We start from the raw sequence: 97,428 nt of genomic DNA, 5'->3' as shown, positions 1-97,428 counted from the left end.
GTGGTGCAAGTAAGACTCCTGGAAGACCACCAGGTTGATAGGTTAGAGGTGTAAGCATGGTAACATGTTCAGCTGACTAATACTAATAAGTCGAGGGCTTGACCAAGATAACATAAGTAACAATTAATATTAATAATGCGAAAACTGTGCAATTTTGAGAGAATATTTATATTCTCATCTAGTGATTATGGCATGAAGGTAACACCCGTTCCCATACCGAACACGAAGGTTAAGCTTCAATGCGCCGATGGTACTGCAGGGGTGACCTTGTGGAAGAGTAGGTCGTCGCTAGGTAATGTTCCGCGATAGCTCAACGGTGGAGCGCTCGGCTGTTAACCGATAGGTTGAAGGTTCAAATCCTTTTCGCGGAGCCATTTTTATAATGTAATAATATATTTAATATATACAAAAGCTAATTATTAGCTTTTTTTTATTTTGTGGAGAATTATAGGACTAGGTCAATGAAAAAACATTATATTAAATGTGTATAATAAGTATGAATGTTATTAGTAATTTATATTTATTTATAATATGTAGTTAAGTACCAATAATTTTAGATTATAGGTACTTTTATTTTTTATAATAAATACGGATATTTTACCTGAAATTACAGAACCTAATGTTAATCATAGTAAAGAGGGGGAAATGAAATGTCTGAATATAGATTAGATATTCCTGGGAATATTAATTTAAGCGATTATAGTAGCATTCATGATTATATGGGAATAATTTCACAAAATGATAGATTTACAATTACTTCAAGAATGAAAAACTCTGAGGAAATGAAAATACTTTGTGAAATGTTAGAAAATAATAGTTTTACTATTGTGACGCAAGGAGATACGCAAAATGGTGAATATTATATTACTTCGCAAAAGGAAAGATAGTTATGAAGTCACAATATTTTCAATAAAATAGTTAGATGTTCTAAAGAGTCTTACTATAAAGTCTTGAACGTCATTAAACAGAATGATATGTTATAATAAATAATACATTTTAAAATATTCATTGGGAGGGGAATTGAAATGAAAAACACATTATTTAATACAAACAGGAAGAATCTTTGGGGAAGCTTAGAAGAAAATTCAATAACATTAATATTTGCAGGTGAAGCACCATATAAATCAGCAGATGAAAAATATGCATTCACTCCAAATAGAAATTTTTATTATCTAACAGGTGTTGATAAAGATAAAATGCTTTTAATGATAGTAAAAATAAAGGGTAAGATGGAAGAAACATTATTTGTAGAGAAAAATGACCCAGTATTGGCTAGGTGGGTAGGAGAGAAAATGTCTAAAGCTGAGGCAAAAGAAATCTCTGGCATACAAAATATTGAATTTGTAGAGAATTTTAAAAATTTATTTAACACAATTTTGGAGAAAACGAAAATTGAAAACTTATATTTGGATCTTGAAAGACAAGAGTTTGATATATCGATGTCTACATCACAAAGGTTTGCAAAAGTTGTAACGAAAAGATACCCTTATTTAAAGGTACAAAACATATATCATGAAATAGCGAGTCTTAGACTTATTAAATCAGAGGAAGAAATAAAGTTAATAAGGAAAGCTATAGATATCACAGACATGGGTATAAAACAACTAATGAGAAATTCGAAAGTCGGTATTAAAGAATATCAATTAGAGGCCTACTTTGATTTTTCATTGAAAAGTGACGGTGTAACAGATTATGCTTTTCATACTATTGCAGCATGTGGTAAGAATGCAACTATACTTCATTATGTAAAAAATGATAGTGAGCTTCAGGATGGTAAATTAGTGTTGTTTGATTTGGGAGCTCAGTATAAATATTACAATGCGGATATAAGCCGTACATTCCCGGTTAATGGTAAATATACAGAAAGACAAAAACAAGTTTATAACGTAGTATTAAAAGCGCAGGAAGCAGTAATAGCAATTGCAAAACCTGGTATATTGTTCTCAGTTTTAAATGAAACGGCTAAAGAGGTACTTGCAGCTGGATGTATAGAGTTAGGTCTTATTAAAGAACCGAGTGAACTATCTAAGTATTATTTCCATGGGGTAAGTCATTATTTAGGATTAGATACTCATGATGTAGGAAACCGTGATATAGAATTGAAACCTGGTATGGTATGTACTAATGAACCGGGACTTTATATAGAAGAAGAGAATATCGGAATTAGAATTGAGGATGATATACTAATCACAAAAGATGGGTGTGAAAATCTTTCAAAACAAATAATTAAGACTGTAGATGAAATTGAAGCATTTATGGCTAAGTAAATTTATACAAATAATTAAATGTGAATAAGTAGTAATTTTAGAATTACTACTTATTTTTTAGCGTTAATAAATAATGATTTATAACCATGCAATAATATTACTAGATAGGTAATTCTTATTCTAAAATATTTACATATTATTAATGTATTATGAATAAAAATGTAAGAAAAACCATTACGAAAATTATAATACAAACAAGGTATAAAAATAGTTTTATAGAATAGTAAATATATGGAATAAAACAAACGGGAAGTTATATGTATTTATGCAGGTGTAAGAAAAGATTAAATAAAATTAAATTAGGAGGAACGAAATGATTAAAAATAAGAATAATATTGTAGAGCTATTAGGTGAAGTTAAAGGGTTCACATATTTTAAAGATAATTCAGAAATAGACGTAGTTTTAAAAGAGAGTGAAAATATTAACATTAGATGTTATGATGATAAATGTATAATCATTAATTTTTTTGATTATGAAACGGGCATTTCTATGCTGTATAAAGATAGAAAATATATTAATATGAAAATCTCTTAATGATTTACCATATGAAAAAATACATTTTAAAAAGGACATGCTTAAAATATTTTATACTAAAATATCTTAAGCATGTCCTTTTTTATTAAATAATTACATAATGCTATTATACTATGCAATAATTAGGATGAAATTGGGCATAATTAAAGTAATAAGAAAATTTATTGCAAGTGAGGTGTTTGAACATGATGTTTAATAAATTTACAGAAAGAGCACAAAAGGTTTTGGTATATGCTCAAGAGGAAGCACAACAATTAAAGCATGGTTATGTAGGGACAGAACATATACTCTTAGGAATTCTAAAGGAACCAGATGGTGTATGTAAAAAATCATTGAATAATATGAAAGTTTTTTCAGGTGAGGTAAAAAAATTAGTGTTAGAATATGAAGGGGAAGGCGACGTCGAAATGCGTAGAAATGAGATACCGCTGACCCCAAGAACGAAGCGTCTATTAGAACTAAGTTTACTTGAAGCAAGAAATTTAAATCATAATTATATTAGTCCAGAACACATTTTACTTGCATTGATTAGAGAATCAGAAGGAGTTGCATATACAATATTAGCTAACTTAGGAGCAGACTTTAATATACTAAAAAATGATATATTAAATAATTGGTGTTCTGAAGGTAATTCGAAGGGAAGTATATCAAAAGAAAATCATAGTACACCAACTTTAGATAATTTTGGCAAAGATTTAACTCAAATGGCAAAAGAAGGAAAACTTGATCCTGTTATAGGAAGAGATAATGAAACCCAAAGGCTTTTAGAAATTTTGTGTAGAAGGATGAAAAATAATCCATGCCTTATAGGGGAGCCAGGCGTAGGTAAGACAGCTATAGCAGAGGGACTTGCACAAAGAATAGCCTCTGGGAGTATACCCGAGATTTTAAAAGATAAAAGAGTTATAACTTTAGATATATCTTCTATGGTTGCAGGTTCGAAATATAGAGGAGAGTTTGAGGAAAGGCTTAAAAAGGTTATGAAAGAAATAGTCGTCGCAGGAAATGTTATTATATTTATAGACGAAATTCATACTATAATTGGGGCAGGGGGAGCAGAGGGGGCTATTGATGCATCTAATATATTAAAACCGGCACTTGCTCGTGGGGAAATACAATGCATAGGGGCAACAACTATAGACGAATATAGAAAGCACATTGAAAAAGATGCGGCACTTGAGAGAAGATTTCAACCTATTATTGTAGGAGAGCCAAGTAAGCAAGAGGCTGTTGAAATATTAAAAGGATTAAGGGATAAGTATGAAGCACATCATAGAGTTAAGATTACCGATGGCGCAATAGAGGCCGCTGTTAGTTTGTCCCATAGGTATATCGCGGATAGATATTTACCTGATAAGGCAATAGATCTTATAGATGAGGCGGGGGCAAAAGTTAGGATTCAAAATTTGACTGCCCCGCCAAATCTTAAAAATTTAGAAGATGAAATAGATAAAATCTCTAAAGAAAAATTGGATGCTATATCAGTACAGGATTTCGAGAAGGCGGCTAAAATAAGAGACACCGAAAGAAAGTTAAAGGATAAATTATATAATTTTAAAAATAGTTGGAAAACACAAAATCAAGCGGATGAACTAATAGTTTCAGAACTCGAAATTGCTAATGTTGTATCAAGATGGATTAACATTCCAATAGAAAAATTGACGCAAAAGGAATCAGAGAAATTATTAAAATTGGAGACGTTACTACATGCGAGAGTGATAGGTCAATATGAAGCAGTTAAATCTATTTCAAGTGCAATAAGACGTGCAAGAGTAGGGTTAAAAGATCCCAAAAGACCAATAGGTTCTTTTATATTTTTAGGGCCGACTGGTGTAGGGAAAACAGAATTATCTAAAGCACTAGCTGAGGCTATGTTTGGTGATGAAAATAACATGATAAGAATAGATATGTCAGAATATATGGATAAGCATACAGTTTCGAGGCTTATGGGTTCACCTCCGGGGTATGTTGGATTTGATGAAGGTGGACAACTAACAGAAAAAGTGAGAAGAAACCCATATTCAGTAGTTCTTTTCGATGAAATTGAAAAAGCTCATCCAGATGTAGTTAATATTTTATTGCAAATATTAGATGACGGAAGGTTAACTGATGGAAAAGGTAAAACAATAGATTTTAAAAATACAGTAATTATAATGACATCTAATGTAGGGGCGTCTGCTCTTAAAAAGCAAAAGTCGCTAGGATTTGATATAAGGGAAAATGGTGTGAGTTCTGAATATGAAAAGATGAAAGAAAATATAATGGAGGAGCTAAAAGTTTCATTTAGACCAGAGTTCTTAAATAGAATAGATGATATTATTGTATTTCATTCACTAGAACAGGCTGATTTATGTAAAATAGTAGAGTTAATGCTTAAAGTTGTGAAGGGACGTCTTGAAGATCTTAAAATTAATATTAGTTTTGATGATGAAACTAAGAAGCATTTGGCTAAGGCAGGATTTAATAGAAATTATGGAGCAAGACCATTAAGGAGAGAAATAACTAAAGTTGTGGAAGATAAATTATCTGAAGAAATACTTAAGGGGAATATTAATAAAGGCGATAATGTAAGTGTTGTTATGGAGAATGGTGAATTGATTTTTAATATTGTACATATTTAATATTGTTTATATACGTTAAAAAGTATATAATTAAAATGTAATACTTTTTTGTAAACCACTCTAGAGTGGTTTTTTAATTTATAGAAAATATAGAAAATATAGAATTTATTTTAATATATAATTTTAATTTATAATTTATAATTTATTAAGTAGGGAGAAAAGGATGAGAGAAGAGAAAAGTAAGGAACTTATGAGTATATTGAAAATGCTGGCACCTGGTACTTCGCTTAGAGAAGGTCTTGAAAATATTCTTAGAGCTAAAACTGGTGGACTTATTGTTTTAGGAAATGGGAAGGAAATATTAGATATTGTAGATGGTGGATTTGGAATAAATGCGGACTATAGCCCTGCTTATATATATGAATTAGCAAAGATGGATGGAGCTATAGTAATAAGTAGCGATTTGAAAAAAATATTATATGCTAATACTCAACTTATGCCAAGTTCCACAATACCAACTTATGAAACTGGAACAAGACATAGAACTGCGCAAAGAATAGCTAAACAAACAGGGTATGTTGTTGTTGCAATATCACAAAGAAGAACTATTATAACTGTTTACAAGGATGATATAAAATATGTGTTAAGAGATAGTAGTATTATTTTAGCAAAAGCGAATCAAGCTATCCAAACATTAGAGAAATATGTTTCAGTGCTTGAGCGAGTAGTAAGTAATTTAAACCTTTTAGAATTTCAGGATTTAGCTACATTGTTTGATGTATTATCAGCAATACAAAGGACAGAGATGGTTATGAGAATAGTTGGAGAAATAGAAATGCATATATGTGAACTAGGCAATGAGGGTAGGCTAATTTCAATGCAACTAAATGAACTAATTAGAAGTGTTGAGGAAGATGGAATATTATTAATAAGAGATTATTGTCAAAGTGGTATGGATTATACCCAGATGTATAGACAAATAGAAAATATGACTTCAGGTGAACTAATAGATTTAGATTTCATATCTAGAATTATTGGATATGTAGGGGTTCCTTTAGTTGATACTTTAATTTCTCCAAGAGGATATAGGATGCTAAATAAAATACCTAGAATACCCGTAAATGTTATTGAAAATCTAGTTAAACACTTTAAAGAATTAAAAGCAACAATGGAAGCTTCTTATGAACAACTTGATAGCGTAGAGGGAATCGGGGAAGCAAGAGCTAAAGCTATTAAAAACGGATTAAGAAGGTTGAAAGAGCAATTTATGCTAGACAAGCAAATATAGCACAAAATAAGGTCTAACTTATCTTGTGCAATGTTTGCTAGCGCATAGTATATTTACCAAGGGTACTAATTTTGTTGTATTCTTTTAAGAGAATGTCATATAAATTTAAACCTAGAATATTACATAATGAAGTAATATAAAAAAGATTGTTACCAAGTTCTTTTTCTAAAACTTCCCTACAGTTTTCACATAGAGCACCTTGTACAGGAGAATGTGAAGCGGGGGTATCTAAATTTAAATCGTCTATATTAGGTGACGTGTATATGTTTTTTTCTTCTAACTTAATGCAGCCGCAATTGGTAACAGATTTTGCAACAGCCCTATTGACTCTAGCGTCAGATTCTTGAAGTTTAGTAATTACATCTAAAACACTTCTATGTCGTAATAGGGATTCATCTACAGAATTTTGAAAATTATCAAATATACAATCTTTCATTAAGTTCAACTCCTTGTAAAAATTTAATTAGCTACATTATAGGATTCACATTACAGTTTTGTCAATAAACTAAGTACGCATTTCACCTTATGAATATATAATAAATCAACAGGAGTTTTATTAATAGGGGGAATGGTATGTTAAATATTGGTGAAGAAATATTTATATCAGATTATGGTGCTGGATATGTAAAGGACATATATGACGAAGAATCATCTAATATCGAATGTAAATATGTAAATATATATCTTTTATTAGATAACATGAATTTCATGATTCCAATAAATAAAATTGAAAATTATAGAGTTAGGAAAATTTTAAATAAATCAGAATTAGAGGTTATTTTAAATATAATAGGAAGTAATTCAGATTTTATTGAAAGAAATTGGAACAACAGATATAGAAGTAACAAGAAAAAAATTCAAAATGGGAATGCTTTAGAAATGTGTGAGGTAATTAGAGATTTATATTATTTACAAAAGAAAGGGATGCTACCGCCAGGAGAGGTAAAGATTTTAGAAAGAGTTGAAGGAATGGTTGCTAGTGAAATAATGTTAGCTTTTGGACTTAATATGGAACAAGCATTATATAAAATAAGGAATTTAGTTTAATAAATTGTTGATTGTGTGACATATTTTATTGAAATACACTCATTTATAGTATATATTAGATAATAACGGGATATAAATTCAAAGAAGTGTTAACAATTTAAGGGGAGGTGAATTTTTTTGTTGAAAAAAATTTTTAGAGGACTTTTTACAAGCATAGGATTAATTTTAGGGTACCTAATAGGAGGCATGCTTCTAAACACAAGCTATTTAGCAGGATTTAGTTATTTTAAAGAGGGTACAATTCAAGGAATAATATTCATCATTTTTTCTACTTTGATTTTTGGGGTTATTTTATTTTTGATATCTCCTATACTAGTGTCTTTTATAATGAAATTCATGGATTATGTAGTGAGAAGTACTCAGAAAATGCCAACGTCACAAATTGTTTTTGGTACAGGAGGAGCGATAATAGGGCTTGTAATTGCATCTTTATTTGCAGGGTTATTCACTTATAAATCGCCTTTATGGACTATTATTGTAATTATTGTTACGGTTATAATGATAGCTTTAGGAGCAGATATTTGCGCTAGGAAAAGAGATGAAATATTAGCTTTCTTTACAAGTATCAAAAAAAGCAATGGGTTTAAAGATAAAAAAATTAAGGGGTTTACTAATGAAAACCCAAAAGTATTAGATACATCGGTAATAATTGATGGTAGAATATTTGATATTTGTCAAACTGGTTTTGTTGAAGGTCCACTCGTGATACCGACTTTTGTATTAGAGGAGCTTAGGCATATTGCTGATTCATCAGATGGTCTTAAGAGAAATAGAGGAAGACGAGGACTGGATATACTAAATAAAATACAAAAGGAATTAAATATTGAGGTTGAGATTTGGGAAAAAGATTTTCCTGACATTGCAGAAGTAGATAGTAAATTACTAAAATTAGCTCAGGTTTTAAATGGTAAAGTAATTACAAACGATTTCAACCTTAATAAGGTAGCTGAATTTCAGGGAGTTCCGGTTTTAAATATTAATGAACTTGCAAACGCAGTAAAACCAGTAGTACTTCCGGGGGAAGAAATGAAAATCCAAGTTATGAAAGATGGAAAAGAATCAGGGCAAGGAATAGCTTATTTAGATGATGGAACAATGATTGTTGTTGAAGGTGGACGAAAGTATATTGGTGAGAATATAGTTGTTATTGTAACATCAGTACTTCAGACGGCTGCAGGTAGAATGATTTTTGCTAAAAATAAAGATTCTTTAGTGAAGAGTTAGTTGTAAGATGTAAGTGAGGGTTTTTATGGGTAGAAACTGCGCCATAATTTTGGCGGCGGGTAAAGGAAAAAGAATGGGAAAATCTATTAATAAACAGTATCTAAATATTAAAGGATACCCAATTTTATACTATACTTTAGAGGCTTTTTCAAAAAGCAACTTTATAGATGAAATTATAGTAGTTGCTGCAGAGGATGAAGTAGAATATTGTAATGAACAAATAATTGAAAAATATAACTTTTCAAAGGTGAAAAATGTTGTTAGTGGTGGTAAAGAAAGACAATATTCAGTTTTAAATGGTCTAAAGGCTGTAGCTAATTGTGAAATTGTACTTATTCATGATGGGGCTAGACCTTTTGTTAACGAAGATATTATTAGAAATGCAATTATTTATGCTGATTTATATGGGGCGGCAGCTTGTGGGGTACAACCTAAAGATACTATTAAGATTAAAGATTCTTCTGGGTTTTCTATAAAGACACTTAAGAGAGAGATGCTTTTTTGTGTTCAAACCCCACAAGCTTTTAGGTATAATCTTATATTAAAATGTCACGAAAAAATTAGTCTTGAGGGTATTAAAGTAACTGATGATACGATGGTGGTTGAACAATATGGTAATAAAGTATATCTTTACGAAGGTAGTTACGATAATATAAAGGTTACAACACCAGAAGATTTAGATATAGCTACTCAAATATTGCAAAGAAAGTATTGTTGACAGTATCGGATATAATGTGTATATTTATTAGTAACTATAAAATGTCACACATAAACTAAATATTAAGTAATGATGAAGAATAGTAGAAACCATTTTACAGAGAGAAAATACTAGGTTGAGAGATTTTCAGAGGTTTTGAACCTGCTTTGGAGCTGTAGCAAAACTACCGGTAATATATACCGTTAACAAATAAGTACAAATTTAGGTGGTACCGCGATGAAATTCGCCCTAAAACAGGGTGGATTTTTATTTTTTTTGTCATTTTTATTTTAAAATTGATATATGTAAATAGTAAATCTAAAATAGGAATGTCTAATATTAAAAAAGGAGACTAATCATGGAATTTAATATGCTAAAAGGCAAATTTACAGTGGCGCAAGTTAGGCAGTTAAATCCACTAGTGCTTGCAATAGTTGGAGATGCAATTTATGAGGTATTTATAAGATCTTACCTTGTAGAAAAAAATAGAGATATGAATGCACATAAAATTCACGTTAAGGCGGTTTCGTATGTAAAAGCGCATGCACAAAGTGAGTATATGAAAAATTTAATAGCAGATTTAGACGAAGAGGAACTTGGGATTTTTAAAAGAGCTAGAAATTCTAAAAGTGGCACAACACCTAAAAATGCAGATTTAAATGAATATAAGTGGGCTACAGGCTTTGAAGCTTTAGTAGGTTTTTTATACTTAAGTGAAAAGAATGAAAGGTTAAACGACATATTCGAGAAAATTATAAATCTTGATTTGGGAGATGAGTAATTATGCTTAAAGTTAAATTAATAGAACATACACCGAATCCGGAAAAAATTGTAGCAGCAGCTGCCAAACTTTGTTATAGTCAAGTAGGAATTGATGAAATATTAGAAAATTTAGATGAACAAAAAACAAATAAATTTATAAGTACGTTAATGACTTATGGACATCATTCACCAATAGAACATGTAAGCTTTACTTTTGCAGTTGAGGGGATATCTAGAAGTTTGACACATCAATTAGTTAGACATAGGGTAGCATCATATTCTCAACAGAGTCAGAGATATGTACAACTTAAACAATTTGAATACATAATTCCACCTAATATTGAGAAAGATGAGCAGGCAAAGGAAATTTTCATACAATCCATGAAGCGTGTTCAAGAGGAGTACAATAAGTTAGTTGAGATATTGTCTAAGAATGAATTAACAAACTTTATAGAGGAATATTTAAGGGCTGAAAAGCTTACGAATGTTGAAGAGATTGAAAAAAAACAATATTTAGTTCTTAAAAATAAAGCGGAGAAAAAAGCAATCGAAGATGCACGGTATGTATTCCCAAATGCTTGTGAGACTAAAATAATAGCTACTATGAATGCTAGAGAATTAATGCATTTCTTTAATCAGAGATGTTGTACAAGAGCTCAGTGGGAAATACGCCAAATGGCCAAAACAATGCTGATGCAAGCTAGAGAAGTAGCACCATCACTTTTTAGGTATGCAGGACCAAGTTGTGTTAGTGGACAATGTCCTGAGGGTAAAATGTGTTGTGGAAAGACTACGGAAGTAAGAAAAGAATACGAGATGAAATAGATGGAATGGAGAGGGATTTAAAATGAGTGATAATAAAAAATATCAAGGAAATAAAGGTAGTAATGGATTTGCAAGTAGTAGAGAAGAAAGACCGGGCTTTGCATCTAAGAGGATTAAAACTAGTGAAAAAGGTGCTAAAGTGACTAGAGGATTTGCAGGTAACAAGGAAGAGAAAAGTGGAGCAATGCCTAGAAGAAATAGAACGGGCGATCATGGTGTTAAGGAAAGTAGAGAATTTACAGGTAATAAAGAAGATAAAAACAAAGTAATAAATAGAAAAACTAGGCAAAATGAAGAGAATGTAGTAGCAAATAATAAGGGTAATAGAATGAAATCTGAAATAAGTTCTAAGAGTGCTAATACCGGTGGAGAAAGTGAACCTAAGACTATTAGAGAAGATTTAATTGAAGGAAGAAATGCAGTTATAGAAGCATTAAAATCAGATAGAACTGTGGAGTACATTCTTATTGCTAAAGGTGATATGGTAGGATCTATAAGTGTGGTATTAGCATTGGCTAAAGAAAAGGGAATTGTTACAAAAGAAGTAGATAGAAGAAAGCTAGATGAAATGTCACAAACTTCATCACATCAAGGGGTTATTGCTGTAGTAACACCATACAAATATTTTGAAATAAATGATATATTTAAATATGCAGAGGAAAAAGGAGAAAAGCCTTTTATAATTATATTAGATGAAATTGAAGATCCACACAATTTCGGGTCTATAATACGAACTGCAGAGGTATGTGGAGCTCATGGAATAATAATACCTAAGAGAAAAAATGTTGGCGCTACGCCTACGGTGTATAAAACATCTGCTGGTGCAATTGAACACGTAAAAATAGCGAAAGTAACTAATATAAATGTAGCCATAGAAGAAATAAAAAAACGTGGAGTATGGGTTTATGGTGCTGATATGGATGGGGAAGATTATATTTTCAATACTGATTTAACAGGAGCTGTAGCACTTGTAATTGGAAGTGAAGGTAGAGGTATTGCAAAACTTACAAAAGAAAAATGTGACGTTCTAGTGAAAATACCAATGGTGGGAAAAATAACATCTTTAAATGCTTCTGTTTCAGCTGGCATTATAATGTATGAAATTATGAAACAAAAAATTAGATGAGGTAAAAAGTGAGAACACTTTTCGTTGATGGGTATAATGTTATTAATAGTTGGCCAAGTCTTAAAAAGGTCAAAGAATATAGTTATGAATCTTCAAGGGTTCAGCTTATAGGTATCCTTCAAAACTATGTAGCATTCAAGGGCTATAAAATGGTTATAGTCTTTGATGCACAATTAGTTAAGGGTAGCATTCAAAAAAAAGAGAGACAAGGGAACTTAGTTGTGGTTTTTACAAAAGAGGGCGAAACAGCAGACAATTATATTGAAAAAATGGTTAACAACATAGGACGAAACACTGAAGTTTGCGTAATTACATCTGACTCTTTAGAGCAACAGATTACATTCCAAAGAGGAGCTACAAGGATGTCTTCAATTGAATTTTATCACGAAGTAGTCAGTACACAAAAGAAGATTGAAATAGAGATTGAAAAAAAATATTTAGAAAAAAGAAATTGGTTAGAAGAGAGAATAGATGAAAAAACATTGGAAAAACTTGAGAAGATGAGAAGGAGTCGTTGAATCTTCTTGACTATGTAAATTGCTCTGAGGTATAATCATTTATATGACACATGGTTGGTGTGGAGGGGATATTTGTTGGAAAAAATCATTAAAGCTAGTGTGAACACTTCAAGCTTTGAAGAAAGATTGGATGAGGAAGTTGTTATTGAAGCACAAATTAGCAATGTTCGTGCACAAGAATATTTAATTAATAAATATAAAAATTTTGTTAAGGCAAAGGCTAAGTCTTATTTTTTGATTGGTGCCGATAAAGAAGATATTTACCAAGAAGGAATGATAGGTCTCTATAAGGCTATTAGAGATTTTAAGGCAGATAGATTATCTTCTTTTAGGGCTTTTGCAGAAATTTGTGTTACTAGGCAGATAATTACAGCAATAAAAACAGCAACTCGTCAAAAACACATTCCCCTTAATACATATATATCCTTAAATAAACCAATATATGACGAGGAATCAGACAGAACATTATTGGATGTGTTATCAGGTGCTAAAATTACTGATCCAGAAGAGTTGGTTATAAGTCGTGAGGAAGTAATAAGTATTCAAAATGAAATTGGCGAAGTCTTATCCGAACTTGAGATGGAGGTGCTTATGTCATACCTAGATGGTAAATCTTATCAAGAAATTGCTTGTGATTTAGACAGGCATGCAAAGTCCATTGATAATGCTTTGCAAAGGGTTAAAAGAAAATTAGAAAAATGTCTAAGTAAAAGGTAAAAATGTATTGACAAAAAAAACAAACAATAGTAAAATTAATAACTGGTGTATAGCTTTAAGTTGTACTTCAGCGGGAGTAGCTCAGTGGTAGAGCACCAGCTTCCCAAGTTGGGTGTCGCGGGTTCAAGCCCCGTTTCCCGCTCCAAAATTAAATGCCCATATAGCTCAGTCGGAAGAGCGTCACCTTGGTAAGGTGGAGGTCACCGGTTCAATCCCGGTTATGGGCTCCATAGCTATTAAGGTCATGCAGTACACTAGGATGAGTTTACGAACGAAAAAACGGTATTATTTAAACAAGGAGGAATACAAAATGGCAAAGGCAAAGTTTGAAAGAACAAAACCACATGTAAATATAGGAACAATAGGGCACGTAGATCACGGCAAGACAACATTAACAGCTGCAATAACTGCTGTACTTGCAACTAAAGGATTAGCAGAAGCATCAAGATTTGACCAAATTGATAAAGCACCAGAGGAAAGAGAAAGAGGAATAACAATTAACACATCGCATGTTGAATATGAAACAGAAAATAGACATTATGCACATGTTGATTGCCCAGGACATGCAGATTATGTAAAAAACATGATTACAGGAGCAGCACAAATGGATGGAGCAATCCTAGTTGTTAGTGCAGCAGATGGTCCAATGCCTCAAACAAGAGAACATATATTACTTGCAAGCAGAGTTGGAGTAGGTTATATAGTAGTATTCTTGAACAAAGCAGATATGGTTGATGATCCAGAATTATTAGAACTTGTTGAAATGGAAGTAAGAGAATTATTAAGTGAGTATGACTTCCCTGGTGATGATATTCCAATTATAACAGGATCAGCATTAAAAGCATTAGAAAATCCAACAGACCCAGAAGCAACAAAATGTATATATGAATTAATGGAAGCTGTAGATACTTACATTCCAACACCAGTAAGAGCTACAGATAAACCATTCTTAATGCCAGTGGAAGATGTATTCACAATCACAGGTAGAGGAACAGTTGCTACAGGAAGAGTTGAAACTGGGATACTTAAGGTTGGAGAAGAAGTAGAAATAGTTGGACTTAGCGAAGATAAAAGAAAAGTTGTATGTACAGGAGTTGAAATGTTCAGAAAACTTCTAGATCAAGCAATGGCTGGAGACAACATTGGAGCATTATTAAGAGGAGTTCAAAGAGCTGATATTGAAAGAGGTCAAGTACTTGCAAAACCAGGATCAATACATCCACATGCAAAATTTGTAGGTCAAGTATATGTACTTAAAAAAGAAGAAGGCGGAAGACATACACCATTCTTCGACGGATACAGACCACAATTTTATTTTAGAACAACAGATGTAACAGGATCAATAAAATTACCAGACGGAATGGAAATGGTAATGCCAGGAGACCACATAGATATGAATGTAGAATTAATCACTCAAGTAGCAATGGATGAGGGATTAAGATTTGCAATCAGAGAAGGTGGAAGAACAGTAGGTTCTGGAGTTGTTACTTCAATAGTTAAATAGTATAGAAAAGTTACAAGGGTACTAGGTATAAGGTGGGAAAATGACTTATGCTTAGTCCTTAAAAAATAAAATACGATTCTGAATTACTAACATCAGGAACGTTTAATGGAAAAGTGTCATTAACTAATTTATTGACATATGTATTAAGTTGTGATAACTTATATAAGTATAATAAAAATGCTAAAGATAGCTTAGCGCTTAATAAGCATGAGTTTTCTGAAATAGATGAAAAATCGGGAGGTGTAGATTGTGAGAGTAAAAGTAACTCTAGCTTGTAATGATTGCAAACAGAGAAATTACAATACAATGAAAAACAAAAAAAATAATCCAGACAGAATAGAAATGAAGAAATACTGTAAGTTCTGCCACAAACATACACTTCATAAAGAAACAAAATAATATAGCATAAACACAAAAACAGTGGGGATGTGAATAAGATGGCTGTTACTGGGAATGTTAAATTAAAAGAAAAACCAAACAAAAGAGGCATAGTAAATTTTTTCAAGGAACTCAAGGCAGAAACGAAAAGAATAACTTGGCCTTCAAAACAAGATGTTAAAAAAGCAACTTTTGCAGTGGCAAGTTTTACTTTACTTTTTGTAGTATTTGTAGGTTTGTTGGATTATGGGTTTAATAACCTCTATATGCTAATCTTTAAATAAGGTAAAGGAGGGAGGTAGGGGACGGAATTCTCCACCCCTTGAGCTATGGCAGATAAAGCTAAATGGTACGTTGTACATACATATTCTGGTTATGAAAATAAAGTTAAAGTTAACCTAGAAAAAGCGATTGAAAATAGAAATCTTGAAGAATATGTACATGATATTCAAGTTCCTATGGAAGAAGTAGTTGAAGTAAAGGATGGAAAACAAAAAATAACTTTAAAAAAAGTATTTCCAGGTTATGTGATGGTAAAAATGCTTATGACAGATGAATCTTGGTACATAGTTAGAAACACAAGAGGAGTAACAGGCTTCGTAGGGCCGGGTTCTAAGCCGGTAGCTCTTACTGAGGATGAAGTTAGAACTATGGGGATTGCAGAAAAAACTATAGTTTCTGATTACGAAGTAGGCGAGAGCATACAGGTAACATTCGGACCATTAGAAGGATTTGTTGCTCTAATACAAGAAATTCATTTGGAAAAGCAAAAAATCAAAGCACTTATAAATATGTTTGGCAGGGAAACTCCTGTTGAGCTAGAATTTAATCAGATACAAAAATTAGACTAAGTACTAAATAAAACGAAAGTTTTATAAGTGGGAGGATTTTTAATCCGATTACCACAATATAGGAGGTATAAACTCATGGCTAAGAAAATAACAGGGATGATAAAACTTCAACTTCCAGCAGGGAAAGCTACTCCGGCACCACCAGTTGGGCCAGCACTTGGACAACACGGTGTTAATATCATGGGATTTTGTAAAGAATTTAATGCAAAAACTGCTGATCAAGCAGGCATGATAATACCAGTAGTTATAACAGTATATCAAGATAGATCTTTTAGTTTTATACTAAAGACTCCACCAGCAGCTATATTATTAAAGAAAGCAGTTGGTTTAGAAAGCGGTTCTGGTGTTCCAAACAAAACCAAAATTGCTACAGTTTCTAAAGCTAAAGTAAGAGAAATAGCAGAACTCAAGATGCCAGATTTAAATGCAGCATCAATTGAATCTGCTATGAGTATGATAGCTGGAACAGCAAGAAGTATGGGAATAGTTGTAGAAGAATAATTTTGAATTAATTACGTGGGAGGTAAAAACCGTTATTACCACGAAGGAGGATACTATTATGGGAAAAAATTACAAAGAAAGCGCTAAACTTATAGATAAAAGTGCTTTATATACACCAAAAGAAACTATGGACCTTGTAGTAAAAACATCTAAGGCTAAATTCGATGAAACAATAGAGCTTGCTATAAGCCTTGGTGTTGATCCAAGACATGCAGATCAACAAGTTAGAGGTGCAGTAGTACTTCCTTATGGAACAGGCAAAAGTGTTAAAGTCCTAGTTTTTGCTAAAGGTGATAAAGCTAAAGAAGCAGAACTTGCAGGAGCAGATTTTGTTGGAAATGATGAATTAGTTGATAAAATTCAAAAGGAAAATTGGTTTGGATTTGATATTGTTGTTGCTACTCCAGATATGATGGGTGTTGTTGGTAAATTAGGTAGAGTGCTAGGACCTAAAGGTTTAATGCCAAATCCAAAATCAGGAACAGTTACATTTGATGTTACTAGAGCAATAAATGAAATCAAAGCTGGTAAAGTTGAGTATAGAGTTGATAAAACTTCTATAATTCATGTAGCCATTGGAAAGAAATCTTTTGGATCTGAAAAATTAATTGCTAACTTTCATGCATTAATGGAAGCAGTAGTTAAAGCTAAACCATCAGCAGCTAAAGGACAATATTTAAAATCAGTATCAGTTTCAAGTACTATGGGACCTGGAATAAAAGTAAATCAAGCTAAAGTCTTAGATTAGTATAGACAAATAGGCTTAAACATGGTATGATTTTTAAAGTAAAATAAATGATATTCCGTAGATAGTAGGTGCGAAAGCGTAAAAGACAACATACCTACCGAGGATTCCAATAAATGTGCTTGTGTACAGATATTAGGTCTCTTCGTGTCTACGGAGAGATTTTAATTTTCTTATAAAGCAGTTAAAAACTGTTAGGAGGTGGATATACAGTGTTAAGCAATAATAGACAAGTAAAAGAAGTAAAAGTGGCAGAAATAAAAGAAAAATTAGCAAAAGCTAAAGGTGTAGTACTTAGTCAGTATCAAGGTCTTAATGTAGAAGAAGATACAGAGTTAAGAAAAAACCTTAGAGAAGTTGGGGTAGAATATAAAGTATATAAAAACACTTTAGTTATTCTAGCGGCTAAGGAATTAGGAATTGAAGGTCTAGATACTTACCTACAAGGATCTATTTCATTAGCATTTGGATATGAAGATGCAACTGTTGCAGCTAGAATTTTAAAGGAGTTTGCAAAAACTCATAAGAAATTAGAGCTTAAAGCAGCTTTAATCGAAGGTAAAATATTTGACAGCGCAGAAGTTAACGCGCTTGCATCAATACCATCAAGAGATGTTCTTATTGCAAAATTACTTGGAAGCTTCAAGGCTCCATTATCAAATCTTGCATACTTATTGAACTCAATTAAAGAGCAAAAGGAATCAGCACAATAATATTTTAAATATTATGTGAAGGTACATAGCTAATTAATTTAATTGTTTCAAGTTATACCTTCTATGAAGGTGATTATGCCTTATTTATAGGCAAATACAAATATATATATGAAAAAAATTCGGAGGTGCATTTATAATGACAAGAGAAGATATTATTCAAGCTATAAAAGATATGAGTGTTTTAGAATTAAATGAACTAGTAAAAACTTGCGAAGAGGAATTTGGAGTAAGTGCTTCAGCACCAGTTGCTGCTGCAGGAGCTGCTACAGCTACCGCTGAAGAAAAAACTGAATTTGACGTAATTTTAAAAGCTGTAGGACCTAACAAAATTAAAGTTATTAAAGTTGTTAGAGAATTAACTGGACTAGGACTTAAAGAAGCTAAAGATATAGTTGATGGAGCTCCAAAAACTATAAAAGAAGCTGTAAGTAAAGATGATGCTGCTGCAATGAAAGCTAAACTTGAAGAAGTTGGCGGCGAAGCAGAAGTAAAATAATTTTATTATAAAACAAGGGTACTTTTATATAAGAGTGCCCTTTTTTAAAATGTTATGTTGACATAGAATTATAATTATGATAATATAGCGTAATGTAAGAAAACTAGTAATTTTACATTAAAATAAATGTAATTATTGGTTATTGTGAATTAAATTAACAAATAAGGTTATAATAATATGATAAGTGTCTGAATCCAGAAGCATAATGTCCTAATGGAAAGTGTGTTTTTGGTTATTTTAGTTTATACAAGGGGTGAAAGCTGATGGTACATCCTGTCCAACTAGGTAAGAGAACAAGAATGAGTTTTTCAAAGATTCCAGAAGTAACTGATATGCCAAATTTAATTGAGATACAGTTAGATTCTTATGATTGGTTTTTGAAAGAGGGACTTCAAGAAGTTTTTGATGATATAAATCCTATTCAAGATTATACGGGAAATCTTGTTCTAGAGTTCGTAGGATACAAACTTGATATAGAAAATATTAAGTATACTGAAGAACAATGTAAAGAAAGAGATACAACTTACGCAGCACCTTTAAAAGTTAAGGTTAGATTGCGTAATAATGAAACAGGTGAAATCAAGGAGCAAGAAGTCTTTATGGGAGATTTCCCACTGATGACACCACAAGGAACATTTGTTATCAACGGTGCAGAAAGAGTTATAGTAAGTCAATTGGTTAGATCGCCAGGGGTTTACTACAATTATTCAGTTGACAAGACAGGAAAAAAACTATACTCAGCTACTGTAATTCCCAATAGAGGAGCATGGCTGGAGTATGAAACAGATTCTAACGATATCGTATATATTAGAATCGATAAGACTAGAAAATTGCCAATAAGTATCTTAGCAAGGGCTATGATGGATAATGGTAGTGATTTAGACTTACATCAATTATTGGGTGAAGAAGAAAGATTAAAAGCAACAATAGAAAAAGATAATACTAAAACAAGAGAAGAAGCTTTAATAGAAATATATAAGAGATTAAGACCAGGTGAACCACCTACAGTAGATAGTGCGGTATCTCTTATTGATTCATTATTCTTTGATGCGAAGAGATACGATTTGTCAAGAGTTGGTAGATATAAATTTAATAAAAAGTTATCAATTAATCACAGAATCGCAAATCAAATCGCTGCTGAGAATATTGTCAACCCTACAACTGGTGAAGTTATAGTCGAAAAAGATCAAAAAATAGATAGAGAAACAGCTTTAGAAATTCAAAATCTAGGAATTAATGTTGTAGATCTTCAAGTTGAGGATAGAGTAATAAGAGTTATAGGAAATAATTTTGTTAACCTTAATAAGGTAGTTAACTTTGATATTTCTGATCTTAATATTAGGGAAATGGTTCATTATCCAACATTAAAAGAAATACTAGATAATTATAGTGATGAAGAAGAGATTAAAGAGCAAATAAAAGCAAATAAAACTAGATTGATACCAAAACATATAATTAAAGATGATATGTATGCTACAGTGAGCTACGAGTTAGGACTAACTTACGATATCGGTTATATTGATGATATTGATCATTTAGGAAATAGACGAATTAGATCTGTAGGGGAACTTTTACAGAATCAATTTAGAATAGGATTATCTAGAATGGAAAGAGTTGTTAAGGAAAGAATGACAATTCAAGACCAAGAAGGAATTACTCCTCAAGCACTTATAAACATAAGACCAGTAGCAGCAGCTATAAAAGAATTTTTTGGAAGTTCTCAACTTTCTCAATTCATGGATCAAACAAATCCATTATCAGAACTTACAAACAAAAGAAGATTATCTGCGCTAGGACCAGGTGGGCTTTCTAGAGAGAGAGCTGGCTTTGAAGTTAGAGACGTTCATTATTCACATTATGGTAGAATGTGTCCAATAGAGACGCCAGAAGGACCAAATATAGGGCTTATTAATTCACTTGCAAGTTACGCTAAGGTAAATGAATATGGATTTATCGAAACACCATATAGACTTATAGATAAGAAAACATCAATAGTTACCGACAAGATTGTTTATATGACTGCAGATGAAGAAGATTCATATCTAGTAGCACAAGCGAGTGAACCAATTAGTGAAGATGGTACATTTGTAGATGATAAGGTAACTGTAAGAAAGACAACAGAAATAATGATCGTTCCAAAAAATGAAGTTGATTTAATGGATATATCACCAAGACAGATAGTTTCTGTTGCAACTGCTATGATTCCATTTCTTGAGAATGATGATGCAAGTCGTGCACTTATGGGTTCGAACATGCAGCGTCAAGCAGTACCATTACTAAAGTCACAATCTCCAATTGTAGCTACTGGAATAGAATATAGAGCTGCAGTGGATTCTGGTGTTCTTCCGAAAGCTAGAAATGCCGGTATAGTTGAGTACGTGAGTGCTAACGAGATTAAAGTAAGAAGAGATTCAGATAGTGGACTCGATGTTTATAAAATTCTTAAGTTTAAAAGATCCAATCAGGGTACGTGTATAAATCAGAAACCTATAGTTAATAAAGGAGAGAAAGTTGAAGTAAACTCTGTTTTAGCAGATGGTCCTTCAACAGATCTTGGAGAAATAGCTTTAGGTAAGAACATCCGTATTGGGTTTGTAACTTGGGAAGGTTATAATTATGAGGATGCAATGCTAATATCTGAAGAACTTGTTCGTGATGATATATTTACTTCAGTTCATATTGAAGAATACGAATCAGAAGCAAGAGACACTAAACTTGGACCTGAAGAAATAACTAGAGACATCCCAAATGTTGGAGAAGATGCACTTAAAGACATAGATGAGGGTGGAATAATAAGAATTGGTGCTGAGATAAGATCTGGAGATATACTTGTGGGAAAAGTAACCCCTAAAGGAGAAACAGAGCTTACCGCAGAGGAGAGATTATTAAGAGCAATATTTGGTGAAAAAGCAAGAGAAGTAAGAGATACGTCACTTAGGGTACCTCATGGTGAGGCTGGAATAATAGTCGACGTTAAGGTATTCACTAGAGAAAATGGTGATGAACTTCCACCAGGTGTAAATGAACTAGTTAGATGTTATATAGCTCAAAAAAGAAAGATATCTGTAGGCGATAAGATGGCAGGAAGACATGGTAATAAAGGAGTTATCTCAAGAGTATTACCAGTCGAAGATATGCCGTTTTTACCAGATGGAAGACCACTTCAAATATGCTTAAATCCACTAGGAGTTCCTTCTCGTATGAATATAGGTCAAGTACTTGAGGTACATCTAGGATGGGCAGCTAGTGAATTAGGTTGGCACATTGCAACTCCAGTATTTGATGGTGCACAAGAGGAAGAAATTGAAGCGTGCTTGATAAAAGCGGGATATGATGCAGATGGAAAAACTGATTTGTATGATGGACGTACAGGAGAAGCACTTGATAGCAGAGTTACTGTTGGATATATGTATATCTTGAAATTACATCATCTAGTAGATGATAAAATACATGCTAGATCTACAGGGCCATATTCTCTAGTAACACAGCAACCATTAGGTGGTAAAGCACAGTTTGGTGGCCAAAGATTTGGAGAAATGGAAGTTTGGGCATTGGAAGCTTATGGTTCAGCTCACACGTTGCAAGAGATTCTAACAGTTAAATCTGATGATGTTGTAGGTAGAGTTAAAACATATGAAGCAATTGTTAAGGGTGAAAATATCCCAGAACCAGGTGTACCTGAATCGTTTAAAGTTCTTATAAAAGAACTGCAAGCCTTATGTCTTAATGTTAAAGTTCTTACTGATGATAGAGAAGAAATTAAAATTAAAGAGTCAGTAGACGATGAAATGGAAGAATTAAATCTAAATGTTAACATAGAAGGTTCAGAAGATGTAGTACCTGAGTCGCCAACTGAAGAGTACGTTGAACTTATTGATGAAGATGAAGAAGTAGATGTTGATATAAATTATGATGAAGTACCATTAGAAGATTTTGGTGAAGATTTAGAATTGAATGATTTTAATGATGAACATTAATATGAAGGGAGGCTGGACCCTTGTTTGAATTTAATAATTTTGATGCTATTCAAATAGGATTAGCATCACCGGAACAAATTAGAGAATGGTCGAAAGGTGAAGTAAAAAAACCTGAGACTATAAACTATAGAACTTTAAAACCTGAAAGAGATGGACTTTTTTGCGAGCGTATATTTGGACCAATAAAAGATTGGGAATGTCACTGCGGAAAATACAAGAGAGTAAGATATAAGGGAATAGTTTGTGATAGATGTGGTGTTGAAGTTACAAAATCAAAAGTAAGACGTGAAAGAATGGGGCATATAGAACTTGCTGCTCCAGTATCTCACATTTGGTATTTTAAAGGAATACCATCTCGTATGGGACTTATTTTAGATATGTCACCTAGATCACTAGAAAAAATTCTTTATTTTGCTTCTTATGTAGTATTGGATCCAAAAGAAACATCACTACTAAGAAAGCAAATCCTTAGTGAAAAAGAATATAGAGAAGCTATTGATAAATTTGGAAATGATAGCTTTGTTGCTGGTATGGGCGCAGAGTCTGTTAAAGTGCTTCTACAAGGTATAAACTTAGAGGAATTATCTAAGGAATTAAAAGAAGACTTAAAAACAAGTACAGGACAAAAAAGAATTAGAAGTATAAGAAGGCTGGATGTATCAGAGTCATTTAGAAAATCTAAAAACAAGCCTGAGTGGATTATAATTGATGTAATCCCTGTAATACCACCTGATTTAAGGCCAATGGTACAATTAGATGGGGGAAGATTTGCTACTTCTGATTTGAATGATTTATATAGAAGAGTAATAAACAGGAACAATAGACTTAAAAAGCTTTTAGATTTAGGAGCTCCAGACATAATCGTTAGAAATGAAAAAAGAATGCTTCAAGAAGCTGTAGATGCATTAATTGATAATGGAAGACGTGGAAGACCAGTTACAGGACCAGGTAATAGGCCTTTGAAATCTTTATCTGATATGTTAAAAGGTAAACAAGGAAGATTTAGACAAAATCTACTTGGAAAACGTGTTGATTATTCTGGACGTTCGGTTATAGTTGTTGGACCGGAACTTCAAATGTATCAATGTGGTCTTCCAAAAGAAATGGCTTTAGAATTATTTAAGCCTTTTGTTATGAAAAAGTTAGTTGGTAGTGGAGTGGCTCATAATATTAAGAGCGCTAAGCGTATGGTTGAGAGGGTTATGCCTCAAGTATGGGATGTATTAGAAGAAGTAATAGCTGATCATCCGGTATTGTTAAATCGTGCACCTACACTGCATAGACTTGGAATTCAAGCTTTCCAACCTATATTAGTAGAGGGTAGGGCTATTAAGCTACATCCACTTGTATGTACAGCTTATAACGCTGACTTCGATGGAGATCAAATGGCAGTACATGTACCTTTATCTGTTGAAGCTCAAGCTGAAGCAAGGTTCTTAATGCTTGCAGCTCACAATATAATGAAACCGTCAGATGGTAAACCAGTTTGTGTACCTACTCAAGATATGGTTTTAGGAGCTTACTACTTAACTATTGATAAAGATGGTGCAAAAGGTGAGGGAAGAGCATTCTCATCACCAGATGAAGTAATGATGGCATATCAAGTGAAGGATATAGCTATTCATGCAAAAATTAAAGTTAAGGTATCTGGCGTTGTTAATGGCATTAGTGTAACTTCTGTTATAGAAACTACACCAGGAAAATTAATATTTAATGAAACTATACCTCAAGATTTAGGATTTATTGATAGAAGTATTCCTGGCAATGAACTTAAGTGTGAAATAGATTTCTTAGTAAGTAAAAAGAATCTTGGTAGCATTATTGATAAATGTTACTTAAAATATGGTCCTTCAGAAACTTCTAAGATGTTAGATAAGATAAAGGCCAAAGGATATCATTACTCAACAATAGGAGCAATTACTGTTGCTACATCTGATATGCAAGTTCCAGAAGCTAAAAAAGAATTGTTAAGAGATGCTGATGAAACTGTAAATAAGATTGAGAAAATGTATAGACGAGGATTTATATCTGAGGAAGAAAGATACCAAAGAGTAATAGAAAAATGGACTAAGACTACAGAAGATGTAGCAAATGCATTAATGGATAGTTTGGATAAATTTAATCCAATATTCATGATGGCAGATTCAGGAGCCAGAGGGTCTAAGAGTCAGATTAAACAATTGGCTGGTATGAGAGGCCTGATGGCTAATCCATCAGGTAAGATAATAGAGTTACCAATTAGAGCGTCATTTAGAGATGGACTAACCGTATTAGAGTATTTTATCTCAACACATGGAGCTAGAAAAGGTAATGCAGATACAGCACTTAAGACTGCCGATTCAGGTTATCTAACAAGAAGACTTGTTGATGTATGTCAAGATGTTATAGTAAGACACGAAGATTGTGGAACAAACGAAGGGTTTGAGGTTTCAGAAATTTGTGATGGTAGTGAGGTAATTGAACAATTAGTTGAAAGATTAACTGGGAGATATTCTGCTGAAGATATTATTCATCCAAAGACAGGCAAAGTAATAGTTCCTAAGGGTGAATATATGGACATAAATTTAGCACAAGAAGTTCAAAATTCTGGTGTTAAAAAAGTTATGATTAGATCAGTATTTACATGTAAGGCTAAAATCGGTGTTTGTGCTAAATGTTATGGAATGAATATGGCAACTTCTCAAAAAATAAATATTGGAGAAGCCGTAGGAATAATTGCAGCTCAATCTATCGGAGAACCAGGAACGCAACTTACAATGAGAACATTCCATACTGGTGGAGTAGCAGGGTCAGATATTACTCAAGGTCTTCCAAGGGTTGAGGAATTATTTGAAGCTAGAAAACCAAAAGGACTTGCAATAGTAAGTGATGTAACTGGTAGCGTTAAAATGGAAGATACTAAGAAAAAGAGAGTTGTAATTGTAATTGGTGATGCAGGAGAAGAATTAAGTTACGATATACCATTTGGTTCAAGATTAAAAGTTGCAAATGGTGATAGAATTGAGGCTGGAGACGAAATAATTGAGGGTTCAGTTAATCCGCATGATATTTTAAGAATCAAAGGCGTTAATGGAGTTAAAAATTATTTATCATCAGAGGTACAAAAGGTTTATAGACTTCAAGGTGTTGATATTAATGATAAGCATTTAGAGGTCGTTGTAAGACAGATGACAAGAAAAGTAAAAATTGAGGAATCTGGAGATACTGAACTACTTCCAGGAAATTTAGTTGATATTTTTGCTTTTGAAGATGCTAATTCAAAAGTTGAATCTGAAGGTGGCGTACCTGCTGTGGGTAAGATATCCTTATTAGGTATAACTAAAGCCGCACTTGCAACAGAATCATTCTTGTCAGCAGCATCATTTCAGGAGACAACAAGAGTTCTTACTGATGCAGCTATCAAGGGTAAAATTGATCCATTACTTGGATTAAAAGAAAATGTAATAATTGGAAAATTAATACCTGCAGGTACTGGTATGACAAGATATAGGACTATAAAGATAAATACTGAAGATGAAGTTAAGGTAGAAAGTGAAAATGATTTAGAACTATAACTTGTAACTAGTTGACAGGCGGATACTAAAATGATAAAATACACCTTGTGTGTGATTTAAATCGAGTAGATGCATCTTAATTAGATAAATCTTATGATTGTAGTTATGAAGGGAGTTATAAATGGTAGAAAAAATTGTAGGTCAGAAGGTCGTTGGAGTTAAACAAACCCTAAAAGCATTAAAGAATAATCAGGGTAAGGTTTTGTATATAGCCAAAGATGCTGATAATAGTATTACTGAGCCTATTTTAAAATTAGCCAAAGTTAATTCCCTGCAAATAGTATTTGTAGACACAATGAAAGAACTAGGAAATCTTTGCGACATAGATGTTGCATCAGCAACAGCATTGCGTTTTGAAGATTAAATTATTGCTAGCAACTAAATAATATAGATATATCATGTGATAACATAACGTTAAGTTGTGTTATGACACATTGATATAAATGAAATTAGCTTATAAAAATGGGGAGGTGAAACCATGCCAACTATTAACCAATTAATAAGAAAAGGCAGAAAGACATTAGCTACAAAATCAGCTGCACCAGCATTAAAAAATTGCCCACAAAAAAGAGGCGTTTGTACAGTAGTTAAAACAACAACTCCTAAGAAGCCAAACTCAGCATTAAGAAAAGTTGCAAGAGTAAGACTTACAAACGGATATGAAGTTACTGCGTATATTCCAGGTGTAGGCCACAACTTACAAGAACATAGTGTTGTTCTTATAAGAGGTGGAAAAGTTAAGGATTTACCAGGAGTTAGATACCACATCATCAGAGGAACATTAGATTCAGCTGGAGTTGCAGGAAGACTACAAAGTAGATCTAAATATGGTACTAAAAGACCAAAGCAGGCAAAAAAATAATGCTTTGAACTAAGGTGCAATGTCTTCAGCATTTATATATATGATAATTTAAATATTTACATACATTTGCAGAAGTACAGAGTGCTTTGCGGTAGAAATATCGAGTACCTATGAGTTAATTAAAATTGTTAAGGAGGGAAGTAAAGTGCCGAGAAAAGGATATATTGCAAAAAGAGATGTATTACCAGATCCTATGTACAACAGCAAAGTCGTTACAAAGTTAATAAACAATGTAATGGAGGATGGTAAAAGAGGAGTAGCACAAAAAATATGCTATGAAGCTTTTGACATAATCAAAGAAAAGACAGGTAAAGAACCTTTAGAGGTTTTTGAAGCAGCATTAAATAATGTTATGCCATTACTTGAAGTAAAAGCTAGAAGAATAGGTGGAGCTAATTATCAAGTGCCTATCGAAGTTAGACCTGAGAGAAGACAAACATTAGGACTAAGATGGTTATTAATCGCTGCAGATAACAGAGGCGAGAAATATGCAAGAGAAAAACTTGCAAATGAGTTACTTGAGGCTTCAAACAACACTGGAGCAGCAGTAAAGAAAAGAGAAGACATCCACAAGATGGCTGAAGCTAACAAGGCTTTCGCTCATTACAGATATTAATAACAAAACTGTTTTGGCTTTGCCAAGACAGTTTTGTCAAATTTAAAATCACTCGTTGAGAGGAGGAACAAATAGTGGCAAGAGAATATGCTTTAGAAAAATTCCGTAACATAGGTATTATGGCTCATATTGATGCTGGTAAAACAACTACTACTGAACGTATACTATTTTATACAGGAAAAACACATAAGATTGGTGAAGTTCATGATGGTGGAGCTACAATGGATTGGATGGTACAAGAACAAGAAAGAGGTATAACAATAACTTCTGCGGCTACAACTTGTTTTTGGAAAGGTTACAATATAAACATTATTGACACACCAGGGCACGTAGATTTCACAATTGAAGTTCAAAGAGCTTTAAGGGTACTTGACGGTGCAGTTGCTGTATTTGCTGCAAAAGGTGGAGTTGAACCACAATCTGAAACAGTGTGGAGACAAGCTGCTAAGTATAATGTTCCAAGAATGGCGTATGTTAATAAAATGGATATAATGGGTGCAGATTTTTATAGAGTTGTTGAGATGATGAGAGAAAGACTTCATGCCAATGCTGTTCCAATACAACTTCCAATAGGAAAAGAAGAAGGTTTCCTCGGAATTATAGATTTAATTAGAAATATTGCAGAAGTCTATAAGGACGATTTAGGAACACAAATAGAAGAAATAGAAATTCCAGAAGATATGAAAGAATTAGCAGAAGAATATAGAGCAGCTATGGTTGAAGCAATAGCTGAACTAGATGAAAATCTTATGATGAAATATCTTGATGGTGAAGAAATCAGTGAAGAAGAATTAAAAGCAGCATTAAGAAAAGGTGTACTTAACAATGAAATAGTACCTGTAATCTGTGGTTCTTCATACAAAAACAAAGGTGTTCAAATGATGATAGATGCGGTTATAGAATACATGCCATCACCACTTGATATACCAAATGTTAAAGGACAGGATATTGATACTGCCGAACCATTGGAAAGACATCCAAGTGATGATGAACCAATGGCAGCATTAGCATTTAAAATAGCCACAGACCCATTTGTTGGTAGACTTTGTTTTACAAGAGTTTACTCAGGCATAATGAAAACTGGTACATACGTTTTAAATGCTAACAAGGGTAAAAAAGAGAGAATTGCTAGGCTAGTTAAAATGCATGCTAATCATAGAGAAGAAGTTGATGAATTACGTGCAGGAGAATTAGGTGCAATAATTGGACTTAAAAATACAACCACTGGAGAAACTTTATGTGATGAGGATCATCCAATATTGTTTGAGACCATGGACTTCCCAGATCCAGTTATTCATGTAGCTATTGAGCCTAAAACTAAAGTAGGACAAGAAAAATTGGGAATGGCTCTTGCAAAACTCTCAGAAGAAGATCCTACGTTCCAAACTTATACAGATCAAGAAACTGGTCAAACAATAATTGGTGGTATGGGTGAGCTTCATCTAGAGATTATTGTTGATAGACTTCAAAGAGAATTTAAAGTTGAATGTAATGTAGGTAAGCCACAAGTTGCTTATAAAGAGACAATACGTAAGCAAGTTAAAGCAGAAGGTAAATACATTAAACAATCAGGTGGACGTGGACAATACGGTCACTGTTGGATAGAGTTAATACCAACTACTGAACCTTACTCGTTTGAAAATGCTACTGTTGGTGGATCTATTCCGAAAGAATTTATAGGACCAATAGAAAATGGAATTAAAGAAGCATCGAAAACTGGTATTCTTGCTGGATACCCAGTTCTTAACTTTAAAGTTAAAGTAGTTGATGGTTCATACCATGATGTTGACTCGAACGAAATGGCATTTAAGGTTGCTGGTTCTATGGCTTTCAAAAATGGTATGGCAAAAGCAGATCCAGTATTGCTTGAACCAATAATGAAAGTTGAAGTAACAGTGCCAGAGGAATACATGGGCGATGTTATGGGAGATATTAATTCAAGAAGAGGTAGAATTGAAGGAATGGAAGCTGAATCAGGCGCTCAAGTAATAAGAGCAATGGTTCCATTATCTGAAATGTTTGGATATTCTACAACACTTAGATCAAGAACTCAAGGTAGAGGAGTATACAGTATGGAATTTGCTGCATATGAACCAGTTCCAAAGAGTATTCAAGAACAAGTTATAGGCGAAAAATAATAATTAATATATGAGATAATATGTAAATATAAGGAGGAATACAAAATGGCAAAGGCAAAGTTTGAAAGAACAAAACCACATGTAAACATAGGAACAATAGGGCACGTAGATCACGGCAAGACAACATTAACAGCTGCAATAACTGCTGTACTTGCAACTAAAGGATTAGCAGAAGCATCAAGATTTGACCAAATTGATAAAGCACCAGAGGAAAGAGAAAGAGGAATAACAATTAACACATCGCATGTTGAATATGAAACAGAAAATAGACATTATGCACATGTTGATTGCCCAGGACATGCAGATTATGTAAAAAACATGATTACAGGAGCAGCACAAATGGATGGAGCAATCCTAGTTGTTAGTGCAGCAGATGGTCCAATGCCTCAAACAAGAGAACATATATTACTTGCAAGCAGAGTTGGAGTAGGTTATATAGTAGTATTCTTGAACAAAGCAGATATGGTTGATGATCCAGAATTATTAGAACTTGTTGAAATGGAAGTAAGAGAATTATTAAGTGAGTATGACTTCCCTGGTGATGATATTCCAATTATAACAGGATCAGCATTAAAAGCATTAGAAAATCCAACAGACCCAGAAGCAACAAAATGTATATATGAATTAATGGAAGCTGTAGATACTTACATTCCAACACCAGTAAGAGCTACAGATAAACCATTCTTAATGCCAGTGGAAGATGTATTCACAATCACAGGTAGAGGAACAGTTGCTACAGGAAGAGTTGAAACTGGGATACTTAAGGTTGGAGAAGAAGTAGAAATAGTTGGACTTAGCGAAGATAAAAGAAAAGTTGTATGTACAGGAGTTGAAATGTTCAGAAAACTTCTAGATCAAGCAATGGCTGGAGACAACATTGGAGCATTATTAAGAGGAGTTCAAAGAGCTGATATTGAAAGAGGTCAAGTACTTGCAAAACCAGGATCAATACATCCACATGCAAAATTTGTAGGTCAAGTATATGTACTTAAAAAAGAAGAAGGCGGAAGACATACACCATTCTTCGACGGATACAGACCACAATTTTATTTTAGAACAACAGATGTAACAGGATCAATAAAATTACCAGACGGAATGGAAATGGTAATGCCAGGAGACCACATAGATATGAATGTAGAATTAATCACTCAAGTAGCAATGGATGAAGGATTAAGATTTGCAATCAGAGAAGGTGGAAGAACAGTAGGTTCTGGAGTTGTTACTTCAATAGTTAAATAGTAATTAACAAGATATTTAATACAATTAATTGGTTTTTTTAATATAATAAAAGCTTTTATTATTAAGGGGAAGAGGACGCTCTTCTCCTTTTAAATACGAAAAAAATCATGTATAAATATAAATAAAAATAGCTGATATAAAAATAATTAAATAATAAAAAAAAAACTTGTCAAAGTAAAAGAAATGTTGTATACTTTAGAGGTTGTATTGTGTTAACAGTGATGAGGTAAGAGGTTGCCGGACTTCCGGGTAATTCTTCACCGAACATGTCCTGATCTTGAATCGGGCGACGGGGTTCCTACAATTGTTTCATGTTTTTATTTCACGAAACACCCGGAACAGTTTACAGAACATCCGCTGTTGTACGTAAGAAGTAGAGCGTGCGATGAAAAGGAGGAAATAATAATGATAAAGCAAAAAATTAGAATTAGATTAAAGGCTTTTGATCATAATATATTAGATCAATCAGCTGAAAAAATTGTTCAAACTGCTAAAAGTACAGGAGCTAAAGTAGCTGGTCCAGTACCACTACCTACAGAAAAAGATGTAATTACAGTATTAAGGGCTCCACATAAATATAAAGATTCGAGAGAACAATTCGAAATAAGAACTCATAAGAGGCTAATAGATATCATTAGTCCATCACCTAAAACTGTTGATGCTCTAATGAGACTCGACTTACCAGCTGGTGTTGATATCGAAATAAAACTATAAGCGTACATAGAAGTGCGATAAAACGTAAGTAATAGGTTTCTATTACTAACTATTATGATCACCATTGTGGTCCGCTAATAAGTAGGAGGTGTATTTTCATGAAAAAAGGTATAATGGGTAAAAAACTTGGTATGACTCAAATATTTGATGAGAATAGAAAAGTTGTTCCAGTAACGGTTGTTGAAGCAGGTCCATGTGTTGTTGTTCAAATAAAAACTGTTGAAAATGATGGTTATAGTGCAATTAAAGTTGGTTTTGGTGACATAAGAGAAAAGTTAGTTAACAAACCAATGCAAGGACAATTTGCTAAAGCAGGTACTTCTTTAAGAAGATTCGTAAAAGAATTTAGAATGGAAGATACAAGTGCTTATGAAGTAGGTCAAGAGTTTAAGGCTGATATATTCGCAGCTGGAGATAAAATTGACGTATCAGGAATATCTAAAGGTAAGGGATTCCAAGGTTGTATTAAAAGATGGAATCAGCACACAGGACCAATGAGTCATGGTTCTAAATTTAAAAGAGCAGTTGGATCAATGGGAGCATCTTCTGATCCATCAAAAACGTTTAAAAATAAACGTATGCCAGGTCATATGGGTAATGTTAGTAGAACAGTATTAAACCTTGTAATAGTTAAAGTAATGCCTGAAAAGAACATTATATTAATTAAAGGTGGTATTCCAGGACCAAACAAAGGTACAGTTGTAATAAGAAATGCTGTTAAAGCGTAACTTTAAAGAAAGGAGGATGCAGAATGCTTACATTAGATTTATTTAATAAACAAGCACAAAAAGTTGGAGACATTCAGTTAAATGAAAGTATATTTGGAGTTGAAATCAATGCGGATGCTATGCATCAAGTTGTTGTTGCACAACTTGCAAATAAAAGACAAGGAACTCAATCAGCTAAAACTAGAGCTGAAGTTCGAGGCGGTGGAATTAAGCCTTGGAGACAAAAGGGAACTGGTAGAGCAAGACAAGGTTCTATTAGAGCGCCACAATGGATACATGGTGGTATAGTTTTTGCTCCAAAGCCAAGAGATTACCGTATGTCTGTACCAAAGTCAATGAGAAGAGTTGCTTTCAAATCAGCTTTATCAGCTAAAGTAGCTGAAAATGAAATGATAGTAATTGATAGTTTAGAATTTGACTCACCAAAAACTAAGGCAATGTTAGAGGTTTTAAAAGCTTTCGATGCTAAGAAAACTTTAATAGTTGTTGAAACTTCAGATGAGAATGTTTATAAATCAGGAAGAAATATACCTGGAGTACAAGTTACACCAGTAAATAACTTGAATGTTTATGACATACTTAAATATGAAAAATTCATAGTTACAAAGGATGCTGTATCTAAGATTGAGGAGGTGTATATATAATGAAGCTAACTAGCCATGATATTATAAGAAAACCAGTAATTACTGAAAAAAGTATGGCGGTAATGGCTGATAAAAAATACACCTTTATAGTTGATATCCATGCAAATAAAACTCAGGTTAAAAAAGCAGTAGAAGAAGTATTTGGAGTTGTCGTTGAAAATGTAAGAACTTTAAAAAATATAGGTAAAACTAAAAGAGTTGGAGTTCACATTGGAAAAAGGGCAGACTTTAAAAAAGCTATTGTTACTTTAACAACAGAAAGTAAAACAATTGAGTTTTTTGATGGAATGTAATTATTAAGCTAGTATTGGCAGAAGCCAGATAAGCGAGAAAAAAGGAGGGAATTCACATGGCAATTAAAAAATTTAGACCCACCACACCTTCAAGAAGAAATATGACTATGTCTGATTTTGAAGAAATAACAACAGATAAGCCACTAAAATCACTTCTTGTAAGTACAAAAAGACATGGTGGTAGAAATAACCAAGGTAAGATAACTGTTCGTCACCGAGGTGGTGGAGCAAAACAGAGTTACAGAATAATTGATTTTAAGAGAAATAAAGATGCTATCCCAGCAAAAGTTTCTACAATTGAGTATGATCCAAACAGATCTGCTTACATAGCTCTTGTTGTTTATGCTGATGGTGAAAAAAGATACATAATTGCTCCAGTTGGTTTGAAAGTTGGAGATGTAATTGTATCCGGTGCCGATGCTGATATAAAAATTGGAAATACACTTCCAATAGTTAATATACCATTGGGTTCTACAATTCATAATATAGAATTACAAGTAGGAAAAGGTGCTCAACTTGTAAGATCTGCAGGTTCTTCAGCTCAGCTTATGGCTAAAGAAGGAGAATATGCTCAAGTAAGACTTCCAAGCGGTGAAGTAAGATATATTAGATTAAACTGTAGAGCTACTATAGGAACAGTTTCTAATTTAACTCATGACATTGTTAATATAGGTAAAGCAGGAAGAAAGAGACACTTAGGATTTAGACCTACAGTCAGAGGATCAGTAATGAATCCGAACGATCATCCACATGGTGGTGGAGAAGGTAAATCACCAGTTGGTCACGCTAGTCCGATGACTCCTTGGGGTAAACCAGCATTAGGATATAAAACTAGAAAAACCAAAAAATACTCTGACAAATTTATTGTCAAAGGTAAAAATAGAAAATAGTTTGAGGAGAATTTATCCTCTTTACTACTATGTTTATTGTGTATGAAGGGAGGCCACAAAGTGAGTAGATCAGTAAAAAAAGGACCTTATGTACAAGAAGTTCTGTTAAAAAGAATAAATGAAATGAACAAAAATGGCGAGAAAAAAGTAATAAAGACTTGGTCAAGAAGTTCTACTATTTTCCCACAAATGATAGGGCATACTATCGCAGTTCATGATGGAAGAAAACATGTGCCAGTTTATGTTTTAGAAGATATGGTAGGACATAAATTAGGAGAATTCGCATTAACTAGAACATTTAAAGGACACATTGACAGAGAAAGAACTAGCAAAGTAAGATAGTGCTGGAAGGAGGAAACAATCAATGGAGGCTAAAGCTATAGCTAAATACGTAAGAACTTCTTCGATGAAAATGGGAATAGTTCTTGGGTTAATAAGAGGTAAAAATGTAAATGAAGCTTTTGCTATATTACAATACACTCCAAAAAATGCAGCTGAAGTAGTTAATAAAGTACTTAAATCAGCTGTAGCAAATGCAGAAAACAATTTAAATTTAGATATTAATAGACTATATGTTGCTGAAGCTTATGCATGCCAAGGTCCAACACTTAAGAGGTTTAGACCACGTGCACAAGGAAGAGCATATAGAATAAGAAAAAGATCTAGTCATGTCACTATTATAGTTACAGAGAGATCATAAGAAGGAGGGTTATAGCGTGGGACAGAAAATACATCCACATGGCTTTAGAGTCGGTGTAATAAAGGATTGGAGTTCTAAATGGTATGCAGATAAGAAGAACTTTTCAGATAATCTTGTTGAAGATTTTAAGATTAGAAAATTCTTAAAAAGCAAACTTTATACAGCTGGAATTTCTAAGATTGAAATTGAAAGAGCAGCTAAAAGAGTTAAAATCAACATACACACTGCTAAACCAGGAATGGTAATTGGTAGAGGTGGCTCTGGTATTGAAGTTATAAAACTTGATATGAAAAAATTAGTAGCAGATAAAAATGTTTTAATTAACATAGTAGAAGTTAAACAAGCAGAAAACAATGCTCAATTAATGTCAGAAAATGTTGCTTCTCAATTAGAAAAAAGAATTTCTTTTAGAAGAGCAATGAAACAGACAATTCAACGAGCTATGAGATCTAATGTAAAGGGAGTCAAAATTGCTTGTGCAGGAAGACTTGGCGGAGCTGAAATAGCTAGAACTGAACATTATCATGAAGGTACAATACCTTGTCAAACATTAAGAGCTGATATAGACTATGGATTTGCAGAAGCAAATACAGTATATGGTAAAATCGGCGTTAAAGTTTGGGTATATAGAGGTGAAGTTCTTCCTACAAAGAAAACCGTTAAGGAAGAAATAAAAGCGTAAGGAAGAAGTAAAAGCGTAAGGAAGGAGGAATAAGACATGTTAATGCCTAAGAGATCTAAACATCGTAAGGTTCAACGTGGCAGGATGAGAGGAAAAGCTACAAGAGGAAACTTTATTGCATATGGTGATTATGCATTACAAGCTATGGAATGTGGCTGGGTTAAAAGTAATCAAATTGAAGCTTGCAGAGTTGCTATCAATAGAGAAGTTAAAAGAGGCGGAAAGGTTTGGATAAAAATCTTCCCTGATAAGCCAGTAACTGAAAAACCAGCTGAAACTCGTATGGGTTCAGGTAAAGGATCAGTAGAATATTGGGTAGCAGTTGTTAAGCCAGGTAGAGTCTTATTCGAAATCGCAGGAGTAACAGAAGAAGCAGCTAGAGAGGCAATGAGACTTGCTTCACACAAACTTCCAATAAAAACTAAGTTTGTATCTAGAAAAGATTTCGAGGAAATGGGTGGTGAAGTCATTGAAGGCTAATGAATTAAAAGAATTAAGACAAAGTAATCCTCAAGATTTACTAGTAAAAATGTCTGATCTGAAGGCAGAATTATTTAACCTTAGATTTCAGTTAGCTACAGGGCAACTAGAAAATCCTATGAGAATTAAGCAAGTAAAAAAATCTATAGCCCAAATTAAGACCATCCTTAGGCAAGAAGAAATAAAGGCTTTAGAACAGTAAAACTGAAAGGAGGTTGCTTTTGTGGAAAGAAATAATAGAAAAACAAGAACAGGTAGAGTAGTTTCTGATAAAATGGATAAGACAATAGTTGTTGCAATTGAAACAAAAGTTCGTCATCCATTATACGGAAAAATAATTAATACAACAACAAAATTTAAAGCTCACGATGAAAAGAATGAAGCTAAAATTAATGATAAAGTTACAATTATGGAAACTAGACCATTGTCTAAAGATAAAAGATGGAGAATTACTGGTATAGTTGAAAAAGCTAAATAACATTTCAGTTCAACGACTGAAAGGAGGGTATTCGATATGATACAACAGCAAAGTAAATTAAAAGTCGCAGATAATTCTGGTGCAAAAGAAATTATGTGTATTAGAGTATTAGGTGGTTCCAAGAGAAAATGGGGAAACATCAGTGACACAATAGTTGCTAGCGTAAAAAGTGCAACACCAGGTGGAGTTGTTAAAAAAGGTGAAGTTGTTAAAGCAGTTATAGTCAGATCAGTAAAAGGGTTAAGAAGAGCAGACGGAACATACGTTAGATTTGATGATAATGCTGCTGTTATTATAAAAGACGACAAAACCCCAAAAGGAACTCGTATATTCGGACCTGTTGCAAGGGAGTTAAGGGATAAAGACTTCACTAAGATCTTATCACTAGCGCCTGAAGTTCTATAAGATAGGAGGTGTCTAACATGGCAGTTAAAAAAGTACACGTGAAAAAAAATGATTCAGTAATGGTTATTTCAGGTAAAGACAAAGGTAAAATAAGCGAAGTCTTAGCTGTATATCCTAAAACTGGTAAAGTTTTAGTGAAAGATGTTAGTGTAATTACAAAACATCAGAAACCAAGCAAACAAAATATGCAAGGTGGTATAACTCACAGAGAAGCAGCTATTAATAGTTCTAAGGTTATGTTATATTGTACAAAATGCAAAAATGTAACAAGAATAAATAGTAAGATTCTAGAAGATGGAACTAAGGTAAGAGTTTGCAAAAAATGTGCAGAAACATTTTAATTCCTGAAAGGAGGTTTAACATATGAGTTCAAGACTACAAGAAAAATATGAAAAAGAAGTAGTTCAAGCTTTAATGGAGAAATTCGGTTATAAAAATATAATGGAAGTTCCTAAGCTTGAGAAAATAGTATTGAATATGGGAGTTGGAGAAGCTAAAGATAATTCTAAGGTTTTAGATGCAGCGCTTAGTGATATGCAGATTATTGCAGGTCAAAAGCCAATCATAACAAGAGCAAAGAAATCTATAGCTAACTTTAAATTAAGAGAAAATACACCAATAGGGTGTAAAGTTACTTTAAGAAAAGCTCAAATGTTCGAATTTGCGGATAAATTAATGAACGTTGCATTACCTAGAGTTAGAGATTTTAGAGGAGCTTCTTCTAAAGCATTTGATGGTAGAGGGAATTATGCTATAGGAATTAAAGAACAACTTATTTTTCCTGAAATAGAATATGATAAAATTGATAAAATTAGAGGAATGGATATAATATTCGTTACTACAGCAAAGACAGACGAGGAAGCAAGAGAATTATTAAGATTCCTTGGAATGCCATTTGCTCAATAATTAGGAGGGAAACATATGGCACGTAAGGCTTTAATAGAGAAATGGAAAAAAGAACCTAAATATTCAACTAGAGCTTATACAAGATGCAGACTTTGCGGAAGACCACATTCAGTATTACAAAAATTTGGTATATGCCGTATCTGTTTTAGAGAACTTGCACACAAGGGAGAAATTCCTGGTTGCAGAAAAGCAAGTTGGTAATTAGAACATTCTAATGAAAGGAGGCACGAAAAATGGTTATGACTGACCCAATCGCAGATTTGCTAACACGTATAAGAAATGCAAATGTTGTAAGACATGAAATAGTAGAAGTACCTTCATCAACTATAAAGAAGGAAATAGCAAATATATTACTTCAAGAAGGGTACCTTAAAAATATCGAAGAGTACAATGATGGTGTCGTTCCTATGATGAGACTTGCAATGAAGTATGGTCAAAATAAGGAAAGAGTTATCACTGGACTTAAGAGAATATCTAAACCTGGTTTAAGAGTATATTCTAAAAATGAAGATATTCCAAAAGTATTGAATGGATTAGGAGTTGCTATAATATCAACTTCTAAAGGATTAGTAGCAGATAGAGAAGCTAGAAAATTAGGCTTAGGCGGAGAAGTTATTTGTTATATTTGGTAGTCTAATAATTCTAAGGCATAACGACTATAATTTGTTATGTACATAGTAATAATAGATAATTAGTTAACAATTAAAAGAGATATATGGGATATAATTATTAATAATGGTTATATGTCTGAAAAGAATACAGGAGGTGTAAGTATGTCAAGAATCGGAAGACTTCCAGTAGTTATACCTAATGGAGTAACTGTTACAGTTTCACCAGTTAATGTTGTTAATGTAAAAGGACCAAAAGGTGAACTAACTCAAAACATGAGTACTAAAATGAATATAGCTATGGAAGACAATACTGTGGTAGTTACAAGACCGAGTGATGTAAAAGAGCATAGAGCTCTTCATGGATTGACAAGATCATTAATAAACAATATGGTTATTGGTGTTGTAGAGGGATATGAAAAAACACTTGAATTAGTTGGCGTTGGTTATAGAGCTCAACTTAAAGATGGTAAAATAACATTAAGCCTCGGATATTCACATCCAGTTATAATTGATGCAGTTCCAGGAATCCAATTTATATTACCAGATGCTAATAAAATAATAGTAAAAGGTATTGATAAACAATTAGTTGGAGCTGTTGCAGCAGAAATAAGAACTTGGAGAAAACCAGAACCTTACAAAGGCAAAGGAATCAGATATTCTGGAGAAATTGTTAGACGTAAGGAAGGTAAAACAGGTAAATAAGTAGGAAGGAGTGAATGATGTGTTCAAGAAAGACGATAGACAAAAGTCAAGAGTTAAGCGTCATCTTAGAGTTCGTAAAAAGATCTCTGGTACAGCAGAAAGACCAAGATTAGCTGTATATAGAAGTGAAAAGAACATATATGCTCAAGTAATAGATGATGTTGCAAAAATCACATTAGTTTCTGCTTCAAGCATAGATAAAGCTTTTGAACCAAAAGTAGGAAGCAATAAAGAAGCGGCAAAATTAGTAGGTAAAATGATTGCTGAAAGAGCACTTGAAAAAGGAATAAATGAAGTAGTATTTGACAGAGGCGGATATGTATATCACGGTAGAGTACAAATTCTCGCTGAAGGAGCAAGAGAAGCTGGACTTAAATTCTAAGAGAAGGAGGGAAACACATGAAAATTGATCCTAGCACATTAGATCTTAAAGAAAAAGTAGTTAACATAAACAGAGTTGCTAAGGTTGTTAAAGGTGGAAGAAACTTCAGATTCAGCGCATTAGTTGTTGTTGGAGACGAAAACGGACACGTTGGCGTTGGTATGGGTAAATCTGTAGAAATTCCTGAAGCAATTAGAAAAGGAATAGAAGATGCTAAGAAAAATCTAGTAAACGTGGCTATGGTTGGAACAACTATACCACATACTATTGATGGTAAGTTTGGTACTTCTGTTATACACATAATGCCTGGTTCTGAAGGTACAGGAGTTCTTGCTGGAGGTCCAGTTAGAGCGGTTCTAGAATTATCAGGATTAAAAGACGTTAGAGCTAAATCTTTAGGTTCTAGTAATCCTAGAAATGTAGTTAATGCTACTATTGATGGGTTATCAAGATTAAGAACAGCAGAAGACGTTGCTAAATTAAGAGGTAAGACTGTAGAAGAAATTTTAAGATAGGAGGGGAAAACCTTGGCTAAAGTTAAAATAACATTGGTAAAAAGCTTAATAGGTAGAAAGAAAGAACATATCGCTACTGTTAATGCTTTAGGATTAAGAAAAATACGAAAAAGTGTTGAGCACGAGGAAACTCCTCAGATCAAAGGCATGATTAACAAAGTAATATATCTAATAAATGTAGAGCAAGTATAAAAACGAGGAGGTGTTGACATGAAACTTCATGAGTTAAAACCTGCGGAAGGTTCAAAAAAATCTCCTAAGAGAATCGGTAGAGGTACTGCTTCAGGTTGGGGAAAAACTGCGGGAAGAGGTCAAGATGGACAGAACTCTAGATCTGGTGGTGGAACAAGACCAGGATTTGAAGGAGGCCAAATGCCTTTATATAGGAGATTACCTAAAAGAGGTTTTACAAATATTTTTGCAAAACAATACTCTTGTATAAATGTAGATAGGCTTAATGTATTCGAAGATGGTACTGAAGTTACACAGGAATTGTTAGTAGAGAAAAGAATCGTAAGAAAGATACACGACGGAGTTAAAATACTTGGTAATGGTAATTTAGAAAAGAATTTAACTGTAAAAGTATCTAAACTCTCGAAAGCAGCAGCTGAAAAAATTACAGCAGCTGGGGGAAAAGTTGAGGTGATATAAATGCTATCAACCATACGTAATGCCTGGAAAATTCCTGATTTAAAAAAACGTATGATATTTACGCTACTTATGGTTGTAATTATGCGGGTAGGTATTTTCATTCCTGTTCCGGGTGTAGATGCTAGCAAGTTAGCAAGTTTAACTAGTAATGGAGGAACGTTATTTAGTTTTTACGATATGCTTTCGGGTGGTGCATTTGGTAAATTTAGTATTTTCGCAATGGGTGTTGGTCCATACATAAATGCATCTATTATAATGCAATTACTAGTAATTGCAATTCCATACTTAGAGCAACTTTCTAAGGAGGGACTTGAAGGACGTAAGAAAATACAAGATTATACTAGATATGCTTCAATAGTACTAGGGGTTTTACAATCTTTTGGTATGTATGCAATTATTGCAGGGACTGGAGCATTTTCAGACACATCTAGTTTAACCATATTTTTAGTGGTACTAACGATGACTACTGCATCAACATTTTTGGTGTGGATAGGTGAACAAATCACAGGTAAAGGTATTGGTAATGGTGTTTCATTGATAATATTTATTAATATTATATCTGGATTACCTGACCTTGCATATAAAATCGCTGGACTTCAAAAGGCAGGCACTGTAAGTTTTGTAGAAGTTATATTGTTTGTTGTAATTGCTGTGGCATTATTAGTTGCAGTAGTAATAGCAAGTTTAAGTGAAAGAAGGATTCCGGTTCAATATGCAGGTAAAGCTGTTGGAAACAAGGTTTTCAAAGGGCAATCAACACATATTCCAATTGGTGTTAATGCATCTGGAGTTATCGGTATAATCTTTGCAATGTCAGTAATGACATTTCCAGCAACAATAGCACAGTTAAAACCGACATCTTCAATTGCAAAATTCATCACAGGAAGTCGTTGGAGCATATTTGAAGCAAATACTTGGAAATATGCAGTGGTGTATTTTGTATTAATAGTATTCTTTACATGGTTTTATACTCAGGTAACATTTAAACCAGATGAAATGGCAGAAAATATGCACAAATCATCAGGTTTCATACCAGGTATTAGACCGGGTGAGAATACAGCAACATATATCGATAGTGTACTTACTAAGATTTCAATCCTTGGAGGAGTTTTTGCAGGTGTTATAGCATTGTTTCCTATTATTACAGAAGGCTTTACTCAATTCAAGGGAATATACTTTGGAGGTACAATGTTATTAATTATGGTTAATGTTGGTATTGAAACGTTGAGACAACTTGAATCACAATTGGTAATGCGTCATTACAAAGGATTTCTTAAATAAAATAATACCAGGAGATGATACTATGAGAATAATCTTATTAGGTCCTCCGGGAGCTGGAAAAGGAACTCAAGCTAAATCAATTAGTAATAAGTTCTCAATACCACATATATCAACAGGGGATATATTCAGAAAAAACATTTCAGAAAAAACCCCTCTTGGAATTGAAGCTAAGAGACATATTGATAAGGGGCATTTAGTCCCTGATAAATTGACTATAGATATAATAAAAGATAGGTTAGATAATGAAGATTGCATTAATGGATTTTTATTAGATGGCTATCCTAGAACTGTTAATCAAGGTGAAGCTTTAAAAACTTTATTGGATGAAAAAGATATCCACCTTGATACAGCATTATTAATAAAGGTTCCTAGAGAATTTATTCTAGATAGAATGACTGGTCGTAGAGTTTGTCTTGCCTGTGGTGCTAGTTATCATATTACATTTAATCCATCGAAAGTAGATGGTAAGTGTGATTTATGTGGAAGTGATCTTGTTCAAAGAGCTGATGACACTGAAGTAACCGTTAATGAACGGATTGACATATATGAAGCTCAAACACAACCATTGATAAAGTATTACGGTGACAAAAATTTATTATCAGAAGTTGATGGGACACAAGAAATTAATAGTGTATTTGACAGCATCTGTAGTATCTTAGCTGATATAAAAAATGATAAACATTAAAAATGATGTGGAAATTTAATTTATGAGAGATGCGGGTAAAGTGGTTGTAGAAGCTCTTGCAATAATTGAAGAGGTAATAAAAACTGAAATAACCACTGCAGAACTAAATAAATTAGCTGAAGAGTTCATAATAAAACAGGGTGCTAAACCATCTTTTAAGGGTTATTGTGGATTTCCAGCGTTCATATGTACATCTGTTAATGATGAAGTGGTTCATGGAATTCCATCTAACCGGGTTTTACTTGAAGGAGACATAATTAGCATAGATTGTATTCCTGAAATATTAACATTGAACTAATTGAGGTGAATGATTTGGAGAAAAATAGCCTTATAGGTAAGGTGGTACATTCTAAAGCAGGCAGGGATATGCACAAAACATTTATTGTTGTAGGTATACTAAGTAATGAATATGTGTATATTTCTGACGGAGAGTTAAGAAGGATCGAGAAACCTAAAAAGAAGAAGATTAAACATCTAAATTTTACAGGCACTGTAGCTGAAGAAATTAGGGATATAATTTTATCTGAAAAAGAGGTTACTAATTCTAAAATTAAAATATTTTTGCAGTCTGCAGATATTGGTAAGGAGGTTTGATTACCTTATGTCAAAAGATGATATAATAGAAATGCAAGGTGTGGTAGTAGAAACTTTGCCCAATGCGATATTTCAAGTTGAATTGGAGAGTGGGCATAAAATATTAGCCCATATCTCGGGTAAGTTAAGAATGAATTTTATAAGAATATTACCAGGAGACAAGGTTACGGTAGAACTTTCCCCATATGATTTAACACGTGGGAGAATAACTTGGAGAGACAAGTAATAAGGAGGGTTAGCTATGAAAGTAAGACCATCAGTTAAACCTATGTGTGAAAAATGTAAGGTTATTAAGAGAAAAGGAAGAGTAATGGTTATCTGTGAAAATCCTAAGCATAAACAAAAACAAGGTTGATCGGTTTTATTTATAAGAAGTATTAACATAAGTAGTAAATATTAAGTTAATATTAATAATAATAAATCGTTATTACATCGTTTAAAAGATATAGATGTGATAAAATTATAACAACAATTACGTGGGAGGTGTAAACAGTAAATGGCAAGAATAGCAGGTATTGACCTACCAAGGGAAAAAAGAGTTGAAATAGGCTTAACATATATATTTGGTATAGGCTTAACAAAATCACAAGGTATTATTAAAACTGTTGGGATAAATCCTGATACAAGAGTTAAGGACTTAACAGAAGAAGAAGTTAATGAGTTAAGAACATACATTCAAAAGAATTTTATAATTGAGGGTGACTTAAGAAGAAGAGTTGCTTTAGATATAAAAAGGTTAATGGAAGTTGGATGTTATAGAGGCATAAGACATAGAAAAGGTCTTCCAGTAAGAGGACAAAAAACTAAAACTAATGCAAGAACAAGAAAAGGCCCTAAGAAAACAATGGCGGGTAAGAAGAAATAGTAAGGAGGGAATAACATGGCTCAGAAAGTTAAAAGAAGTAGAAGAAAAAAAGAAAGAAAAAATGTTGAGCACGGTTGTGCACACATAAAGTCTACTTTCAATAATTCCATCGTTACACTTACAGATGCAGCTGGTAATGCTTTATCTTGGTCTAGTGCAGGTGGATTAGGATTTAGAGGATCTAGAAAGAGTACTCCATTTGCAGCTCAAATGGCAGCAGAAGCTGCTACAAAAGCAGCTATGGAGCACGGACTAAAGAGTGTTGACGTATTTGTTAAAGGACCAGGAGCAGGTAGAGAAGCGGCAATTAGGTCACTTCAAGCGGCTGGATTAGAAATTACATTAATCAAAGACGTTACTCCAATTCCTCATAATGGATGTAGACCACCAAAGAGAAGAAGAGTTTGATTTATAGTTTATAAAAACAGGAGGTGTAATTTGAATGGCAAGATATACTGGAGCTACTTGTAGACTTTGCAGAAGAGAAGGTATGAAGCTCAACCTTAAGGGTGATAGATGCTTTACAGATAAATGTGCATTTGCCAGAAGAGGCTATGCACCAGGACAACATGGACAAAGCAAGAAAAAAATGTCCAATTACGGATTACAGTTAAGAGAAAAACAAAAAGCTAAGAGAATATACGGAGTACTTGAAAGTCAATTTAGAAGATACTATGAAAAAGCTGACAAGTTAAGAGGAATAACAGGTGAGAACCTATTAAGACTCTTAGAAGTGAGACTTGATAACGTAGTTTATAGATTGGGTTATGGTAATTCAAGACAAGAAGCTAGGCAACTAGTTACTCACGGACATTTCTTAGTTAATGGTAAAAAGGTAGATATTCCTTCTTACAGTTTAACAGCAAATGAAGTAGTGTCTGCATGTGAAAAAAGCAGAGCTACTGAGAAGTTTAAGGTTTTCCTTGAAAACCCTAAAACCTTACCAAATTGGTTAGAAGCTAACTTAGAAAAGTTTGAAGGAAAAGTTTTAGCACAACCAACTAGGGAAGATATAGATGTTCCTGTTAATGAAACGTTAATCGTCGAATTATACAGTAAATAGTCATCAATATAGAATCAGTTGCCCTCATAATAGGTTGCCAATTAAAAAAGGGAGGGTTTATATGTTGGAAATAGAAAAGCCAAAAATAGAATGTGTAGAAACAGCTGAAGATGGTTCTTATGGTAAATTTGTAATTGAACCATTGGAAAGAGGTTATGGTATAACTTTAGGTAATGCATTAAGAAGAATTCTTCTTTCTTCTTTACCTGGAGTTGCTACAACAGCAGTTAAGATTGATACAGTACTTCACGAATTTTCCACAGTTAAAGGTGTTAAAGAAGATGTTACAGAATTAATTCTAAACATCAAAAGCTTAGCATTGACAATGGAGGGTGAAGGTCCTAGAACAGTTTATATTGATGCTAAAGGACCCGGAGTAGTTACTGGAGCAGACATTAGCACTGATGGAGATGTAGTGGTAGTTAATAGTGATTTACATATAGCAACATTGGATGACGATGCTAAATTATATATGGAACTAACTGTTAATAAAGGTAGAGGATATGTGTCTATGGCTAAAAACAAGACAGATGAATTGCCAATAGCTACGATACCAGTAGATTCAATTTATACTCCAGTTAAAAGAGTAAATTTTGCTGTTGAAAACACAAGAGTAGGCCAAATCACTGATTATGATAAATTGACAATTGAAATTTGGACTAATGGTACAATTAGACCAGATGAGGCTATTGGTTTATCAGCTAAAATTCTTATCGAACACTTTAAATTATTTATGACATTAACAGATCATGCTGATAATGTTGAAATAATGGTTGAAAAAGAAGAAGATAAGAAAGAAAAAGTTCTTGAAATGACTATTGAAGAATTAGACCTTTCAGTTAGAAGCTATAATTGCTTGAAAAGAGCTGGAATTAATACAGTTCAAGAATTAACAGAAAGATCAATGGATGATATGATGAAGGTTAGAAATTTGGGTAAGAAATCACTTGAAGAAGTTGAACAGAAACTTCAAGCTTTGAGTTTGAACTTGAAACTAACTGAAGAGTAAGGAGGGAAATACATGGCAATGTATCGTAAATTAGGCCGTTCCACTGATCAAAGAATTGCAATGTTTAGAAGTCTTGCAACTAATTTGTTGAAGTATGGTAAAATTGAAACTACAGTAACTAGAGCAAAAGAAACTAGAAAATTTGCTGAAAGAATGATAACTCTTGGAAAAAGAGGAGATCTTCATGCTAGAAGACAAGCACTTGCATTCATTACTGAAGAAAGCGTAGTTAAAGATTTATTTGACAATATTGCACCCAAATACGCTGAGAGAAACGGCGGTTATACTAGAATTATGAAAATGGGTCCAAGAAGAGGCGACGCAGCAGAAATGAGTATAATAGAATTAGTATAGTTTAAGCAAAGGGGATTAAGTGGGAACAAACTTAATCCCCATTTTATTATTAATATTTAATTGATTTTGAAAAAGATTTCTACTGAAGTTGTGATTAACTAATTTAGTAGATTTTTAATTTTATCATATTTATAAACGTTGGGAGTGACACTTATGGGTGAAAAAATGGTTATATGTAATAAACTTGTTTATAAGTACCCGCAAAGTGAAGGTGAAGAACCTAAGGTGGCTATAGATGGAATAGATCTAGAGGTTAACAGGGGTGAATTTTTAGTGGTATTAGGCCATAATGGCTCAGGAAAATCAACTTTTGCTAAACATATAAATGCACTACTAATACCAACAGACGGGGAAATTTATGTGGATGGATTACAAACATCTGTAGAAGCTAATCTATGGAACATTAGAAATGTAGCTGGTATGGTATTTCAAAATCCAGATAATCAAATTGTTGCAACTATAGTAGAAGAAGATGTAGCATTTGGTCCAGAGAACTTAGGATTAGATCCTAAGGAAATTAGAAAAAGAGTGGATGATGCGTTAAAAAGTGTACATATGTACGAATATAGAAAACATGCTCCACATTTGCTTTCAGGTGGTCAAAAACAAAGAGTAGCTATTGCAGGTATTCTTGCCATGATGCCCAAATGCATTGTTTTTGATGAACCAACAGCCATGCTTGATCCATATGGAAGAAAAGAAGTTATGAGCACTATAAAAAAAATAAACAAAAATTATGGGATAACAATCATTCTAATAACTCATAATATGGAAGAAGCAGTAGAAGCGGATAGAATAGTAGTTATGGATAGTGGTAAGATTGTAATGAACGGAAAACCAAAAGAAATATTTAAAAATGTAGCTATTATGAAGGAAATAGGCCTAGATGTTCCGCAGGTAACAGAACTTGCGTACGAACTTAGACAGAAGGGTATTAATATAGGATCTGATATACTAACTATAAATGAGATGGTGAATGCATTATGTCAATTAAAATAGAAAATTTAACATATATATACATGCCAAAAACTCCTTTTGAAAAAAAAGCTATAGATGATGTATCTATAGAAATAAAGCAAGGAGAATTTGTGGCACTCATTGGGCATACTGGCTCAGGTAAATCGACACTAATTCAACATATAAATGGTTTACTAAAACCAACTTCAGGTACGATTTTAGTAGATGACATTGATATAACAAAGAAAAAAATGAAATTAACAAGTATAAGGAAAAAAGTTGGGCTAGTATTTCAATATCCTGAATATCAACTTTTTGAAGAAACTATTGAAAAAGACATTTCATTTGGACCTCGAAATTTAGGTTTAGATAATGATGAAATAAATAGAAGAGTTCAAAGAGCTATGAAAATTGTTGGACTTGATTATGAAGAATATAAAGATAAATCACCTTTTGAGATAAGTGGTGGACAAAAGAGAAGAGTAGCTATTGCAGGAGTAGTGGCTATGGAACCAAGGGTATTAATCTTAGATGAACCAACTGCAGGACTTGATCCCAAAGGAAGAGATGACATCTTAAGTAAGATTGTTGAGCTTTATAAAGCAGACAATATGACTATAATTTTAGTATCACATAGTATGGAAGATGTAGCTAAAGTTGCAAATAGAGTTTTAGTAATGGATAAAGGGAAATGTATATTAGATGGAACACCTGAGAGAATTTTTAGAGAGATAGATACCTTAGAAGGTGTTGGCCTTGCAGTACCGCAGGTAACATATTTAATTAGGGAACTTCGTAATAAAGGATTTGATTTATCACAAGATATATTCACCATAGAAAAAGCAAAACAAGAGTTGCTTAAGATACTCAAAAAAGATTAGTATGACTCTTTTGCATGACTAATACATCATATTTAAAACAGTAATATGTGCTTTTTATAGCGTTTTGGAGGAATTTGTATGATCAAAGATATTACAATAGGACAATATATACCAGGGGATTCTTTTATACATAAGTTAGACCCAAGATTTAAGATATTAATATCTATATTATTTATTATTGACTTATTTCTAGTAAATAATTTTGAAGGCTACTTATATGTATTTATATTTATAATAGTCACAATACTAATAGCAAAGCTATCTTTAAAGTACATTTATAGCGGATTAAAGCCCATCTTAATTTTATTACTTATTACGGCAATATTAAATATTTTTATGACTGGAGGAAATGGAAGTCTTCCACTTATTCAATGGCATTTTATAAAGATTTATAAAGAAGGGTTAGTTATTGCCGCGTTTATGATTATTAGACTAGTTTTTTTAATTATGGGAACATCAATACTAACACTTACAACATCACCTATAGAATTAACTGATGGTATAGAGAGCCTCCTTAATCCATTTAAAAAAATAGGAGTGCCAGCTCATGAGTTGGCAATGATGATGACTATAGCATTAAGATTTATTCCGACTTTAATGGATGAGACTGATAAAATCATGAAAGCACAAATGGCCAGAGGTGCTGATTTTGAATCTGGTAATTTAATAAGCAGGGCTAAAAGTTTAATCCCTATTCTAGTACCTTTATTTATAAGTTCTTTTAGGCGGGCAGATGAATTAGCGATGGCTATGGAATCTAGATGCTATAAAGGTGGAGAAGGAAGAACTAGAATGAAACAACTAAAAGTAACTAAAAGAGATTATATTGCAAGTTGTTCTTTTATATTGCTGTTTGTCATTACTATTGTTAGTAGAACATAAAATTCTCCTAAAATGCAAAGGGTTATTAAATCCTAGCTATAAGTAGAAAGGGGCATGATGCAGTGAGAAACATCAAGATTATTATAGAATACGATGGAACAAACTACTCAGGATGGCAAAGACAAAATAATGTTATGACTATTCAAGAAAAAATTGAGAGTGCTATCGAGGAACTTACGGGTGAAAAAACTCAGATTACGGGTTCTAGCAGGACTGATGCTGGAGTTCATGCAAAGGGCTATACCGGTAACTTCTATACTAATAGCAAAATAGTTATAGAAAAATTTACAGGAGCTATTAATAGTAAGCTCCCAAGAGACATTGTGATTTTACATTCTTTTGAGGTTCCATATGAGTTTCATTCAAGGTATAACAGTATGGGTAAGATGTATAGTTACACTATAATTAATAGACGACAAGCTGTTGCAGTAGGGCGTGATTACATATACCATCATAAGCAAATATTAGATGTAGAGGCTATGCAAATAGGTGCCCAGTATTTTATGGGTACTCATGATTTTTCTGCTTTCAAAAATTTAGGTAGTTCTGCCAAAACTTCAGTAAGAACTGTTTCTAGGCTAGATATTGTAAAGAATGAAGAGCTTATAAAAATATATATTGCAGCTGATGGATTTTTATACAATATGGTTAGAATAATAGTTGGAGCATTAATTAGAGTTGGTGAAGGGAAAATAAAACCAAGCGAGATTAAAGATATAATTGAGTCGAAACAGAGATCAAAGGCTGGAAAATCTGTTCCGGCGAATGGATTATGTTTAGAAGAAGTTTTTTATTAAAATAAAAGCAAGAAAATTGTAACATGCTTATGTAAAAGCATTGACACACCCGGTAGAATGTATTATACTTATTAATGTTTGTATAAAATATCGTGTATAAGATCCACTAGCCCCGGATCTTTAGCATAGAGTTTTAATTGTTAAAAGTTCAGGGAGGGAAAATAATGAAATCATACTTAGCAAAACCACTAGAAGTAGAAAGAAAATGGTTCGTTGTAGATGTAGAAGGAAAAGTTTTAGGAAGGGCAGCAAGTCAAATAGCTGCAATACTAAGAGGAAAACATAAACCAACATTTACGCCACATGTAGATACAGGTGACTTTGTAATTGTAATAAATGCAGATAAGATAGTTTTAACTGGTAAGAAATTAGACCAAAAAATGTTAAGACATCACTCTCATTATCCAGGTGGATTAAAAGAAGTTCCATATAGAGTAGCATTAGCTAAAAAGCCTGAGTTCATTTTTGAAGAGGCAGTTAGAAGAATGCTTCCAACGGGACCATTAGGTCGTCAAACACTTAAAAAAATGATCGTTTACAGAGGACCAGAACATAAGAATGAAGCACAAAACCCAGAAGTACTAGTACTTAAATACTAATTAGATTCGAAGGGAGGATATATAATGGCAAAGGTTCAATATATAGGAACAGGAAGAAGAAAGACATCAGTTGCTAGAGTAAGACTTGTACCTGGAGAAGGTAAAATTATTATAAATAAAAGAGCTATAGAAAACTATTTTGGATTAGAAACTTTAATTCTTATAGTTAACCAGCCGTTAGTATTAACTGGAACTAAAGATAAATTTGATGTTTTAGTTAATGTTAATGGTGGTGGATATACAGGTCAAGCTGGAGCAATAAGACATGGTATTTCTAGATCTTTATTAAAAGCTGATCTAACTTTAAGACCAGAACTTAAAAAAGCAGGATTCTTAACAAGAGATCCTAGAATGACAGAAAGAAAGAAATACGGTCTTAAAAAAGCAAGAAGAGCATCTCAATTCTCAAAGAGATAATAAAAGTAAAGCTGAAAACCCTTCAAACATTTATGTTTGCAGGGTTTTTCTTTTTAAGAATACATAAAGAAAAAAATTGGAACGTAACTAACAAATAATTATTAGATATTTGGAGATTATTTTAGTAAGAATAAGGACAAAATCTATTTTTTTTATTATTTTTTGACCGCATATCCATAGACTTAAGGGGAAAAATATATTTCTCGAATCTTTCATTTAAAACATTCCAATTTATATTCTTAATAAATGCAGAAATGTATTCTTTTCGATTTGATCCGAAATCCATAAAGTATGAATGCTCGTAAACATCCATTATGAGTATTGGACAAGAAAGCCATACTGCACCATTATCGTGTGAATCGCTTCCCACTATGTGCAAACTGTTATCAAGTAAATCAAGGGTAAGTACTACCCAACCCCTCATTGATAAGCCTACATTTGTAAGGTAAGAAATAAAATTATCATAGGATAAATATTGATTTATTATTGCATTAAATATTGGACCATAAGGTGTGTTATTGCCGCCGGTCATATTTTCAAAATAAAGGTTATGGAGTTTTACGCCATTCAGTGAGTATGTTTCACCTCGTTTTAAAGAACGCATTTTAGAATAAGTGGGGTTACTATCAGTATAATTATCAGGTGTGTATGGAGTATTCCAAATTTCATTTAATTTGGTTACATAACCTGTATACAATTTATAATGTTCATCTAGTTGTTTTTTAGAAATTCCTTGGACTGATTCAAAATCAAATGTTTTAGGCTTAAGATTGTACATTAAATCACCTCTTTAAATAATATATTATGTTATATAATATGTAATAAAATTAGAGTGGTGTTTTTATTCTTTTTTTGAGTATTTAAATAATAATAAATTAAGGAACTGTTGAATAAAATTACACATAGCAATAAATAAAAGGATGGGTGAATTGAAGTACAGAAATAATAAAATGATAGCTATTGTCATGGTAATTGCCATAGGAATGGTAAGTTTTATAGGTGTAAATATAGGGATTGCGAAGGAAACTATGAATTCTAATCAACTAGGTAATAAAAAAATACTTATTGATTCTGGTCATGGGGGAATGGATGGTGGAACTAGCTCTAAGGAGGGGACTGTAGAAAAAAAAATCAATTTAATTATAGCAACAAAACTTAAAGCTAGTTTGCAAAAGGCAGGATATGAGGTAGTTATGACAAGAGAGGATGATACAGGGCTTTATTCAAATAAGGGGACTATAAGAGAGAAGTATCGTGAAGATTTAAAAAAGAGGTGTGATTTAAAAAAGTCCAGTAATTGTGATATGTTTGTTAGTATTCATTTGAATTACTTTACCGAGAGTAAATATTATGGAGCACAAGTATGGTACTCAAATTATAAAGATAGTTCTATATTGGCGAGTGTAATTCAGAAAAATTTCAAGATAGATTTAGATTCTAATAATAAAAGAGTGCCTAAAGCTGCTAAAAGTTCTTATAAGATATTAAGGGAGAATGATGTTATGCCAAGTGTCATAGTGGAATGTGGATTCTTATCAAATTATGAGGAAGAACAAAAATTGAAGTCTGATGAGTATCAAGGGAAAATTGCAGGATCAATAAGTAAATCAATATGCGAATTTTATAAAAGCAATTTACAGGAATAAACAATTATATTGGGGCACGTTTAGAGTTCTTTTAATTGCAAACTAAAGAGATATATTATTAAAACAATATGTCTTTTTAGTTTGTACTTTTAGAATAACATTAGGTATGAATTAATTAGTGTTAGAAATGAGGTTATAGAATGGATGATAGGTAGGAGGTGGCTTCTAATTGATGGATATACTTGTGCCGTAGGGTATAGAGGTATAGATATATTTAGCATCATCAATAGCAAGCCTTATGCACCCATGGGATAGTGGATTTCCAAGTCTACCATCTACTATATTTTTGTTGTTATCAAGTAGTACTGTATGGAACAAATAATTACCGGAAATTCGTGTATAGTAATTGCAGATAATGTTTGATCCTGCTCTAAACATAGGTCCTTTATCGCTAATTGTAAAGTTGCCTGTTATAGTGGGGGTATTTGATGCTCCAGAGGAACATAAAAATGATTTATCTAAAACCCATTTGTCACTATATTTTATAAAAATATTAACTCTCTGATTTGGTAAATCTACATCAATATGATAGTTTGTTGCGCTATAAACCTTTGAAGAATTTATTGATGATGTAAGTTCTGTAATAGATTTATAATTGTGTAAGGATATATTAGAGGTTGTATTTTTGCTGCTAGTTAATGAGACTGATTTAGTATTAAATTCTATATTATCCACAGGAGGCATGTTTAGTTTTTCTAAAGTTCGCATACCAACCTCACCGTCAAAGTCTAATCTGCAGCGATACTGAAAATTTAATATTGCATCATAAGTAGGGGCTGTATACAAACCATCAGTGGCTATATTATATCCATAATCAACTAGTCTATTTTGTATATACTTTACAGCATTACCACGACTGCCAATTTTAAGTACATTACTAATTATAGTAATATTACGGGGATATTGAGATAATAGCTCTTTTTTTGAGGGATAGATTTTATATACGTTATTTTTAGTGGGAAAATTTATAAAATCTATTTTTGGAGTAGGCGCGATGTATGGTGAATTTGTTGAAGATGATACATAATTAGTATATGACCAGTAGCAAGTTGTAAGTAGTAAAATTGTAAAAAGATTAATAAGGTTTTTTTTATGCATAGAACTTCCTTTTCTTTATTGATACCCTATCATAATATGAGTGATTTGAAATTTTGCTACAAGGTTATGAATTTAAATTGCATTTTTTTATTATGGATGATTATATTAAAAAAAACAAATCCTATGATATAATTGGTGTAATCATAAATATATAAAACAAAAGGTGAAATTATGGATAAATCAGGGAAAATATATGTAAAAGCAATGAATAAGTACAATGATGGCTATATAGACAAGGCGTTAGACCTTTGTGAAAAAAGTATTTCTTTAAAGAGTACCAATGCTGCGGCTCTGAATTTAAAGGGTATTTTATATTATCTAAAAGGCGATTTAGAAAATGCTAAGAAAATGTGGGATATCAATTATAAAAGAAATAATGATAAAGTATCGAGGAAATATCTATCCGATAGTTTGAGAGATAAGAAAAGATTACAATTATATATAAATGCATTGGAATTAATAAAGCAATTAAATATATGTGAGGCCTTAGAAACTTTAAAACAGTGCCAAGATAGTGACTTTAATTCTATAAATGTGAATAACAACATAAGTCTTTGTTATATAAAGCAAGGTGAATATGATAAAGCATTACAATATATAAATGAGGTTATAAAAGTAGATAAGAAGAATGCCGAGGCGAGTATTAATAAGGAGACATTAATAAAATATGGAAGCTTAAAGAGAAAAATAAATTATGTAAAAATAGGTGTAGTTACTGCGAGTATATTATTAATTATAACTGGGATATTTATAGGCAAAAAGAACATTTACAATATAAAACATATTTCAACAATGGGTGCACAAAAACTACAAAGTGGAATCTCATTAATAAAGGGAAATGATAAATTAGTAGCAATTAAAAAGAATACTAATTTAGATAAATCGAGTACAAAAATGGTAGGAAATAAAGTACAAAAACTTGAACAATTCCCTCGAGAACAATTTAAGATTAGCATAAAGAATAACAATATGGAGCAAATAGTTTCGTATGTTAATAGATGGAACAAAGCTGATTTAGAGATGAATGATAAGTTACTTTTGGTAAAAGGTGAAGAAATTATAAAAAGCGAGGGAGTATTATACTTTTATAATAAAGGTGTAGGTTATATAAAGGATAAAGAGTATACTAAAGCTCAAAAGTATTTCTTATACGCATTACCATATTCTAAAGGGGATTATTTACAAGAACATATACTTTATATGTTAGCAGTAAGTTATAAAGCTAGTTCTGACTTTCAAAATGCTGTTAAATACTATGAGATTATTTTAAAACAATTTCCTAGTGGAAGTTACACCGAGGAAGTCTTATATAATTTAGTTTTAATAAACAAAGATGTAGATTCAAATAAAGCAAAATTTTATGCTGAAAAATTAGTGGAACAATTTCCAGATTCGTTATATAAGAACTCGATAGTAAAGAAAATATTGGGTATATAAAAATAAGTAACATAGCAAAGGTGTAATAGACATCTTTAAGTTTTACTTTGGGTATACTAATTTTAAAATATGTAACACAAATTTCGCAACCCTGTTACACATTTTAAAAATATTGATATAGAAGAGGTCAATTTGTAATATTATTGACTAGTAACAGTATAAGGTATACAATAATAACAATATAAACATACCCTAGCGGGGTATAATAAATGGAGGTAATAATATGATAAAAGAAGTTAATGATATAAATTTTAATGAAGAAATAGGAAATTCAGATAACATAGTTGTAGTTGATTTTTGGGCACCTTGGTGTGGACCTTGTAAAATGTTAAGTCCTGTAATTGAAGAATTAGCAAAAGAAATGGGAACAAATGTTAAATTTGCTAAAATAAATGTGGATGAAAGTCCTATAACAGCATCAACATATAAAATTTCAAGCATTCCAACAGTTATGGTATTTAATAAGGATTCTGTTAAAGAAACATTAGTAGGATTTAGACCAAAAGCTGAGCTTAAGAAAGTAATAGAGAAAAATTTATAAAATTTAAATACCATCAAGTCATAATAGTACTTAGAAAACAAACAAAACAATAAAATAGCATATATAGTTAGTAAAATATTTTGGAGATAGATAATTTAAATTTTTATATTTAAATAAATATCTCCATTTTTAAAGGTATATAATATTTACTAATGATAAAGATAAACTGTTAGTTAGTGTGCATTTAGGAAAACCAAGAGGAGGAGAAAGTATGAGCGAGAGATATGATATAGCTATAATTGGAACAGGTCCAGCAGGGCTAGAAGCAGCAATTAATGCTAAAATAAGAAATAAAAACATAGTAATCTTTGGGAATAAAGATCTGAGTCCTAAATTATCAAAAGCGGCAAAGGTAAATAATTATTTAGGACTTTATAACCTTACAGGAATTGAACTTAAAAACAAGTTTGCAGATCATATCGAGGATATGGGTGTAGAGATTTTAAATGAAAAAATAAACAATGTTTATGCTATGGGAGATTATTTTGCCTTGATGGTAAATGAAAAGGTATATGAGGCTAAAGCTATAATATTAGCTACAGGTATAGAATATACCAAACCATTAATAGGAGAAGAAGAATTCTTAGGAAAAGGAGTAGGATATTGTGCTACCTGTGATGCTCCATTATATAAGGGCAAAACTGTTGTTATAGTTGGTTATAATAAAGAAAGTGTAGAAGAAGCTAATTATGTAAGTGAGTTAAGTGGAAAAACATATTATATACCAATGTATAAAGGCAAATATAATTTAAATGAAAATGTAGAAATTATAAACAAAAAGCCTTTAAAAATAGTTGGGGACGATGTGGTTACTAAGATGATTCTAGATCAAGGTGAAATAGCTACAGATGGTATTTTTATGTTAAGAGACAGCGTATCTCCGAGTCAATTAGTACCAGGTATTGAGATTGAGAATGGTCATATAAAGGTAGATAGAGATATGAAAACGAGTATAGATGGATGTTATGCAGCAGGAGATTGTACTGGCACACCATATCAATATATGAAATCTGCAGGAGAAGGATTAGTAGCAGCATTATCTGCAGTTTCTTATTTGGATAAGTTGCATGAAAACAAATAAAAACCTAAATGAATTTCAATTTTTTTAATTTATCTAATATAATTAATAAAACCAGGTAGTTAGCAAAAGTTAACTGTCTGGTTTTAATTTTAGAAGGTACATTTTTTTATTTAACTACAAAGAAAACGTGATTTCCTATAGTCTTTATATTTGTTTTGTTTATACTTTTCATCCATCCTGAAGTAGCTATTTCAGGATTATAATAGAAAACAGCATTATAAGTAGGATCTTTACCCTTTAATGCATCGAGTACTGCAGTGTAACAGGCTGAATCAGGGATAACATTTGATTTGCCATTGTGATATACCTTTCCATTTTTAACACAAGAGAAAGCATTCTTTTGATTAATAACACCGGAAATAGATTTTGGAAAATGGATATCGCTAGCACGATTTAATATAACTGATGCTACTGCAAGTTTGCCACTATCAGGTTCACCACAACTCTCAGCATATACAACTTGAGACATTAAATAAATGTCATTATCGGTAATGCAAATTGAGTTATTTGACTTATTAAATACTTCTATTGCCTCTACTTGTTCATTGTATAAATCTTTACTCGCTGAGCCAAATGAATACAAATGTTCACCACTTACGTCTAAACTAGGAAATGCTAAAAACAATGTTAGCAGCATACATGATAAAAAAGTAAGCTTTTTCATATTTTTTCTCTCCTTTTGCCTACGGAGTTAGCTGACGGGTTCGGGAAAGGTTTAACCTACACAATTAGTGATTCACCCCAGATGCTTGGTTCCTCCGCGTATTTTTTACTTCGGCTAATATAGTATTACCTATAGTGTGGAAATAATACATTAATGTTTTATTATATAATATAAAGCAGTGTAGATTGAATAATATAGACTTATTGATTCTTTAGCTCAGTATAGGATTTAATATAATTAGCATATAAAGTTTCTACGTCGTTAAATAGTCTATTAGACGAAGTATATAAAGCTTCCAATACTTTCGGAGTTATCGATGCATTTGAAGTTTTAGAATTTTCACTTGTCATAGCAAGTTTGAAATCACTTAAGTAACTTTCATATTTATCTAATAAAAGTTTGAATGATTCATAAGTGGGAATTGCAGAGGTCGGAACAGTTAAAATTTTAAATGTATTTTGAAGATTGCTTAGTTTTGAGAAATCATCATCAACTAGTTTTGAAAGGTTATAATAGGACATTTCTTTTTTTCTCACTTTTATTGTATATGAGTAGAGATTACTTTTAATATTTAAAAAATCAGTGGATAGGCTATCAATATCACTTATAAATTCTTGGGTTTCACGTGACTTAATAGCTGTTTCCTTTTTTACCATTACAGCGGTATCACTGTAATCAAGAATATTATCAATGAAAGTCAAAGAAATTTTTGGCAGTGATATTGAAGCATTATGAACATCTATCAATGAATAAAAATTTATGCAATCATTTCTAAAAGTTTTAAGATTTTCCATAGATGTTTCTACATCATTTCCAGAAGGGTTGTTTAAAATTGCTAAAGTCTGTCTATATATTAATAAATTTTTATCTAGGCCGGATTTTAAATTATCGGTATCTTTTTTATATTTATTAGTAGGCTGTGAATTTGATAAATTAGCTTTAAAGACAGATAAATCATTAATAATTTTAGGTAATTGTTTTTTTGCATAGTCAACATCTATTGTTTTATTGCTATTAAATTCAGATACATTTTTATTGACATCATTTATACCATTAATGTTGGTTACTAAAGTGGTTTTATAGGAACTATATAGATTAGTTATAGATGAATAGTAACAAATATAGAAAATGCCTGTGGAGAGCACAATAATTGATAAAAAAAGTATTAGTTTAAAGTTTTTTCTTTTGTTACCAGCATTTATAATATTTTTATTTATACCCAAAATAATTCACTCCTTCATTAATTTCATTATATTCTTATATTAATATGATACATATATTATTCTAGTTAAATTGCAGAATTATACCATTTTAAAATTAAAAGGATCACATATTTAATAGGGTGACTTTTGGCAACCGCTTAATTGTTACAATAAAATTAACTTATAATATATACTAATAAAGCGAAGCATAGTGTATAATTGGAAGTAAGAGTTTTAGTAGAGGGGTGTGAGCTTTATGGAAGTATATAAGTTGATTATGAATACAATCAAAAATATAAGCGTATATTCAATTCTAGATATACTAGTGGTGGCTTTTATATTTTACAAAAGTTACATGCTAATGAAGGAAACAAGAGCTATACAGTTATTAAAAGGAATTATTTTTATTTTTGTACTTATTCCAATAAGTCAGTTTCTTAATTTAACAGTATTAAACTGGATATTAAACAAAACAATAACAATTGGCGTTTTAACTATTGTTATCATCTTTCAACCAGAGATAAGAAGAGCCTTAGAGCATATTGGAAGAACGGCTTTTGCTGATAAGCATATATTTGAAGATGAAGAGGTAATGGAGAAGGTTATAACTGAAATTGTTAATGCTGTTGAAATACTATCAAAAAGTAAAACAGGCGCACTAATAGTAATAGAACAAAGAACAGGTATAGGGGAAATAATTAAAACAGGAAATACTCTAGATGCTGTAATATCTGCTGCCTTATTAGAAAATATATTTGTAGTTAACACGCCCCTTCATGATGGTGCCACGGTAATTAGAAATGATAGGATAATAGCTGCGGGGTGTTTTCTGCCTTTAACTAATAGTGATAAAATAAGTAAAAAGCTTGGAACAAGGCATAGAGCGGCAATAGGAGTGACAGAAACTTCAGATGCGTTAACAATAATAGTATCAGAAGAAACAGGCACTATTTCTCTTGCAATGAATGGAAGATTAATGAGAAACTATGACAAGGATAAGCTTAAAAATGTACTTGTTCAAATAATAAAGAGAAGACAAACTAAAAAAGTAACATTAAAGGAGAGAGTAAAGGCATGGATAAAGAACGGAAAGAACAATTAATAATTAAAATTTGCTGTGTAATAGCTGCCTTTGCGCTATGGCTTTTCATAACGGGAACGGAAAATCCGTTGACTGCTTACAAAATTAAAAATATACCTGTAACAATGCTAAATAGCGACGTATTAACTAAATCGAATCTTGTTTTAGTTTCAGGACAAGACTTAACAACATCCCTAAATATTAAAGGAGCTAATACTAGCATACTTCTGGCTATGAAAGCATCAGATTTTACGGTAGTTGCAGATTTAGGTGCATATGCACTTAAAAGTGGGGAATATAAGATACCTATTCAAATAAAAAAAAGTCCAGATAATATAAATGTGGTAAATAGTGATGGTCTTTTTATAACAATACAGTTAGATGAACTTACTAAGAAAAAACTACCTATAAATGTAAATGTAAGCGGAAAACCTAAAGAAGGTTTTTACGCATCAAAGCCAGAGCTATCAGCAGATTATGCTACGGTATCAGGTGGTTCAAAGGTTATAAGTGAAGTTAAAAAAATAGTGATTGACGAAAGTATACAAGGTTTGGAATCAAATATATCGAAAAAATACAAGATTAAAGCGGTAGATGAATCGGGAAAAGAAATAAAAGATGTTATTGTAAGCCCGGCTTATATCAATGTTAAAACTCTTGTAAAAAAGACAAAATCCGTAGAGGTTACTGTGAAAACTACAGGAAGTTTAGATCCTAAGTATACGTTAGGAAGCATAAAAGCTGTACCGGATACAGTAGATATAACAGGGAGCTTAGCTGAACTTGATAAATTAAAATACTTAAATACAGAAGATGTTGATTTAAGTAAAATAACTAAGAGTACAACCGTTGAAGCAAAGGTTATAATTCCAAATGGATTAAATTTGGTCGGTGGGGATGCTATGGTTAAGGTCCAAGTTAATTTAAGTAGTCCCAATGCGGCAAGTGGGGCAGCTGCGGCAGAGAAGGTAGACAAGACAGTTCAAAAGGATTTAAGTTTAGATATCAAGTACAATAATTTGGGTGAAACTTATGTAGCAACGTTAGATAATAGTAAGACATCAATATCGGTTTCCGGAGTAGAGTCAGTTATTAATAATTTGGATTTAAATAATTTTTCCGCGCAAGTAGATTTAACAGGTTTAACGGAGGGCAAACAAAGCGTGAATGTAATTGTGTCTATGCCAAAAGGAGTAACTTTAATATCACACAACCCGGATAAAATAGGAGTAACTATTACAAAAAAGCCAACGGAGGTACCAGTGAGCAATGACAATAAGAGTAAATAACATAACTTTGGATATAGATGAATCAATAGATGATTTAAGGATAAAAGCTGCAAAATTAATGAGAGTTTCTGATAGTGAAATAAAGAAAATTAAAATAGCTAAAGAATCTATAGATGCTAGGAAAAAAAATAATATTAAGTTTAATTATGCCGTTAATATTACAATGGATAATGAAATAAATGTAGTCACAAGAGCAAACAATAAAGATGTTAAGCTTGAAGAAGACAAATATGAGGCTGAGTTTGAATTTGGAACTAAAAAAATGAATCATAGACCAATAATAGTAGGGATGGGACCAGCAGGAATGTTTGCTGGTATTCTTATGGCGCAAAAGGGATATAAACCTTTAATTATCGAAAGAGGAGAAAAGGTAGAGAATAGAACAAAGACCATAAATAAATTTTGGACAAGAGCAGTATTAAATACAGAATCTAATGTGCAGTTTGGTGAAGGTGGAGCAGGGACTTTTTCAGACGGAAAGCTAACTACAAGAATAAAGGATACTAGATGTGATTATATATTAGAAGAATTTGTAAAAGCGGGAGCACCAGAAGAAATAGCATATATTGGGAAGCCTCATATAGGAACGGATGTATTAAAAGACGTTGTGAAGAACATTCGTGAAACTATTATTAAGTTAGGTGGAGAAGTAAGATTTAATAGTAAACTTGAAGATATTAAGATTAAAGATGGAAAACTTCAGAGCATAATAGTAAATGGAGAAGAAATACCTTGCGATAATTTAATTTTAGCACCAGGGCATAGTTCAAGGGACACTTATGAAATGTTATATAAAAATGGCGTGTTTATGTCTAGTAAACCATTTGCAGTTGGGGTTCGAATAGAGCATCCACAAGATATGATTAATGAAAATCAATATGGAAAATATGCAAGTCACCCGAGACTAAAAGCTGCAGATTACAAGCTTACTTATAAAAGTGGCAAATTGGGAAGGTCGGTATATAGTTTTTGTATGTGTCCAGGAGGAGCTGTAGTGTCCGCAGCATCAGAACAGGGAAAACTTGTAATAAATGGTATGAGTGAGTACAATAGAGATAAAAAAAATGCAAACTCAGCAATAGTGGTATCAGTAGGTCCTAAGGACTTCGCTTCAGATAATCCACTCGCTGGTATTGAATTTCAAAGGTATTATGAGGGACTAGCATATAAGATAGGCGGAGAGAACTATAATGCACCAGTGCAATTAGTTGGTGATTTCCTTAAGGGCAATGTTAGTGATAAAATAGGTAGTATAAAGCCAAGTTATACACCAGGTTATAAATTAGCAGATCTTACTAACTGTTTACCTACTTATGTAACAGATGCTATAAAAGAGGCTTTACCTAATTTTGAACATAAAATAAATGGGTTTTCAAGAAATGATGCAATACTCACTGGTATAGAAACAAGAACGTCTGCACCAGTAAGAATTGATAGAAATGAAGAGTTTCAAAGTATATCTTTAGAGGGGTTATACCCAGCAGGAGAAGGAGCTGGATATGCAGGTGGAATAATTTCTGCAGCAGTTGATGGACTTAAAATTGCTGAAAGTATAATGAAAAAATGGAAATCTGTATAATAATTTTTCTAAACTCTTGATTTTTCTTTATGAAGTTTGTTAAAATGGTACAGAAGATAAAAAACGCAAAACAGAAAACAATAATACACATCAGACAAATATTAAAGTTAATACATAATACAAAATATATAATATAAAATATATAATCGAGGGAGTGTAATTGAATGAGTAAAACATTTGATAAAATTTTAGACACAGCAAAAGCACAAGGAATGAAAACTGTAGTAGTAGCTGTAGCACAGGATGAACCAGTACTTGAGGCGGTTCGTGATGCTAAGAAAAATGGTATAGCAAATGCAATACTAGTAGGAGATAAAGAAAAAATAATATTTATTGCTAAAAACATAGGTATGGATGCATCAGAGTTTGAAATTATTGATGAGAAGAATGTTTCTAAAGCAGCATTAACTGCAGTTCAGATTGTATCATCAGGAAAAGCTGATATGCTTATGAAAGGGTTAATTGATACAGCAACATTCTTAAGAGCCGTGTTAAACAAAGAAGTAGGTCTTAGAACTGGGAAACTAATGTCACATGTAGCCGTATTTGAAATACCAGAGTATGACAGACTAATATTTTTAACAGATGTTGCTTTTAATATGTACCCAGAACTAAAAGAAAAAAAGAGCATAATAAACAATTCAGTAGCAGTAGCAAAAGCTTGTGGAGTTGAGCTTCCTAAAGTCGCAGTAGTTTGTGCAGTAGAAGTAGTAAATCCAGGAATGCCAGCAACACTAGATGCAGCAATGTTATCGAAAATGAATGATAGAGGTCAGATAAAAGGCTGTATTGTTGATGGACCTTTATCTCTTGATATTGCAATATCTGAAGAAGCTGCAAATCATAAAAACATACAAAGTCCAGTTGCAGGAAAAGCGGATATTCTTGTAATGCCAAATATTGAAGCAGGAAATTCTATGTATAAATGCTTAAATTACACTACTAAATCTAAAAGCGGTGGATTACTAGTAGGTACTTCAGCTCCTGTTATATTAACTTCTAGAGCTGATACTCCTGAAACAAAATTACATTCTATAGCTCTTGCAGCATTAGTTGCAGAATATAACAAATAAAATTGTCGATTGTTTAGGAACATGAAAATATACTAGCATATCTATTTGTTATTTATTTAATGTACTTTATAGCATAAAGGAGGAACAATATGTCATATAAATTATTAATAATTAACCCAGGGTCAACATCTACTAAAATAGGTGTATATGAGGATGAAAAGGAAATATTAGAAGAAACATTGAGACATCCATCAGAAGAAATAGATAACTTCAAAGGTATATTTGAACAACTTGATTTCAGAAAAGATGTTATCTTGAATATTCTTAAGGAAAAGAATTTTGACATTAAAACTTTGGATGCCATAGTAGGCCGAGGTGGAATGTTAAAACCAATTGAAGGTGGAACTTATATTGTAAATGCAGCCATGCTTAATGATTTAAAAATTGGAGTGCAAGGTCAACATGCTTCTAATTTAGGTGGGATAATCGCAAATGAGATTGCAAAATCTTTAAATATACCAGCATATATCGTTGATCCAACAGTAGTGGATGAAATGGCAGCAGTTGCTAAATTATCAGGAATACCAGATATAGATAGAAAGAGTATTTTCCATGCATTAAATCAAAAAGCAGTAGCCAAAAGGTATGCAAAAGAAAATGGAAAAAAATATGAGGAAATTAATTTAATAGTTGCACATATGGGCGGAGGAGTTACAGTAGGAGCTCATGAGAATGGAAAAGTTATAGATGTTAATAATGGACTTGATGGAGATGGCCCATTTTCACCAGAAAGATCTGGGGGATTACCATCAGGCGATTTAGCTAAGATGTGTTTTAGTGGAAAATACACTTTAGACGATATTAAGAAAAAGATAAATGGAAAAGGTGGATTTGTCTCTTATCTTAATACTAATGATGTACGAGATGCGCTTAAAATGTCACAAGCTGGTGACAAAAAGGCTAAATTAATTATTCAAGCTATGGGATATCAAGTAGCTAAGGAAATTGGGGGCTGCGCAGCTGTTTTATCAGGAAAAGTAGATGCTATAATTTTAACTGGTGGAATAGCTTATGGAGAAGCTGTTGTTAATTATATAACCAAAAGAGTAAAATTCATAGCAGATGTGGTAGTTTACGCAGGTGAAGATGAATTATTAGCACTAGCTCAAGGTGCTATAGGCGTTTTAAGTGGAAAAGAACAAGCAAAAGTTTATAAATAAACAATAACGTTGATAATATGACAAAAAGTATGTATTACTAGAGGCTGTTTAAATACAGTTTAAGTAATATATACTTTTTTTATTATATAGTAAGAAGTTAGGATGTTTTTACAAATGCCTGGTATTGTAGTATAATTCAAGCTATGTTATACATATTACAAAAACAGTTTTGCCTAATTATGAAATTAATTTTTTTTATAAAAGAATGACAAAGGTGGGCTCTATGAATAAAATACTAACATACTGATTAGTATTTTTATTTAAGATGCCCTATAGTAAACCTATAGAATATTTGGAAAGAGGTATAAAATATGAGTAGAATGTTTGGTACAGATGGAGTACGAGGGATAGCAAATACAGAATTAACAGGAGAGATTGCATACAAGTTAGGAAGAGCAGGAGCTTTTGTACTAACAGATGGAGCACATAAGCCCAAAATTATAGTTGGAATGGATACAAGAGTCTCAGGAGACATGTTAGAAGCTGCTTTAGTTGCAGGGATTTTATCTGTAGGGGCAGAGGCTATATGCCTTGGAGTGGTTCCAACTCCAGCTGTAGCATATTTAACAAGAAAATATGGAGCAGATGCAGGAATTGTCATTTCAGCTTCTCACAACCCGGTAGAATATAATGGAATAAAGTTCTTTGACAATAATGGATTTAAATTGTCTGATGAATTAGAGGATACAATACAAGCAGTTATAGAAAGTGATTTTAAAGAAGTACCATCACCGATAGCTGGTGATTTAGGTAAAAAAACAGTTAATGAGAATGCCGTAGTTGATTATATGGAATTTGCTAAATCTACTATTTCAGGTGACTTAAAGGGACTTAAAATAGCATTAGATTGTGCTAATGGTGCTTCATATATAACATCAGTAAAGGCTATTAGATCACTTGGAGCAGAAGTTTTAGTTATTAACAATGATCCAGATGGTATAAATATAAATAAAGACTGTGGGTCAACTCATCCTGAGCATTTAATGGCATTTGTTAAAGAAAATCATTGCGATTTAGGATTAGCTTTTGATGGTGATGCAGATAGATGTTTGGCAGTTGATGAAAAAGGAAATCTTATAAATGGAGATTTTATAATTGCTATTTGTGCAAAACATCTAAAAAGTATTGGGAAATTAACTAAAGACACAGTAGTAGTAACCGTTATGAGTAATTTAGGTCTTGATATTGCAATGAAGCAGGAAAACATAGCTACAGTTAAAACAAAAGTAGGAGATAGGTATGTTCTTGAGCTAATGCAAAAGGAAGGGTACAGCCTTGGTGGAGAGCAATCAGGACATGTAATTTTTCTTGACTTTAATACTACAGGGGATGGACTTGTATCAGGACTTCAACTAGCAACTGTTATTAAAGAAACGGGGAAACCATTATCAGAGCTTGCATCAATGATGGTAGAACTTCCACAGGTACTAGTTAATGCAACAGTACCTAACGATAAAAAAGATATCCATGAAACTGATAGTGAAATAGTTGAAGAAATAAAGAAAATAGAAGAAAAATTAGATGGTTGTGGTAGAGTACTTATAAGGCCATCGGGTACAGAACCTTTAGTAAGAGTAATGCTTGAGGGTAAAGTACAAAGTGAATTAGATAAAATGGCACATTCTCTTGCGAAACTTATTCAACAAAAAGCAAACGCATAGAAAGTAATTAAGATTTAGTTAACTTGTTATTAAAAGTATTGACGTTTAGAGCATAGAACGAATATAATAGACTGAAAGCTTATGTGTAAGGTTCATAAGTTTTCAGTCTATTTATTTAATTAATACAGTGAGATGCTGAATATTTTGATAGAGGAGGGTAGAGGAGAATAAGTTATTTTAAAGCGCCAGAACTCATAATGAGAATAATTATGAGTTGACGAGGATGGGGAGTATCGAATCTTCGGCGGATGCCCCGCGGTAGCGCACTACCGTTAATGATTGATAAAAGCGAGAAGTGATTTTCGTGACAAGATCAATCTGGTGTTAAAACCTTTATAAATATTACGATGCCAATAGGCAATATGCATCGTCTTTGGGTGACAAGTAGTATCTAAAGGGGACGAACAGTGCCTATTTGCAATGAATCGATTAAGTATGATATTCATCTATGATTATAATTATGTAATGCGAATTGCTCTATATAATAATGTTATGAGTAAGGCAATAGTAGTACTATTTTAATAATTACAAATAAAGTGGATGAGAAATATTCTTAATTGATTTGTGGAAAATTATAAATTTGAGAGGAAGATGAATATGTGCGGAATAGTTGGATATTTTGGAATAAAAGAGGCTCAAACAATATTGATTGATGGGCTTAGAAAATTAGAATATAGAGGATACGATTCAGCAGGAGTCGCAATTATAGATAATGGAGTTTTAAGTGTTACTAAATGCAAAGGAAGACTTGCAAATTTAGAAGCTGAATTATTAGAATCTCCACTTAAAGGTCATGTTGGAATAGGTCATACAAGATGGGCTACTCATGGTAAGCCATCAGATGAAAATTCTCACCCACACACTAATGAGAAAGGAACTATTAGTGTAGTTCATAATGGAATTATTGAGAACTATATCCATTTAAGAGAATGGCTAATGGCAAAAGGATATAAATTCGTATCAGAAACTGATACAGAAGTTATACCACACCTTATAGATTTTTATTATAAAGGAAACATTGTTGAAGCTGTAAAGAAGGCTACAACAAAAATGGAAGGTAGTTATGCAATAGCAGTATTATGTAGTGATGAACCGGATAAATTGATAGCTGTAAGAAAAGATAGTCCATTAATAGTTGGACTTGGAAAAAATGAATTTTATGTAGCATCTGATATACCAGCTGTACTAAATCATACAAGAGAAGTATATTTATTAGAAGATAATGAATTTGTAGTTATCTCGAATGATGGCATAAAGCTTGAAGATATAGAAGGCGACATTATAAATAAAGAAGTTTTCCATGTAACTTGGGATGCTGATGCAGCTGAAAAAGGCGGATATGAGCACTTCATGTTAAAAGAAATTCATGAACAGCCAAAAGCAATTAGAGATACTATGAATTCAAGAATAGTTCTTGGACAACCAATAACACTTGATGATATAAATATAACTAAAGAGCAAATTAAGAAATTAGATAAAGTATATATTGTGGCTTGTGGAACTGCTTATCATGCAGGAGTTGTAGGTAAGTATGTTATAGAAAAACTTGCAAGAATACCAGTAGAACTCGATATAGCGTCAGAGTTTAAATATAGGGATCCAATAATTGATAAAAACACATTGATGATAGTTATTAGCCAATCAGGAGAAACAGCAGATACTATGTCAGCATTAAGACTTGCGAAGGAAAAAGGAGCAAGAGTAATAGCTGTAACTAATGTTGTTGGTAGTGCGGCTTCAAGAGAAGCAGATGATGTACTATACACATGGGCAGGACCAGAAATAGCAGTTGCATCTACTAAAGCTTATGCGACTCAGCTTATAGCAATGTATATAATAGCTTTGTTCTTTGCTCAGAATAAAGAAACTATGAGTATGGATAAAATTGAAGAAATTAAAGCAGCAATGCTAGAACTTCCAGAAAAAGCAGAAGAAATGCTTAAAGACAAAGAAACTATACAAAAGTTTACATCAAAAACTTATATGCATAAGGATATGTTCTTTATAGGACGTGGTCTTGATTATGCAGTTGCACTAGAAGGTTCATTAAAACTTAAAGAAGTATCTTATATTCATTCAGACGCATATGCTGCAGGAGAGCTTAAACATGGCCCAATAGCACTTATGCAAGAAGGGACTATAGTTATAGCACTAGCTACTCAAGAAGAGCTATTTAGTAAGATGGTAAGCAATATACGTGAACTTTCGACTAGAGGAGCAAAAATATATGCTTTCGCACCAAAAGGTCATACTGAAATTGAAAAATCGGTTCATTCAGTAACTTATATACCAAAAGTATTGGATATATTATCACCAGTAATATCAGTAATTCCACTACAATTATTAGCATATTATATGGCAGTTCAAAAGGGCTGCGATGTTGATAAGCCAAGAAATCTTGCAAAATCAGTAACTGTGGAATAGGGTAAAATGTTAGGGAATTAATTTTGTAGCTTTATAACAAAGTTGCACCGTTTATAAAAAAGATTAACCGTTTAGAAAAAAGTTAAACCATTTATAAAAAAGTTGAATCGAAATTATTTATGATGGGAATGCTATATTTAAGAGAATGTAGTATTGAAAAATTAAACAAATATAAGTGTGTAACAAAAACTGCACATTCTCATCTAAGGTGAGAGTGTGCAGTTTTTCATTTTGAAAATGGAGGTGAATTCAATGGCCAAAAGAAAAAGAAGTTCAGATATAGATAAAATGATTAAGGAAGGAAGAGGTTCAGGAAAAGGAGACACATATAAACCTTGGATTAAGATTCAAGATGTGCCGTCTTTAGGTAGATCAAGTAGGATAAGAGGAATAAAAACGGGAAGACAACATGAGTTATTATCAGATATGGAAAGAAATTATTTCTATATTTTAGAATACTCAGATAAAGTTCAAGATATTAGAGAGCAATTTCCACTACTTCCTATTGAAGATACAATGATTATTGCTAAGGAGTTAGGCATAGAGCATCCTAAAAACCCTAAAACAGGAGAGTTTATTGTTATGACTACGGATTTTTTAGTATCTATAAATTATAATAACAAATTCCATGAAGTAGCTAGAACAATAAAATCCAAGGATGATCTTATGAGTAAAAGAATATTAGAAAAATTTGAGATTGAGAAACAGTATTGGGAAAAGAAAGGTGTTAATTGGGGGATAGTTACTGATGAAGAAATAGATAAGGTCATAGCTAACAATATAAGTTTAGTTCATGGTTATAAAGATATAGGCAAAATAGATAGTTTTAACGATATTGAAGCTAGTGAATTGAAGGATTTAATATACGAGTTTATAAAAAGAATAATTGATAATCATAACGCTATGAGGACTACGTGTACAGCGTTTGACAATGAAATGTGCTTAGAAAAAGGAAGCAGCCTTTGTATATTTAAATACCTAGTAATAAACAAAATGATTGAAATAGATATAACAGAAAAAATTAATGTTAATAAAAACATACCTAGTATAAGCATAATGGAAAAATCGATTAAGAAGGTGGAAGCAATATGATATCTATTAATTCGGTTTTTAAATATGTGGATGGCGAAAATGGAGAAAGAATAAGGATTATTAACATTATTGAATTTTATGTTTACATAGTAAATATTGACTCAGTAACATCAATGCCTAGAAAAGAGTTATTAAAAACCATTGAAGAAGAAATTGAGGGAGAAAAATTAATAGCTATAAAAGACCCATTTTCAAGAATAATTAACGAAAAGGAACTCTCAGAGCTTCAAATTAATAAAAGAAATGCAGATTGGCAGTTTATTGAAACCTTTTGGGAAGCAAACAAGTATGAACTCTTAGAAAAGAATCATAGAGAAAACAAACTTAAGGAAATAGCTAATAGGTCAGGGTTAAGTTTGACAAAAGTAAAAAAGGTATTTAGTAGATATTGGCAAAGAGGGATGAATAAAAATGCTTTACTACCTGATTATATAAACTCTGGAGGAAAAGGAAAAGAAAAAAAATTATCTGATTTGAAAGTAGGAAGACCTGCAAGAGTGGATTATTTAGGAGATTCTATAGAAGGAATTAACGTAACAGATGATGTGAAAAAGCACTTTCAATTTGTTATAAATAAGTATTACAGAAATAATAAAAAGATATCTTTAAAAGAAACATACACACTTATGCTTAGGGACTTCTATTCAGATATATATAGAGAAAATAATGAAATCAAACATATGGTTTGGGATAATGAGAGAATACCTAAGTATAATCAATTCTATTATTGGTTTAAGAAGTTTGAAGACGTTAAGAAGGACATTGTACTAAGAGATAGTGACAAAGAATTTAATTTAAAACATAGGCCATTACTAAGTAATTCCACAATTGAAACAGATGGACCAGGAACGAGATTCCAAATCGATGCAACAATAGCTGATGTGTATTTAGTAAGTTCTTTAAATACAAGAAGAATAATAGGTAGACCAATTGTATACGCAATAATAGATGTATATTCTAGATTAATTACTGGGATTTATGTTGGATTAGAAGGACCATCTTGGCTTGGAGCTATGATGGCATTAGATAATATGATAGCTGATAAGGTTGAGTTTTGTAAGGATTATGGAATAGAAATAACAGAAGACCAATGGCCTTCAAAACATTTGCCAGAGATTATAATAGCCGATAGAGGAGAATTTGAAGGATATTCTCCTGAAAACTTAATTAATAATTTAAATGTTAAAATAGAAAATACTTCTCCTTATCGTGGAGATTTAAAAGGTATAGTTGAAAGGAATTTTAGAACCTTAAATACTAAATTAAAACATAAAACTCCTGGCGCTATACAAAAGGAGTTTAGAAAAAGAGGGGATAAAGATTATAGATTGGATTCAACTTTAACCATAGAAGAGTTCACAAGGGTATATATAAATATTGTATTGCATCATAATAGTCACCTTATAGAAAAGTATCCAGTTGAAAAAGAAATGCTTGAAGGTCAAATATTGCCTATACCAATTCAGCTTTGGAATTGGGGAATTGAAAACAAAAAAGGTAGATTAAAGATAGTTGATAGAGATGTATTAAGAATAAACATTCTTCCAAAGGGAAAAGCAAGTGTTTCAAGGGCAGGAATTAAATTTAAAGGGTTATCTTATAACTCTGATAAAGCTATTAGTCAACAATGGTTTATAAAGCCTAAAGCTAGAAGCATTGAAATTGTATATGATCCTAGAAACGTTAATAATATATATATTCCACATGACAATGGGTTAGGATATGAAGAATGTTATTTATTAGAGGCAAGTAATCAATATAAAGATTGCCTATTAGAAGAAATAATTTTTAATCAAGAATTATCAACTGAATTAAAAGAAAAACATTTAAGAGAACAGAATCAAAGTAATATAAATTTAGAAAATGAAATAGAAAAAATAGTTAAGGAAGCTGAAATAGCAAAATCAAAAGAATTAGATTTCGGAGAAAGTAAAAATCGGCAACTCAAAGGCATAAGAAACAACAGAATTGTTGAAAAAGCTATGAATAGAGAAATAGAAGCTTTTCAAATTGGTGAAGAAAAAAACAGTGCCAATAAAGTTGCTGAAGTAATAGAATTACCTATTAGAAATGTTGAATCAGCTGAAAAAATAGCGCCAGGTGATAATCGAATAATGGAATTGCTAAAAAAGAAAAGAGATGAAAGACGTGGAAAGTAATGAATCAATAATTATTTTAAGAGGTGAATATGAGAATGCTGTTTATAAACAACAAGAGTTAGATGAGTATAAAAGTAATCCGTTTATTGAAGCATTACCTAATATCTTTAATGAGGATGATGTGGTAGATAAATTCACTTTATTCCCAAAGATAAGTGATGAGGATAGAAATAGACCAACAAATATAAGATACCACATTATAAAAAGAGCTAAAAACTTTATTCAACCTTTACCAATTCATATCATTTTAGAAAGAAGATTATCAGCACTAATAAGACGGGGATATTTAGGTAGAAACCCAATAGATAAAGCCTTTTTAGAACGCTTAAAAATATTAAATGAGCTAAGATCTGAGGTAGCAAATGATAAGGTTGTCAATGAAAGAATGAGTCATATCAGGTCAACAGCAGATAGTCTCTCAGTTATAGGGATTTCGGGTATTGGTAAAACTACAGCAATAGAAAGACTTTTATTAATGTATCCTCAAGTGATAAAACATGAGGAATATGAAGGGCAATATTTTAGTAGAACTCAAATAGTATGGCTGAAGATAGATTGTCCCTACGATGGCAGCTTAGCAACTCTATGTAAAAGTTTTTTTAAAGCAGTTGATGATTTATTAGGTACTAGATATTTGGAGAAGTTTGGTTATGCTAATAGAATAACTTCAACAATGATGCTTCACATGACAACCTTAGCAAGTATGTATGGCATAGGTGTTCTAGTAATTGATGAAATTCAACATTTATTAAATGCTAAAAATGATATGGAAGATATGCTTAATTTCTTTGTTACATTAAGTAATACTGTGGGTATTCCTACTGTTTTAATAGGAACAAGTAAGGCACAACAGCTATTCAAAGGGAATTTTAGGCAAGCAAGAAGAGCAGGGAGTGAGGGCTCTATAATGTGGGATAGGATGTTAAAAAATAGTGAAGAATGGAATTTCTTTTTAGAAACTTTGTGGGACTTTCAATGCTTACAGGAAGAAACCAAACTAACTAAGGAGATTAAAGAAGCATTTTATGATGAATGCCAAGGCATTACGGCAGTTGCAGTTAATTTGTATATACTTGTTCAAGAAAGGTCATTATCACAAGGCAAAGAGAAAATTACAGTTGGTATTATAAGAAATACAGCAAAAGAAGATTTATACATGATTCAACCGATGATTAAAGCGCTTAGAAATAATAACGCTTTAGAAATAATGAAGTATGAGGATATATCTATTAATTTGGATGATATAGCAATTAATTATAAAAGTGATATGGAGCTTAGTGGAAGAGTTCGCGAAGCATTTAAGGAAAGAAAGATGTCTATAGAATTAATGAGAAGAAGTACTTCAGAGAATCTTATTTTCGATTTAATATCAATGGACTTATTTAGAAACTTAGATCATGAAGAAATTAAAAAAGTATGTAACAGGGTAGTTAATGAATCTAGTGTTAATGAGGAATACAGTAGTTTAAAGTTGGTAGCGTTACAGAAGGCCTTAGAGCAAGAAGAAAAGAAAAAGCACAATATGACGACTACAGAAAAAATAGAAACTAAAAATCAAGGGTTAATAGCTTTATATGATAAAGCAAGGAAGGATAAATTGCATCCTTATGATGTATTAAAAAAGAATGGTTATATTAAAAATCCAATTGAGGAATTTTTAAAAGCTAAATAAGTTTAATTATTATTGGGGATGGGCGGTTGAAAATGTATAAGGGAGGGTGAGTGTATATGATACATTTTTTTACTGATCCGTATAAGGATGAACTTATTTATTCTGCTATTTCTAGGTATCACTTTTACACTGGAAATATAGATTTTAAGGACACTATTGAAGAGTGCTTTGGAAAAAGGACAATCATATCATCGTTGGAGATAGGGAGTCCAATTGATGCATTAGCAAAAAATATAGGAGGGAGTTATACCTCTGAATATTTGATAAAAGAACATACTATTTTTCCGTACTATATTCCTTTTCTTCCAATGAAAAGAAGAGAAGAAATCATTAAAGAAATTAAGTATGGGGATTGTAGTGGGATTTATCAAAAAATAGGAATTATAGCAGGTAGTGTATGTAAACGCGAGGGTATTTATTATTGCCCTATATGTGCGACAAATGAGATACAAATGAAAGGAGAGGCTTATATTCATAGAGAACATCAGTTACAAGGGATTTATTTATGTGTTCATCATGGAGAACTATTAAGGAGATACAAAACAATAAAAACTGATGTAAGTAGACTTGAATTTATTAGATTTGAAAAGGATTTACTTGATTTAAGTAATGGACCAAAAGATATCAAGCATTATGAAAAAATGCTTAAACTAGCAAGTGACGCGTATTATTTATTAGAAAACGATCTTATGAGTACAGATAGAAAAATTGTTTTAAAAAAGTATAAATCTATTCTTTGTGAAAAGGGATTAACAACTTCAGGTAACAGAATAAAGCAAAGGGAGTTTTATGAGGAATTTATAAATTGCTATGGGTTAGAGTTCTTAAAAATTATGGACTCTAATATAGACAAGGATGATGAATACAACTGGCTTAGGGTAATAACAAGAAATTCCAAAAGAACTGTACATCCAGTGCGACATTTATTATTGATAAATTTTTTATCGGGAGATATTGCTGAGTTTTTTAATGACATAAGAAACAACTATAAACCCTTCGGCAAAGGACCATGGCCGTGTTTAAATAAAATATCAGAGCATTATAAAATGAATCTAGTGAACAATTTGAAGATAACAGATGATTATAAGACAAGGTTACCGGTAGGTACTTTTAGCTGTGATTGTGGCTTTGTATATTCGAGGAAAGGGCCTGATAAATCAAGCGAAGATAGATACAAGATAGGAAGAACAAAAAAATTTGGTATAGTATGGGAAGATAAATTTAAAGCATATTTAAAAGAAAGAAAATATGGGCTTAGAGAATTAGCTAGGTTTATGAACTGTGACCCTAAGACTATATTAAAGTTTGATTCCATATTAGGAACAAATATGTTTCAAAATAACAAGGGAAACATAAAGGATAAGCAACCTGCTGCTGAAACTGATAAATTAAGTGATTATAAAAATAGTATATTAGTCAATATGGAAAGTAATACTGCAGCAACAAGAACTGAAATTAGAAGTATGTGTAAAAAAGAATATATTTTTATTTATAGGAAGGATAAAAAATGGCTTTATGATAAACTTCCAATAGCAACTAAAAGAACTAAATATCAACCTATAGTGGATTGGAATAAGAGAGATAGTGAGCTTTTAATTATTGTAAAAAACAAATATGAAGGATTATTGGTTAGTGATGAACTTATTAGAATAACAAAATCCAATATTGGAAGAGGATTAGGAATACTTACAACCTTAGAAAAAAATATTGATAAATTACCTAATACAGAAAAATATTTAAATAAGGTAATTGAGACTGTTGAAGAGTTTCAAATTAGAAGATGTAAAAAGATAATTAAGAATAAAGTGGCTAATGGTGAACCTATAAGAATATGGGAGATACAAAGAATTGCTGGAATTAGAAATAAAGCTTTTGAAAAAATAAAAAATATAGTATTGGCATGTATTAATTAATGAAATAACAGGGGGATATATGAGTGAAGAAGCAGTAATCATAAAAAATTGGCCTTTTGAAAAAGGAGAAAATGGAAAGCTAATATGGATTGGAGAACCGTTTAAACAAGGTAGTAAGTGGATGGTATGTGCATATTTTAAGGGTGTTAGAGCAACAAGAAAAATTATGTTGGATTGGGCTAGTATCCATTTCCTTTCTGTTGATAAATATTATACTGATGGTGACTTAAATAATGGTACAACAATTGGTAACCCACAAGTTCTGGATATAAATCTTAATGGAATAAAAGCTGAATATAAAGAAAGGGATTGGACAATTTGGGGTACGGGCTTTAATGAGAAAACAAAATCTAAGACGTTTAACTTTTTAAAGGAGGGGGTGTTATACACTATTCCTATAATTGAGGTTATAAGGGTAGTTTTAGCACCTAATAAATTCATGCTAAATAGAATACTAGAAATGGATACTTTTGAAAACTATTTTACCTATGGTATAAAAGAAAGAAAACTCGATATAAATTTCACCTCTGAATATGAATCAAAACTTTTAAAAAGTGAAAAGGTAAACCATTTAGCTTGGTTACTTACAAATGTATCAGTTTTGCGAATGTTTAATAGTGTTGGTCAAGCGATATGGGAAAAAGAAGAGTTAAAATATGAATTTTTACTTGATAGATTTAGTATAAGGGCAAGAGTAGAAAAGAAAGATAGTTTTGTAAGGGTATTAGAAATATTATCACTTAACAAGAAGAGAATTAATGCCGAAGAAATAAATGTATATCATCCAAGCTTAGAAGAATCAATGTCTTCTAAAGATACTAAAAAACGAAAATTTGTTAGTAACAATACAAAAAGTGATAGAGAACTGGAACCAGGTGCAGATGGATCGACAAAAGAGTCAGACGAGATAAATACATTTATGATTAATCATGAATATGAAACGATTCCTAAAATAAATAAGAAGAAAAGTGGCAGAAAAATTATAAGGAATAATGAAGATAAAAACACTAAAACATATATTTTACATAATGACAACCTTAGGACCACTGCAGATACTGGTGGAGAAGATATTATTAGGGGATTAGAGTTTAAAAATTTGGCTGAATTTAAAGATAAGGGTGAGCTTCAAGAATTTATAGAGATGCTGAGATTAATAGAAAAAAGAGAAGCCATAAAAACAATAGATATAATAATTAATCAGATTCCAAAAGGTAAGAAGTTTTCAAAATTGAATGACAGGATAACTAGGAGGAGATATGCTATAGGAAAAATTATTATGGTTGACGGTAGAGAAAATTGTTTAATTGAGGTGGAGAGAGAAGATAAAGCACTGTCAATGTTGCTGTTAAAAGCAAACAAACAGATAAGTTGGAAGAAGATTTATAGTAGTGTTTTAATTTCATTAGTTGGTGATAGTGGGAAGTGGTGCAATAGAGTAATAGAGAAAATAGAGGATAATGGTGTGGTTGTTCAGAGAATTAAACATAGTAAAAAGGATAAATATGAAAAAGAAAAATACATGTATGATAAGATGAATTAACTGCCATAGAATGGTTTTATTTGATTAAAATTTCTTTATTTCTAAGGAGTTATATATAATTTTTTTAAAAAAACATGGATAAAAAGTGTATAGATCCCTACAGATCCACGTTGAAACCTTTAGGCACTATCTCTATTAACATTCTCATGTAACCATTGTAGCTGATAAGAAAATAGACGTTGAGTATGGTAATTTTTGATGATATAATTATATTAATTAATATACTTGGAGGTAAAATAATGGACTCGAGATGTCAGCAATATACATCTGAAAATATATCTAATGAAATGCTAAACATGATAGATTACAATGAAAACTTACATGGGAAAAAAGTGATAGAAAACTCTTGTGGAGAAGGCCATATTTTAAAATTAGTTGTAGAAAGATATATTTTAGATGGTAAAAGAAATGGACACTCCAATGCAAGAATAAAACATGGATTAGAGAATGATATTTATGGAGCAGAGATAGTAGTGGAAACATATAAAATATGTGTTAAAAACCTAGAGCAAGTTGCCAATAAATATGGTATTAAAAATGTCAAATGGAAGGTAGATAATAAGGATGTATTAAAAAAACCATTTGATATTACTTTTGATTATGTTGTCGGAAATCCACCTTATATTTCATATAAGAATTTGGAAGAGAAAGTAAGGTCTTTTATTAAAAATAATTTTGAGACTTGTGAATTAGGTAAACCAGATTATTGTTATGCATTCATTGAAAATGCAATAAACTATCTAAAAGATGGTGGTAAGATGGTTTACTTGATTCCAAACAGTATATTTAAAAATGTGTTTGCTAAAAAATTACGAGAAATGATTGTGGGGCATTTGGTGGAAATTTTTGATTATCCTAATCAAAAATTATTTAGCAATGCTCTAACTTCTTCAGCAGTTATGGTGCTTCATAAAAATAGAAATTTGCATGAATTCCAATATAGCGATATTACAAAGAATATTACATATAATATAAATAAAAGTATATTAAATGATAAATGGATATTTACAGAGCAAAATTTAAGTGATAATGGAGAGAAAGTATTGTTTAGTGACTCTTTTAAAGCATCCATAACTATCGCTACTCAGAGAAACAAGGTGTTTGTAGTTGATTCAGAAACAAAAATAAGGTTAAATTTAGAGCGGGGTTCACTTAGGAATGGCATAAGTCCAAGAAATAAAAGTTCAAATAATAAAGAATATATCATATTCCCTTATATGGTAAGAAATAACGCTGCATTAAAGTTTCAGGAAGAAGAATATAAAAAAAAATATCCTAATACATATCAATACCTTGTGCAGAATAGAGAGGAATTAAATAAAAGACAAGCAGATGAAAGTGCACAGTGGTTTGAATATGGTAGAAGTCAAGCAATTCAAAATATGAACCGAAGGAAATTATTAATATCTACAGTAGTAACCAATAAAGTAAATGTTTATTTAATAGGACCTAAAGAAGTACCTTATTCGGGAATATATATTATTGCTAAAGCAAATAATAATTTGGATATAGCTAGAAGAATTTTAGAAAGTGAAGATTTTTTTAATTATGTAATAAAGATAGGAACACCAGCAAGTGGTAAATCAGTTAGAATAACTGCTGATGACATAAATAAATTTAAATTTTTAAGAAGAGGGTTTGTTTCATGATGGTTATTGAGTTTAAAGTAAGAACTAAAACAATAAGGTGTATACCATATTAAAGCATATATAGTGCCTAAAAAAGATTTGAAATTAGGGGAATAAAAGAAAGTTAGAAAATAAATATTTTACTAATGTACTCAAAAAAATATAGCTGATGCATATAGTATTGTATGTATTCAAATTTATATTTGAATGTTTATTAGAAGATATGCTATAAGTTGGCGACGATATTACTTAGAGACTAAATAAGAAATATTGATTTACGAAAATCAATTAAGGAGATAGGTATATGGAAAAACTAAAGTATATAATTGAAGATAGTACCATTGCTGAGTTGCTTGGGGCTCAGAACTTTACAAATGAAGAATCTGCTATGCTTGAACTTGTAAAAAATGCTTTCGATGCACGGGCTACTGAATTAGATATTATATTTAAAAATGATGAGCTTATTATTAAGGATAATGGCAATGGAATGAATGTAGAGGATATTAGACAGCATTGGATGCATATTGGCAAAAGTGATAAAGACTATGAAATTATAGATAAAAACAATAAGAAGAGGATTCTTGCTGGTTCAAAAGGAATTGGTAGATTTGCTTTATCTCGATTAGGAGGTAATGTTGAATTATATTCTCAAAAAGATAATCAAAAGGATAAGTCTGTACTATGGGTTACAGATTGGAATGAAAGTACTTTAAAAGAAAATGGTTTATTAGATTTTTATGGTTCAAAAATAATTATAAAGAAATTAAGAGATAAATGGAATAAGCCTAATATAGATAAGTTAGCTGGGTATTTATCAAGAACTTATAATGACAGCTTAATGCAAATTAAAATTTATTTTGAAAATGAGACTATTATAATACAAAGATATTTTATAGAACCTAAAATAGGCAGTAATTGTACTAGCAAAATAAATTTAAATTATACATCTAAGGATAAAAAGTTGGTATGTACAATTAATTCAGATGAATTTAAGGCAGATGCTAATAAATATTGCGAAGGGATAAATCTATCAAATTATATAAATACTGTGGACATTTTTAGTGAATTAGAGCATAACAAAGATATAGTATTGTCAAAGGATGAATTAAAAGATGCTTTGGAGGTATTAGGAGATTTTTCGACAGAATTTTACTTTAGCTTAAGCGTGTCAGCCACAAAGGACGTTGAAAAATTTCTGTATAAGCATAGTACTCTTTCGGGGAGATACGAAAATGGAATAATACTTTATCGAAATTCGTTCAGTATTTCGTCCTATAATGGAACCAAAGACTGGCTTGAATTAGGAAAACGGAGCAGATTGTCTCCAGCAGCAGCAACTCATCCTACTGGAGCTTGGAGGGTAAGGGAAAATCAATTAGCTGGAAGGGTTGATATTGATAAGAAAACAAACTATATGCTAGCTGATTTAGCTAATAGACAAGGGTTAAATGAAAATATATATTACAAAATTTTTATAAAAATAGTAGATATAGGAATTAGTATATTTGAAAGATATCGTCAAAATATCATACGCAAAATTGATAAAAAAAATGATATTGATGTTGCAACTAATAAAAAAGTAATAGATAAAGTAATTAAAAATCCGAATATTATTAAAGCGTTATCAAGAGATGAAGTAAATGAATTCATTTCGGAAGTTAAAGAGTATAAAAAAGAAAATTCGGATTTTAAAAAAGAAATATTTTCTACAGAAAAGCGATATAAATACGATATTCGCATATTAAATGTTCTAGCAACTTCTGGTTTAAAAGCAACTTCTATTGCTCATGAGATGCATAATGATAGAAATAGTATTGCTAAAAACTGTGATGATATTGTGGAGGCTATGAAGGAGTATGAAATATGGGATGTAGTTAATGAGAGAGAAAAAACTAGATATGCATATTCAAATATACCAGAATTGTTAGATAAAAATAGACGTGTTAATTCTAAAATGACTTCTTTTATGAATACAATGCTTACTGAAGTTGAAAAAAGTCAGTTTTTTGCTGAAGAACACAATATATTAAAATTACTAGAGGATATAAAAACTGTATGGGAGAGAGATTATACATGGTTAGAGATAAAATTAGATTTATTATCATCAATACTTTATGTTCTACCAAGTGATGTTCTAAAGGTTACTTTTGATAATTTAATATTGAATAGTATTCAGCAAAATGATGATAGAAACCATCTTTGTATTTTTATTCAAGCAACATTAAGCAATGGTCTTTTAGAATTTTTATATAAGGACGATGGAAAAGGATTAAATAAAAAGTATATTGATGATCCAATGAAAATTGTTGAAGTTCATGAGACTTCAAGAAAGCAAGGTCATGGTCTTGGTATGTGGATTGTTAACAATACCATTGTTATGTCGGGTGGAGAAATTAAAAAAATAGAGGGTTTAGGTGGATTTACTATTCAATTTACTATGGGAGGGAAAATCTGATGGATAAAATAAAAGTTGTTTATGTTGATGATGAGTTAGATTCAAACATATCGCGATATCTTAAAAAGTCATATCGGCATAAGGATTTTGAGAAAGAATATGAAGAGGTTTGTTTTAATAGTGCAGAAGGTTACGATAGCTTGATTAGTAATCAGCTTATTAAAGAAGCAAATATAATTTTAATTGACTCCAAACTATTTGAAAATGACAGAGTTACTACTGGAAAATTTTCAGGTGAGGAGTTTAAAATGATTTTAAAGAAAGTATTTCCATTTATAGAGGTTATAGTTATAACTCAAAATGAATTAGAAGAAGATTACGGTACTATCTCAAAATATCGGGAGGGATTTCAAGATAATCCACAACAGTACTATGCTGAAAAGCTGAAAAAAGTATTAGATGCTGCAATTCAAAACATCAATATCTATCGAAATATAGCTGATAAGCTAATAGCTAATGATGGGATAGACAAAGTTTTAATTGAAAAAATTGTGGATTCATTAGAAGGTTCAGCAAAATATGATGAATTAACAACTACTGACATTGATGATATTATTCTAGCATTTAAGGAATTGCAGGGGGATATTGATGGAGAATGACTATAGAAATACGTTGTATTGTCCCAAATTAAAAGATATCAATAAAAAGAAAAATGCGTTAAATGAAGAAATAACTCAAGAGCATCCTAGAGCAAAAATTATTTACAATCAAATAAAAGATAATGATAATAAATATAAAATGAAATTTGTAAAAATTTATAATTATAAATGTAGCTATTGTGGGAACGCAATTGATCATATTAGTTCTAATCTTCTAGAAGTAGATCATTACATATGTGAATCATCATTTGATTCAAAAGAAGTAGCGGGAAAAATAGAGAATTTGGTTTTAGCATGTTATGATTGTAATAGGGCGAAAAGCAATTTTTTAATTGAGAATAAGTACATAGATATTTTAAATCCTGATTTAGAAATAATTAAAGATGTATTTTTAAGAGATGAGATGTATAGTATTCAAATTTCGGAAGAATATAAAAATGATAAGTTTATAAAATCATTTTATGATAAGATCAAATTAGAGTATCAATCTCGTAGATTGGATTTTTTATTAATAAATATTCTTGGTATGTGTGAAAAGTTTAAAGGAAAACCACATGCTGAGAAACTTAATACTATACTAATAAAATTACAGCAAAAAAGAAACTTAACGAGTTGTAAAACCATATAGATGGACAAGCTTATATTACAGAATAAAATTTATCTTATTGAATGTAAGAGATTGGCTTTTCCTGAAACAGATAATAATATGCAAAATATGCATAAAAGGTTAACAAAAAAATATATGAATCAATTAGATAAGGAATTAGAAGCTTTTGAGAAAAACATGGATAAAATAACAAACAATTTTATTAAAGATAAATTAATTGATAGTAAATTTATTGGAAAGTATAAACTTAAAGGAATAATTGTGACAAAGGAATTTTCCACTGCACATATTCAAAAATTAAAATATCCAATATTGATTAAAGGTAGATTAGTAGAATATATAAAGAACGATATTAATAAAATATAAACAGTTTCCATCAAATTATATTCAAAAAACTATTTAAAAAACTATTATTTTACTTTGAGGTAAGATCAGCTTTCACAATAAAGTTCTGATCAAATTTTTTTATAAACCTACACTAATTTGTGAATGGAAAAATAGTAGAGAGATTGATCTATCCGAATTTGAGTAATTATAATTCAGAGACAACTGCGCCTAACACAGCGACACCCGACACGCCCGTTGGAATAACTAGGTTTTGAGTGGTCCGCGGAGTGCTGTTTTACGACGTTAAGAATTAAAAGAATGAGGACACATCAGGAGTCATGGGAACGTTAGGCGACAGAATCAATTGTTTTTTTGTCTACACTATTTGTATATGATAGTTTATGTAATGTAATAAAAATAGACAAATGAAGTTGCAGAGGAGATTGTAATGCGCATATTAAGTCTTAATGTTAATAACTTTGGTGGGATAGAAGAAAAACCAAGATATGACGAATATAAAGATGATTATCTAAAGTTAGATTCTTTTAGAAATGATTCTAAACGAATACCAGTTGCAAATAATATTGTTGAACGGATAGGAACTTATCAGCCTGATATTATTATTATGCATGAATTTGATATGAATTCACCAGCTGGTAATTATGTAATAACTGAATTAGAAAACTTATCTTACTATGAGGTGTATCCAGATAATAAAGAGAAAAACGATTATAAAAAAAAAAGGGCTTCAAGTATTACCTTAATATTTGTAATGGAAAAAGGGAAGAAGTCAAATAATAGTCCAACCAATTTAGAAAAAAAGCTAAGATGGAATCATATAATTTACTTAGATTATGTTATTATTGGGATACATGTTCCATATGACATACATTTTTGGAATGAAATGATAATATTTTATGAAACCAATAAAAATAAAAAACTTATATATATTGGTGATATGAATGTTTATGATCCAAAAACGGATCGTAGAGAAAGATTTGATAATCTATTACGTTGTGGTGCAACAGATGCATGGGTTGAAAGACGTTATCCTAACGATACACCTACTTTTAGTGGGGCGACAAGGATTGATTATGCATTGATGTCACCATCAGCAATAAAGTGTTTAAATGGAATAAACATTGATAGCGTATTCAGGGAAAGAAATTTATCAGATCATTCGGCAGTTATTGTTGATATGATTTAAAAACTAAATCAAATTTTCTTACAATAAATTTGAGGCACATTTAAATGTTGATAAGTATCAGTTTGGAAAAATTGATACTTCCCATTATGTTTGTAAAAAATGCAATAGTGGTGGAGACCTGATATAAGACTTAGGGATTAGAGTATTGGATGTGGAGCACGTGGCGCTTCGATGTAAAAGGAATTATTTGAACAAGTAAGTTAGGATATTTGAATAACCATTTTGATCAAACTTTATTATAAAAATATAAAGATAGTTATGAATTACTTGTGTAGTTTTGATCAATCTTTATTATAAAAACAATAAATCGATTTTATGGAATTAAGCCATTCATGAGAAGTATTCTGATCAAACTTTATTATAAAGCTACAAATTTTACACAAATAAATAAAATTGTTATAAAATGAAGGTATGCAGAGGAATCCACTGTATACCTTCATTTTTTTATTGAATTTTCATAATATAAAAAAGTTATTAGCGAACTTATCCACATTAGATTTATAAAGTTGGATTTTTGTGGCTACCACAAAAAATAGGTGTTTCTCAAAGAGAATAGAAAGCGTTAAAATTATAACATAAAACCGATTGCAATAATAAAATTTAAGGAGGAAATTATATGTTTAATAATCTCTTTTCAAAAGGAAAAATAGGTTGTATGGATACGAAAAATAGAATTGTAATGACATCCATGGGTAATCATTTAGGAAATCCTGATGGTACCATGTCAAAAGCAGATATTGCTTTTTACGGTGCTAGGGCAAAGGGCGGTGTAGGGGTTATCTTTACAGAGGTATCAATGGTTGAGGAGTCAAGAGGCAGAGGTAACTTATGCCAAATTTCTGTAGCTGATGATAAATACATACCTGGATTAAAAGAATTGGCAGATGAGATTCACAAATATAATAGTAAAATAGTAATTCAAATATATCATCCAGGCAGACAAGGTATAAGTGCTGTTAATGGAAATTTACCAATGCTCGCACCTAGTGCTATTGAATGTCAATGTGTACATCAACCAACTGTAGCTATGACAACAGATGAAGTCTCTGATATGGTTGAAAAATTCATATTAGCGGCAGTAAGAGTTAAAAAATCGGGTATAGATGGTGTTGAAGTCCATGGAGCTCATGGATATCTAGTAAATCAATTTTTAAGTCCTCATACAAATCATAGGATTGACAAATATGGTGGAAGCTTTGAGAATAGATTGAGATTTTTAGAGGAAATAGTAATTGGCATTAAAGAAAGATGTGGAAAAGATTTTCCATTAGTTGTTAGATTGTCTGTTGATGAGTTTTACGAAACCATTGGGCTTCCAGAGGAAGGATTACACCTTAAAGATGGCGTAAAGATAGCAGAGCGTATGGAACAATTAGGTGTAGATGCAATAGATGTTAGTTCAGGGACTTATGAAACTATGAATACAGCTTGGGAGCCTAGCTCATTTGACCAAGGTTGGAAAATAAATTTAGCAGAAACAATTAAAAAATCAGTTAAAATACCAGTAATTGGAGTTTCTGTTATTAGAGAACCTGAGTATGCAGATCAGATTATAGCAGATGGTAAAGTAGATTTTGTTGGTTCTGCAAGACAACATTTTGGAGATCCAGAATGGTCAAATAAGGCTAAGGAAGGCAAAACTAATGAAATCAGAAAATGTATATCATGTCTTCACTGTATGGAAGTACTTATGTCTTCTGATATTACTAAATTACCTTGTCAGTGTGCTATTAATATTCAAAGTGGTAGAGAATTAGATTATAGTAATTTCATAGAAGATGGCGATGGAAGAACTGTAGCTATAATAGGTGCAGGCCCTGCAGGATTAGAAGCCGCAAGAGTTCTTGCAATGAGAAAATTCAAACCTGTAATATTTGAAAAATCAGATAAAATAGGTGGGCAATTAGAATTTGCAAATAAGCCTCCTAAAAAAGAAAAAATAAATTGGCTTATAGATTATTTAAGAGTACAAAGTGAAAAATTAGGAATAGAAATAAGATTAGACTCTACACCTACGATAGAGGATTTAAAAGAATTAAATCCTTATGCAGTATTTGTTGCACAAGGCTCAAATCCAATAATGCCAAAGTCTATATTAGGTATTGATGGTAAAGAAGTTTTATCAATTACAGATATATTAAGTGGAAGAATTAAATTAAAAGGCAAAAAAATTGGTGTGGTAGGTTCAGGTATGACTGGGCTCGAAACAGCAGAGTTATTAGCGGAAACGGGTAATGAAGTTAGCCTGTTTGAAATGGCTGATAATATAGGACCAGGATTATTCTTTCAAAATCTTATTGATATAATGGGTAGGACTTTAAAAGATGGTGTTCATCTTTATCCTAAACATAAATTAATAAAAATTGAGAATGGGAAATTAACTTTTGAACTTATGGAAAATAATGAAATTAAAGATTATTCCTTTGATAATGTTATTATCTCACTTGGAACTAGGTCTAATAATAAATTAATAGAAGAGATTAATATAAATTTCGATATAGTCAAGATATTAGGTGATGCATCTAAACCAGGCAGAATTAGAAATGCAATGGAAACTGGTTTTGTTAATGCATATAATTTATAAAAATAAATAGATGGAGGTACAATATTATGGGAAGATATGCGCAAACTTGTCCAATTATTTGTGGAGCAGGAACAATTAGTTTATTAGGTGAAGAAGCAAAAAAACTAGGTTGTACAAAAGTAATGATAGTATCAGATGAAACTGTTGCACAATTAGAAGGATATGTTAAGGCAAAACAAAGTTTGATAGATTCAGGTATAGAAATTGTAGAATTTAAAAAAGTAATTGCCGATCCACCAGATTATATAATAAATGAAGGTGGAGAAATAGCGAAATCAGAAAAAATAGATGGCATAGTTGCAATTGGCGGGGGAAGTCCTATGGATGCAGCTAAAGGCATAAATGTATTAGTTAATAATCCAGGTCCTGTTAATAAGTATTTTGGAAATCCTTTTTATACTCCTGGAGTTCCTGTGATAATGGTAGTTGCAACTGCTGGGACAGGAAGTGAGAGTACATCTATTGGGGTAATAACAGATACAATAAATAATGTTAAAAATTCTGTTATTTGTAATTCTACTTTGGGTATATTAGATCCAGAAATAACAATATCTGTACCAAAAGATATAACAGCTAATACAGGTATTGATACAATGTCACATGCAGTAGAAGCAATTACAGCAAAAGATCCTAATCCTAAGTCAGAACTTTTAGCAACGGATGCTATAAAAAAAATAATGAAGTACCTTCCAATAGCTATGAGCGATGGTAAAAATATTGAAGCTAGAGAAAATCTTTTGCTTGCAAGTAATTTTGCAGGACTTGCTTTTAATGATGCATTAGTACATATAGGACATGCTATTGCCCATTCAGTTGGTGCTAAGTTTCATGTGACACATGGAGTAGTATGCGGTCTTGTAATGCCTGAAGTTATGAAGTATGCTGCCGATTTTAAAGCAGATAAAGTTAAAGTCGTTGGGGAAGCTATGGGTATTAGCTTTAGTGGAAATGAAACAGATATAGAAATTGGCGAAGTCGTAGCTGTACAAATGCGCAAATTTGTAAAAAAAGTAGGAATTAAATCCTTAAAAGAATTAGGAATAGTAAGAGAAGAATTAATAGGAATAGCAGAAATGGTATTAGCTGATGCATGTTATAATTTCGTACCAAAACAATTAACTAAAGAAGAAGTTCAAGTAATTCTTGGAAATATGTACGATAATTATAAGTAATGGTTACTTTTCACAAAAATATTTTGTTATATAGTCTATAATGGACTTGTGTCCTATATAAGCATATGAGATAAAATAACAATTAAGTATGCTAGCATGCTTAATTGTTATTTTTTTGAACATGACTAAATAATATTAAGTTTTAAGGAGGATTTATGAATATAAATTCATTAAAATATTTTGTGAAAGCATGTAAAGATAAAAATTTCACTAAATCATCTAAAGATCTTTTTATAACACAACAAGCATTTAGTAGGATAATTAGCAATTTGGAAAAGGAATTAAGTACTCCGCTTTTCAAAAGAAATTCTCGTGGTGTTGAATTAACACAAATAGGTGAATATATTTATCCAAAAGCTGATAAGCTTATTAAGGAGTTTAAGGATTTTGAAGATGATATCAATGAAAAGGTACAATTTAAAAAGAAGAAATTAGATATTGGCTTCGCTCCAGGAACTCTTAGAACATTAGGAAGCAAGTACATAGTTCAATTTAGTAAAGAATTTTTAGATATTGACATTGTAATACATGAATATACAGATATTGTATGTGAAGCTAATGTATTAAATGGTAGTATTGATATGGCATGCACTATAAATCCAATGAATACCATTGATTTTTCCTATTATAATTTAAAAAAGGATTATTTAGTAGCAGTAGTTAATAAAAATAATCCTATTGCTAAAAAGCAGAGTATAAATTTTACAGATTTACGAAATGAAAAACTTATTCTGTTGGACGAAACATTTCGAATACAGTCCTTAATAATGGAAAATTTTATAGAGGCAGGATTTGAACCTGACATTTTAGTTAAATGTACTTTCGACTTATTAATAGCTTATGATTTTGTAGCTTTAAATAAGGGCGTATTTATTTTCGTGAACTGTTTGGCTAATACAGATGCTTATGATGAGATATGCTGCGTAAAAATGAAGACTCCAACTGCTATGTGGGATATAGGGTTTCTTGTAAAAAAAGATATAATAATAAGTAAAAATATGAAAATATTTATGAATTATTTCCTAAATAGAAATAATCAAAAAATTATTATATAAAAGCTACATAAGGTTAATAATCAAAGTACAACAATAAAATATAACGAAAGAAGGTATTAATATGAATGAAATTTTTGATGCTTACAAGCTAGTATTACCTCAATTAAAAGAGATGTTACAAGAGGACATATCTATAGCATTATGTGATACTACAAAAATCATAAAAAACTATGCTGCGGACTCCTTCAGTATTCCAGGTAATGAGGGTGATATTCTTAAACCGGGTGAGCCTATATGGGAGGCAATTAATCAAAACAAGTTGATGGTTGGAATAGTACCAAAGGAGTATTATGGATTTTCTTTTCAAGCAATTTCTTATCCAATTAAGGATAATAATGGACAAGCTATAGGATGTGTTGCTATAGGTAAAGATTTAACAAATAAGATTAATTTTGAAGAATCTACTGAAAGTTTATTTGCTACACTTGAGCAAACAAATGCAAGCATACAGGAACTTAATCAAGGTTCAGAAAAATTATTTTCAATAATAAATGATATTGTAGATTCTGTTAAGGAATCAGAAAAGAGTATTCAAAAAAATGCAGAAATAGTTAAGTCAATACACGATATAGCAACTCAGTCAAATCTATTAGGATTAAATGCAGCAATTGAAGCTTCAAGAGCAGGAGAATTCGGTAGGGGATTTTCTGTTGTAGCTACTGAAATGAGGAAACTAGCTCATATTAGTAAGCAATCAGCCGATAATGTTTCTAAAGATTTAGAAGAAATGAAAAAAAATATGGATGCAGTCTTAGAAATAGTAGATAAAGCAGTTGAAGTGTCAGAAAGTCAAAATCTTACAACCAAAGAAATATCATCTGCATTAGAAGAAATTACAAAAAGTTCAGAAAAAATAGTAACTCATGTAAAAGAACTTTAAATGAACTTGCATGAATTTTATTGCTTATGAATAAATTCTTGTATTATATATTAAACGTGAAAACCCACCAGATTTTAATTCTGATGGGTTTTGTATACCTTTTTTTATATAGTTGTCAAAAAATATTAACTTAAGTATAATTACTTATATACTGTATAGAATATTTTGAATCCAAGGCAATATATATGCATTATGGTATTAAATGGAAGTATAAGATGACAAATTAATAGGAGAATAAACATGGGATTTTTAGAGCGTAATCAATATCTTAGAAGGTTAGAACTTAAAAGAGAAAGTGTTGAGTCATTTTCAAATTATCCTTTCTGTTTACCTACCATAAAGAATTTATCAAGTTTAGATTTTCATCCAAAAGTAACATTTATTGTAGGGGAAAATGGCTCGGGTAAATCTACAATTTTGGAGGCAATAGCAATTGCTTGTGGGTTTAATCCTGAAGGTGGAACAATCAATTTCAACTTTTCATCCATGAACACGCACTCAGAATTATACAAATATATAAAGTTAGTTAAGGGAGTAAAAAAGCCAGAGAATGGATTTTTCCTAAGAGCAGAGAGTTTCTATAACCTTGCGAGCAATATTGATGAACTTGATAGGGTTTATGGAGGACCAAAACTTGTGTCTTCATACGGAGGTCAATCGCTACATAAACAATCCCATGGAGAGTCTTTTTTTGCTGTATTTATGAATAGGTTTGGCGGTAATGGACTGTATATATTAGACGAGCCAGAGGCTGCATTATCTCCATCAAGGCAGATGTCGATGATTACAAGAATTCATGAGTTAGTTAATATGGGTTCTCAATTTATTATTTCAACTCATTCTCCAATTATAATGGCCTACCCTGAATCAACCATTTATGAAATAAAAGATAAGATGGAAGTTGTTAGATACGAAGAAACTGAAAACTATCAGATAACGAAAAACTTTATTAATAATAGGGATAAGATGCTCCATATTCTAATTGATGGTTTTAATTAGAATAAGATATATCATCGCAAGTACCCCTACCATTGGATGAGGATTTAAAATATTAACATCAGGATACAATAATATAAAATTAAGGTAAATTTACTTTTTTGATAATTCCATTGTCTATTGAAATTATTTTATTATCAGTTATTTCTATAATTGTTCCAGCATAAGAAGTCTTTTTCTTAGATACTTGATTAGTAACATAACCTTCTAAGTTATTATCTATAAATATAGCACCACTTTTAGTTACACTAATGTGCTTTTTATCTACAGGAGAGTTAAGTACTATGGAGGTCCATTTCTTTACAGATTTATCTGTAGACCCGTACATTATCTTATAAACTTTCCCATTTTTAAGAGCACCTATATATATATTATCATTGTTAGCTGTATTTAAAAGGCACGCTTGTATATTGTCTAGACTCCAATCCATATTTGAAACCTTTATTAAGTTGGTTGAGGTATCTTCATAAATAAGATTTGGTTTATGATTAAACGTTCTAATTCTTCCAATATGTTTAGAGTTAAAAATACGAATAATATTTCCATTAACATCATTATAAAATACATCGCTTGTCAAGCTGTTTCTCGCGACTTTTATATAAAATACCCCTATTATAGGTGACATCTGTATATCGCTAATAGTATCGTTCTTATTAGCTACGGTAAATTTTACGTCCTTATTGTTTGTGTCGCCAGGGGCTTGTACCTTATTGGTATCAGCGTTGTAGTTAAAAGTGTTAATAGTAATTTTCATGTTTGATTTTTTTTCCAATATGGACATGGAGTCTGTGTCTGGATGCCACTTACTATAAATTATTTGTGAATTGTCTATATCACCAACTATATTGGATTTACCCGTATATGAATTAATAACTATTAGTTTAGAATTATCATAATAGGAAATATATTTACCATCAAAAGATGATTGAATTTTACTCGCGGTAGTTGGTATTTTTATAGAAAGATGTAGATCAACTTCTTTGTGATTTTTAACTATTTCCTCATTTACCTTAGTATTGAGTAATGTTTTTTGATAGTATTTATCAGATATAAAAAATATACAACTTTGTAATACTAGTGCAAGGATACTCCAACCCACTATTCTTTTAAATATTTTCATAAATAATAATCTCCTTTAAGGTTCCACATAAATTGAGGTGGCAACATACCTTTCACCATTCCAACCATGAGGGCTATTTACTAATGCGCCATCTTGATACATTGTGCTAGAAAAACCACCATCTAGGTTAGATGCGTTGACAGCACCGTGTTTTAGTAGCTCGTCTTGGATGTCCTTAAGTGTAGCACCTGATTTTTTAAGATTTGCACGCCCATCCATTACAAGAAACAAAATTGTTCCGTCAACAGTTTGACCGATGGCCGTTCTTGGTTGGAAACCATCAGCAGCAGCATCTTCATCATTAATTTGGCCTTTACCATTAATAATTAGAACAGGAGGTCTAAAACATAAAGCTTCTGTAACATTTAATTTTTTAAGTTCATTAACACTGTAATTACCAACTATAAGTTTCCCGACATTTGTAAATGCTGTAACGCTTTGCTTGGTAGTATCATTACTATCATTAGAAATTACTTTCCCATTACAGATTAGAAAACCGCCCGCATAAGCACCTGTACCTCCAAAGCTACCTTTGTTGTTATCAGTAAAAGATCCTCCATTTATGGCTGCTACTGCATTATGTGCCTTTGCCATTTCACTGGTTTTTTCGCCCTCTACCCCTAAATTTTTACTCCGTGCTATTTTGACTTTTAAGGGATTGGGGATTTCTAACAGATATCCGTCATATCTTCCTGAATCTGGATGCAAATTATATCTAATTATCTCATTACTTGATTTCTTATCAATATTAATAGCTGCTATACTAACCTTTGTATCTTCTTTAATATTGCTTTTATTGGTTATTTTATTTATCTCGGCTGTAGATAAGAAGGTAGTGGCCAAATATTGATGCCTAGTTCCCATAATTGTAGCTACTACGACCTTCTTTAAGCTAGTGAAGGGTCCTCTAAAGACATAAAATGGTGCTGTTACCACGGTGAATAATGTCATATATAATATGAAAATTATTACTGGTTTTAATTTTTTATCTTTATTTTTGGGCATTATAATCCTCCTTTTAATAGTGTAAGAAATTATGCAGAGACTTTCTATCTAAAGCAATTTACAAAATTTACTGATTGCTAAGAACTTCTTAAGGCAATACCATAAAAGTAGATGCAACTTTTCTTTCGCCGGATATATCACACGGATTATTAATTACTTTACCGTTATAGTACATAGTTGATGAACTTCCTCCATCAAGATTTGATGCATTTACGGCACCATAGTCTAAAAGTATATTTTGCACTTCACGTAAAGTAGCACCTATAGATTTTGTACTTCTACCATCAATAGTTAATAAAATTACTGAACCATCTTTTTTCTGACCTATAGCTGTTCTTGGAGCAATCCCCCAACTGCCATCGCCTTTTGTAATTGTAGGTTTACCATTAACGATAAGTGCAGGACCAAAACTAATGGCCTCCGTTATATTAAGTTTGTTTAATTCATTTAAGGAATAACTACCAACTAGAAGCTTGCCTGTGCCATTAAAAGCAACCATATCTTTTTTGATAGTATTCTCCTTTAGATCATTATAAATAATTTTTCCATCATGCATTATAACTCCTGAGGGGAAGAAGTTTTTGTCAGGATCTGTAAAGCCTCCCGCGTTAATAGCTGCTATAGCACCATTATCTTGCGCTATATTACTAGTTAGTTCGCCCTGTTTTCCTAGTTTATTACTATAGCCAACCTTAATTTTTGTTGGGTCTTTAATGATAAGTGCATAGCCTGTGAACTTTAATCCATTTGAAATATTATACCTTTCAATGTTTGTTTTACTATCATTATTTAAATTGGTGATAGCTTTTGTAGTTTGATTGTTCTTATTGTCAGCTAACACAGGTTTATTTTTAGCATTAGTAAGCATTATTCCTCCTAATAAAGTTAATGTTACTATAGGTATAATCGACCACTTATAAGAATTTTTCTTGAATAAAGAGATCATAGTAATTCTCCTTTTAATTTGAGATTTATTATTTATGATGTAGGACATACCATAAAATTGAGGTGTTTTCTTATAGCTTTCTAACAATTTTATAATAGTTTTACCATAATTTATGTAGTTTTCACAGTTAACATGAGACAAAGCTAAGGCATCACAAGCGAGTTCCTTATCATTAGACATTTTATAAAATGAATACCATATAATTGGATTAAACCAATGTATTATTTGAAGTACTCCTGATATGCAACTTACTATTATGTCGAGGCGTTTTACATGGGCTAGTTCATGTAAGATTATAAATTCTAATTCATTTTTATTTAGAAAATTATAAGTGCCAATAGGTAGTAGCAATTTAGGTTTTATAAATCCATAAATACAGGGCGATTTAATTTCATTAGTATTTATAATTCTTATATTAGATTTTATATTTAACTTGTTTTTACACTGTAATAAAAGAAGTAAAACTTTCTTATTATTACATACATGACCTTTCTTAAACTTGCACTTTAATTTCATCGTCATTACAATTGTATAAGAAGCAATTATAATAACGACCAGTAACCACAGGCAACTTATCAATTGTAGATATATCGGAATCTGGTCAGCATCAGATGTATTTGCTTGTAAATTAGACTTCACAAGATTTGGAGCTACAGTTGGATTACTCTCTTTATTATGAAAAATTTTGATTGCTTTGTAAGTTATTGTATAAGGTACTTGTGTAATAGTTGTATTTTTAAAATTAATAATATTAAAGATACTTAATGAGCTTTGTAGTCCGTAAGGCATTAACAATCTAATTATAAGAATAAGCCAAATGGCATAGTGCCATCTAACGCCTAGCTTATCTTTAAGCAATAATTTAAAGAGAAGAATTATTAAACTTAAAATGCTTGCTAAAGCGGTTGAATATAATACCCATTTAAAAATAGATATTAGTAATAACATAAATACACCTATTTAACCTTTCTTCTTATCAAGAATATTTTTAAGTTCTTTAATTTCCTCGTCAGATAATTTTGATTCATTTAAAAAGTTTGCAATCATACCATTTAATGAGCCATTAAACACACGGTTTATAAAGGATTCACTCTCAGCTTTTATACATTTATTTTCTGATAATAAAGGAAAGTAATAATACGTTTTTTTATCTTTTTTATCTATGTTGTAACCTAGAACTTCTTTTTTGACTAAACGATTTATTAAAGTTCTAACAGTATTTGCCTTCCAATCAGTCCTTTTACTTAAAGCATTAACAATTTCATTTGCAGTGCAGGTTGGATTCGCCCAAACGCATTTCATAACTTCCCATTCTGAATTTGATATTTTAGATGCATTAATCATTTTATCATCTACTTTCTAATAAATTTGTTTATTGCGATATTCAGCTTCATATTATATATTACACATGTAATATATAATTGTCAATATATACTTTTCATTGTAAAAATAGGGAAAGAAGAAAAAAGATTAAGAGATTTAAGAAAATCATGTATTATAAGAAGTATCCAAAATTAACAAATAAAATCATCTTTTCAAAAGATATAAAATACAACAGTATTAGTTTTTAATATCTGCCCTAACGTATAATCAATAGAATAGGGTCGTAGGAAAGCAAGAACATGTGGGAATAAATGAAAATCAAAACCTTGGAGAGATTGGAGAAAGGAAAAGCCCTCAGTATTAATTAAACACATAGTACAAACCCATCATGAATTTACAAAAAAACATCTTAGAGAAATAGCTTTATTTTTGTATACTTTAGTATTGCTATACGGTAGAATAGTGGTACATAGTATTTTTATTAAACTATAGATTTAGTATTTAATAAAAATAATAGACTACAGGTTTTACAAATATTATAAATTAAAAGTTTGTATGCTACGAGAGTATACTATTTCTAAAAAAGCAAATAAATGTATAATTTTATTGAAGACCACGAAGGTTGATTTCTGTATATCAGATATTAATTTTTGTGTTTTTATTTTTTTGGGGGTTTTAAAGAAAGTCAATTTGAAGGAGAAACCAAATGGATTCGAAAAATCAAGTACCGGATTGGTTGTTAAATAGTGGAGAACTAGGAATGTGCCCATGTGGGTGTATTGGTAAAAGGAAGAAAGGCAGTTTTTTAGAAAAGACTATTAATAGTATTGCTAAGCTTTTAAAGGAAGTTATTTTTTTTGAGGATATAGCGTTTCAAAAGGGTTTTCTACAAAAGTTAGATCCAAGAATAAAGGTAATATCTTTAATTGTCTTAATATTAACATCTACTTTGATTCATAATGTGCTTATATTAACTATTCTTTATTTAATATCATGCATTTTAGCTAAGATGTCATATGTATCATTAAAATTATATTTTAAACGTATATGGTTAATTACGCCACTTTTCACGGGAATTGCTGTACTACCATCGATTTTCAATTTTGTAAGACCTGGAACTACATTAGTTACTCTTATAAATTTTGGTCATCAAGTGCATTTGGGTCCACTAATATTTCCGTCTGTTCTTACGATTACATCGCAAGGAGTATCGGGAGCTGTTTTGTTAATAGTTAGAGTTGGCGTTACGGTATCTTTAGCTTTTCTATTTACAACTACTACTAGGTGGGCTAATTTGTTAAAGGCATTACGGGTTCTGCTTTTACCAAAAATATTTATTACAACTCTGGAAATGTGTTATCGTTATATCTTTATATTATTAAATATAACAACAGATATGTTCGTTGCAAGAAAGAGTAGAACCTTTAGTAAAGCTTCCTCAAAAGAGGGGCGTCATTTTGTCTCTAATGCCATTGGAAGTCTCTTTGGTAAAAGTTATGCTTTAAGTGAAGAGGTTTATGGAGCTATGCTATCAAGGGGGTATAAAGGCGAGCCTGTTATTATGAACAGGTTTCGATTTACTTTACTTGATTTCCAATGGTTATTAGGTGTTATAATTTGTGTTTTAGCAGCTTTTGGAGGTGAAATTATTCTTGGATAGGGAAAAAGTAATGGAGCTTCGCGATGTTTCATTTGAATATTTGCCTAGTGAAATGGTACTTAAAGATATAAATTTAGATATTTATAGTGGTGAAAAGATAGTTATTTTAGGAGCTAATGGGTCAGGTAAATCTTCACTTTTAAAGATCCTTAATGGCTTGATATTCCCAAGTAAAGGTGAGTATAACGCTTTTAGTCAACTTGTTACGGAAGAAACATTAAATGATGAGCAGTTTGCGCAGGCTTT

The 97,428-nt window shown here is 31.6% G+C and carries 103 protein-coding genes, 3 tRNA genes, 1 rRNA gene, 1 pseudogene, 1 riboswitch and 1 other annotated feature (1 of these 110 only partly in view); of the genes and pseudogenes, 99 read left to right on the top strand and 9 right to left on the bottom strand.

Annotation, left to right across the window (positions count from 1 at the left end; genetic code table 11):
- Window positions 1-177: 177 nt before the first annotated feature.
- The 7 genes from rrf (at window position 178) to disA (ending at window position 6,651) form a co-directional block, all read left to right on the top strand.
- Window positions 178-294 (top strand): 5S ribosomal RNA (rrf, locus tag KPL44_RS02635).
- Between the two features lie 5 nt (window positions 295-299).
- Window positions 300-374, top strand: a tRNA-Asn gene (locus KPL44_RS02630).
- Between the two features lie 276 nt (window positions 375-650).
- On the top strand, window positions 651-887 hold the full coding sequence (locus KPL44_RS02625) for a hypothetical protein (RefSeq protein WP_071614659.1): 237 nt from the start codon (window positions 651-653) through the stop codon (window positions 885-887).
- A 138-nt stretch (window positions 888-1,025) separates the two neighbouring features.
- Window positions 1,026-2,267 (top strand): aminopeptidase P family protein, encoded by a 1,242-nt coding sequence (locus KPL44_RS02620; RefSeq protein ID WP_216247056.1) that lies wholly within the window; start codon window positions 1,026-1,028, stop codon window positions 2,265-2,267.
- Window positions 2,268-2,580: 313 nt separating this feature from the next.
- The gene (locus tag KPL44_RS02615) at window positions 2,581-2,802 is read left to right on the top strand and encodes a hypothetical protein (RefSeq protein ID WP_216247054.1); all 222 of its coding nucleotides are present in this window, start codon (window positions 2,581-2,583) and stop codon (window positions 2,800-2,802) included.
- 185 nt (window positions 2,803-2,987) lie between these two features.
- On the top strand, window positions 2,988-5,423 hold the full coding sequence (locus KPL44_RS02610; protein ID WP_216247052.1) for an ATP-dependent Clp protease ATP-binding subunit: 2,436 nt from the start codon (window positions 2,988-2,990) through the stop codon (window positions 5,421-5,423).
- Between the two features lie 163 nt (window positions 5,424-5,586).
- A complete protein-coding gene (gene disA / locus KPL44_RS02605; RefSeq protein WP_216247050.1) occupies window positions 5,587-6,651 on the top strand; it encodes a DNA integrity scanning diadenylate cyclase DisA in 1,065 nt (354 codons plus the stop codon).
- Between the two features lie 37 nt (window positions 6,652-6,688).
- On the opposite strand, the gene KPL44_RS02600 is transcribed toward disA, so the two are convergent.
- Window positions 6,689-7,087, bottom strand: coding sequence for a DUF1573 domain-containing protein (locus KPL44_RS02600; RefSeq protein WP_216247048.1), 399 nt, complete (start codon window positions 7,085-7,087; stop codon window positions 6,689-6,691).
- Window positions 7,088-7,224: 137 nt separating this feature from the next.
- Between KPL44_RS02600 and KPL44_RS02595 the strand changes: the two genes are divergently transcribed.
- The 63 genes and pseudogenes from KPL44_RS02595 (at window position 7,225) to rpsI (ending at window position 51,306) form a co-directional block, all read left to right on the top strand.
- Window positions 7,225-7,698, top strand: coding sequence for a CarD family transcriptional regulator (locus tag KPL44_RS02595; protein ID WP_216247047.1), 474 nt, complete (start codon window positions 7,225-7,227; stop codon window positions 7,696-7,698).
- 117 nt (window positions 7,699-7,815) lie between these two features.
- Window positions 7,816-8,922 carry a PIN/TRAM domain-containing protein gene (locus KPL44_RS02590; RefSeq protein ID WP_216247040.1) on the top strand — a complete coding sequence of 369 codons (1,107 nt, stop codon included), beginning with the start codon at window positions 7,816-7,818 and terminating at the stop codon, window positions 8,920-8,922.
- Window positions 8,923-8,947: 25 nt separating this feature from the next.
- The gene (ispD, locus tag KPL44_RS02585) at window positions 8,948-9,640 is read left to right on the top strand and encodes a 2-C-methyl-D-erythritol 4-phosphate cytidylyltransferase (RefSeq protein ID WP_216247038.1); all 693 of its coding nucleotides are present in this window, start codon (window positions 8,948-8,950) and stop codon (window positions 9,638-9,640) included.
- A gap of 337 nt (window positions 9,641-9,977) precedes the next feature.
- Window positions 9,978-10,400: a Mini-ribonuclease 3 gene (locus KPL44_RS02580; RefSeq protein ID WP_071614650.1), complete on the top strand. Its 423-nt coding sequence runs from the start codon at window positions 9,978-9,980 to the stop codon at window positions 10,398-10,400.
- Window positions 10,401-10,402: 2 nt separating this feature from the next.
- A complete protein-coding gene (gene thyX / locus KPL44_RS02575; RefSeq protein WP_216247036.1) occupies window positions 10,403-11,206 on the top strand; it encodes an FAD-dependent thymidylate synthase in 804 nt (267 codons plus the stop codon).
- A 328-nt stretch (window positions 11,207-11,534) separates the two neighbouring features.
- Complete coding sequence (gene rlmB, locus KPL44_RS02570; protein WP_253201596.1) at window positions 11,535-12,332, top strand: 23S rRNA (guanosine(2251)-2'-O)-methyltransferase RlmB; 798 nt, start codon at window positions 11,535-11,537, stop codon at window positions 12,330-12,332.
- 8 nt (window positions 12,333-12,340) lie between these two features.
- A complete protein-coding gene (locus KPL44_RS02565) occupies window positions 12,341-12,850 on the top strand; it encodes an NYN domain-containing protein (RefSeq protein WP_216210289.1) in 510 nt (169 codons plus the stop codon).
- Between the two features lie 75 nt (window positions 12,851-12,925).
- A complete protein-coding gene (gene sigH / locus KPL44_RS02560; RefSeq protein WP_216106700.1) occupies window positions 12,926-13,567 on the top strand; it encodes an RNA polymerase sporulation sigma factor SigH in 642 nt (213 codons plus the stop codon).
- A gap of 70 nt (window positions 13,568-13,637) precedes the next feature.
- Window positions 13,638-13,712, top strand: a tRNA-Gly gene (locus KPL44_RS02555).
- Window positions 13,713-13,721: 9 nt separating this feature from the next.
- A tRNA-Thr gene (locus KPL44_RS02550) sits at window positions 13,722-13,797 on the top strand.
- Between the two features lie 80 nt (window positions 13,798-13,877).
- A complete protein-coding gene (gene tuf, locus KPL44_RS02545; RefSeq protein WP_216247026.1) occupies window positions 13,878-15,071 on the top strand; it encodes an elongation factor Tu in 1,194 nt (397 codons plus the stop codon).
- Between the two features lie 249 nt (window positions 15,072-15,320).
- Window positions 15,321-15,470 carry a 50S ribosomal protein L33 gene (gene rpmG / locus KPL44_RS02540; protein ID WP_071614647.1) on the top strand — a complete coding sequence of 50 codons (150 nt, stop codon included), beginning with the start codon at window positions 15,321-15,323 and terminating at the stop codon, window positions 15,468-15,470.
- A 38-nt stretch (window positions 15,471-15,508) separates the two neighbouring features.
- Window positions 15,509-15,733, top strand: coding sequence for a preprotein translocase subunit SecE (secE, locus tag KPL44_RS02535; protein ID WP_216106702.1), 225 nt, complete (start codon window positions 15,509-15,511; stop codon window positions 15,731-15,733).
- 45 nt (window positions 15,734-15,778) lie between these two features.
- Window positions 15,779-16,300: a transcription termination/antitermination protein NusG gene (gene nusG, locus KPL44_RS02530; RefSeq protein ID WP_071614645.1), complete on the top strand. Its 522-nt coding sequence runs from the start codon at window positions 15,779-15,781 to the stop codon at window positions 16,298-16,300.
- 75 nt (window positions 16,301-16,375) lie between these two features.
- Window positions 16,376-16,801, top strand: coding sequence for a 50S ribosomal protein L11 (gene rplK, locus KPL44_RS02525; RefSeq protein WP_216106703.1), 426 nt, complete (start codon window positions 16,376-16,378; stop codon window positions 16,799-16,801).
- Between the two features lie 58 nt (window positions 16,802-16,859).
- Window positions 16,860-17,549 carry a 50S ribosomal protein L1 gene (gene rplA / locus KPL44_RS02520; RefSeq protein ID WP_216247034.1) on the top strand — a complete coding sequence of 230 codons (690 nt, stop codon included), beginning with the start codon at window positions 16,860-16,862 and terminating at the stop codon, window positions 17,547-17,549.
- A gap of 37 nt (window positions 17,550-17,586) precedes the next feature.
- Window positions 17,587-17,723, top strand: a sequence feature (ribosomal protein L10 leader region).
- A gap of 35 nt (window positions 17,724-17,758) precedes the next feature.
- The gene (rplJ, locus tag KPL44_RS02515) at window positions 17,759-18,259 is read left to right on the top strand and encodes a 50S ribosomal protein L10 (RefSeq protein WP_216247033.1); all 501 of its coding nucleotides are present in this window, start codon (window positions 17,759-17,761) and stop codon (window positions 18,257-18,259) included.
- A 136-nt stretch (window positions 18,260-18,395) separates the two neighbouring features.
- Window positions 18,396-18,755, top strand: coding sequence for a 50S ribosomal protein L7/L12 (gene rplL / locus KPL44_RS02510; RefSeq protein ID WP_216247030.1), 360 nt, complete (start codon window positions 18,396-18,398; stop codon window positions 18,753-18,755).
- A gap of 263 nt (window positions 18,756-19,018) precedes the next feature.
- Complete coding sequence (gene rpoB / locus KPL44_RS02505; protein ID WP_071614640.1) at window positions 19,019-22,732, top strand: DNA-directed RNA polymerase subunit beta; 3,714 nt, start codon at window positions 19,019-19,021, stop codon at window positions 22,730-22,732.
- A 20-nt stretch (window positions 22,733-22,752) separates the two neighbouring features.
- A complete protein-coding gene (gene rpoC, locus KPL44_RS02500) occupies window positions 22,753-26,286 on the top strand; it encodes a DNA-directed RNA polymerase subunit beta' (RefSeq protein ID WP_152753638.1) in 3,534 nt (1,177 codons plus the stop codon).
- Between the two features lie 121 nt (window positions 26,287-26,407).
- Window positions 26,408-26,650, top strand: a complete 243-nt coding sequence (locus KPL44_RS02495) for a ribosomal L7Ae/L30e/S12e/Gadd45 family protein (protein ID WP_216125682.1) — start codon at window positions 26,408-26,410, stop codon at window positions 26,648-26,650.
- Window positions 26,651-26,764: 114 nt separating this feature from the next.
- Window positions 26,765-27,148 (top strand): 30S ribosomal protein S12, encoded by a 384-nt coding sequence (gene rpsL, locus KPL44_RS02490; RefSeq protein ID WP_071614637.1) that lies wholly within the window; start codon window positions 26,765-26,767, stop codon window positions 27,146-27,148.
- A 145-nt stretch (window positions 27,149-27,293) separates the two neighbouring features.
- On the top strand, window positions 27,294-27,764 hold the full coding sequence (gene rpsG / locus KPL44_RS02485) for a 30S ribosomal protein S7 (RefSeq protein WP_071614636.1): 471 nt from the start codon (window positions 27,294-27,296) through the stop codon (window positions 27,762-27,764).
- A 74-nt stretch (window positions 27,765-27,838) separates the two neighbouring features.
- Window positions 27,839-29,902, top strand: a complete 2,064-nt coding sequence (fusA, locus tag KPL44_RS02480; RefSeq protein ID WP_216247028.1) for an elongation factor G — start codon at window positions 27,839-27,841, stop codon at window positions 29,900-29,902.
- A 45-nt stretch (window positions 29,903-29,947) separates the two neighbouring features.
- Window positions 29,948-31,141: an elongation factor Tu gene (gene tuf / locus KPL44_RS02475; protein ID WP_216247026.1), complete on the top strand. Its 1,194-nt coding sequence runs from the start codon at window positions 29,948-29,950 to the stop codon at window positions 31,139-31,141.
- Window positions 31,142-31,543: 402 nt separating this feature from the next.
- Window positions 31,544-31,855, top strand: coding sequence for a 30S ribosomal protein S10 (rpsJ, locus tag KPL44_RS02470; protein WP_439648466.1), 312 nt, complete (start codon window positions 31,544-31,546; stop codon window positions 31,853-31,855).
- A 98-nt stretch (window positions 31,856-31,953) separates the two neighbouring features.
- Window positions 31,954-32,583 carry a 50S ribosomal protein L3 gene (gene rplC, locus KPL44_RS02465; RefSeq protein ID WP_071614632.1) on the top strand — a complete coding sequence of 210 codons (630 nt, stop codon included), beginning with the start codon at window positions 31,954-31,956 and terminating at the stop codon, window positions 32,581-32,583.
- 23 nt (window positions 32,584-32,606) lie between these two features.
- Window positions 32,607-33,227, top strand: coding sequence for a 50S ribosomal protein L4 (gene rplD, locus KPL44_RS02460; protein WP_071614631.1), 621 nt, complete (start codon window positions 32,607-32,609; stop codon window positions 33,225-33,227).
- On the top strand, window positions 33,227-33,520 hold the full coding sequence (gene rplW, locus KPL44_RS02455; RefSeq protein WP_071614630.1) for a 50S ribosomal protein L23: 294 nt from the start codon (window positions 33,227-33,229) through the stop codon (window positions 33,518-33,520). The genes rplD and rplW overlap by 1 nt, the downstream gene beginning before the upstream one ends.
- 56 nt (window positions 33,521-33,576) lie before the next feature.
- Complete coding sequence (gene rplB / locus KPL44_RS02450) at window positions 33,577-34,410, top strand: 50S ribosomal protein L2 (protein ID WP_071614629.1); 834 nt, start codon at window positions 33,577-33,579, stop codon at window positions 34,408-34,410.
- A gap of 60 nt (window positions 34,411-34,470) precedes the next feature.
- A complete protein-coding gene (gene rpsS / locus KPL44_RS02445; protein ID WP_071614628.1) occupies window positions 34,471-34,752 on the top strand; it encodes a 30S ribosomal protein S19 in 282 nt (93 codons plus the stop codon).
- A gap of 22 nt (window positions 34,753-34,774) precedes the next feature.
- Window positions 34,775-35,110: a 50S ribosomal protein L22 gene (gene rplV / locus KPL44_RS02440; RefSeq protein ID WP_071614627.1), complete on the top strand. Its 336-nt coding sequence runs from the start codon at window positions 34,775-34,777 to the stop codon at window positions 35,108-35,110.
- 16 nt (window positions 35,111-35,126) lie between these two features.
- Window positions 35,127-35,792: a 30S ribosomal protein S3 gene (rpsC, locus tag KPL44_RS02435; RefSeq protein WP_216247023.1), complete on the top strand. Its 666-nt coding sequence runs from the start codon at window positions 35,127-35,129 to the stop codon at window positions 35,790-35,792.
- Between the two features lie 36 nt (window positions 35,793-35,828).
- On the top strand, window positions 35,829-36,272 hold the full coding sequence (rplP, locus tag KPL44_RS02430; protein ID WP_216247020.1) for a 50S ribosomal protein L16: 444 nt from the start codon (window positions 35,829-35,831) through the stop codon (window positions 36,270-36,272).
- The gene (rpmC, locus tag KPL44_RS02425) at window positions 36,262-36,474 is read left to right on the top strand and encodes a 50S ribosomal protein L29 (RefSeq protein ID WP_071614624.1); all 213 of its coding nucleotides are present in this window, start codon (window positions 36,262-36,264) and stop codon (window positions 36,472-36,474) included. The genes rplP and rpmC overlap by 11 nt, the downstream gene beginning before the upstream one ends.
- Window positions 36,475-36,495: 21 nt before the next feature.
- Window positions 36,496-36,750: a 30S ribosomal protein S17 gene (gene rpsQ, locus KPL44_RS02420; protein WP_216125684.1), complete on the top strand. Its 255-nt coding sequence runs from the start codon at window positions 36,496-36,498 to the stop codon at window positions 36,748-36,750.
- A 36-nt stretch (window positions 36,751-36,786) separates the two neighbouring features.
- On the top strand, window positions 36,787-37,155 hold the full coding sequence (gene rplN, locus KPL44_RS02415; protein ID WP_071614622.1) for a 50S ribosomal protein L14: 369 nt from the start codon (window positions 36,787-36,789) through the stop codon (window positions 37,153-37,155).
- 17 nt (window positions 37,156-37,172) lie between these two features.
- Window positions 37,173-37,496 (top strand): 50S ribosomal protein L24, encoded by a 324-nt coding sequence (gene rplX, locus KPL44_RS02410; RefSeq protein ID WP_071614621.1) that lies wholly within the window; start codon window positions 37,173-37,175, stop codon window positions 37,494-37,496.
- A 22-nt stretch (window positions 37,497-37,518) separates the two neighbouring features.
- Window positions 37,519-38,061, top strand: coding sequence for a 50S ribosomal protein L5 (rplE, locus tag KPL44_RS02405; RefSeq protein ID WP_071614620.1), 543 nt, complete (start codon window positions 37,519-37,521; stop codon window positions 38,059-38,061).
- A gap of 15 nt (window positions 38,062-38,076) precedes the next feature.
- Window positions 38,077-38,262 (top strand): type Z 30S ribosomal protein S14, encoded by a 186-nt coding sequence (locus KPL44_RS02400; RefSeq protein WP_071614619.1) that lies wholly within the window; start codon window positions 38,077-38,079, stop codon window positions 38,260-38,262.
- 32 nt (window positions 38,263-38,294) lie between these two features.
- Window positions 38,295-38,693, top strand: a complete 399-nt coding sequence (rpsH, locus tag KPL44_RS02395) for a 30S ribosomal protein S8 (RefSeq protein ID WP_071614618.1) — start codon at window positions 38,295-38,297, stop codon at window positions 38,691-38,693.
- 141 nt (window positions 38,694-38,834) lie between these two features.
- The gene (gene rplF, locus KPL44_RS02390) at window positions 38,835-39,374 is read left to right on the top strand and encodes a 50S ribosomal protein L6 (RefSeq protein ID WP_071614617.1); all 540 of its coding nucleotides are present in this window, start codon (window positions 38,835-38,837) and stop codon (window positions 39,372-39,374) included.
- 19 nt (window positions 39,375-39,393) lie between these two features.
- Entirely contained in the window at window positions 39,394-39,756 is a 363-nt protein-coding gene (rplR, locus tag KPL44_RS02385) for a 50S ribosomal protein L18 (protein ID WP_216247019.1), read from the top strand.
- 17 nt (window positions 39,757-39,773) lie between these two features.
- On the top strand, window positions 39,774-40,271 hold the full coding sequence (gene rpsE / locus KPL44_RS02380; RefSeq protein ID WP_216247017.1) for a 30S ribosomal protein S5: 498 nt from the start codon (window positions 39,774-39,776) through the stop codon (window positions 40,269-40,271).
- 12 nt (window positions 40,272-40,283) lie between these two features.
- Window positions 40,284-40,463, top strand: a complete 180-nt coding sequence (rpmD, locus tag KPL44_RS02375; RefSeq protein WP_071614614.1) for a 50S ribosomal protein L30 — start codon at window positions 40,284-40,286, stop codon at window positions 40,461-40,463.
- Between the two features lie 18 nt (window positions 40,464-40,481).
- The gene (rplO, locus tag KPL44_RS02370; protein WP_071614613.1) at window positions 40,482-40,922 is read left to right on the top strand and encodes a 50S ribosomal protein L15; all 441 of its coding nucleotides are present in this window, start codon (window positions 40,482-40,484) and stop codon (window positions 40,920-40,922) included.
- Window positions 40,923-42,203, top strand: coding sequence for a preprotein translocase subunit SecY (gene secY / locus KPL44_RS02365; protein WP_216247014.1), 1,281 nt, complete (start codon window positions 40,923-40,925; stop codon window positions 42,201-42,203). It begins immediately after the preceding gene.
- 22 nt (window positions 42,204-42,225) lie between these two features.
- Complete coding sequence (locus KPL44_RS02360) at window positions 42,226-42,888, top strand: adenylate kinase (RefSeq protein WP_216247012.1); 663 nt, start codon at window positions 42,226-42,228, stop codon at window positions 42,886-42,888.
- Between the two features lie 22 nt (window positions 42,889-42,910).
- A pseudogene (locus tag KPL44_RS02355) lies at window positions 42,911-43,159 on the top strand (M24 family metallopeptidase); the annotation flags it as partial.
- Between the two features lie 41 nt (window positions 43,160-43,200).
- A complete protein-coding gene (locus KPL44_RS02350) occupies window positions 43,201-43,482 on the top strand; it encodes a KOW domain-containing RNA-binding protein (protein ID WP_216247008.1) in 282 nt (93 codons plus the stop codon).
- A 7-nt stretch (window positions 43,483-43,489) separates the two neighbouring features.
- The gene (gene infA, locus KPL44_RS02345; RefSeq protein ID WP_071614608.1) at window positions 43,490-43,708 is read left to right on the top strand and encodes a translation initiation factor IF-1; all 219 of its coding nucleotides are present in this window, start codon (window positions 43,490-43,492) and stop codon (window positions 43,706-43,708) included.
- A gap of 15 nt (window positions 43,709-43,723) precedes the next feature.
- The gene (gene rpmJ, locus KPL44_RS02340) at window positions 43,724-43,837 is read left to right on the top strand and encodes a 50S ribosomal protein L36 (protein ID WP_021122033.1); all 114 of its coding nucleotides are present in this window, start codon (window positions 43,724-43,726) and stop codon (window positions 43,835-43,837) included.
- A 141-nt stretch (window positions 43,838-43,978) separates the two neighbouring features.
- The gene (rpsM, locus tag KPL44_RS02335; RefSeq protein WP_076605255.1) at window positions 43,979-44,347 is read left to right on the top strand and encodes a 30S ribosomal protein S13; all 369 of its coding nucleotides are present in this window, start codon (window positions 43,979-43,981) and stop codon (window positions 44,345-44,347) included.
- 15 nt (window positions 44,348-44,362) lie between these two features.
- Window positions 44,363-44,755, top strand: a complete 393-nt coding sequence (gene rpsK, locus KPL44_RS02330) for a 30S ribosomal protein S11 (protein ID WP_076605254.1) — start codon at window positions 44,363-44,365, stop codon at window positions 44,753-44,755.
- Window positions 44,756-44,789: 34 nt separating this feature from the next.
- Window positions 44,790-45,410, top strand: coding sequence for a 30S ribosomal protein S4 (gene rpsD, locus KPL44_RS02325; protein WP_216125690.1), 621 nt, complete (start codon window positions 44,790-44,792; stop codon window positions 45,408-45,410).
- Between the two features lie 61 nt (window positions 45,411-45,471).
- On the top strand, window positions 45,472-46,419 hold the full coding sequence (locus tag KPL44_RS02320) for a DNA-directed RNA polymerase subunit alpha (RefSeq protein WP_216247006.1): 948 nt from the start codon (window positions 45,472-45,474) through the stop codon (window positions 46,417-46,419).
- 12 nt (window positions 46,420-46,431) lie between these two features.
- Complete coding sequence (gene rplQ / locus KPL44_RS02315; RefSeq protein ID WP_071614605.1) at window positions 46,432-46,773, top strand: 50S ribosomal protein L17; 342 nt, start codon at window positions 46,432-46,434, stop codon at window positions 46,771-46,773.
- A gap of 153 nt (window positions 46,774-46,926) precedes the next feature.
- A complete protein-coding gene (locus KPL44_RS02310; RefSeq protein ID WP_216247004.1) occupies window positions 46,927-47,772 on the top strand; it encodes an energy-coupling factor transporter ATPase in 846 nt (281 codons plus the stop codon).
- Window positions 47,757-48,611 (top strand): energy-coupling factor transporter ATPase, encoded by an 855-nt coding sequence (locus KPL44_RS02305; RefSeq protein ID WP_216247002.1) that lies wholly within the window; start codon window positions 47,757-47,759, stop codon window positions 48,609-48,611. The genes KPL44_RS02310 and KPL44_RS02305 overlap by 16 nt, the downstream gene beginning before the upstream one ends.
- A gap of 78 nt (window positions 48,612-48,689) precedes the next feature.
- Entirely contained in the window at window positions 48,690-49,493 is an 804-nt protein-coding gene (locus KPL44_RS02300; protein WP_216246999.1) for an energy-coupling factor transporter transmembrane component T family protein, read from the top strand.
- 62 nt (window positions 49,494-49,555) lie between these two features.
- Window positions 49,556-50,290, top strand: coding sequence for a tRNA pseudouridine(38-40) synthase TruA (truA, locus tag KPL44_RS02295; protein WP_216246998.1), 735 nt, complete (start codon window positions 49,556-49,558; stop codon window positions 50,288-50,290).
- 164 nt (window positions 50,291-50,454) lie between these two features.
- Window positions 50,455-50,889, top strand: a complete 435-nt coding sequence (gene rplM, locus KPL44_RS02290; protein ID WP_071614600.1) for a 50S ribosomal protein L13 — start codon at window positions 50,455-50,457, stop codon at window positions 50,887-50,889.
- Window positions 50,890-50,913: 24 nt separating this feature from the next.
- The gene (gene rpsI, locus KPL44_RS02285; RefSeq protein ID WP_071614599.1) at window positions 50,914-51,306 is read left to right on the top strand and encodes a 30S ribosomal protein S9; all 393 of its coding nucleotides are present in this window, start codon (window positions 50,914-50,916) and stop codon (window positions 51,304-51,306) included.
- Between the two features lie 121 nt (window positions 51,307-51,427).
- Here rpsI and KPL44_RS02280 read toward each other — a convergent pair whose 3' ends face one another.
- Window positions 51,428-52,084, bottom strand: a complete 657-nt coding sequence (locus KPL44_RS02280) for a superoxide dismutase (protein WP_216246995.1) — start codon at window positions 52,082-52,084, stop codon at window positions 51,428-51,430.
- Window positions 52,085-52,235: 151 nt separating this feature from the next.
- On the opposite strand from KPL44_RS02280, the gene cwlD reads away from it, so the two are divergent.
- Window positions 52,236-52,952: an N-acetylmuramoyl-L-alanine amidase CwlD gene (gene cwlD / locus KPL44_RS02275; RefSeq protein ID WP_407934995.1), complete on the top strand. Its 717-nt coding sequence runs from the start codon at window positions 52,236-52,238 to the stop codon at window positions 52,950-52,952.
- 165 nt (window positions 52,953-53,117) lie between these two features.
- Here the strand turns inward: cwlD and KPL44_RS02270 are convergent, their stop codons facing one another.
- Window positions 53,118-54,050, bottom strand: a complete 933-nt coding sequence (locus tag KPL44_RS02270; RefSeq protein WP_216246993.1) for a L,D-transpeptidase family protein — start codon at window positions 54,048-54,050, stop codon at window positions 53,118-53,120.
- Between the two features lie 171 nt (window positions 54,051-54,221).
- Between KPL44_RS02270 and KPL44_RS02265 the strand changes: the two genes are divergently transcribed.
- The 3 genes from KPL44_RS02265 to KPL44_RS02255 all read left to right on the top strand — a co-directional run bounded on the left by KPL44_RS02265 (window position 54,222) and on the right by KPL44_RS02255 (window position 57,109).
- Window positions 54,222-55,487, top strand: a complete 1,266-nt coding sequence (locus KPL44_RS02265; RefSeq protein WP_216246991.1) for a tetratricopeptide repeat protein — start codon at window positions 54,222-54,224, stop codon at window positions 55,485-55,487.
- Between the two features lie 223 nt (window positions 55,488-55,710).
- Entirely contained in the window at window positions 55,711-56,028 is a 318-nt protein-coding gene (gene trxA / locus KPL44_RS02260) for a thioredoxin (protein WP_071614595.1), read from the top strand.
- 211 nt (window positions 56,029-56,239) lie between these two features.
- Complete coding sequence (locus tag KPL44_RS02255) at window positions 56,240-57,109, top strand: NAD(P)/FAD-dependent oxidoreductase (protein ID WP_216246989.1); 870 nt, start codon at window positions 56,240-56,242, stop codon at window positions 57,107-57,109.
- 106 nt (window positions 57,110-57,215) lie between these two features.
- Here KPL44_RS02255 and KPL44_RS02250 read toward each other — a convergent pair whose 3' ends face one another.
- Window positions 57,216-57,773, bottom strand: coding sequence for a cell wall hydrolase (locus KPL44_RS02250; RefSeq protein WP_216246987.1), 558 nt, complete (start codon window positions 57,771-57,773; stop codon window positions 57,216-57,218).
- 2 nt (window positions 57,774-57,775) lie between these two features.
- A riboswitch (cyclic di-AMP (ydaO/yuaA leader) is annotated at window positions 57,776-57,899 on the bottom strand.
- 74 nt (window positions 57,900-57,973) lie between these two features.
- Window positions 57,974-58,996, bottom strand: a complete 1,023-nt coding sequence (locus KPL44_RS02245) for a hypothetical protein (protein WP_216246985.1) — start codon at window positions 58,994-58,996, stop codon at window positions 57,974-57,976.
- A 235-nt stretch (window positions 58,997-59,231) separates the two neighbouring features.
- Between KPL44_RS02245 and cdaA the strand changes: the two genes are divergently transcribed.
- The 23 genes from cdaA (at window position 59,232) to KPL44_RS02130 (ending at window position 91,131) form a co-directional block, all read left to right on the top strand.
- Window positions 59,232-60,077: a diadenylate cyclase CdaA gene (gene cdaA, locus KPL44_RS02240; protein WP_071614591.1), complete on the top strand. Its 846-nt coding sequence runs from the start codon at window positions 59,232-59,234 to the stop codon at window positions 60,075-60,077.
- The gene (locus KPL44_RS02235; RefSeq protein WP_216246983.1) at window positions 60,050-61,345 is read left to right on the top strand and encodes a CdaR family protein; all 1,296 of its coding nucleotides are present in this window, start codon (window positions 60,050-60,052) and stop codon (window positions 61,343-61,345) included. The genes cdaA and KPL44_RS02235 overlap by 28 nt, the downstream gene beginning before the upstream one ends.
- Window positions 61,326-62,924 carry an NAD(P)/FAD-dependent oxidoreductase gene (locus tag KPL44_RS02230; protein ID WP_216246981.1) on the top strand — a complete coding sequence of 533 codons (1,599 nt, stop codon included), beginning with the start codon at window positions 61,326-61,328 and terminating at the stop codon, window positions 62,922-62,924. The genes KPL44_RS02235 and KPL44_RS02230 overlap by 20 nt, the downstream gene beginning before the upstream one ends.
- Before the next feature lie 164 nt (window positions 62,925-63,088).
- Complete coding sequence (gene ptb / locus KPL44_RS02225) at window positions 63,089-63,997, top strand: phosphate butyryltransferase (RefSeq protein ID WP_071614588.1); 909 nt, start codon at window positions 63,089-63,091, stop codon at window positions 63,995-63,997.
- Between the two features lie 89 nt (window positions 63,998-64,086).
- The gene (gene buk / locus KPL44_RS02220) at window positions 64,087-65,157 is read left to right on the top strand and encodes a butyrate kinase (protein ID WP_216246979.1); all 1,071 of its coding nucleotides are present in this window, start codon (window positions 64,087-64,089) and stop codon (window positions 65,155-65,157) included.
- Window positions 65,158-65,468: 311 nt separating this feature from the next.
- Window positions 65,469-66,818, top strand: a complete 1,350-nt coding sequence (gene glmM / locus KPL44_RS02215; protein ID WP_216246976.1) for a phosphoglucosamine mutase — start codon at window positions 65,469-65,471, stop codon at window positions 66,816-66,818.
- Between the two features lie 597 nt (window positions 66,819-67,415).
- On the top strand, window positions 67,416-69,242 hold the full coding sequence (gene glmS / locus KPL44_RS02210; protein ID WP_216246974.1) for a glutamine--fructose-6-phosphate transaminase (isomerizing): 1,827 nt from the start codon (window positions 67,416-67,418) through the stop codon (window positions 69,240-69,242).
- A 252-nt stretch (window positions 69,243-69,494) separates the two neighbouring features.
- Window positions 69,495-70,334, top strand: coding sequence for a TnsA endonuclease N-terminal domain-containing protein (locus KPL44_RS02205; protein WP_216246972.1), 840 nt, complete (start codon window positions 69,495-69,497; stop codon window positions 70,332-70,334).
- Window positions 70,331-72,493, top strand: coding sequence for a Mu transposase C-terminal domain-containing protein (locus KPL44_RS02200; RefSeq protein ID WP_216246970.1), 2,163 nt, complete (start codon window positions 70,331-70,333; stop codon window positions 72,491-72,493). The genes KPL44_RS02205 and KPL44_RS02200 overlap by 4 nt, the downstream gene beginning before the upstream one ends.
- Window positions 72,474-74,165 carry an ATP-binding protein gene (locus KPL44_RS02195; RefSeq protein WP_216246968.1) on the top strand — a complete coding sequence of 564 codons (1,692 nt, stop codon included), beginning with the start codon at window positions 72,474-72,476 and terminating at the stop codon, window positions 74,163-74,165. Before KPL44_RS02200 ends, KPL44_RS02195 begins: the two co-directional genes overlap by 20 nt.
- Window positions 74,166-74,221: 56 nt before the next feature.
- Window positions 74,222-76,078: a TnsD family Tn7-like transposition protein gene (locus tag KPL44_RS02190; RefSeq protein ID WP_216246966.1), complete on the top strand. Its 1,857-nt coding sequence runs from the start codon at window positions 74,222-74,224 to the stop codon at window positions 76,076-76,078.
- A 19-nt stretch (window positions 76,079-76,097) separates the two neighbouring features.
- A complete protein-coding gene (locus KPL44_RS02185) occupies window positions 76,098-77,618 on the top strand; it encodes a Tn7-like element transposition protein TnsE (RefSeq protein WP_216246964.1) in 1,521 nt (506 codons plus the stop codon).
- A 239-nt stretch (window positions 77,619-77,857) separates the two neighbouring features.
- Window positions 77,858-79,267 (top strand): Eco57I restriction-modification methylase domain-containing protein, encoded by a 1,410-nt coding sequence (locus tag KPL44_RS02180; protein ID WP_216246963.1) that lies wholly within the window; start codon window positions 77,858-77,860, stop codon window positions 79,265-79,267.
- A gap of 283 nt (window positions 79,268-79,550) precedes the next feature.
- A complete protein-coding gene (locus KPL44_RS02175) occupies window positions 79,551-81,701 on the top strand; it encodes an ATP-binding protein (RefSeq protein WP_216246962.1) in 2,151 nt (716 codons plus the stop codon).
- Window positions 81,701-82,300: a hypothetical protein gene (locus tag KPL44_RS02170; protein WP_216246961.1), complete on the top strand. Its 600-nt coding sequence runs from the start codon at window positions 81,701-81,703 to the stop codon at window positions 82,298-82,300. The genes KPL44_RS02175 and KPL44_RS02170 overlap by 1 nt, the downstream gene beginning before the upstream one ends.
- Window positions 82,290-82,928, top strand: a complete 639-nt coding sequence (locus KPL44_RS02165) for an HNH endonuclease (protein ID WP_216246960.1) — start codon at window positions 82,290-82,292, stop codon at window positions 82,926-82,928. The genes KPL44_RS02170 and KPL44_RS02165 overlap by 11 nt, the downstream gene beginning before the upstream one ends.
- 78 nt (window positions 82,929-83,006) lie before the next feature.
- Window positions 83,007-83,273 (top strand): hypothetical protein, encoded by a 267-nt coding sequence (locus tag KPL44_RS02160; RefSeq protein ID WP_216246959.1) that lies wholly within the window; start codon window positions 83,007-83,009, stop codon window positions 83,271-83,273.
- A 409-nt stretch (window positions 83,274-83,682) separates the two neighbouring features.
- Complete coding sequence (locus KPL44_RS02155) at window positions 83,683-84,441, top strand: endonuclease/exonuclease/phosphatase family protein (protein WP_216246958.1); 759 nt, start codon at window positions 83,683-83,685, stop codon at window positions 84,439-84,441.
- A 616-nt stretch (window positions 84,442-85,057) separates the two neighbouring features.
- Window positions 85,058-87,025: an oxidoreductase gene (locus tag KPL44_RS02150; protein ID WP_216246957.1), complete on the top strand. Its 1,968-nt coding sequence runs from the start codon at window positions 85,058-85,060 to the stop codon at window positions 87,023-87,025.
- 26 nt (window positions 87,026-87,051) lie between these two features.
- On the top strand, window positions 87,052-88,197 hold the full coding sequence (locus KPL44_RS02145) for an iron-containing alcohol dehydrogenase (RefSeq protein ID WP_216246955.1): 1,146 nt from the start codon (window positions 87,052-87,054) through the stop codon (window positions 88,195-88,197).
- A gap of 155 nt (window positions 88,198-88,352) precedes the next feature.
- Complete coding sequence (locus tag KPL44_RS02140; RefSeq protein ID WP_216246954.1) at window positions 88,353-89,252, top strand: LysR family transcriptional regulator; 900 nt, start codon at window positions 88,353-88,355, stop codon at window positions 89,250-89,252.
- 61 nt (window positions 89,253-89,313) lie between these two features.
- A complete protein-coding gene (locus tag KPL44_RS02135) occupies window positions 89,314-90,132 on the top strand; it encodes a methyl-accepting chemotaxis protein (RefSeq protein WP_216246953.1) in 819 nt (272 codons plus the stop codon).
- A gap of 240 nt (window positions 90,133-90,372) precedes the next feature.
- Window positions 90,373-91,131, top strand: coding sequence for an AAA family ATPase (locus KPL44_RS02130; protein ID WP_216246952.1), 759 nt, complete (start codon window positions 90,373-90,375; stop codon window positions 91,129-91,131).
- Window positions 91,132-91,210: 79 nt separating this feature from the next.
- On the opposite strand, the gene KPL44_RS02125 is transcribed toward KPL44_RS02130, so the two are convergent.
- From KPL44_RS02125 to KPL44_RS02110, 4 genes are all read right to left on the bottom strand, one after another.
- Entirely contained in the window at window positions 91,211-92,248 is a 1,038-nt protein-coding gene (locus KPL44_RS02125; RefSeq protein ID WP_216246951.1) for a hypothetical protein, read from the bottom strand.
- A 15-nt stretch (window positions 92,249-92,263) separates the two neighbouring features.
- The gene (locus KPL44_RS02120; RefSeq protein WP_216246949.1) at window positions 92,264-93,253 is read right to left on the bottom strand and encodes a phosphodiester glycosidase family protein; all 990 of its coding nucleotides are present in this window, start codon (window positions 93,251-93,253) and stop codon (window positions 92,264-92,266) included.
- Between the two features lie 88 nt (window positions 93,254-93,341).
- Entirely contained in the window at window positions 93,342-95,147 is a 1,806-nt protein-coding gene (locus tag KPL44_RS25160) for a M56 family metallopeptidase (protein ID WP_253201579.1), read from the bottom strand.
- Between the two features lie 12 nt (window positions 95,148-95,159).
- Entirely contained in the window at window positions 95,160-95,543 is a 384-nt protein-coding gene (locus tag KPL44_RS02110; protein ID WP_216246947.1) for a BlaI/MecI/CopY family transcriptional regulator, read from the bottom strand.
- A 685-nt stretch (window positions 95,544-96,228) separates the two neighbouring features.
- Between KPL44_RS02110 and cbiQ the strand changes: the two genes are divergently transcribed.
- Window positions 96,229-97,182 carry a cobalt ECF transporter T component CbiQ gene (gene cbiQ / locus KPL44_RS02105; protein ID WP_216246946.1) on the top strand — a complete coding sequence of 318 codons (954 nt, stop codon included), beginning with the start codon at window positions 96,229-96,231 and terminating at the stop codon, window positions 97,180-97,182.
- Window positions 97,175-97,428, top strand: partial view of an energy-coupling factor ABC transporter ATP-binding protein gene (locus KPL44_RS02100; protein WP_253201578.1) — the 5' end (the start) only. Its footprint extends 562 nt past the window's final position; 254 of the gene's 816 nt are visible here — the first part of the coding sequence; its start codon is at window positions 97,175-97,177; its stop codon lies beyond the right edge, outside the window. Before cbiQ ends, KPL44_RS02100 begins: the two co-directional genes overlap by 8 nt.

It is taken from the genome of Clostridium sp. DSM 17811, assembly GCF_018861905.1.
GTDB lineage: Bacteria > Bacillota > Clostridia > Clostridiales > Clostridiaceae > Clostridium_AD > Clostridium_AD frigoriphilum.
This window is presented reverse-complemented; position numbering and strand designations above follow the sequence as displayed.

Excerpts from the sequence above, each read along its gene's own strand:
- rpoB (WP_071614640.1), top strand. The coding sequence starts at position 19,019 with ATGGTACATCCTGTCCAACTAGGTAAGAGAACAAGAATGAGTTTTTCA.
- rplD (WP_071614631.1), top strand. The coding sequence starts at position 32,607 with ATGCTTACATTAGATTTATTTAATAAACAAGCACAAAAAGTTGGAGAC.
- rplM (WP_071614600.1), top strand. The coding sequence starts at position 50,455 with ATGAAATCATACTTAGCAAAACCACTAGAAGTAGAAAGAAAATGGTTC.
- KPL44_RS02580 (WP_071614650.1), top strand. The coding sequence starts at position 9,978 with ATGGAATTTAATATGCTAAAAGGCAAATTTACAGTGGCGCAAGTTAGG.
- tuf (WP_216247026.1), top strand. The coding sequence starts at position 29,948 with ATGGCAAAGGCAAAGTTTGAAAGAACAAAACCACATGTAAACATAGGA.
- rplQ (WP_071614605.1), top strand. The coding sequence starts at position 46,432 with ATGGCAATGTATCGTAAATTAGGCCGTTCCACTGATCAAAGAATTGCA.
- KPL44_RS02125 (WP_216246951.1), bottom strand. The coding sequence starts at position 92,248 with ATGAAAATATTTAAAAGAATAGTGGGTTGGAGTATCCTTGCACTAGTA.
- ispD (WP_216247038.1), top strand. The coding sequence starts at position 8,948 with ATGGGTAGAAACTGCGCCATAATTTTGGCGGCGGGTAAAGGAAAAAGA.
- rplN (WP_071614622.1), top strand. The coding sequence starts at position 36,787 with ATGATACAACAGCAAAGTAAATTAAAAGTCGCAGATAATTCTGGTGCA.
- tuf (WP_216247026.1), top strand. The coding sequence starts at position 13,878 with ATGGCAAAGGCAAAGTTTGAAAGAACAAAACCACATGTAAATATAGGA.
- KPL44_RS25160 (WP_253201579.1), bottom strand. The coding sequence starts at position 95,147 with ATGTTATTACTAATATCTATTTTTAAATGGGTATTATATTCAACCGCT.
- ptb (WP_071614588.1), top strand. The coding sequence starts at position 63,089 with ATGAGTAAAACATTTGATAAAATTTTAGACACAGCAAAAGCACAAGGA.
- rplV (WP_071614627.1), top strand. The coding sequence starts at position 34,775 with ATGGAGGCTAAAGCTATAGCTAAATACGTAAGAACTTCTTCGATGAAA.
- rplK (WP_216106703.1), top strand. The coding sequence starts at position 16,376 with ATGGCTAAGAAAATAACAGGGATGATAAAACTTCAACTTCCAGCAGGG.
- KPL44_RS02600 (WP_216247048.1), bottom strand. The coding sequence starts at position 7,087 with ATGAAAGATTGTATATTTGATAATTTTCAAAATTCTGTAGATGAATCC.
- KPL44_RS02250 (WP_216246987.1), bottom strand. The coding sequence starts at position 57,773 with ATGAAAAAGCTTACTTTTTTATCATGTATGCTGCTAACATTGTTTTTA.
- KPL44_RS02265 (WP_216246991.1), top strand. The coding sequence starts at position 54,222 with ATGGATAAATCAGGGAAAATATATGTAAAAGCAATGAATAAGTACAAT.
- KPL44_RS02145 (WP_216246955.1), top strand. The coding sequence starts at position 87,052 with ATGGGAAGATATGCGCAAACTTGTCCAATTATTTGTGGAGCAGGAACA.
- rplB (WP_071614629.1), top strand. The coding sequence starts at position 33,577 with ATGGCAATTAAAAAATTTAGACCCACCACACCTTCAAGAAGAAATATG.
- KPL44_RS02625 (WP_071614659.1), top strand. The coding sequence starts at position 651 with ATGTCTGAATATAGATTAGATATTCCTGGGAATATTAATTTAAGCGAT.
- rplW (WP_071614630.1), top strand. The coding sequence starts at position 33,227 with ATGAAGCTAACTAGCCATGATATTATAAGAAAACCAGTAATTACTGAA.
- KPL44_RS02140 (WP_216246954.1), top strand. The coding sequence starts at position 88,353 with ATGAATATAAATTCATTAAAATATTTTGTGAAAGCATGTAAAGATAAA.
- KPL44_RS02205 (WP_216246972.1), top strand. The coding sequence starts at position 69,495 with ATGGCCAAAAGAAAAAGAAGTTCAGATATAGATAAAATGATTAAGGAA.
- rlmB (WP_253201596.1), top strand. The coding sequence starts at position 11,535 with ATGAAATCTGAAATAAGTTCTAAGAGTGCTAATACCGGTGGAGAAAGT.
- KPL44_RS02120 (WP_216246949.1), bottom strand. The coding sequence starts at position 93,253 with ATGCCCAAAAATAAAGATAAAAAATTAAAACCAGTAATAATTTTCATA.
- KPL44_RS02165 (WP_216246960.1), top strand. The coding sequence starts at position 82,290 with ATGGAGAATGACTATAGAAATACGTTGTATTGTCCCAAATTAAAAGAT.
- KPL44_RS02180 (WP_216246963.1), top strand. The coding sequence starts at position 77,858 with ATGGACTCGAGATGTCAGCAATATACATCTGAAAATATATCTAATGAA.
- rplE (WP_071614620.1), top strand. The coding sequence starts at position 37,519 with ATGAGTTCAAGACTACAAGAAAAATATGAAAAAGAAGTAGTTCAAGCT.
- disA (WP_216247050.1), top strand. The coding sequence starts at position 5,587 with ATGAGAGAAGAGAAAAGTAAGGAACTTATGAGTATATTGAAAATGCTG.
- KPL44_RS02150 (WP_216246957.1), top strand. The coding sequence starts at position 85,058 with ATGTTTAATAATCTCTTTTCAAAAGGAAAAATAGGTTGTATGGATACG.
- KPL44_RS02230 (WP_216246981.1), top strand. The coding sequence starts at position 61,326 with ATGACAATAAGAGTAAATAACATAACTTTGGATATAGATGAATCAATA.
- KPL44_RS02155 (WP_216246958.1), top strand. The coding sequence starts at position 83,683 with ATGCGCATATTAAGTCTTAATGTTAATAACTTTGGTGGGATAGAAGAA.
- rplA (WP_216247034.1), top strand. The coding sequence starts at position 16,860 with ATGGGAAAAAATTACAAAGAAAGCGCTAAACTTATAGATAAAAGTGCT.
- KPL44_RS02160 (WP_216246959.1), top strand. The coding sequence starts at position 83,007 with ATGCAAAATATGCATAAAAGGTTAACAAAAAAATATATGAATCAATTA.
- KPL44_RS02320 (WP_216247006.1), top strand. The coding sequence starts at position 45,472 with ATGTTGGAAATAGAAAAGCCAAAAATAGAATGTGTAGAAACAGCTGAA.
- buk (WP_216246979.1), top strand. The coding sequence starts at position 64,087 with ATGTCATATAAATTATTAATAATTAACCCAGGGTCAACATCTACTAAA.
- KPL44_RS02130 (WP_216246952.1), top strand. The coding sequence starts at position 90,373 with ATGGGATTTTTAGAGCGTAATCAATATCTTAGAAGGTTAGAACTTAAA.
- KPL44_RS02200 (WP_216246970.1), top strand. The coding sequence starts at position 70,331 with ATGATATCTATTAATTCGGTTTTTAAATATGTGGATGGCGAAAATGGA.
- glmS (WP_216246974.1), top strand. The coding sequence starts at position 67,416 with ATGTGCGGAATAGTTGGATATTTTGGAATAAAAGAGGCTCAAACAATA.
- glmM (WP_216246976.1), top strand. The coding sequence starts at position 65,469 with ATGAGTAGAATGTTTGGTACAGATGGAGTACGAGGGATAGCAAATACA.
- rpsI (WP_071614599.1), top strand. The coding sequence starts at position 50,914 with ATGGCAAAGGTTCAATATATAGGAACAGGAAGAAGAAAGACATCAGTT.
- rpmJ (WP_021122033.1), top strand. The coding sequence starts at position 43,724 with ATGAAAGTAAGACCATCAGTTAAACCTATGTGTGAAAAATGTAAGGTT.
- KPL44_RS02615 (WP_216247054.1), top strand. The coding sequence starts at position 2,581 with ATGATTAAAAATAAGAATAATATTGTAGAGCTATTAGGTGAAGTTAAA.
- KPL44_RS02595 (WP_216247047.1), top strand. The coding sequence starts at position 7,225 with ATGTTAAATATTGGTGAAGAAATATTTATATCAGATTATGGTGCTGGA.
- thyX (WP_216247036.1), top strand. The coding sequence starts at position 10,403 with ATGCTTAAAGTTAAATTAATAGAACATACACCGAATCCGGAAAAAATT.
- KPL44_RS02610 (WP_216247052.1), top strand. The coding sequence starts at position 2,988 with ATGATGTTTAATAAATTTACAGAAAGAGCACAAAAGGTTTTGGTATAT.
- KPL44_RS02495 (WP_216125682.1), top strand. The coding sequence starts at position 26,408 with ATGGTAGAAAAAATTGTAGGTCAGAAGGTCGTTGGAGTTAAACAAACC.
- rpsL (WP_071614637.1), top strand. The coding sequence starts at position 26,765 with ATGCCAACTATTAACCAATTAATAAGAAAAGGCAGAAAGACATTAGCT.
- nusG (WP_071614645.1), top strand. The coding sequence starts at position 15,779 with ATGGCAGATAAAGCTAAATGGTACGTTGTACATACATATTCTGGTTAT.
- rpsM (WP_076605255.1), top strand. The coding sequence starts at position 43,979 with ATGGCAAGAATAGCAGGTATTGACCTACCAAGGGAAAAAAGAGTTGAA.
- KPL44_RS02235 (WP_216246983.1), top strand. The coding sequence starts at position 60,050 with ATGGATAAAGAACGGAAAGAACAATTAATAATTAAAATTTGCTGTGTA.
- rplX (WP_071614621.1), top strand. The coding sequence starts at position 37,173 with ATGGCAGTTAAAAAAGTACACGTGAAAAAAAATGATTCAGTAATGGTT.
- KPL44_RS02170 (WP_216246961.1), top strand. The coding sequence starts at position 81,701 with ATGGATAAAATAAAAGTTGTTTATGTTGATGATGAGTTAGATTCAAAC.
- rplL (WP_216247030.1), top strand. The coding sequence starts at position 18,396 with ATGACAAGAGAAGATATTATTCAAGCTATAAAAGATATGAGTGTTTTA.
- secE (WP_216106702.1), top strand. The coding sequence starts at position 15,509 with ATGGCTGTTACTGGGAATGTTAAATTAAAAGAAAAACCAAACAAAAGA.
- KPL44_RS02400 (WP_071614619.1), top strand. The coding sequence starts at position 38,077 with ATGGCACGTAAGGCTTTAATAGAGAAATGGAAAAAAGAACCTAAATAT.
- KPL44_RS02270 (WP_216246993.1), bottom strand. The coding sequence starts at position 54,050 with ATGCATAAAAAAAACCTTATTAATCTTTTTACAATTTTACTACTTACA.
- rplP (WP_216247020.1), top strand. The coding sequence starts at position 35,829 with ATGTTAATGCCTAAGAGATCTAAACATCGTAAGGTTCAACGTGGCAGG.
- rplO (WP_071614613.1), top strand. The coding sequence starts at position 40,482 with ATGAAACTTCATGAGTTAAAACCTGCGGAAGGTTCAAAAAAATCTCCT.
- KPL44_RS02310 (WP_216247004.1), top strand. The coding sequence starts at position 46,927 with ATGGGTGAAAAAATGGTTATATGTAATAAACTTGTTTATAAGTACCCG.
- rplF (WP_071614617.1), top strand. The coding sequence starts at position 38,835 with ATGTCAAGAATCGGAAGACTTCCAGTAGTTATACCTAATGGAGTAACT.
- rplC (WP_071614632.1), top strand. The coding sequence starts at position 31,954 with ATGAAAAAAGGTATAATGGGTAAAAAACTTGGTATGACTCAAATATTT.
- KPL44_RS02620 (WP_216247056.1), top strand. The coding sequence starts at position 1,026 with ATGAAAAACACATTATTTAATACAAACAGGAAGAATCTTTGGGGAAGC.
- rpsK (WP_076605254.1), top strand. The coding sequence starts at position 44,363 with ATGGCTCAGAAAGTTAAAAGAAGTAGAAGAAAAAAAGAAAGAAAAAAT.
- KPL44_RS02360 (WP_216247012.1), top strand. The coding sequence starts at position 42,226 with ATGAGAATAATCTTATTAGGTCCTCCGGGAGCTGGAAAAGGAACTCAA.
- infA (WP_071614608.1), top strand. The coding sequence starts at position 43,490 with ATGTCAAAAGATGATATAATAGAAATGCAAGGTGTGGTAGTAGAAACT.
- KPL44_RS02255 (WP_216246989.1), top strand. The coding sequence starts at position 56,240 with ATGAGCGAGAGATATGATATAGCTATAATTGGAACAGGTCCAGCAGGG.
- trxA (WP_071614595.1), top strand. The coding sequence starts at position 55,711 with ATGATAAAAGAAGTTAATGATATAAATTTTAATGAAGAAATAGGAAAT.
- KPL44_RS02195 (WP_216246968.1), top strand. The coding sequence starts at position 72,474 with ATGAAAGACGTGGAAAGTAATGAATCAATAATTATTTTAAGAGGTGAA.
- KPL44_RS02185 (WP_216246964.1), top strand. The coding sequence starts at position 76,098 with ATGAGTGAAGAAGCAGTAATCATAAAAAATTGGCCTTTTGAAAAAGGA.
- secY (WP_216247014.1), top strand. The coding sequence starts at position 40,923 with ATGCTATCAACCATACGTAATGCCTGGAAAATTCCTGATTTAAAAAAA.
- rpsE (WP_216247017.1), top strand. The coding sequence starts at position 39,774 with ATGAAAATTGATCCTAGCACATTAGATCTTAAAGAAAAAGTAGTTAAC.
- KPL44_RS02175 (WP_216246962.1), top strand. The coding sequence starts at position 79,551 with ATGGAAAAACTAAAGTATATAATTGAAGATAGTACCATTGCTGAGTTG.
- KPL44_RS02280 (WP_216246995.1), bottom strand. The coding sequence starts at position 52,084 with ATGTACAATCTTAAGCCTAAAACATTTGATTTTGAATCAGTCCAAGGA.
- KPL44_RS02305 (WP_216247002.1), top strand. The coding sequence starts at position 47,757 with ATGTCAATTAAAATAGAAAATTTAACATATATATACATGCCAAAAACT.
- rpsH (WP_071614618.1), top strand. The coding sequence starts at position 38,295 with ATGGTTATGACTGACCCAATCGCAGATTTGCTAACACGTATAAGAAAT.
- cbiQ (WP_216246946.1), top strand. The coding sequence starts at position 96,229 with ATGGATTCGAAAAATCAAGTACCGGATTGGTTGTTAAATAGTGGAGAA.
- KPL44_RS02135 (WP_216246953.1), top strand. The coding sequence starts at position 89,314 with ATGAATGAAATTTTTGATGCTTACAAGCTAGTATTACCTCAATTAAAA.
- cdaA (WP_071614591.1), top strand. The coding sequence starts at position 59,232 with ATGGAAGTATATAAGTTGATTATGAATACAATCAAAAATATAAGCGTA.
- KPL44_RS02300 (WP_216246999.1), top strand. The coding sequence starts at position 48,690 with ATGATCAAAGATATTACAATAGGACAATATATACCAGGGGATTCTTTT.
- KPL44_RS02190 (WP_216246966.1), top strand. The coding sequence starts at position 74,222 with ATGATACATTTTTTTACTGATCCGTATAAGGATGAACTTATTTATTCT.
- KPL44_RS02110 (WP_216246947.1), bottom strand. The coding sequence starts at position 95,543 with ATGATTAATGCATCTAAAATATCAAATTCAGAATGGGAAGTTATGAAA.
- rpsD (WP_216125690.1), top strand. The coding sequence starts at position 44,790 with ATGGCAAGATATACTGGAGCTACTTGTAGACTTTGCAGAAGAGAAGGT.